At 63.3% G+C, this 84,462-nt stretch carries 74 protein-coding genes and 1 riboswitch (1 of these 75 cut by a window edge); of the genes, 41 read left to right on the top strand and 33 right to left on the bottom strand.

Going from position 1 to position 84,462, the window contains the following annotated elements:
- On the top strand, nucleotides 1-205 hold a 205-nt coding region (locus NKH91_RS16770; protein ID WP_352884658.1), incomplete at its 5' end, for a transposase.
- Nucleotides 206-211: 6 nt separating this feature from the next.
- Here the strand turns inward: NKH91_RS16770 and NKH91_RS16765 are convergent.
- Nucleotides 212-1,174, bottom strand: coding sequence for a sugar-binding transcriptional regulator (locus tag NKH91_RS16765; protein WP_352884660.1), 963 nt, complete (start codon nucleotides 1,172-1,174; stop codon nucleotides 212-214).
- Nucleotides 1,175-1,466: 292 nt separating this feature from the next.
- Here NKH91_RS16765 and NKH91_RS16760 point away from each other — a divergent pair, with 292 nt between their 5' ends.
- The 5 genes from NKH91_RS16760 to NKH91_RS16740 all read left to right on the top strand — a co-directional run bounded on the left by NKH91_RS16760 (nucleotide 1,467) and on the right by NKH91_RS16740 (nucleotide 6,765).
- Complete coding sequence (locus tag NKH91_RS16760) at nucleotides 1,467-2,450, top strand: ABC transporter permease (protein ID WP_502898999.1); 984 nt, start codon at nucleotides 1,467-1,469, stop codon at nucleotides 2,448-2,450.
- A gap of 149 nt (nucleotides 2,451-2,599) precedes the next feature.
- Complete coding sequence (locus NKH91_RS16755) at nucleotides 2,600-3,538, top strand: sugar ABC transporter substrate-binding protein (protein ID WP_352484098.1); 939 nt, start codon at nucleotides 2,600-2,602, stop codon at nucleotides 3,536-3,538.
- A gap of 33 nt (nucleotides 3,539-3,571) precedes the next feature.
- Entirely contained in the window at nucleotides 3,572-5,080 is a 1,509-nt protein-coding gene (locus tag NKH91_RS16750; RefSeq protein WP_023716792.1) for a sugar ABC transporter ATP-binding protein, read from the top strand.
- Nucleotides 5,081-5,206: 126 nt separating this feature from the next.
- Nucleotides 5,207-5,971 carry an SDR family oxidoreductase gene (locus NKH91_RS16745; protein ID WP_352884664.1) on the top strand — a complete coding sequence of 255 codons (765 nt, stop codon included), beginning with the start codon at nucleotides 5,207-5,209 and terminating at the stop codon, nucleotides 5,969-5,971.
- Nucleotides 5,972-5,979: 8 nt separating this feature from the next.
- Nucleotides 5,980-6,765 (top strand): SDR family oxidoreductase, encoded by a 786-nt coding sequence (locus tag NKH91_RS16740; protein WP_352484100.1) that lies wholly within the window; start codon nucleotides 5,980-5,982, stop codon nucleotides 6,763-6,765.
- Between the two features lie 55 nt (nucleotides 6,766-6,820).
- Here NKH91_RS16740 and NKH91_RS16735 read toward each other — a convergent pair whose 3' ends face one another.
- A complete protein-coding gene (locus tag NKH91_RS16735) occupies nucleotides 6,821-7,897 on the bottom strand; it encodes a D-alanine--D-alanine ligase family protein (RefSeq protein WP_352639055.1) in 1,077 nt (358 codons plus the stop codon).
- Between the two features lie 291 nt (nucleotides 7,898-8,188).
- Entirely contained in the window at nucleotides 8,189-8,371 is a 183-nt protein-coding gene (locus tag NKH91_RS16730; RefSeq protein WP_352639054.1) for a hypothetical protein, read from the bottom strand.
- Nucleotides 8,372-8,455: 84 nt separating this feature from the next.
- On the opposite strand from NKH91_RS16730, the gene NKH91_RS16725 reads away from it, so the two are divergent.
- From NKH91_RS16725 to NKH91_RS16710, 4 genes are all read left to right on the top strand, one after another.
- Nucleotides 8,456-9,430, top strand: coding sequence for an ABC transporter substrate-binding protein (locus NKH91_RS16725; protein ID WP_352639052.1), 975 nt, complete (start codon nucleotides 8,456-8,458; stop codon nucleotides 9,428-9,430).
- 73 nt (nucleotides 9,431-9,503) lie between these two features.
- Entirely contained in the window at nucleotides 9,504-10,580 is a 1,077-nt protein-coding gene (locus NKH91_RS16720) for a quaternary amine ABC transporter ATP-binding protein (RefSeq protein ID WP_352639051.1), read from the top strand.
- Entirely contained in the window at nucleotides 10,577-12,559 is a 1,983-nt protein-coding gene (locus NKH91_RS16715) for an ABC transporter permease (RefSeq protein WP_352493989.1), read from the top strand. The genes NKH91_RS16720 and NKH91_RS16715 overlap by 4 nt, the downstream gene beginning before the upstream one ends.
- A 159-nt stretch (nucleotides 12,560-12,718) precedes the next feature.
- Nucleotides 12,719-14,284, top strand: a complete 1,566-nt coding sequence (locus NKH91_RS16710) for a hypothetical protein (protein WP_352484106.1) — start codon at nucleotides 12,719-12,721, stop codon at nucleotides 14,282-14,284.
- 123 nt (nucleotides 14,285-14,407) lie between these two features.
- Here the strand turns inward: NKH91_RS16710 and NKH91_RS16705 are convergent, their stop codons facing one another.
- From NKH91_RS16705 to NKH91_RS16685, 5 genes are read right to left on the bottom strand one after another with little or no spacing between them, the layout of a single operon-like run.
- Nucleotides 14,408-15,589, bottom strand: coding sequence for a M20 aminoacylase family protein (locus NKH91_RS16705; protein ID WP_352484107.1), 1,182 nt, complete (start codon nucleotides 15,587-15,589; stop codon nucleotides 14,408-14,410).
- A gap of 42 nt (nucleotides 15,590-15,631) precedes the next feature.
- Nucleotides 15,632-16,405 carry an amino acid ABC transporter ATP-binding protein gene (locus tag NKH91_RS16700; RefSeq protein WP_352639049.1) on the bottom strand — a complete coding sequence of 258 codons (774 nt, stop codon included), beginning with the start codon at nucleotides 16,403-16,405 and terminating at the stop codon, nucleotides 15,632-15,634.
- A complete protein-coding gene (locus NKH91_RS16695) occupies nucleotides 16,392-17,312 on the bottom strand; it encodes an amino acid ABC transporter permease (RefSeq protein ID WP_352639048.1) in 921 nt (306 codons plus the stop codon). Before NKH91_RS16695 ends, NKH91_RS16700 begins: the two co-directional genes overlap by 14 nt.
- A gap of 8 nt (nucleotides 17,313-17,320) precedes the next feature.
- Nucleotides 17,321-18,190: an ABC transporter substrate-binding protein gene (locus NKH91_RS16690; protein ID WP_352548726.1), complete on the bottom strand. Its 870-nt coding sequence runs from the start codon at nucleotides 18,188-18,190 to the stop codon at nucleotides 17,321-17,323.
- 33 nt (nucleotides 18,191-18,223) lie between these two features.
- On the bottom strand, nucleotides 18,224-19,213 hold the full coding sequence (locus tag NKH91_RS16685; RefSeq protein WP_352639047.1) for a substrate-binding domain-containing protein: 990 nt from the start codon (nucleotides 19,211-19,213) through the stop codon (nucleotides 18,224-18,226).
- A 108-nt stretch (nucleotides 19,214-19,321) separates the two neighbouring features.
- Between NKH91_RS16685 and NKH91_RS16680 the strand changes: the two genes are divergently transcribed.
- Nucleotides 19,322-20,659 carry an aminotransferase-like domain-containing protein gene (locus tag NKH91_RS16680; protein ID WP_352639046.1) on the top strand — a complete coding sequence of 446 codons (1,338 nt, stop codon included), beginning with the start codon at nucleotides 19,322-19,324 and terminating at the stop codon, nucleotides 20,657-20,659.
- Between the two features lie 26 nt (nucleotides 20,660-20,685).
- Here NKH91_RS16680 and NKH91_RS16675 read toward each other — a convergent pair whose 3' ends face one another.
- A complete protein-coding gene (locus NKH91_RS16675; RefSeq protein WP_352639044.1) occupies nucleotides 20,686-22,044 on the bottom strand; it encodes a trimethylamine monooxygenase in 1,359 nt (452 codons plus the stop codon).
- A 260-nt stretch (nucleotides 22,045-22,304) separates the two neighbouring features.
- Here NKH91_RS16675 and NKH91_RS16670 point away from each other — a divergent pair, with 260 nt between their 5' ends.
- On the top strand, nucleotides 22,305-23,021 hold the full coding sequence (locus tag NKH91_RS16670) for a helix-turn-helix domain-containing protein (RefSeq protein WP_023716777.1): 717 nt from the start codon (nucleotides 22,305-22,307) through the stop codon (nucleotides 23,019-23,021).
- Nucleotides 23,022-23,189: 168 nt separating this feature from the next.
- Here NKH91_RS16670 and NKH91_RS16665 read toward each other — a convergent pair whose 3' ends face one another.
- The 4 genes from NKH91_RS16665 to NKH91_RS16650 are packed head-to-tail and all read right to left on the bottom strand — an operon-like array spanning nucleotide 23,190 to nucleotide 26,946.
- Entirely contained in the window at nucleotides 23,190-24,230 is a 1,041-nt protein-coding gene (locus NKH91_RS16665; RefSeq protein ID WP_352484115.1) for a heme-dependent oxidative N-demethylase family protein, read from the bottom strand.
- 9 nt (nucleotides 24,231-24,239) lie between these two features.
- The gene (locus tag NKH91_RS16660; protein WP_352639039.1) at nucleotides 24,240-25,205 is read right to left on the bottom strand and encodes a PDR/VanB family oxidoreductase; all 966 of its coding nucleotides are present in this window, start codon (nucleotides 25,203-25,205) and stop codon (nucleotides 24,240-24,242) included.
- On the bottom strand, nucleotides 25,202-25,798 hold the full coding sequence (locus NKH91_RS16655; protein ID WP_352639037.1) for a dimethylamine monooxygenase subunit DmmA family protein: 597 nt from the start codon (nucleotides 25,796-25,798) through the stop codon (nucleotides 25,202-25,204). Before NKH91_RS16655 ends, NKH91_RS16660 begins: the two co-directional genes overlap by 4 nt.
- A gap of 14 nt (nucleotides 25,799-25,812) precedes the next feature.
- Complete coding sequence (locus NKH91_RS16650) at nucleotides 25,813-26,946, bottom strand: aminomethyl transferase family protein (protein ID WP_023716772.1); 1,134 nt, start codon at nucleotides 26,944-26,946, stop codon at nucleotides 25,813-25,815.
- Between the two features lie 248 nt (nucleotides 26,947-27,194).
- On the opposite strand from NKH91_RS16650, the gene NKH91_RS16645 reads away from it, so the two are divergent.
- The 16 genes from NKH91_RS16645 to NKH91_RS16570 all read left to right on the top strand — a co-directional run bounded on the left by NKH91_RS16645 (nucleotide 27,195) and on the right by NKH91_RS16570 (nucleotide 45,099).
- A complete protein-coding gene (locus tag NKH91_RS16645; RefSeq protein WP_023716771.1) occupies nucleotides 27,195-27,482 on the top strand; it encodes a hypothetical protein in 288 nt (95 codons plus the stop codon).
- A 12-nt stretch (nucleotides 27,483-27,494) separates the two neighbouring features.
- Nucleotides 27,495-27,872, top strand: coding sequence for a hypothetical protein (locus tag NKH91_RS16640; protein WP_352884672.1), 378 nt, complete (start codon nucleotides 27,495-27,497; stop codon nucleotides 27,870-27,872).
- A 17-nt stretch (nucleotides 27,873-27,889) separates the two neighbouring features.
- Entirely contained in the window at nucleotides 27,890-28,051 is a 162-nt protein-coding gene (locus tag NKH91_RS16635) for a hypothetical protein (RefSeq protein WP_352484119.1), read from the top strand.
- Between the two features lie 15 nt (nucleotides 28,052-28,066).
- Nucleotides 28,067-29,467 (top strand): APC family permease, encoded by a 1,401-nt coding sequence (locus NKH91_RS16630; RefSeq protein WP_031193329.1) that lies wholly within the window; start codon nucleotides 28,067-28,069, stop codon nucleotides 29,465-29,467.
- Between the two features lie 309 nt (nucleotides 29,468-29,776).
- The gene (locus NKH91_RS16625) at nucleotides 29,777-30,406 is read left to right on the top strand and encodes a hypothetical protein (protein WP_502895880.1); all 630 of its coding nucleotides are present in this window, start codon (nucleotides 29,777-29,779) and stop codon (nucleotides 30,404-30,406) included.
- The gene (locus NKH91_RS16620; protein ID WP_031193328.1) at nucleotides 30,403-30,723 is read left to right on the top strand and encodes a hypothetical protein; all 321 of its coding nucleotides are present in this window, start codon (nucleotides 30,403-30,405) and stop codon (nucleotides 30,721-30,723) included. The genes NKH91_RS16625 and NKH91_RS16620 overlap by 4 nt, the downstream gene beginning before the upstream one ends.
- Before the next feature lie 95 nt (nucleotides 30,724-30,818).
- Nucleotides 30,819-31,712: a class II glutamine amidotransferase gene (locus NKH91_RS16615; protein WP_023716765.1), complete on the top strand. Its 894-nt coding sequence runs from the start codon at nucleotides 30,819-30,821 to the stop codon at nucleotides 31,710-31,712.
- 4 nt (nucleotides 31,713-31,716) lie between these two features.
- Entirely contained in the window at nucleotides 31,717-32,451 is a 735-nt protein-coding gene (locus NKH91_RS16610) for a GltB/FmdC/FwdC-like GXGXG domain-containing protein (protein ID WP_352484122.1), read from the top strand.
- Between the two features lie 6 nt (nucleotides 32,452-32,457).
- Entirely contained in the window at nucleotides 32,458-33,786 is a 1,329-nt protein-coding gene (locus NKH91_RS16605; RefSeq protein ID WP_023716763.1) for an FMN-binding glutamate synthase family protein, read from the top strand.
- A 34-nt stretch (nucleotides 33,787-33,820) separates the two neighbouring features.
- Nucleotides 33,821-35,128, top strand: a complete 1,308-nt coding sequence (gene glnT / locus NKH91_RS16600) for a type III glutamate--ammonia ligase (protein ID WP_352484123.1) — start codon at nucleotides 33,821-33,823, stop codon at nucleotides 35,126-35,128.
- 36 nt (nucleotides 35,129-35,164) lie between these two features.
- Entirely contained in the window at nucleotides 35,165-36,418 is a 1,254-nt protein-coding gene (locus NKH91_RS16595) for a sarcosine oxidase subunit beta family protein (RefSeq protein ID WP_352639033.1), read from the top strand.
- A 16-nt stretch (nucleotides 36,419-36,434) separates the two neighbouring features.
- Nucleotides 36,435-36,710, top strand: coding sequence for a sarcosine oxidase subunit delta (locus NKH91_RS16590; RefSeq protein ID WP_352639032.1), 276 nt, complete (start codon nucleotides 36,435-36,437; stop codon nucleotides 36,708-36,710).
- A complete protein-coding gene (locus NKH91_RS16585; protein WP_352639031.1) occupies nucleotides 36,710-39,694 on the top strand; it encodes a sarcosine oxidase subunit alpha in 2,985 nt (994 codons plus the stop codon). Before NKH91_RS16590 ends, NKH91_RS16585 begins: the two co-directional genes overlap by 1 nt.
- Entirely contained in the window at nucleotides 39,687-40,316 is a 630-nt protein-coding gene (locus tag NKH91_RS16580) for a sarcosine oxidase subunit gamma (RefSeq protein WP_352884676.1), read from the top strand. The genes NKH91_RS16585 and NKH91_RS16580 overlap by 8 nt, the downstream gene beginning before the upstream one ends.
- Nucleotides 40,317-40,625: 309 nt before the next feature.
- Nucleotides 40,626-42,995, top strand: coding sequence for a trimethylamine N-oxide demethylase (locus NKH91_RS16575; RefSeq protein ID WP_352639028.1), 2,370 nt, complete (start codon nucleotides 40,626-40,628; stop codon nucleotides 42,993-42,995).
- A 394-nt stretch (nucleotides 42,996-43,389) separates the two neighbouring features.
- On the top strand, nucleotides 43,390-45,099 hold the full coding sequence (locus NKH91_RS16570; protein WP_352850465.1) for a trimethylamine N-oxide permease: 1,710 nt from the start codon (nucleotides 43,390-43,392) through the stop codon (nucleotides 45,097-45,099).
- 258 nt (nucleotides 45,100-45,357) lie between these two features.
- Here NKH91_RS16570 and NKH91_RS16565 read toward each other — a convergent pair whose 3' ends face one another.
- From NKH91_RS16565 to NKH91_RS16545, 5 genes are all read right to left on the bottom strand, one after another.
- Nucleotides 45,358-46,845 (bottom strand): aldehyde dehydrogenase family protein, encoded by a 1,488-nt coding sequence (locus NKH91_RS16565; protein ID WP_023716755.1) that lies wholly within the window; start codon nucleotides 46,843-46,845, stop codon nucleotides 45,358-45,360.
- Between the two features lie 70 nt (nucleotides 46,846-46,915).
- On the bottom strand, nucleotides 46,916-50,050 hold the full coding sequence (locus NKH91_RS16560; RefSeq protein WP_023716754.1) for an efflux RND transporter permease subunit: 3,135 nt from the start codon (nucleotides 50,048-50,050) through the stop codon (nucleotides 46,916-46,918).
- A 208-nt stretch (nucleotides 50,051-50,258) separates the two neighbouring features.
- Nucleotides 50,259-51,410, bottom strand: a complete 1,152-nt coding sequence (locus NKH91_RS16555; protein WP_023716753.1) for an efflux RND transporter periplasmic adaptor subunit — start codon at nucleotides 51,408-51,410, stop codon at nucleotides 50,259-50,261.
- A gap of 62 nt (nucleotides 51,411-51,472) precedes the next feature.
- Complete coding sequence (locus NKH91_RS16550) at nucleotides 51,473-52,081, bottom strand: TetR/AcrR family transcriptional regulator (RefSeq protein WP_023716752.1); 609 nt, start codon at nucleotides 52,079-52,081, stop codon at nucleotides 51,473-51,475.
- Nucleotides 52,082-52,332: 251 nt separating this feature from the next.
- Nucleotides 52,333-53,973, bottom strand: a complete 1,641-nt coding sequence (locus NKH91_RS16545; RefSeq protein ID WP_352884679.1) for an acyl-CoA synthetase — start codon at nucleotides 53,971-53,973, stop codon at nucleotides 52,333-52,335.
- A gap of 188 nt (nucleotides 53,974-54,161) precedes the next feature.
- Between NKH91_RS16545 and NKH91_RS16540 the strand changes: the two genes are divergently transcribed.
- Both NKH91_RS16540 and NKH91_RS16535 read left to right on the top strand, forming a co-directional pair.
- Complete coding sequence (locus NKH91_RS16540; RefSeq protein WP_352482687.1) at nucleotides 54,162-55,127, top strand: sugar-binding transcriptional regulator; 966 nt, start codon at nucleotides 54,162-54,164, stop codon at nucleotides 55,125-55,127.
- 85 nt (nucleotides 55,128-55,212) lie between these two features.
- Nucleotides 55,213-57,267 (top strand): bifunctional aldolase/short-chain dehydrogenase, encoded by a 2,055-nt coding sequence (locus tag NKH91_RS16535; RefSeq protein ID WP_352884681.1) that lies wholly within the window; start codon nucleotides 55,213-55,215, stop codon nucleotides 57,265-57,267.
- A 73-nt stretch (nucleotides 57,268-57,340) separates the two neighbouring features.
- On the opposite strand, the gene NKH91_RS16530 is transcribed toward NKH91_RS16535, so the two are convergent.
- From NKH91_RS16530 to NKH91_RS16515, 4 genes are all read right to left on the bottom strand, one after another.
- Complete coding sequence (locus tag NKH91_RS16530) at nucleotides 57,341-58,303, bottom strand: acyl-CoA thioester hydrolase/BAAT C-terminal domain-containing protein (protein WP_352884683.1); 963 nt, start codon at nucleotides 58,301-58,303, stop codon at nucleotides 57,341-57,343.
- Nucleotides 58,304-58,341: 38 nt separating this feature from the next.
- On the bottom strand, nucleotides 58,342-59,397 hold the full coding sequence (locus tag NKH91_RS16525) for a substrate-binding domain-containing protein (RefSeq protein ID WP_023716747.1): 1,056 nt from the start codon (nucleotides 59,395-59,397) through the stop codon (nucleotides 58,342-58,344).
- A gap of 46 nt (nucleotides 59,398-59,443) precedes the next feature.
- On the bottom strand, nucleotides 59,444-60,439 hold the full coding sequence (locus tag NKH91_RS16520) for an ABC transporter permease (RefSeq protein WP_023716746.1): 996 nt from the start codon (nucleotides 60,437-60,439) through the stop codon (nucleotides 59,444-59,446).
- Nucleotides 60,440-60,522: 83 nt separating this feature from the next.
- Nucleotides 60,523-62,034, bottom strand: coding sequence for a sugar ABC transporter ATP-binding protein (locus NKH91_RS16515; RefSeq protein WP_352884685.1), 1,512 nt, complete (start codon nucleotides 62,032-62,034; stop codon nucleotides 60,523-60,525).
- Nucleotides 62,035-62,169: 135 nt separating this feature from the next.
- On the opposite strand from NKH91_RS16515, the gene mtnK reads away from it, so the two are divergent.
- From mtnK to dhaL, 10 genes are all read left to right on the top strand, one after another.
- The gene (gene mtnK / locus NKH91_RS16510; protein WP_352884687.1) at nucleotides 62,170-63,441 is read left to right on the top strand and encodes an S-methyl-5-thioribose kinase; all 1,272 of its coding nucleotides are present in this window, start codon (nucleotides 62,170-62,172) and stop codon (nucleotides 63,439-63,441) included.
- Nucleotides 63,438-64,532 carry an S-methyl-5-thioribose-1-phosphate isomerase gene (mtnA, locus tag NKH91_RS16505; protein ID WP_352884689.1) on the top strand — a complete coding sequence of 365 codons (1,095 nt, stop codon included), beginning with the start codon at nucleotides 63,438-63,440 and terminating at the stop codon, nucleotides 64,530-64,532. Before mtnK ends, mtnA begins: the two co-directional genes overlap by 4 nt.
- A gap of 183 nt (nucleotides 64,533-64,715) precedes the next feature.
- Nucleotides 64,716-65,600: a helix-turn-helix domain-containing protein gene (locus tag NKH91_RS16500; protein WP_352482884.1), complete on the top strand. Its 885-nt coding sequence runs from the start codon at nucleotides 64,716-64,718 to the stop codon at nucleotides 65,598-65,600.
- Nucleotides 65,601-65,731: 131 nt separating this feature from the next.
- Nucleotides 65,732-66,391, top strand: coding sequence for a 2Fe-2S iron-sulfur cluster-binding protein (locus NKH91_RS16495; protein WP_352493972.1), 660 nt, complete (start codon nucleotides 65,732-65,734; stop codon nucleotides 66,389-66,391).
- Nucleotides 66,392-66,394: 3 nt separating this feature from the next.
- Nucleotides 66,395-67,381, top strand: coding sequence for an FAD binding domain-containing protein (locus tag NKH91_RS16490; protein WP_352639021.1), 987 nt, complete (start codon nucleotides 66,395-66,397; stop codon nucleotides 67,379-67,381).
- A 71-nt stretch (nucleotides 67,382-67,452) separates the two neighbouring features.
- Nucleotides 67,453-67,923 carry a nuclear transport factor 2 family protein gene (locus NKH91_RS16485; RefSeq protein WP_352884693.1) on the top strand — a complete coding sequence of 157 codons (471 nt, stop codon included), beginning with the start codon at nucleotides 67,453-67,455 and terminating at the stop codon, nucleotides 67,921-67,923.
- A 98-nt stretch (nucleotides 67,924-68,021) separates the two neighbouring features.
- On the top strand, nucleotides 68,022-70,331 hold the full coding sequence (locus NKH91_RS16480) for a xanthine dehydrogenase family protein molybdopterin-binding subunit (protein WP_352884695.1): 2,310 nt from the start codon (nucleotides 68,022-68,024) through the stop codon (nucleotides 70,329-70,331).
- A gap of 127 nt (nucleotides 70,332-70,458) precedes the next feature.
- A riboswitch (FMN riboswitch) is annotated at nucleotides 70,459-70,605 on the top strand.
- 76 nt (nucleotides 70,606-70,681) lie between these two features.
- A complete protein-coding gene (locus NKH91_RS16475; protein WP_352639017.1) occupies nucleotides 70,682-71,155 on the top strand; it encodes a 6,7-dimethyl-8-ribityllumazine synthase in 474 nt (157 codons plus the stop codon).
- 69 nt (nucleotides 71,156-71,224) lie between these two features.
- Nucleotides 71,225-72,232 carry a dihydroxyacetone kinase subunit DhaK gene (locus tag NKH91_RS16470; protein WP_352639016.1) on the top strand — a complete coding sequence of 336 codons (1,008 nt, stop codon included), beginning with the start codon at nucleotides 71,225-71,227 and terminating at the stop codon, nucleotides 72,230-72,232.
- A gap of 9 nt (nucleotides 72,233-72,241) precedes the next feature.
- Nucleotides 72,242-72,880, top strand: a complete 639-nt coding sequence (dhaL, locus tag NKH91_RS16465) for a dihydroxyacetone kinase subunit DhaL (protein ID WP_352884698.1) — start codon at nucleotides 72,242-72,244, stop codon at nucleotides 72,878-72,880.
- 178 nt (nucleotides 72,881-73,058) lie between these two features.
- Here the strand turns inward: dhaL and NKH91_RS16460 are convergent, their stop codons facing one another.
- From NKH91_RS16460 to NKH91_RS16445, 4 genes are all read right to left on the bottom strand, one after another.
- Nucleotides 73,059-73,514, bottom strand: a complete 456-nt coding sequence (locus NKH91_RS16460) for a hypothetical protein (protein ID WP_352516504.1) — start codon at nucleotides 73,512-73,514, stop codon at nucleotides 73,059-73,061.
- A 101-nt stretch (nucleotides 73,515-73,615) separates the two neighbouring features.
- Nucleotides 73,616-74,059, bottom strand: a complete 444-nt coding sequence (gene derI, locus NKH91_RS16455; RefSeq protein WP_352639014.1) for a D-erythrulose-4-phosphate isomerase — start codon at nucleotides 74,057-74,059, stop codon at nucleotides 73,616-73,618.
- Nucleotides 74,060-74,085: 26 nt separating this feature from the next.
- Nucleotides 74,086-74,844 carry a triose-phosphate isomerase gene (locus NKH91_RS16450; protein WP_352639012.1) on the bottom strand — a complete coding sequence of 253 codons (759 nt, stop codon included), beginning with the start codon at nucleotides 74,842-74,844 and terminating at the stop codon, nucleotides 74,086-74,088.
- 11 nt (nucleotides 74,845-74,855) lie between these two features.
- Nucleotides 74,856-75,620 carry a DeoR/GlpR family DNA-binding transcription regulator gene (locus NKH91_RS16445; RefSeq protein WP_031193326.1) on the bottom strand — a complete coding sequence of 255 codons (765 nt, stop codon included), beginning with the start codon at nucleotides 75,618-75,620 and terminating at the stop codon, nucleotides 74,856-74,858.
- Between the two features lie 262 nt (nucleotides 75,621-75,882).
- On the opposite strand from NKH91_RS16445, the gene fba reads away from it, so the two are divergent.
- Nucleotides 75,883-76,947, top strand: coding sequence for a class II fructose-bisphosphate aldolase (gene fba / locus NKH91_RS16440; RefSeq protein ID WP_023716732.1), 1,065 nt, complete (start codon nucleotides 75,883-75,885; stop codon nucleotides 76,945-76,947).
- Between the two features lie 46 nt (nucleotides 76,948-76,993).
- Here the strand turns inward: fba and NKH91_RS16435 are convergent, their stop codons facing one another.
- The 7 genes in view from NKH91_RS16435 to NKH91_RS16405 are tightly spaced (at most 19 nt apart) and all read right to left on the bottom strand, a layout consistent with a single transcriptional unit that may run on beyond the window.
- Nucleotides 76,994-77,932, bottom strand: coding sequence for a sugar phosphate isomerase/epimerase family protein (locus NKH91_RS16435; RefSeq protein WP_023716731.1), 939 nt, complete (start codon nucleotides 77,930-77,932; stop codon nucleotides 76,994-76,996).
- Complete coding sequence (locus NKH91_RS16430) at nucleotides 77,932-79,449, bottom strand: glycerol-3-phosphate dehydrogenase (protein WP_352493966.1); 1,518 nt, start codon at nucleotides 79,447-79,449, stop codon at nucleotides 77,932-77,934. The genes NKH91_RS16435 and NKH91_RS16430 overlap by 1 nt, the downstream gene beginning before the upstream one ends.
- Nucleotides 79,450-79,468: 19 nt before the next feature.
- A complete protein-coding gene (locus NKH91_RS16425) occupies nucleotides 79,469-80,509 on the bottom strand; it encodes a 2-hydroxyacid dehydrogenase (RefSeq protein WP_352884701.1) in 1,041 nt (346 codons plus the stop codon).
- Between the two features lie 7 nt (nucleotides 80,510-80,516).
- Nucleotides 80,517-82,079, bottom strand: a complete 1,563-nt coding sequence (locus NKH91_RS16420; RefSeq protein ID WP_352639010.1) for an FGGY-family carbohydrate kinase — start codon at nucleotides 82,077-82,079, stop codon at nucleotides 80,517-80,519.
- Nucleotides 82,079-83,203, bottom strand: a complete 1,125-nt coding sequence (locus NKH91_RS16415) for an ABC transporter ATP-binding protein (protein WP_023716727.1) — start codon at nucleotides 83,201-83,203, stop codon at nucleotides 82,079-82,081. Before NKH91_RS16415 ends, NKH91_RS16420 begins: the two co-directional genes overlap by 1 nt.
- Nucleotides 83,200-84,318, bottom strand: coding sequence for an ABC transporter ATP-binding protein (locus tag NKH91_RS16410; protein ID WP_023716726.1), 1,119 nt, complete (start codon nucleotides 84,316-84,318; stop codon nucleotides 83,200-83,202). The genes NKH91_RS16415 and NKH91_RS16410 overlap by 4 nt, the downstream gene beginning before the upstream one ends.
- A 4-nt stretch (nucleotides 84,319-84,322) precedes the next feature.
- A protein-coding gene (locus NKH91_RS16405; protein WP_023676025.1) for a carbohydrate ABC transporter permease crosses the window boundary here: on the bottom strand, nucleotides 84,323-84,462 show its 3' portion. It continues 718 nt past the right edge of the window; only the last 140 of its 858 coding nucleotides appear in the window; its start codon lies beyond the right edge, outside the window — the gene reads right to left on this strand; the stop codon is at nucleotides 84,323-84,325.

Genomic DNA, 84,462 nt, shown 5'->3' with positions numbered 1-84,462 from the left:
CAGGCTTTGGTATTTGCCGCCCTACTCTCCCGACCTCAACCCGATCGAGCAGGCCTTTGCCAAAATCAAACACTGGATGCGCCAAACGCAGAAGCGTACCGTCGAGGACACTTGGCGCCACATCGGCCACCTCGTTGAAACGATCGAGGCAACCGAATGCAACAACTACTTCGCAAACGCCGGCTACGCTTCCGTCAAAACGTGAAAGACTCTAGCGGTTGAGCAGCCCCTTTGCCGCATCCTCGTCGGTGATCAGAACCGATACCTTGGTGTTGGCGAGTGCTGCCCGCATGATGGCAATCTTTTCCTGCCCTCCCGACACCAGGATGATGCTCGGGATATCCGACAGATCCTGCAGCGGATAGGCACAGACGCGGCGGTTCACCTCGTGGTCGACCGGGCGGCCCTCGGCGTCGATGAAATGACACAGAATATCGCCGACGGCGCCGGCCGCCTGCAGTTCCTCGAGTTCGCTTGGCTTGATGAAGCCGTAATTGGCGATCGGGCTGTCGTTGGAAAACGAGCCGACGCTGAGCACGGCAATGTTTGCCCGGCGTGCACGGAAGACAACGTCCTGAACGCTGCGCTGGCTCATGAACGCGTCGCGCTGTTCCGGCCGGTCGGCATAGACCGGCACCGGCAGCAGGAAGCACTCCGCACCGATCTTCTCGGCGAAATCCCAGGCGCTTTCTGTCGGGTTGAGCGGCTGTGCATGGGTCAGGCCGCCAAGCATCGAAACCACCGTGGTCTTGGCGATAGGCCGCCTTGGCAACTCATTGATGGCGAATTTCAGCGTCCGCCCCCAGCCCAGCGCAATGACATCGCCGGCATTCACATGGTCGGCCAGATAGGCGGCGGCGGCGTGGCCGATCATCAGCGGTGCGTTGCTTCGGTCGGCAGCCGACGGCACCACAACAGCCTGGCTGAGCCCGAACCTCTGCTTGAGGCTTTCTTCCAAAACCACGCATTCGACGACGCTGTCGCGGATGCGAAACTGGACGACACCCTCTTCGCGGGCGGCGGAGAGAATGCGATGTACCTTGATGCGGCCGACGCCGAGAATTTCGGAAATCCGCTCCTGTGTAAGACCCTCGACATAATAGTGCCAGGCGGCGCGGGCCTTGAGTTCGGCGTCGGGAAAGCGCGAGGCTCTTTCGTTCTCTACGATCGTCATCTGTTTGCCTTGCCGCAGCCGCCGGCTCTGCTCATGATATTCCAATCCGGCGACTTCGAAATGCCCAAGATTTCCGAGACCTTGCGTAAGGCAAACCGGCGGACAGCGCAAACCGTCGTCGAATGAAACGGCAGGCCTTGACAATTTTCCGACGAACAGTTTAGCTGAACAAAATTGCATGTTAAAGATAAATTGTTCACATGGAGGGGCCTGGTGAACAAAGTGGCCCGGTGATGCAGCGCCGGATTGCTGTGGAGGAGACGAAGTGGCTGTGAGCAACGACGCAAGCGAGTTGAAAGCAGGCTCTGGTACGCAGGCCACGACGGGCGCAAAGTTTTCGGCTGTCTTTGCCGGAACCATGGGCCCGCTGATCGGGCTGGTCCTGCTGTGCCTGGCGCTCTCGCTGACCACCGATACGTTCCTGACCATCCGCAACATGCTCAACGTGCTCGACCAGGTTACCGTACTCGGCATCATGGCGATCGGCATGACGCTGGTCATCCTGATCGGCGGCATCGACCTGTCCGTTGGCTCTGTGCTGGCGCTGGCTTCCATGGTGATGGGCTTCGTCGCCCATCCGGACTATCTCAATCTCGGCCTGCCGGCCGGCATCGCCGCAGCCCTCGTCGTCGCCGGCCTTTGCGGGCTGGTTTCGGGCCTGCTGGTGACGGTCACCAAGCTGCCGCCCTTCATCGCCACGCTGGCCATGATGTCGGTGGCGCGCGGTCTCGCCAATATGATCACCGACGGCTCGCAGATCGTCGGCTTTCCCGACTGGTTCACCAGCCTGTCGATCATCCGCCATTTCGGCTTCCTGTCGGTCACCGTCGGGCTGATGATCGTGCTTGCCGTCATTTTCGCGATCTTCCTGAATTATCGCGCCACCGGCCGCAGCCTCTACGCAATCGGCGGCAGCGCCGAAGTCGCCCGGCTGTCCGGCATACCGGTCAAGTCGCTGACAAACTGGGTCTATACGATCTGCGCCGTGCTGGCCGGTCTCGCCGGCATCGTGCTTGCCGCCCGGCTCGATTCCGTCCAGCCGAGCTCCGGCCTTGGCTACGAGCTCGACACCATCGCGGCGGTGGTTATCGGCGGCGCCAGCCTGTCGGGCGGCGTCGGTTCGATCGGCGGCACAGCCATCGGCGTCCTCATCATCGGCGTGCTGCGCAACGGACTGAACCTGCTCGGTGTCTCGCCCTTCATCCAGCAAGTGGTTATCGGCGTGGTGATCGCGCTGGCGGTGGCCACCGACACCTGGCGGCGCAGAGCACAATGAAAAATGGGGCACAATGAAGAATTGGGCTCAATGAGATTCACCCGGATATTCGGGCGAAAACGGATCGGTGATCCGAAACTGGGAGTTGTTCGGCCACGGGGCGCCGCGATGCGCGGGCAGGACAGATTGAACATCAACGGAGGAATAACATGCTGACTAAACGTTCATTGCTGCTTGCCGCCGCGGCCATCATCCCGCTGCTTAGCCTGTCCGACATGGCCTCGGCCAAGGAAGCCAAGAAGCTCGGCCTCGCCGTCGCCAATCTGCAGGCCGACTTCTTCAACCAGATCAAGCAGTCCGTCGAAGCCTACGGCAAGGAAAAGGGCATCGAGGTCGTCACCGTCGACGCCAAGGGCGATTCGGCGACCCAGGTCAGCCAGGTGCAGGATCTGATCACGCAGAATATCGATGCGCTGATCTACATTCCGGCCGGCGCCACCGCCGCCACCGTGCCGACCAAGACGGCCAAGGCTGCCAGCATCCCAGTCATCAATGTCGACCGCAACGCCGACGGCGCGCCCGGCGACACCTTCATCGCCACCAATAGCGTGGCATCGGCGAAAGCGGTTTGCGACTACATCGCCAAGCAGGCCGGCGGCAAGGGCGAGCTGATCATCATCCACGGCCAGAAGGGTACGACGCCCGAGGTCGATCGCTCGAAGGGCTGCGGCGAAGCGCTGAAGGGCTATCCCGACATCAAGGTCGTCGGCGAATTGTGGAGCGAAGGCTGGCACCAGGACGAAGGTTTCAAGCTGACGCAGGATCTGTTGCAGTCGCATCCCGACGTGTCGATCGTCATCGGCCAGGCCGATGCGCTGGCGCTCGGTGCGGCGCAGGCGGTCAAGGTCGCCAATCCCGGCCACAAGGTCTGGGTTGCCGGCTTCGACGGCGACGTGGCGGCGCTCAAGGCGCTGAAGGACGGCGTCTTCGACGTGACGGCGACGCAGCAGACCCAGGGCATGGGCCGGCTTGCCGTCGATGCGGCAATCAAGCTGGTGGCCGGCGAGACCATTCCCGCAGAACAGCTGCAGGATGCGACGCTGACCACCAAGGACAATGTCGAGCAGTTCATCGCCAAGCATCCCTGATTTAGACCAGTCCGGCAGTCGACGAGCGCAACAATGTCCACCGAACCTCGCCACACGCACAGCCCCAATCTGGGTCTCGTCGTCAGCGGCCTCTGCAAAAGCTACGGACCGGTGCAGGTCCTGGCCGATGCGAGCTTCGAGGTGCGGCCGGGCGAGGTCGTGGCGCTGCTTGGCGAAAACGGCGCCGGCAAGTCCACCGTCTCGAACATCATCGCCGGGTCGACCAAGCCCGATGCCGGCACCATCACCTGGCGGGGGAACGCTTATTCCCCCGCCAATCCTGCCGCGGCGATCGACGCCGGCATCGGCATGATCCACCAGGAGCTGAAGCTGCTGCCGGATCTGTCGGTCGCCGAAAACGTCTATGTCGGGCGCCTGCCGATGCGCGGCGGCCGCATCGACCGCGCGGCAATGAATGCACGGGCATCAGCCCAGTTGAAGCGCCTCGGGCTCGATGTCTCGCCCGAGCGCAAGGTGCGCACGCTGCGTATCGCCGCCCAGCAGCAGGTCGAGATTGCCAAGGCGCTGACGCTCAATGCCGAGCTGCTGATCTTCGATGAACCGACGGCAGCCCTTGGCGGCGAGGAAACGGAGCTCCTGTTCCAGCAGATCCGCAAGCTCAAGGCGGAAGGCATGTCCTTCATCTATATCAGCCACCGGCTGGACGAGATCGCCCAGATCGCCGATCGCGTGGTGGTGATGCGCGACGGGCGCATCGTCGCCCGGCACGAGCGCGCCGATATTCCGGTGCGCACTGTCGTCGAGCAGATGGTCGGCCGCAGCGTCGAGCGGATGTTCCCGACTTTGTCGGCGCCCCGCAATGACACGCTGCTCGAGGTCGAGAACCTGTCCTCGCCGGAACGCAGCTTTCAAAATGTCAGCTTTTCAGTGCGGGCCGGCGAAATCCTCGGCATTGCCGGGCTGATCGGCGCCGGCCGCACGGAGCTGGTGAGGGCGATCGCCGGCGCCGACCCGATCTCATCCGGCTCGGTGCGCGTCGCCGGCAAGCCGGTGCATCTCAATGGGCCGGCGGCGGCGATCAAGGCCGGCGTCGTGCTGGTGCCGGAAGACCGCAAGGCGCAAGGCGTGGTGCTCGACCAGACGATCGGCGAGAATCTGGCGATCGGCAATTTCGACCATGTCGCGCCGAATGGCTGGGTGTTCCCGAAGGCGGTGCAGAAATTCGCCGAGGCCGGTATTCGCCGGCTCGGCGTCAAAGGCCGGCCGAACCAGGCGGTCAGCAAGCTTTCAGGCGGCAACCAGCAGAAGGTGATCATTGCCAAATGGGTGTCGCGCCCGCCCAAGGTGTTTATCCTGGACGAGCCGACGCGCGGCATCGACGTTGGTGCCCGCGCCGCGATCTACGATGTCATCGCCGACCTTGCCCGTTCCGGCATGGCGGTGGTGGTGGTGAGTTCCGACCTCGAGGAAGTGCTCGGCCTGTCGCATCGCGTGCTCGTGCTGAGCCGCGGCCGTCAGCGCGGCATTCTCGACCGCAGTGATGCGAGCAATGTCGCCGTCATGGAACTCGCCACGAGCTAGGACAGCCCATCGAAACAAAGCGCAGCAGGTGGTATCCTCCCGGGCACCAGACCGCGCGGGGCGCCAGCAACAGAGTTGGCGCCCCTTTATTTCCGGAGGACGGCGGTTGGAGGAGAGGGACCGACGATGAAACTATTCGATCTTCATGGTGACGTGGCACTTGTGACAGGCGCCGGCAGCGGCATCGGGCAAGCAATCGCCATCGGCCTGGCCGAGGCCGGCGCCGACATAGCCTGCTTCGGCCACGCCTCCAAAGGCGGGCTGGAGGAGACCGCACACCAGATCACAGCACGCGGCCGCAAGGCACTGGTGCTGACCGGCACGGTGACTTCAGAGGCCGATCTCGCGGCCGCGATCGAGCGTACGGAGCAGGAACTCGGCGCGTTGACCATCGCAGTCAACAATGCCGGCGTCGCCGGAGCTGAGTCGGCAGAGACGCTGTCGCTGGAAAAGTGGCAGAAGCTCTATGACGTCAATGTCAGCGGCGTGTTCCTGTCCTGCCAGGCCGAGGCCCGTGCCATGCTGACGCGGCGCAAGGGCTCGATCATCAACATCGCCTCGATGTCGGGCTCGATTGTCAACCGCGGCCTGACCCAGGCGCATTACAACTCGTCGAAGGCCGCGGTCATCCACATGTCGAAGAGCCTCGCCATGGAATGGGCCGATCGCGGTCTACGCGTCAACGTCGTCAGCCCCGGCTATACGCTGACCCCGATGAACAAGCGACCGGAGGTCGCCGACCAGGTCAGGATCTTCGAGCGCGACACGCCGATGGGCCGCATGGCGGCGCCGGAAGAGATGGTCGGCCCGACCGTGTTCCTGGCCAGCCGCGCCGCGAGTTTCGTCACCGGCATCGACCTGATCGTCGATGGCGGCTTCGTCTGCTGGTAGGAGAAAAAATGCAGAAGCGATTCCAGGGAAAAACGGCGGTCATCACCGGCGCGAGCGGCGGCATTGGCGCGGCAATGGCCAGGCGCTTCGCCGTGGAAGGTGCTGCGGTCGTCGTCAGCGCCATCGACGCGCGCGTTGAAGAGGTTGCCGCCGATCTGAAGACTGCGGGCGCCAAGGTTGCGTGGATGCGCATGGACGTGACCAAAAAGGAAGAGGTCGTCGCGCTTTACGACCTGGCCGAGCAACAATTCGGCCGCGTCGACATCTCCGTGCAGAATGCCGGTGTCATCACCATCGCCAGGATCGAGGCGATGACCGAGGCCGAATGGGACAAGGTGATGGCGGTCAACACCAAGGGCGTGTTCCTGTGCTGCCAGGAGGCGATCGCGCGCATCCGCAAGCATGGCGACGGCGGCCGGCTGATCAACACGGCATCCGGCCAGGCGCGGCAGGGTTTTATCTACACGCCGCATTACGCCGCCTCGAAATTCGGCGTCGTCGGCATCACCCAGAGCCTCGCCAAGGAAGTGGCCAAGGAGAAGATCACCGTCAACGCGATCTGCCCCGGCATCATCGACACCGATATGTGGGCCTATAACGACGCCGCGTGGGGCAAGTTGATGGGCGACTACAAGCCCGGCGAGCTGATGGCCGAATGGGTGGAGAACATCCCGATGGGCCGCGCCGGCAGCGGCGAGGACGTCTCCGGCCTGGTCAGCTTTCTCGCCAGCGACGATGCGGCCTACATCACCGGGCAGACCATCAATGTCGATGGCGGCCTGATCATGTCGTGAGATACGACACAGGCCAACGTTCCATCCGCCGGATCTGAAAGCCGCTTCGCTGCATTCAGGCTGCTCGGCCGGCCCGCGCCAATCCATGTTCCACGAGCCGGTCGATGATTTCGGAATAGCTGACGCCGCTTGCCGCCATTGCCTTGGAGTACATGCTGATATCGGTGAAGCCGGGGATGGTGTTGATTTCATTGACCAAGAATTGCATGTCCGGTCTCAGGAAAAAGTCTATACGCGCCATCCCGTCACAGCCGACGGCTCTGAAAGCCCTTGCAGCCACATCCCGCATGCTTGCCTCGACCTCGGGCGGCAGTTCGGCCGGCACTTTTAGCGCCGCGCCTTTCTCGTCGATGTATTTGGCATCGTAGCTGTAGAAACCGTGGCTTTCCGCCGGCACGATCTCGCCTGGCCGCGAGACGAACAGGTCGCCTGCCGGGTCCTCCAACACGCTATATTCGATCTCGCGCCCATGAACGAATTCCTCGGCCAACAGCTTGCAATCGTGCTGGAAGGCTTCAGCAAGCGCTCCATCGAATTCCTGGCTGGCATTGATCTTTCCGACGCCGACAGACGATCCCTGACGCGCAGGTTTGATGAAGAACGGCAGGCCGAGTTCGCTTTCTAGTATGGCGAGGGCAGGCGCCGCACCTTCATGAATCGTCACTGAGCGCGCGATTGGCAGACCCGCCGCTTTCAGGAGCCGCTTGGTGATATCCTTGTCCAGTGCGGTTGCTGAACCCAGGATGCCGCAGCCGGCGAGCGGCACCAGAGCCACCTCGGCCACCCCCTGTACCGAGCCGTCTTCGCCATGGGGGCCGTGCAGGACGGGAAGCAGGATGTCGATCGTTGGCAGATCATAGGGCGTGCCGTCGGCCGGGATCGCCATCATCCGTCCGCGCCCACCCGGAAGCAGGCAAACTTCCGTGCCGCCTGCAGGTTTCGCCAGCTTACCATCCTCAAAACTGCTCAGCAGCCACTGTCCTTCGCGCGTGACGAAGATTGGGACGGCATCGTATTTGGCAGGCAGCAGCGCACGCATGACATTGGTTGCTGAAAGCACCGAAACGTCATGCTCGGCGGAACGTCCGCCAAAGAGCACGGCAATGCGCAGTCTGTTCAAGGAAGAGGTCATGCAAGCCTCGGAGACGATCTGGTGTTGAAAGGGTCAGAAGCCGACGGCGATACCGCGGTTGGCGAGGAAATAAGGCGCTCTGGTCTGCTGCATTGTGTCGATATCCTGTCGTCGCGGCTGGTAACCCGATGACTGGCAACCTTGGCTTTTTTCGAACCGATCTAAGGGTTCATGCAAAAGACGGGCCGTGAAATTGGCACCGGCGTTAATCGTTGCGCCACGTGAACGTTGGTATATATAATTTCATCTCATGAAAGTGGCTCTGGCAAATTACAGAGCCAACAGCCGAGATCATGGGACTTTGATGGTTTGCACCTCAAGACCGGCGATCGATCCGTGGATCACTGCCTCGGCAGCAATCGTTCGGCGGTCATGACGCGGCCGGTCCCGCCACATCTTCACCAATTTGGGCACCACGCCGTTTTGCGCCTGCATCCGCTTCGGCAGCATTGTGGCGCCGACGGCCTTGCGCAACGACCAGCTTTTCCAACACAATCAAAAAAGACGCAAGAAGGGAACGAACGATAACGTCCACCAGAGCTTGACAGGAGAACAAGCATGTCACTTCGGAGCATGATTTCGAAACTATCAATGGGAGCCTTGGCGCTTGCCGCAGCAAGCGCGCTGACACTACCGGCACAAGCAGCGGCGCCGGAATCCAACGACCCGATCAAGATCGCGCTGTTCGACTGGACCAGCGTCAATCTGAACGCCAAGATCCTTGGCGGCATCCTCGAAAAGCTCGGCTATACCGTCGAATATCCGACCGCCGACTATCTCTCCAGCCTGACCACCGGCCTGACCAATGGCGACATCGATGTCGGCATGGAGTTCTGGGACACGACGGCCGGCGAAGCGATGAAGGCCTCGGATGCGACCGGCCAGACCGAACGTCTCGGCAAGCTCGGGCCCAAGGCCAAGGAGGAATGGTGGTTTCCCGAATATATGAAAGAGAAATGCCCGGGCCTGCCGAACTGGGAGGCATTGAAGGACCCAAAATGCGCCGAGGCCTTTTCGACGGCGGAAACAACACCGAAGGGGCGCTATCTCGGCGGCCCTGTGACATGGGAAGGTTTTGACGACGAGCGCGTCGAGGCGCTGAAACTGCCCTTCACCGTCATCCATGCCGGCACCGATGCAGCGATGTTTGCCGAACTGGACTCGGCCTATCAGCGCAAGGCGCCGATAATGCTGTGGATCTATTCGCCGCATTGGGCACCGGCCAAATACAAGGGCGAATGGATCGAATTCCCCGACTATACTGTAGAGTGCTACACCGACCCGAAATGGGGCGTGAACCCCGATGCGAAATACGACTGTGGCAAGCCGCATGGCGAGATCTGGAAATATTCCTGGGCCGGCATGAAGGACAAATGGCCGGTCGCCTACAAGGTCGCGAAAAACTACACGGTCGATACCGACGAGCTCAACAAGATGAGCGGCGAGATCGATCTCGAAGGCAAGACGCCGGAAGACGTCGCCGCCGCCTGGATCGCCGCCCACGAAGCCGACTGGAAAGCTTGGGCCGAGTGACCGTCTGACTGGAAATCCGACGGCCCGGCCATTCGTGGCCGGGTCTCGATCCCTATTCCAGAAGGACGATTGCATGACCGATACGATTGAACGCGCGGCGAAAGCGGGCAACGATGCCCGCCCGACAAAGCTTGCCTGCCGCAATGTCTGGAAGCTGTTCGGGGCGGACGCGGCCAATTTCATCCGCCGGCGCGACGGCAAGGCCAGCCTGGCGGACATCGCCGCTGCCGGACTGGTTGGCGCGGTGCGCGCCGTCGATCTCGAAATCCGGCAAGGCGAGATCTTCATCATCATGGGACTTTCGGGATCCGGCAAGTCGACGCTGGTGCGCTGCATGTCGCGGCTGATCGAGCCGACCCACGGCAAGGTCGAGTTTGAAGGCAAGGACCTGCTCAAGATTTCCGATGCCGCGCTGATCGAGCTGCGACGCCACCGCATGGGCATGGTGTTCCAGAATTTTGCCCTGCTGCCGCATCTCAACGTACTGGAGAACATCGCCTTTCCCTTGGGCATCCAGGGGCAGGACCGGCCGACGCGCGAAAAGCGGGCTCGCGAGGTCATCGAGTTGGTCGGCCTGCGCGGCCGCGAGCATTTCTATCCACGCGAGCTTTCCGGCGGCCAGCAGCAGCGTGTCGGCATCGCCCGCAGCCTCGCCACCAAGCCGGAAATCTGGTTCCTCGACGAGCCATTCTCGGCGCTCGATCCGCTGATCCGCCGTGAGATGCAGGACGAGCTGATGCGGCTGCAGACCATGCTGCACAAGACCATCGTCTTCATCACCCATGATTTCGACGAGGCCATCCGGCTGGCCGACCGGATCGCCATCATGAAGGACGGCGAGGTCATCCAGATCGGCACGCCGGAAGAGCTGGTGGTCAACCCGGCGACGGATTATGTCGCCGAATTCACCCGCGACGTCGACCGCGCCAAGGTGATCTCGGCCAAGAGCCTGATGCGCGCCTGCGACGCCGCTGAACATGGCGGCACGGTCGCGCCGGATGCCAAGATCGCCAGTTTCTCGGCAGATATCGTCTCTGCCGGCAAGCCCTTCGCGGTGGTCAACGGCACCGGCAAGCCGATCGGCGAGGTAACGCCGCAGGCGGTGATCGATCTTCTCGCTGGCATCGAACGTCCCGGAGCCGGCGCATGACGGTCACGGCAAGCGCGAGCGCAGCGAGGCCGCGGCAGGGTCAGACCTGGCTGGTGATCTGGGCCTGCGCGCTCGCCGCCGTGCTTGTTGTCTTCCTGCTGCAGGAAAGCCTGCCCTGGACGGTCAATTACCCAGCCAATGCCGTCATTCCCGTCGCCGACTGGGTCAGCGCGCTGATGAACTGGGTGAAGTCGAATTTCTCCTGGCTGACGCGCTCGATCACCGCCGTGCTCGGCGTGCCGCTCGATTTCGCGCTCAATCTTCTCGCCAAAAATTTCAAGATCGGCCATGGCGCGGATATGATCGTCTTGCCGCGCCTGTCCTGGGTCGGCGTCTGCGCTGCCGCCTACCTTGCCGGCCGCGCCGCCGGCGGCTGGAAGCTGGGTGCGCTGGTCGGCGGGTGTTTTCTCTACATCGCGCTGTTCGGGCAGTGGACCAGCGCCATGCTGACGCTGGGCCTGATCTCGATCGCTGTGCCGTTTTGCATTGTCACCGGGCTGTTCGCCGGCATCTGGGCATGGCGCAAGCCTTGGGCAGAAAGGCTATTGATCTCCCCTGCCCTCGATCTGATGCAGACGATCCCAACCTTCGCCTATCTCATCCCGATGCTGCTTTTGTTCGGCAACAGCCCGGTCTCGGCAATGATCGCGACGGCAATCTTCGCGACACCGCCAATGGTGCGGGCGACGATGCTGGGCCTGTCGCGGGTGCCGTCGGAGATCGACGATTTCAGCGAGATGGCCGGCTGCACGGCACGGCAGAAGCTGTGGCGGGTGCTGTTGCCGTCGGCGCGGCCGACGCTGATGGTCGGCGTCAACCAGGTTATCATGCTGGCGCTCAATATGGTGATCATCGCCTCGATGATCGGCGCCGGCGGCCTCGGCTATGATGTGCTTTTGGCGCTGCGCGCGCTCAAGGTCGGCGAGGCGATGGAGGCAGGCCTCGCCATCGTCGCACTGGCAATTGCGCTCGACCGACTGAGCCAGGCGATCGCGCACAATCACGCCAAGGGCAATGTCCGCCATCAGCCCGGCACCAGCTTCTGGCGGCGCTATCCCAACCTGACGCTGGCCGTCGCCATCCTCGCCGTCACCACGCTGCTCAGCCTGTTCGTGCCGGCCTTCGCCGCGGTGCCGAAGGCGATCACCTTCACCACCGCACCTTTGTGGAAGGCGGCGGTGAACTGGATCACGATCAACTTCTTCGACACGATCGAGGCGTTCCGCGTGGCGCTGATCCTCAATGTGCTGAACCCGGTGCGCGCCTTCTGCGAGGGCTTTCCGTGGCTGGGCGCGGTTTGTCTCCTCGGCCTTGCCGGATACCAGCTCGGCGGCTTGCGCCTCGCCGCCCTGGTCGCGGCATTGACAGCGTTCTGCGCCGTCACCGGCCTTTGGGAAAAGACCATGGCGACGGTCTACCTGTGCGGCATCTCGGCCTTTATCGCTTGCCTGATCGGCATCCCTATCGGGCTGATGGCATCGCGCAGCGACCGCTTCGAAAAGATCGTGACGCCGGTCATCGACACGCTGCAGGTGCTGCCGTCGTTCTGCTTCATCATTCCGGTGGTGATGCTGTTCAGAGTCGGCGACGTCACCGCGATGATCGCCACCGTCGCCTTCGCCGTGGTGCCGGCCATCCGCTACACCAATCACGGGATCCGGCAGGTGCCGCCGGCGCTGATCGAGGCGGCGAAGGTTTCCGGCTGCACCAAGCGCCAGACCTTCTTTCGCGTGCAGCTGCCGCTGGCGTTGCCGGAGATCATGCTCGGCGTCAACCAGACTATCCTGATGGCGCTGGCAATGATCATCATCTGCGCCATGGTCGGCACCCGCGATCTCGGCCAGGAAGTGTTCATCGCCCTGTCCAAGGCCGATTCTGGCCGCGGCATCGTCGCCGGCCTGGCCATCGCCTTCATCGGCATCGTCGCCGACCGGCTGTTCAATGCATGGACGGCCAAGGCGAGAGCGAGGCTGGGATAGCCGGGAAAGGACGGCCACAGGAAGCTGCCGCTAATGGCGCCCCGGTGACGAGTTACCGATCCCTACTCCTAACGACATAGCCCTTCGGGATTATTGCTCGCTCTTGGCTCACATCGTACGGCAGTGATGGGACGGGTAGGCTCAACAGGAGAGCGGATAATGTCTAAACGCGTTCCCTTTACTACCGGTGATCTAGCAGATCATCAGTGGGGTATCGATGACGCCCTCACAGGCGATCCAAACACGAATATCTTGACCGGCGACGCCGGCGGCAGCCTGCTCGATTTCTCGAGAGGCGGCAACGATACCTTTACGGAAACCGCACCGTCGACCTACACCTTCTACGGTGACGCGGCTCGGAGCTTGTTCAATTTTGCTCGGGGCGGTGACGACACCTTCACCACGGGGCTTTCGTCCACCACGACGACTGCCTATGGTGACGCGGGCGACGATATGTCGGACCACAGCAAGGGCGGCAACGATACCTTCAACAGTGGATTGGCAAGGCAGGTAGTCGATACCTTCTATGGTGACGCCGGCGGCAACATGCTCGGCCATGCTCATGGGGGTGACGACACTTTCCTGACCCAAACCAAACAAGGAGCCGACCACACCTTCTACGGTGATGCAGGCGGCGAGATGTCCGATCGCAGCAAGGGCGGCAACGACACCTTCGAGGGCTCGAAAGAAGCCAATAACATTTTCTACGGTGACGCCGGCAGCAACATGTCCGGCAATGCGCGGGGCGGCGACGATAGCTTCACGGGCAAGAGCGATTCATTCAACACTTTCTACGGCGATGCCGGCGGCGACATGTCGGACGACAGTAGGGGTGGCAACGATACCTTTACGGGCCGCTCCTTTTCCACCAACACTTTCTTCGGCGACGCCGGCGGCAACATGTCTGGCCATGCTCTGGGCGGCGACGACTATTACACAGACACGTTTGGGGATCTCGGGAGCAAAACTCTCTATGGCGATGCGGGCGGCGATCTTTCCGGTTTTGCCACGGGCGGCAACGACACCTTCACGAGCGTGGGTGGGTCCCGGGTAACGTTCTACGGTGACGCGGGCGGCAGTATGTTCGACCATGCGCTTGGGGGCGATGACGTGGCCGTGCTGCAAGGCACCGCCCATAATGTGGGGTATGGCGACGCCGTGACGATGCTCGGCAACGCTGTGGGCGGCAATGACACCCTGACCGGCGGGGACAAGAGCGCCTTTCCTGACGTTCTAAACGAGTTGTCCGGCGACGCGCGCGCTATGTCCGGCTCCGCCCAGGGCGGCAATGACATTCTTACCGGGGGCCAGAACAGCGAAAGCGGCCAAGTTCGCAACTTCCTGTGCGGCGACGCTCTGCAAATGTCCGGTTCGGCTCAGGGCGGCAACGATGTCCTGTACGCAGGGAGCGCGGCACCTGGCTGCACGGTCATCAATGACATGTGGGGGGATGGACAACTGAGCGAGTTGGCTCAGGGCGGCGCAGACCAATTCATATTCAAGGACGATGGTTCAATGACGGTCGGAACCCAAAACACCATCTACGACTTCAGCCAGACCCAAGGCGACACTATCGTGTTTAGTGGCGTGGAGGGCGTGCAATCGTTCGATGATCTCACAATTGCGCAAAGTGGAACCGACACCATTATTACCGCGGGAGTCGATCAAGTTACTCTCGCAAACTTTGCGAGCCCGCTGACAACGAGTGACTTTTTGTTCGTCTGAAAGTGAAGCTCTTATCGCATTCGAAGAGGGGGAATGCGTGAGAATTCGTTGAGCATCGTCGCGCGGCCGGTCGCCCCAATTCTGGTCGACCGGCCGATCGGCGATCCCAGCCGCAAGTATGGATCAAGCGGCCAGGAATCTCTCGGTCAATCGAGCCCAGAGCGCTGCGCCGACGGTCAAATTGCCGTCGTTGAAATCATATTTCGAGCTGTGCAGGATGGCTGAATCCTCGCCGTTGCCGAGGCGGAGGAAGCAACCGGGTTTGTGCTCGAGGAAATAGGAAAAGTCTTCGCTGCCGGGGATCAACGGGCAGACGGCCACCTTGTCGTGACCAACGAGTTCGACAGCGACGTCTGTCGCAAAGGACGTCTCGCTCTCGGAATTGACCACCACCGGGTAGCCGCGCTCGTAGTCGATCTCGACGGTTGCGCCATGCGCCTGCGCCACAAGTGCTGCGATACTGCGAATACGCTGCTCGAGCCTATCGCGAATCTCGACCGAGAAGGAGCGGACGCTGAGCGTGATCTCGGCCTGTTCGGGGATGACGTTGGAGGCCGTGCCGCCGTGAATGGTGCCGACGGTGACGACAGCCGTCTCGATCGGGTTGACGTTGCGCGACACCACCGTCTGGAGGGTCATGATGATGTTGGCGGCAGCGACGATCGGGTCGACCGTCAGGTGCGGACGCGAGGCGTGGCCGCCACGCCCGGCGATCTTGATGGTGACGGTATCGCTCGCTGCCATCAGCGGCCCCGCGCGCATCAGGAAGGAACCCGCCGGCGCGCCCGGATGGTTGTGCAGCCCGAAAATCGCATCGCAGGGAAAGCGCTCGAACAGGCCGTCGGCGATCATCGCCTGCGCCCCGCTTCCTTTGCCGGCTTCCTCGGCCGGCTGGAAGATGAGGTTCACCGTGCCGTTGAAATGGCGCGTGCGCGCCAGGTATTCGGCCGCGCCGAGCAGCATCGTGGTGTGGCCGTCATGGCCGCAGGCGTGCATCTTGCCGCTGGCTTGGCTGGCATAAGGGAGATTGGTCGCTTCGGTGATCGGCAAGGCGTCCATGTCGGCGCGGATGGCAATGCTGCGGCCGCTGCCTTGGCGCAAGCGGCCGACGACCCCGAGCCCGCCGACATTGCGTGTCACCTCATAGCCCCAGCTTTCGAGCCGTTCGGCAACGTATGCAGCCGTTTCGTGCTCCTGGAAGGAAAGCTCGGGATGCGCGTGCAGGTGCTGGCGAGCCGCAGCAAGCTCGGCGGCCTTGTCGGCGAAGTCGGAAACATCGGCGAACTGGTTGGAGGTCTTTGGCATGAGGGGTCCTTTGCCGAGCACGTAATGGCGCCGGCTTTTCTGTTAGATGAAACGGCTTAAAAAGGCCCGCGTGCGCGGGTGCCTGGGTTTGGCGAGAACCTCGTCCGGAGGCCCGGCCTCGATCACATTGCCGTCGTCCATGAACACCACCCGATCCGCCGCTTCGCGGGCGAAGCCGATCTCATGCGTGACCACGATCATGGTCAAGCCCTGCCTGGCAAGATCGCGCATGGTGGCGAGCACCTCGCCGACCAACTCCGGATCGAGCGCCGACGTCGGCTCGTCGAAGAGCATCAATTTCGGGCGGATGGCGAGCGCACGGGCGATGGCGACGCGCTGCTGCTGGCCGCCTGAAAGCTGGCGCGGATAGGCGTCGATCTTGTCGGCGAGACCGACACGGGTCAGCAGTTCGCGGGCGTAGTCGATCGCTTCCTTGCGGTTCTCCCGGTGAACGCCGACCGGAGCCTCGATGACATTCTGCAGGGTCGTCATGTGCGGATAGAGATTGAACTGCTGGAACACCATGCCGATCTTGCGCCGCTGCGCGGCGATCGCCCGATCGGAGAGCTTGTCGAGGCGGCCGTTGTGCAGTCGGTAGCCGATCTGCTCGCCGTCCACCTCGATCGCCCCTTGGTCGATCGCCTCGAGATGATTGATGCATCGCAGGAAGGTCGACTTTCCGGAGCCGGACGGTCCGAGAACGACCACCACCTCGCCAGGCGCGACGTCCAGGTCGATGCCCTTCAGCACCTCGAGCGGGCCGAAGGCCTTGTGAACGTTGCGCGCCCGGACCAAGGGCGTGTCATGCGCGCTCATTGGCGGCCTCCAGGGTGGCGGTCGCCGTCTTCTCGCGGGCGCCGCGGTCGCCGCGGCTGTAATGGCGTTCGATCGCGCCCTGCGCGACATTGAGAACCGAGGTGATCAGCAGGTACCAGAGCACCGCAACCATCAGCAGCGGAATGATTTCGAAGGTGCGGTTGTAGATCGACTGCACGGAGTACAGCAGGTCGGCCATGGCGATGACGCTGACCAGCGACGTCGCCTTGATCATGCTGATCAGCTGATTGCCGGTCGGCGGCACGATCGAGCGCATCGCCTGCGGGATGATGATGCGCCGCAGGGCCCGCGCGCGGGTCATGCCGAAGGCTTCAGCCGTTTCGGCCTGCCCCTTGTCCACCGACAGCAGCCCACCACGAATGATCTCTGCCATATAGGCGGCCTCATTCAGCGCCAGACCGAGGATAGCGGCCGTCAAAGGCGTGATCAGGTCGTTGGTGTTCCAGCTCGCAAAACCGATGGAAATGCGCGGAAACAGCGTCGAAAGATTGTACCACAGGATGAGCTGCACCAGCAGCGGCGTTCCCCGGAAGAACCAGATGAACAGTCCGGATAGAAAAGATGCCAGCCTGTCTTTCGACATGCGCGCGATGGCGAGCAGCAGGCCGAGCACGATACCCAGGATCATCGCCACGACCGTCAGGCCGAGCGTTACGGAAAGCCCCTGCATGACCGTCGGATCGAAGAAATACTGGGCGACGACTGGCCAACCGAAATTCGGGTTGACCGCGACGATATAGGCGAAGCCGGCCGCCACGGCGACGGTGAACGCCCAGAGCACCAGCCGGACAAGCGGAAACGGCCGGTGGGCTCGCTTGACATCGCGCAGAGCGTCGTCGGGACGTCGCGGCACCTCGGACGCGTAGGCAGCGGTCGCGTCGGTCATGGCAGCCTCTACTGTCCCTGGTTGATGCCGGGCGCGTCGATCATGTTCTTCTCGAGACCCCACTTCTTCATCACCGCGGCGTAGGTGCCGTTCTTCATCAGGATCTTGAACGCGTCGAGTAGTACACCGCCCAGCGGCGAGCCCTTCTTGACGACGGCGCCTTGATAGATGTCCTTGAAGCCATTGGCCTGGCCGACACCTGAAAGTTCCAGTTGGCCCTTCGCCTGCTCGACGAAATAGGTCAGTGGCGCCTGCGAGGAGAAGAATGCGTCGGAGCGCTTCGACCGGACGGCCAGTATCGAGCTCGGCTGGTCGGTGAAGGATTGCACCTCGACGGCCGGCTTGCCGCCCTCGGTGCATTTCTGCGCCTGCTGCTTGATGACCTTTTCGGCTGAGCCACCCGACATCACGGCGATGCGCTTGCCGCACGCCGTGTCGAGCGAGGTGATGCCTTGCGGATTGCCCTTCTCGACGGCGAAGACGACGTATTCGCGCACCCAATCGATGAAGTCGTTGGATTTCTGGCGGTCGGGATAGTCGCCGACAGGTCCCATCGCGAACTGATAACGGCCGGCATTGATGCCGCTCAGCAAGGCCGGCAAGCCGGCGACCGAGGCGTGATCGACTTCGACACCGAGCAGTTGGCCGATGGCGTCGGAAATGTCCCTGGTTGCCCCGGTCAGTTCGGTGCCGGTGACGATCTCATAGGGCGGGAACGAGCCGTTGTTGACGGCCGTGATCTTTCCCGCCGTGCGGATCTCTTCCGGCAGCCGGGCCCGCAAATCTTCGTTCACCGATTGCTTCTGGATATCCTGGGCGAAGCTGGCCTGCGCCAGAATGGTGACGAGCGAGGCGAATATGAAGCTGATTGTCCTCATGGCATTCTCCTTCGTGTTCTTCGTTGCGCGTTGTCAGGCTGCGGTGGCCCGCGACCTGGCGTCGAAAGGAAACAAGGCTTCGGCGGAAATCGGTTCCGTCAGAATGCCCTGGGCATGTAGCTCGGTAACGAAATCCTCGATCATGCGCCGGTTGGCGGGCAGGCCGCTGGCGTTCCAGGAGGCAGGCAGGTCGCGCCCCGCATGAAGCAGCTCCTCGAGGATCCAGGGCGAGGTATCGGCATATTTTCGGCGCTTGCCCGTCCAGACGCGCTGGCTTTCGTCGATCAGCCTGGCGAGTTCCTGCGGCAGCCAGGGGTGCTCCCTGGCCAGGACGGCCTTGACGGCGACCAGATGCATGCCCGGGACATAACCGACGTCGGCGAAATAGGCGCGTTCGGCCGCGCGAAAATCGCGCAGCACTTGCCGGAAGCCGGAAGCCGGGCCGAAAAAGCCGTCCGGCATGAAGGGTGTGAAAACGGCGTCGAGCTCGCCTTGCGCCAGCAGCTCCATCATCGGGCGCTCGCCTGGCGCTGCTTCGATGCGACCCGGCCTGCCGAATCCGTCGAGGCGGTCGGCGACCGGGTGCTCGGATGTCAGCCTGCCGGCAAACCAGTAGGCGTCCTCGACACCGACGCCTTCGCGGCGAAGTGCTGCCCGCGTCCACGTATTGCCGGAATCGCGCCAGCCGGTCACGCCGATGCGTTTGCCGGCAAGGTCGGAGAGCCGTTCCAGCGGACTGTCCTCGACCGTGATGATGCAGCGGTGGCGGAAGCCGCGCATGATGAAGCACGGTATTCCAACCACCGTATCGACGCCCGACGCCATGGCCGACACATAACGGCTGAATGAGACCTCCGCCGCATCGTAGTTCGGATCGGTGCCGAGATCCGGGATCAGCGTGGCGACACGGTCGACCTTCACCGACAGGCGGCTCGAAGTGACGTCACCCAGGACCAAGGGAGTGAGGTAGTCCCAATCGCGGGTGGCTATGGCGATGGAGACGGGCGTGGTGGAGGCGGGCATCGGCATGAACTTCAAAGCTATATTTGACCGGCGATTGGTAAATGTTTATTTTTGGCCGATCAAATGTTATTATGTTACTGAACATTAACACTGGCAGTCGTTGATTCTATGGATTTCGATGCAGGATGGTTCGCTGAACGCCTCGGCGACCGCACGATGCGCGGCATCGCGCGCGAGACCAGTGCGCTGATCAGAAGCGGCGCGCTGCCTGTCGGCGCAAAGCTTCCGCCGGTGCGCGATCTTGCCTATGTGCTCGGCGTCAGCCCGGCGACGGTCTCGCAGGCGTGGAGCGAACTGCGGCGCTACAAGATCATCGGCGGCCGCGGACGCAACGGCACCTGGATCATGGGCAACCGCTTTGCCGCCCGGCCCGAGCGCCACATGAGCGGCGGCAATTACGGTGCGGACATTCTGAACCTGGCGATCGCGGAGCCCGATGTGAAGCTCTTGCCGCCGCTCGACATCGCGCTGGCGCATGGCGCGCGCGCCGAAAAGCTCAACAGCTACGACCGGGTACGCATCCTGCCCGAGCTGGAGGCCGCGGTGCGCCCGTCATGGCCGTACGATCCCGGCGCGTTCCTGGCCACCAATGGCGGTTACAACGCCATCTACACCTTGCTGCATGCGCTGGTCCCGACGGGGGCGCCGGTGGCCATCGAGAATCCGACGGCGCTTCGCCTGCTCGACATCCTCGAAGATCTCGACGTGCCGATCATCCCGGTGGACTGCGACAGTGACGGCCCCTTGCCCGACGCGCTCGCCAACGCTCTGCGGCAGCGGCCGGTCGCGTTCCTGTTCCAGCCGCGCGTCCATTCGGTGACCGGCGCCTGCATGTCGTCGGCGCGGCTGGAAGTCATCGGCGACCTGCTCGCCGGCACCGACGTGCTGATTGTCGAAGATGACGGCGTTGGCGATATTGCCGATGCGCCCCGCATTTCGCTTGGCCGGCGTTTTCCCGATCGCGTCGTCCACATCCTATCCTATTCCAAGACCCATGGCCCGGACCTGCGGCTCGCCGTGCTGTCCGGATCGGCGACGATCGTCGAACAGATCCAGTCCTATCGCAGCTTCAGCTCGGGATGGACCAGCCGTATCCTGCAGGCGGCCACCGCCTGGCTGCTGCAAGACCCGGCCACGGCTGTCTTGGTCGAGCAGGCGAAGGAGGTGTATCGCCGCCGCCGCGAACGGCTCGCCGGCGAACTGGCGAAACGCGATGTCGCGATCGACGCCGGATATGGTCTCAGCGTCCTCATTCCGGTTGCTTCGGAACCTTTTGCGATGGTCACGCTGGCCGCGCACGGCATCGCGGTCCATGCCGGCGCGAAGTTTTCGACCGGAAAAACGAACGCCGTCCGCGTCGCGACCAGCATCCTGGACGAGGAGCACCTCGAACACGTCGCAAATTCCCTGGCGCTGGCAGCCGACCCGGCGCGGGACGTTGTGTGAGGCAAGGCAATCGTCGTTCGGACTCCCTACTCCGCCGCCACGCCCTTCACTTCGAGATAGCTCTCCATCGAATCGTCCATCGCCTGCAGCCAGGGCGTATGGTGCAGCGGCGCCATCGTGCCGGTCATCAGCGAGCGATAGGAATGGTCGCGGAAGCCCATGATGTCTTCCGCCTTGTGGTGCTCCCACTCCATGAAGGTCTGATTGACAGCCTCGACATCGAAGCCGGGATAGTCGGTCTGCTCCATCAACTCCCTGGTGTAGTCGCCCTGGAACCAGATCATCTGCTCGGCGTCTTCCAGCGTTTCCTCGCGTGCCCGCCACTTTTTGCCGTGCTCGGCCATCGCATCGGCCGAGGGCAGTTTGATGCGGCCCATGATGACGTCGCGGGCGAACCAGGCCTGCGCGTCGAACATGTTGAAGGTGTAGAACTGGTCCTGCATGCCGATATAGGACAGCTTCGGGTTTTTCTCCCAGACGACGCCCTCGTAGAGCCCGTCCGGCCACATGCGGTTGGCGGTCTTCAGCTTCAGATCTTCGGTCAGGAACGGGAAGGAGTGGAGATAGCCGGTGCACAGGATGATGGCGTCAACGTCTTTGGTGCTGCCGTCCTTGAAATGCGCGGTCTTGCCGACGACCTTCTGCAGCAGCGGCACTTCCTTCCAGTTCTCCGGCCATCTGAAGCCCATCGGCTTCGAGCGGTAGCTGGAGGTGATCGATCTGGCGCCGTATTTGTAGCATTGCGAGCCGATGTCCTCGGCCGAATAGGAGCGGCCGATGATCAAAATGTCCTTGCCCTTGAATTCCATCGCGTCGCGGAAGTCATGGCTGTGCAGGATACGGCCGTTGAAGGTCGAAAAGCCCTCGAAATAAGGAACGTTGGGCACGGAGAAATGCCCCGAAGCGACGACGACATTGTCGAACTCTTCCGAGTAGGTGACGTCGTTGGTGCGGTCATGCGCGGTGACGGTGAACTTCTTCGTCGCATCGGAAAAGGTGACCATGCGCACCGGGCTGTTGAAGCGCACCCATTGGCGCACGCCGGATTTTTCGACACGGCCCTTGATGTAGTCCCACAGCACGGCGCGAGGCGGATAGGAGCCGATCGGCCGGCCGAAATGCTCCTCGAACGTATAGTCGGCGAATTCGAGGCATTCCTTCGGGCCGTTCGACCAGAGATAGCGGTACATCGAGCCGTGCACCGGGTCGCCGTGCTCGTCGAGGCCGGTGCGCCAGGTGTAGTTCCACAGGCCGCCCCAGTCGGACTGCTTTTCGAAGCAGACGATCTCGGGAATGTCGGCGCCGTCGTCGGCGGCCGACTTGAAGGCCCTGAGCTGGGCCATGCCGGACGGCCCGGCTCCGATGACGGCAACACGATCTTTCATTTCGGGCCTCCCGATCTCATTTCTCTAACGAAACAAATTTCACTGACAGGACAGTAATTACCCCTTCGATGCTGTCAACAGGCCTTGTCGCGAAACCCTCGTTTCACCACGCTGGATTTCCAAGCGACGCGGTAGCTCGCGCGAAATCCGGACATTGCGCAATTCGACACGGGTGGCTTGCCGTAAGAGTTGCGCTTCTGTATCGGCACCGAATATGTTCACCGTGAGTGAAATGAATCGGCAAGGTCCGGGGTGGCGAAATGGCGAAAAAAGCGACCAGTCTAAAGCCTGCGGCAGCCGCCGCGGGCAAAGCCAAGCCGTCGGTTGCTGTAATCGATCCGCGCAAGATGCGCGCGCCGCTCACCCAGAACCCGCACGCCATTCGCGACACTCGCGAAAAAGTGCTGGAGGTCGCGATCGGCCGCGAGGTGCGGGCATTCCGCAAGAAGCTCGGCATCACCGTCGCCGATCTGGCGGCCGCCACCGACATTTCGCTTGGCATGCTGTCGAAGATCGAGAACGGCATCACCTCGCCGTCGCTGACCACGTTGCAGGCGCTGTCGCGGGCACTCGGCGTTCCCGTCACCGCATTCTTCCGCCGCTTCGAGGAAGAGCGCAGCGCCGTCTTTGTCAAGGCCGGGGAAGGCCTTGACGTCGAGCGCCGCGGCACGCGCGCCGGCCACCAGTACAATCTGCTCGGCCATATCGGCTCCAACACCAGCGGCGTCGTCGTCGAACCCTATCTGATCACGCTGACCGAGGATTCCGACGTGTTTCCGACCTTCCAGCACGAAGGCATGGAATTCCTCTACATGCTGGAAGGCGAAGTGGTTTACCGGCACGGCAGCAATCTCTACCCGATGAAGCCCGGCGACAGCCTGTTCTTCGACGCCGACGCACCGCACGGACCGGAAGTGCTGACCGTTCTGCCGATGCGCTATTTGTCGATCATTTGCTACCCGCAGAGCGCGGGGTGAGCGGGAGGCAAGCGCCCCCTCACCCGGATTGCCAACCGAATTGTGAAGGACAAATTCGGGGCAATCCGACCTCTCCCCGAGGGGAGAGGAGATTGGCAGCGCCGGCGCTAGCCTCTTCTCCCCAGCGGGGAGAAGGTGGCCGCGAAGCGGCCGGATGAGGGGACTTGCTTAATCCGGCCCAAACCCCGGCGACGTCGCACTGCCGTCATCCAACTTCGACAGCCATTCGACCAGCGTCGCGCGGTAGCGCGTCAGGCCCTTGTAGTTGGCGAGCTCGTCGGGCAGGTCGCGGATGACGCGGTGCAGGCGCCTTGCCCATTTCGGCTGCGTCACCAGCTCGTCCATCTTGATCAGATAGCAGCGGATCGGGAAGACGATCGCGTTCGAGCGCGGCAGCCGCCAGAAGCTCTGCAGCTCGACGCGCAGATGGACCTTGTCGCCGACATTTTCCGGCGTCACCGTGGCGCGGTCCGGGCCCCATTTGTGGTAGTTTTCCGGGCTGGTGTCGAGGCGCGGATTGATGGTCATCGTCCAGTTCAGCCGGCGTGCCGGCTTGCCCTGCTGGATGTTGGTGAGGAACTTCAGCGCCCGGACGAAGATGCCCTTCTCATGCGCCAGCGGCACCGGCGCGTGCCATTCGAAGAAGTTCATGCCGATGTCGAAATCGAGCGACCAGTCGGCCTGGGTGGTGACCATGCCGGCATCCATCCACAGATTGCCGTCGCGCTGGTCGAGGATGCAGAAATCGCCCTGGCTCTGACGCGTGATGTACTCCATTGGCCCATAGGGCAGCGTCGAGACGTCGCCGAAGGTGAAGCTGTCGTCGATGCCGAGCGGGCGGTTGATCCAGCGCCAGCGGTCGCCGTCGCGCGTCAGCGTGAAATGCTCGGGATAGCCGGAAGCCTGCTGCTCCATCAGCAGTTCGAGCAGGTCCCAGCCGGCCAGCGTCATGTGCGGCAGCGACTGGCAGCGCAGCGGGTCTTCGGCGAGCACCAAAGCACGGTCCTGCATTTCGGCGACATAGTGCTCGTCGACGTCGATCAAATTCTCCAGCACGCTGCCCTTCGGCCCGACGACATGCGGCTCGATATTGACCGCATACATGTAGCTGTCTTCATGGAACGGGAATGGAAACCGCCTGATGTGCTCCGGGCTGTTCCGGAAGGTGAAGTCGTCGCGAAAGGTTTCCTTGCGAAAGGTAATGCCCAAGCTCGCCTCCTATCTTTCCAGCACCAGCGACCTGCCCTCGAAGCGCGACACGCAGGGCATGATCTTGCAGCCCGAACGGTGGTCTTCCTCGCTCAGCCAGTGGTCGTTGTGGATGAATTTGCCGTCATGCGAGATGACGTTGGTCTCGCACTGGCCGCAGACGCCGCCGCGGCAGAGATAGGGCGGATCGACGCCGGCCGCCTCGATCGCCTCGAGCAGGCTCTGCTGCTCGTCGACGCGGATCGTCTTGCCGCTGACCGCCAGCGTCACGTCGAAGGGCGCACCCGGCTGCGGTGCCGCGAAATGCTCGAAATGCACGGTCTGGGGAGGCCAGCCTAGAGCGGCGGCGCGGTCACGCACCCAGCCGATCATGCCGGACGGGCCACAGACATAGAGATGGGTGCCGAGCGGCTGCGACGACAGCAGCCGGTCGAGCTCGATGCGCTCGTCGCGATCGTCGTGATAGAGCCTGATCCGGCGCTCGTAGCGCTCTCTCAGCAGATCGGCATAGGTGCCGAGCGAAGCGGTGCGGCAGGTGTAGTGCAACTCGAAATTGCCGCCCTCCGCCGCCAGCTGCGCGGTCTGCGCCATGAACGGGGTGATGCCGATGCCACCGGCCAGCATCAGATGCTTCCTGGCGCGCAGATCGAGCGAGAACAGGTTGACGGGGTAGCTGACCACCATCTCCGTGCCCGGCCTGACCTGCCGGTGCATGAACAGCGAGCCGCCGCGGCCGGCCTCGTCGCGGCGCACCGAGATGGTGTATTCGCGGGTGTCGAGCGGCGAGCCCATCAACGAATAGGGATTGAGCCTGGTGCGCTCGCCATCGCGCATCTCGACGACGACATGGGCGCCGCCGGAAAAGGTCGGCAAGAGCTGGCCGTCGCGCCTGCGGAAATGAAAGCGCGTGACCAGCTCGTTGACCGGGACGACATCGCTGACGACGACGTCGAGCTTGGTGGTGCCGGTGCTCATCGAAAGACCTCCTCGATCGGAGGAATTTCGCTGCGGTCCTCGGCGTTGATGCAGACGCCCTGGAAGGCGGCGAGGCGTCGCGAATAGTGGTCGCGCACCAGAAGTAAGAGGCCGCAATGCGAACAGGTCGCCGGCTGCGTCGTCACGTTCTCGGTGATGCCCTTGCAATGGACGCACTGCATGCGGCGCGCCAGCGAGCCGCGATGCTCGGTCTGGATCGAGATGTGGTCGATGCCGGCTTCGAGCGCCGCCTGCATGGCCTGCCCGATCAGCCCTTCGGTGCCGGCAAGATAGAGCCTGAGTCCCATATGCGCATTGGCCAGCGTCTGCTTCAGCCGCGGCAGGGCACTGGGGAAGGAGTGGCCGAGGTAGAACTGCGCCGGCTTCAGCGCTTCGAGCATATCGCCATACTTGCCGTCGGGGCCGGGAATGAAGATGATGTGGGCGCCGCCGAAGAAATCCGCCGGTGCCTTGGCGGCCAGATCGGCAATCGCCAGCGCTCCCTCTGCATCCGCTATGAAAAGATGATGCTTGCCGGGCTGCGGAGACAGGGTCCCATAGACCGGCCGGCTGATGATGCTTTTCGCTGCCATACCCGCAGTATGCCTCAGCCTTTCGCCGTGCGCTTGGTCTTCTTCGGATCGTCGAACGGAAGCGGCTCGGCGGTTGCGCTGATGGCGCCGCTCTTGTTGCGGATCTCGAGCCTGGTGCCTTGTACCGCGCAGTCGACGTCGAGCCGGGCGATGCCCATCGATTTTTTGACCAGCGGCGAATACATTGCGCAGGTCACCACGCCGACTTTTTTGCCGTCGCGATAGACTGGCGCGCCCTCGTCGGCCGGCTCCTTGCCTTCGAGCAGCACGCCGAAGATCTTGAAGCGCTCCTTGCCCTTGAGGCGATAATGCTCCTCGGCGCCGCGAAAGCCTGTCTTGCCGGGGCTGACGGTGAAATCGAGGCCGAGCTCCCACAGCGTGTCGCCGGGGCCTTCGTTCTCGAACGGGTATTTCTGCGAATTGTCGTAGGGGTAAAACAGCAGGTAGCTCTCGACGCGCAGCATGTCGAGCGTGGTGAAGCGGCACGGGATGATGCCGGCGCTCTTGCCCTCGTCGAGGATCCTGTCCCAGATCGTGCCGGCGTCCTGGCCACGGCAGAAGATCTCGTAGCCGCGCTCGCCGGTGTAGCCAGTGCGCGAGATCATCACCGGCAAGCCGAACAGCTGCGTCTGCATGTGATGGAAATAGTTGAGGTCGCGAATGCCCGGCACATGCTTTGCCAGATAGTCGACGGCGGTCGGGCCTTGCAGCGAAAGGTCGTGCAGATTGTCATCGAAGCGCAGCGACACGTCACGACCGACGGAAGCGCGCTGCAGCTCTTCATGGCCGGTGCCCGAGCCATGCACCACCATCCAGGAATTCGGGCCGGTGCGGTAGAGGATGCAGTCGTCGGTGAACTTGCCGGCCTCGTTCAGCATGCAGGCATAGGCCGACTTGCCGGGATAGATCTTTTCGACGTCGCGCGTCGTCGCCAGGTCGATCAGGTGCGAGGCGTGCGGCCCGGTGATGTGGACCTTCTTCAAGCCGGACACGTCCATCAGGCCGGCCTTGGTGCGGATGGCGATATACTCTTCGTCGGCGTCCTTGTCGTAGGTCCACGCGGTGCCCATGCCGCTCCAGTCTTCGAGCTTCGAGCCGAGCGCGCGATGGCGGTCCGCAAGGGCCGAAAATCTCCAGGATGCCGTCATCCGCTGGTCCTCCGTTCGAAAAAACTTCTTGCTTTCCCCTGCTCCCTGGCGGGAGCGTTGCCCGAATATTGATCGCAAACGCCGAGAGCCTGCAATACCCGCAAGCAAATAATTTCATTGTCAGGCAAAATCCGGCTGGTCAAACAAACAGTTAACGTTGCGTAAAATCGTCTTGACAATTGCGGAGTTCGGCTTGAAGTTATGAAAAAAATTTCACTCTCTTGAAAGAGAGCGATGGAGGGGAACCGATGTCCGACATGCAGCAGCGCATTGAAGCCCTGTACCGTTCCGACCTTCGTGGATCGGTGCTCCTGATCGTCTGTCTGTGGGCGACGATCCTCTTCGTCCTCTTCATGACATGGCCGTACATCCCCGACGCAGGCATCAAGCTAGTCGTCGCGGTCGCTGCCGCCGCGGTGCTGATCTTCAACACGGCCGCCATCCTGGCGATGGTCAACCACTACAAGGAAGACAAGGACTTCATCTACGGCCTCGACATCAAGAATGCCGACGCTTACCGCAACCGCAAGTCCTGAGGGGGGAGACGCATGGCCCGCTACACACCGCCCGAACAGAGCAAGGCCGGACAGGCTTTCGATATCGCCGTCGTCGTGGTCGCGATTTTCGTCGCGCTGTGGCTGCCGCTGAAACTGGGGCTGGCAGGGGCGGCAAAATCCATCGACGCGCTCGACGCCAAGACGTGGGAAGCGCTCGGCCAGAACCCGACCATGGCCTCGATCTGGGAAAAGCTCGGCTACACGCCGGAAACCGCGCACGACATCATCCAGAACCGGTTCCACTACATCATCGACTGGCCGACGCTGATCATCATGGCCGCGGTGCTGATCGGCTATTTCATCTTTCTGTTCCGCGCATCGGACCGCGAATACCGCGACGTCATCAACGAAAAATTCGACGACAAATAAACCGGGGAAGAATCGTCATGTGGGTGGCACTCTCTTACGCATGCTGGGGCATCTCGATCGTGCTCGCGCTGTGGATGCTCTACGACTGGTTCAAGATCGACACGACCTATTCCGAAGATGTGCTGACCTCGTCCAGGGAAGGCGAACTTGAAGCTGTGTCCGAAAAACACCGGATCTGAGTAGGGGATTGAACGATGACGGTCACGCTTGAACCGGCAGTGCAAGTGCAAGGCGACAGGGTTTCGCTGCTCAGGGTGCTCGGCCCCGCCCATGTCTGGGCACTCGGCGTCGGCATTGTTCTGGTCGGAGAATTCACCGGCTGGAATTTCGCGGCGGACAAGGGCGGCGCGCTGGCGGCGCTGATCGTCTGCTGGATCGTCGGCCTGCTCTACACCTCGGTCGCCATGATCGATTCCGAAGTCACCTCAACGGTTGCCGCCGCCGGCGGCCAATATGCGCAGGCAAAGCACATTGTCGGGCCGCTGATGGCCTTCAACGTCGCGCTGTTCCTGGTCTTTGCCTACACCATGCTCGAAGTGTCGGACGCTATCCTGCTCGGCGACACGATCGTCGCCAAGGCCGGCGTCGAAGGCCTCAACCACAATTCCTTCATCGCCGCGACCATCGTCGTGCTGGCATGGCTGAACTATCGCGGCGTGCTGATGACGCTCAACGTAAACTTCGTCATCACCGCCATCGCCTATGTCTCGATCGTCATCCTGTTCTTCTCGGTCAGCCCGTGGACGCAAGGCGCCGTGCTCAAGCTGAACGAGCTGGTCACCCCCGGCAACGCCCTGCCCTATGGCTGGATCGGCGTCATCGCCGCCTTCCAGTTCGGCATCTGGTACTATCTCGGCATCGAGGGCACCACGCAGGCGGCCGAGGAAGTTCGCTCGCCGGCGCGCTCGCTGCCTTACGGCACGATGGCCGGCATGATTACGCTTTTGATCGCCGCCGCCATGACCTGGTATGTCTGCGCCTCGCTGATGCCCTGGGAATATCTCGGCATCACCTATTATCCGCTCTGGGACGCGGGCAAGCTGACCGGCAGCCCGCTGCTGGAGAACCTGTTGTTCATCGCGACGCTGCTTGCTGCACTTGCTTCGGCCAATGGCTGCATCAACGACGCCGCGCGCGCCTGGTTCTCGCTCGGCCGCGACCGCTATCTGCCGACCTGGTTCTCGGCGGTGCATCCGAAATACCGCACGCCCTATCGCTCGATCCTGTTCCTGCTGCCGATCGCGCTCGCCTTTGCCTTCATCGCCGACCTCAACCAGGCGATCACCTTCTCCATCCTGTCGGGCGTGCTGCAATACACTTTCATGAGCATCAACATCATCATGTTCAGGAAGAAGTGGCCGCTCGGCTCGATCCGCCGCGGCTACACCCATCCCTTCCATCCGCTGCCGGCGATCGTGCTGTTCTGCCTTTGCGTGGTCACCTTCTTTGCGATCTTCCTCGGCTTCGGCTCGCAGCTGATCGCCATGGTCGCCTTCTACTTCCTGATCTCGCTGTGGTTCCATTTCTACCGCTACAGATTCGTGCGCCGCGGTGCCCAGTTCACCATGCCGTGGCCGAAACCGCAGGGGTACTGACAGGAGTAGGCTCATCCCAGAACGCAGGGCAATCGCACATGGGCAAGCGCCCCCTCACCCGGACTGCCAACCGAATTGCGAAGGGCAATTCGGGGCAATCCGACCTCTCCCCGGGGGGAGAGGGGTCGCCAGCGTTGACGCCAGCCTCTTCTCCCCAGCGGGGAGAAGGTGGCCGCGAAGCGGCCGGATGAGGGGGACTCCATACGCAATAGCCCTGCTCCAAAACGGGGCGGGCATTTGCGTGACGAGGTGCGTTAGGTGATCTCAGCATTGCTCGCCGGGGCGGTTGCCCTGGCTCTCGTCCTCCACATGACCTGGCTTGCGCGCGCCAACCGCAACAAGGCTTCGACCGCGCTTGCCGCCGACGAAGCGGGACTTCGCGAAATCATTCCCGACGTGGCCAACGTCTCGGACGGCACCGCCGGCGTCGTCACCTTCGCCGGCTCGTGGAACGGCCGGCGGGTGCAGGTACGGACCATCGTTGACACGCTGGCGATCAGGAAGCTGCCAGCGCGCTGGCTGAGCGTTTCGATCAACGAAAAAGTCGCGGTGCCAGGCACTTTCGACATGATGATGCGGCCAGGATCGCCGACGACTTTTTCCAATTTCGATCATCTCGACCATACACTGCCGAAGGCGGCGGGATTTCCAGCCGAAGCGGTGCTGCGGAGCGACCGCAAGGGCGTGCGCTTCCCTGACGCCATTATCACCGACCACCTCGATGTCTTTGTCGAGGGGCGCGCCAAGGAATTGCTGATCACGCCGAACGGCGTGCGCATCGTCTGGCTGCTGGCCGAGGCCGAGCGGGCGCGCTATGGCGTGTTCCGGCAAGCCGAATTCGGCACGGTCAGGCTCGATCCGGCGCTGGTCGAGAGGCTGCTGTCGTCGGCGTCGGCACTGCGCGATGCCATCAATCAAAGCGAACGGCAAGCGGCATGAGCAGGCAGAGCACCACCTCCCCCGCGCCACCGAACCCGTATCTGGTTCTCGGCGCCGCGATCGTCCTGCCGGCGAGCGGGCATGTCGTGCTAGGCGTGCCGGTGCGCGGCCTGCAGTTCCTGTTTTTCATGGTGATCCTGGCCTGGGTCACCGCCAAGATCGCGCCGCCGGATGCCAGCTTCATCGGCCGGCATGCCGGCGGCTTCCTGATCTATGCCCTGTCGATCCTGGATGCCTACAAGATCGCCCGCGTCCGCCATGCCAAATGGGTTCACAATGGCGGCAAGCGCAGCGATAGTGCGGCCGGCAGCGCCTGAGCCGATATATAACGACAGGAAAATTTTTTTCATACTAATTGAATTCCCGGGACTCATTCGATACATCTCCAAGGGAACAAATCTCGGAGCCTGACATGTGCGGAATCGTCGGACTGTTTTTGAAGGACAAGTCGCTTGAGCCCCAGCTTGGCGCGATGCTGTCGGAGATGCTGATCTCGCTCAGCGATCGCGGTCCCGACAGCGCCGGCATCGCCATCTATGGCGCGTCTTCCAATGAAGCCAAGATCACCATCCAGTCGGCCAAGCCGGAGCGCGATTTCCGCGGCCTCGACGCCGACCTCGCCAAGGCGATCGGCGCGCCGGTGAGCTTGGCTGCGAAGTCGACGCATGCGGTGGTCAGGACGACGCCTGCCAAGATCGACGAAGCGCGCGAGGCGATCCAGGCGCTGCGCCCCGACATCCGCATCATGGGCGCCGGCGACGTCGTCGAGATCTACAAGGAAGTCGGCTTGCCGGAAGCGGTCGTCGATCGGTTCGGCGTCCGCGAGATGACCGGCACGCACGGCATCGGCCATACCCGCATGGCGACCGAATCGGCGGTGACGACGATGGGCGCGCATCCGTTCTCGACCGGCGCCGACCAGTGCCTGGTGCATAATGGCTCGCTGTCCAACCACAACAATGTCCGCCGCGAGCTGATCCGCGAAGGCATGACATTCGAGACCGAGAACGACACCGAAGTCGCGGCCGCCTATCTCTCCTCGCAGATGGCGCATGGCAAGAACCTCGGCGAGGCGCTGGAAGGCACGCTGAGCGACCTCGACGGCTTCTTCACCTTCGTCGTCGGCACCAAGAACGGCTTCGGCGTGGTGCGCGATCCGATCGCCTGCAAGCCCGCCGTGATGGCCGAAACCGACCAGTATGTCGCCTTCGGCTCGGAATATCGTGCGCTCACCAAACTGCCCGGCATAGACAATGCGAAGGTCTGGGAACCCGAGCCGGCAACCGTCTACTTCTGGGAGCATTGATCGTATGCCGGCAATCAACCTCTCCAAGGCCGCGCGTGAGCCGGGCCAGGCAGCGAGGGTCTTCGACCTGGCCGAAATGTCGCTGCGCGAGCTCAACCAGGCGCTGCACGATCTGGTCCCCGGTTCAAATGAGACCGCCTGGGAAGTACTGCACCCGCGCGGCAGCCATTCGGTCGCCGTCGGCGTCGACCAGCCGGTCGCCATCGATGTCCGCGGCAGCGTCGGCTATTATTGCGGCGGCATGAACGACGGCGGCACCATCACCGTGCATGGCTCGGCCGGGCCCGGCGTCGGCGAGAACATGATGTCCGGCCAGATCATCGTCAAAGGCGACGCAAGCCAGTACGCCGGCGCCACCGGCAGGGGCGGGCTGCTGGTCATCGAAGGCAATGCGTCGTCGCGCTGCGGCATCTCGATGAAGGGCATCGACATCGTTGTCCATGGCAATATCGGCCACATGTCGGCCTTCATGGCGCAATCCGGCAATCTCGTGGTGCTGGGCGATGCCGGCGATGCGCTCGGCGATTCCATCTACGAGGCGCGGCTTTTCGTGCGCGGCAAGGTCGAAAGCCTCGGCGCCGACTGCATCGCCAAGGAGATGCGGCCCGAACATCTGGAATTGCTGCAAAACCTGCTCGACCGTGCCGGCGTGACCGGCGTCAAGGCGGCGGAGTTCAAGCGCTACGGCTCGGCGCGCACGCTTTACAATTTCAATATCGACAACGCCGATGCGTATTGAGGCAGCATGACCTATCGCAACCCGCCGACGACGCCGCGCAAATCCGCGACCTTCGACGACTATACGCTTTCCGAGATCCGCCGCGCCGCGGCGACCGGCATCTATGATATCAGGGGCGCCGGCGCCAAGCGCAAGCTTCCGCATTTCGACGACCTTCTGTTCCTCGGCGCTTCGATCTCCCGCTATCCGCTCGAAGGCTATCGCGAGCGCTGCGACACCAGCGTCGTGCTTGGTTCGCGCTATGCGAAGAAACCGATCGAATTGAAAATCCCGATCACCATCGCCGGCATGAGCTTCGGCTCGCTGTCCGGTCCGGCCAAGGAAGCGCTCGGCCGCGGCGCGACGCTGTCCGGCACCTCGACCACCACCGGCGACGGCGGCATGACCGAGGAAGAGCGCGGCCATTCGAAGACGCTGGTCTATCAGTATCTGCCGTCGCGCTACGGCATGAACCCGCGCGATCTGCGCCGCGCCGACGCGATCGAAGTGGTCGTCGGCCAGGGCGCCAAGCCCGGCGGCGGCGGCATGCTGCTCGGCCAGAAGATTTCCGACCGCGTCGCCGAAATGCGCACGCTGCCGAAAGGCATCGATCAGCGCTCGGCCTCGCGCCACCCCGACTGGACCGGACCCGACGACCTCGAGATCAAGATCCTCGAATTGCGCGAAATCACCGATTGGGAAAAGCCGATCTACGTCAAGGTCGGCGGCGCGCGGCCCTACTACGACACCGCCCTTGCGGTAAAGTCGGGGGCCGATGTCGTCGTCGTCGACGGCATGCAGGGCGGCACTGCGGCAACCCAGGAAGTGTTCATCGAAAATGTCGGCCAGCCGACGCTTGCCTGCATCAGGCCGGCTGTGCAGGCGCTGCAGGATCTCGGCATGCACCGCAAGGTGCAGTTGATCGTCTCCGGCGGCATACGCAACGGCGCCGACGTCGCCAAGGCGCTGGCGCTCGGCGTCGACGCGGTGTCGATCGGCACGGCAGCGCTTGTCGCGCTCGGCGACAATGACCCGCGCTGGGAAGCGGAATACAACGAGCTCGGCACAACCGCCGGCGCCTATGACGACTGGCATGAGGGACGCGACCCGGCCGGCATCACCACGCAGGATCCCGAGCTAATGAAACGGGTCGATCCGATTGCGGCCGGACGACGGCTGGCGAACTATCTTAAGGTAATGACACTTGAGGCTCAGACAATCGCCCGCGCCTGCGGCAAGAACAGCCTGCACAATCTCGAGCCCGAGGATCTTGTCGCCTTAACGATCGAAGCCGCCGCCATGGCCGGCGTGCCGCTGACCGGCACCAACTGGATACCGGGCAAGAACGGCTTCTAAGACAAACCAAAATGCCAGTAAGCGAGGAATTATAATGGGGAACGATCTCGCCGCCTTCGCCAAGGAGAAGGGCGTCAAATATTTCATGATATCCTACACCGACCTGTTCGGCGGGCAGCGTGCCAAGCTGGTGCCGGCGCAGGCGATCGCCGACATGCAGCGGGACGGCGCCGGCTTTGCCGGCTTTGCTACCTGGCTCGACCTGACGCCGGCGCATCCCGACATGCTGGCCGTGCCGGATCCGGATTCGGTGATCCAGTTGCCGTGGAAGCCCGAAGTCGCCTGGGTCGCCGCCAACTGCATGATGGACGACAAATCGGTCGAGCAGGCGCCACGCAACACGCTGAAGCGGCTGATCGCCGAGGCCGCCGGCGACGGCATGCACATCAAGACCGGCGTCGAGGCCGAGTTCTTCCTGATCTCGCCGGACGGCAAGACGATTTCGGACGAATATGACACGGCGTCGAAGCCCTGCTACGACCAGCAGGCGGTGATGCGCCGCTACGACGTCATCGCCGAGATCTGCGACCATATGCTGGCGCTCGGCTGGGGCGCCTACCAGAACGACCATGAGGACGCCAACGGCCAGTTCGAGATGAACTGGGCCTTCGACGATGCTCTGGCGACCGCCGACAAGCATTCCTTCTTCAAATTCATGGTGAAATCCGTTGCGGAAAAGCACGGCCTGCGCGCGACCTTCATGCCGAAGCCGTTCCAGGGCCTGACCGGCAATGGCTGCCATGCCCACATCTCGGTTTGGGACAGGGACGGCAAGACCAATGTCTTTGCCGATAATGCGATGGAACTCGGCCTGTCGGCCAAGGGCAGGAATTTCCTCGGCGGCATCATGAAACATGCTTCCGCGCTGGCCGCCATCACCAACCCGACGGTCAATTCCTACAAGCGCATCAACGCACCGCGCACCATCTCCGGCGCCACCTGGGCGCCGAACACCGTGACCTGGACCGGCAACAACCGCACCCACATGGTGCGCGTGCCCGGCCCCGGCCGCTTCGAGCTGCGCCTGCCCGACGGCGCGGCAAACCCCTATCTGCTGCAGGCCGTGATCATCGCCGCCGGGCTCGACGGTGTCCGCTCGAAGGCCGATCCCGGCCGGCGCTACGACATCGACATGTACCAGTTCGGCCATACGGTCGAAGGGGCGCCGAAGCTGCCGCTCAACCTGCTCGACGCATTGCGCGAGTTCGACAACGACAAATCGCTCAAGGCGGCGCTGGGTGAGGAATTCTCGTCGGCCTATCTAAAGCTCAAGCAACAGGAATGGAATTCCTATGCTTCCCACTTCACCCAGTGGGAGCGCGACCACACGCTCGACATCTGATCCGGAATTGTTGCACGCCCGGCGGGAAACAGGTTCATGAAATACTCGATCTTCTCCCTCGCCCGGGCGGCATTTTCCGGCCACAAGAACTGGCAGCGCACCTGGCGCGACGCCAGCCCGAAGAGCCACTACGACGTGGTGATCATCGGCGGCGGCGGCCATGGACTGGCGACGGCATGGTTCCTCGCCAGCGAGTACGGCATCAGGAATGTCGCGGTGCTGGAAAAAGGCTGGATCGGCTCCGGCAATGCCGGCCGCAACACCACCATCATCCGCTCCAATTACGGGCTGCCCGACAATACCGGCTTCTACGAGCTTTCGATGAAGCTGTGGGAACGTATGGAGCAGGACCTCAACTACAACACCATGGTCAGCCAGCGCGGCGTCATCAATCTCTACCATTCCGACGCGCAGCGCGACGCCTACGCACGGCGCGGCAACACCATGCGCATCAACGGCATCGATGCCGAACTGCTCGATCTGGCGGCGGTCAGGAAGATGATGCCGTTCCTGAACTTCGACAATGCGCGCTTTCCGGTGCAGGGCGGCCTCTTGCAGCGGCGCGGCGGCACGGCGCGCCATGACGCCGTGGTCTGGGGCTATGCGCATGCGGCGAGCGCGCTCGGCGTCGACATCATCCAGAATTGCGAGGTGACCGGCTTTGTCCGCGACGGCAACGGCAAGGTGACCGGCGTCGAGACGAGCCGCGGCAAGATCGGTGCGGCCAAGGTCGGCATGGCGGTCGCCGGCTCCTCGTCGCGCGTCGCGGCGATGGCCGGCATGCGGCTGCCGATCGAAAGCCATGTGCTGCAGGCCTTCGTCTCGGAGGCGATCAAGCCGCTGATCCCCAATGTCATGACCTTCGGCGCCGGCCATTTCTACGTCAGCCAATCCGACAAGGGCGGCCTGGTCTTCGGCGGCGACATCGACGGCTACAATTCCTACGCCCAGCGCGGCAATCTGCCTGTCATGGAGGACGTCTGCGAGGGCGGCATGGCGCTGATGCCGATGATCGGCCGCGTGCGGCTGCTGCGCCAGTGGGGCGGCATCATGGACATGTCGATGGACGGCTCGCCGATCATCGACAAGACGCCGGTCGTCGGGCTCTATCTCAATGCCGGCTGGTGCTATGGCGGCTTCAAGGCGACGCCCGGCTCCGGCTTGGTCTTTGCCCATCTTCTGGCGCGCGACGAGCCGCACAAGGAGGCGGCGCGCTTCCGCCTCGACCGCTTCCGGCGAGGTGCGATGATCGACGAAAAGGGCCAGGGCGCCCAACCGAACCTGCATTGAAGGCTGGCTGAAGAGCATGCGCATTGTCTGTCCCTTCTGCGGCGAACGCGAACTCGGCGAGTTCACCTATCTGGGCGACGCCAGGCCGGTGCGTCCGGCGGCCGGCGCCTCCGAAGACGAGGTCTTCGACTATGTCTATCTGCGCGACAATGTCGCCGGGCCGATGAGCGAATACTGGTATCATGGCGGCGGCTGCCGGGCCTGGCTGAAGGTCGCCCGCAACACGCTGACGCACGAGATTTCGTCGGTCGAGCCGGCTGCGGGCGTTGGTGCCGCCAAGGTGGGCGCCTGATGGTTGGCCCTGCGCAGACACACCGGCTGGAGAGCGGCGGTCTCATCGATCGCGCCGCGCCACTGAGCTTCCGCTTCGACGGCAAGAGCTTTGCCGGCTTCCAAGGCGACACGCTGGCCTCGGCGCTGATCGCCAATGGCGTGAAGCTGGTCGGCCGCTCGTTCAAATACCATCGCCCGCGCGGCATCCTGACCGCCGGGTCGGAGGAGCCCAACGCGCTGGTCGAACTGCGCAGCGGAGCGCGGCGCGAGCCCAACACCAAGGCGACCACGGCCGAGCTTTATGACGGGCTCGAGGCCGCCAGCCAGAACCGCTGGCCGTCGCTGCGCCACGATCTGATGGCGGTCAACCAGCTGTTTGCGCCGATCTTCGTCGCCGGCTTCTACTACAAGACCTTCATGTGGCCGGCGAAATTCTGGGAAGCGGTCTACGAACCGGCGATCCGCCGAGCCGCCGGTCTCGGCCGCGCCGCCGGCGTCGCCGATCCCGACCATTACGACAAGGCGTGGGCGCATTGCGACGTGCTGATCGCCGGCTCTGGCCCGGCCGGGCTCGCGGCGGCATTGGCGGCCGGGCGCAGCGGCGCCCGTGTCATCCTGTGCGAGGAAGATTTTGCGTTCGGCGGCCGTCTGCTTGCCGACGGCGGCACCATCGACAGCCTGCCGGCGGCCGAATGGATTTCGCGCACGCTGACCGAACTCGCAGCACTCCCCGATGTCCGCATCATGAACCGCACGACATTGTTCGGCGTCTATGATGGCGGCACCTATGGCGCGATCGAGCGGGTCAATGACCACCTGCCCTCCCCGCCAGAGCACCAGGTGCGCCAAAGGCTATGGCGGATCGTGGCTAGGCGCTGCGTCGTTGCCGCCGGCGCCATCGAGCGGCCGATCGTGTTTGCCGGCAACGACACGCCCGGCGTGATGATGGCTTCGGCGATGCGGACCTATGTCGCGCGCTACGCGGCGGCGCCGGCAAAGAGGATCGCGCTGTTCACCAACAATGCGGATGGCTGGCGCATGGTCGAGACCGCGCTCGCCGCCGGATTGCAGATCGCGGCGGTCGTCGATGCGCGCCCGGACGTCTCCGCCGCACATCGCGCGCTCGCCGCCAAGGCCGGCTTTCCGGTGCTCAGCGGCTCGGTCAACGGGGTCGAAGGCGGCAAGGACGGCGTGCGGAAAATCGCGATCTCGCTGACCGGCGGCGCACGTGCGAAAGTCGAAGCCGACGGGCTTGCCGTCTCCGGCGGCTGGAATCCGGCGGTCGGGCTGACCTCCTACCATCGCGGCCGGCCGAAATGGCAGGACGACATCGCAGCCTTCGTCCCGGACGGTGCGCCTCCGGGCATGATGGCCGCAGGCGCCGCCAACGGCGCCTTCGGGTTGGGCGACTGCCTGCGCCAGGGCTTTGCCGCAGGAGCGGCGGCAGCACAGAGGGCCGGGCGCAGCGGCAATGCCGGCACATCGCCGGTTGCCGACAGCGAGGCGTTTTCGCTAACGCCGCTCTGGCATGTCGCCGGCAAAGGGAAAGCCTTCGTCGATTACCAGCATGACGTGACCGCGTCCGACATCGAACTGGCGCAGCGCGAAGGCTTCGAGTCGATCGAGCATCTGAAGCGCTATACGACGCTCGGCATGGCCACCGACCAGGGCAAGACCTCGAACTTCGCCGGCCTCGCCATCATGGCTGCGTTGTCAGGCAAATCCATTCCCGAGACCGGCACGACGATCTACCGCCCGCCCTATGTGCCGGTCGCTATCGGCGCCTTCGCCGGCCATCATCGCGACGAGAATTTTCATGCGACACGGTTGACGCCGTCGCATCACTGGGCAGCCGAACAAGGCGCGGTGTTCGTCGACACCGGCCTGTGGAAGCGCGCGCAATGGTACCCGCGCGCCGGCGAAAAGGACTGGCTGGAATCGGTCACCCGCGAGGTCAAGGCGGTGCGCTCCGGCGTTGGCTTCTGCGACGTCTCGACGCTCGGCAAGATCGACGTGCACGGTCCGGATGCCGGCGCCTTCCTCGACCGCGTCTACATCAACACCTTTTCCAATCTTGCCGTCGGCAAAGCCCGCTACGGGCTGATGCTGCGCGAGGACGGCATCGTCTATGACGACGGCACCACATCGCGGCTGGCCGAGGACCATTATTTCCTGACCACCACCACCGCCAAGGCCGGGCTGGTGATGCAGCATCTCGAATTCTGCCGCCAGGTGCTATTTCCTGAGTTCGACGTGCAGCTCACCTCCGTCTCCGACCAGTGGGCGCAATTCTCGATCGCCGGGCCGAAGACCCGGGACCTGCTCCGGGAAATCGTCGATCCGGCCGAGGATCTGTCGAATGAGGGTTTTCCGTTCATGGGCGCGCGCGAGGTATCGCTTCGCGGCGGCACCAGGGCGCGGCTGTTCCGCATCTCGTTCTCCGGCGAGATGGCCTTCGAGATTTCGGTTCCCGCCCGCTACGGCGACGCGCTGGTGCGCAATTTGATGCTGGCCGGGAAGCCATTCGGCGTTACGCCCTACGGCACCGAGGCGCTCGGCGTCATGCGCATCGAAAAGGGCCATGTCGCCGGGCCGGAGCTGAACGGCACGACGACGGCCGCCGACCTCGGCCTCGGCAAGATGATGTCGACCAAGAAGGATTTCATTGGCCGCGTCATGGCCGGGCGCGAGGCGCTGGTCGCGCCGGACCGGCAGGTCGTCGTCGGGATCAAGCCGGTCGACAAGACGCGCCGCCTGCGTTCCGGCGCGCATATTATCCCGAAGGGCGAGACGCCCGGTCCCGCCAACGACCAGGGCTACGTCACCTCGGTCTGCTTCTCGCCGGTGCTCGACCAGTGGATCGGGCTTGGCCTGGTCGAGCGCGGCCGCGAGCGCATCGGCGAGATCGTCCATGCGCATGACCCGCTGCGCGGCGAGGACTACGATGTCGAGCTGTGCAGCCCCGTCTTCTACGATCCGGATGGAGGGCGCCAGCGTGGTTGAGTTGTCCTGGATTGCCCGCAGTCCGCTGGAGAAAGCGCTCGTCGTCGGCGCCCATGGCGCGCGCGGCACCGAGGCCGGCGTTTGGCTGACGGAAATCCGCAATTTCGACCTGATCCAGGTGATGGCGCGGCGCGGCAAAACGGCGGAGCTGGCAAAAGCTGCCCAGGCCCGTTTCGACGTTGCCGCACCGGAAACGCCCAAGGCGGTCCAAGTTCCCGACGCTACGCTGATCTGGTCGGGACCGGATCAGTTCCTCGTCCTGTCGAAAGGCGCCAAGCACGCGATCGAACCGCTGAGCCAGGCGTTCTCGCAATCCGCCTCGCTGTCGGACCAGTCGCATGCCCGCGTCCTGATCAGCGTTTCGGGAGAAAAGGCGCGCGCGATGTTGGCCAAACTGTCGTCGTTAGACCTGCACCCGGCGGCGTTCCCGGCCGGCACCGCTGCCGCGACATCGATCGACCATACCAGCGTCAATCTGTGGCGCGGCCATGACCGGCCGGATAGGCAGGCGGTGTTCAATCTCCTGGTGTTCGCGACGTTTGCCGAAAGCCTGTGGCACACGATGCTCGATGCCGCCGCGGAGTATGGCGTCGACATCGGGCATTCCGAGGAATTGGCATAGCCTTGGCGCGTCTTCCCTTCTCCCCTTGTGGGGTCCGAAGGACGGGACGAGACCCGTGGCTCGCCCCAGGGCGGTGGATCGGCGCGCAGCGCCGAGACGGATGAGGGGTGTTCCAGCGGAGTGAGAGGCTGGCGTTCCCTGGAACACCCCTCATCCGTCGCCTTCGGCGACACCTTCTCCCCCAAGTCCAAGGGGAGAAGGGGGAGCTTGTGCCACCTTCACCTTGCCAACTCCGGCTCTTCTGCCCTATTCTTCCCGCTAAAATAATTTCACGCACAGGCAAACTTGTTTCTCGAAACCAGGGTTGAGATGAGCCAGTCGCCCTACCCCGTAATCGCCGCCGGACCGCCCCGGCCGAGTCTGATCCTGCGGCCAGGCCAGATCGCGCTGCCGGCCGGGATGGAGCGCTATTCGGTTCAGGGCAATGGCGCGGTGCTGATCGAGGTCGAGGCCGGCGACAGCATCACTGTGCGCAATGTCGAGGGCGGGCAGGCCTGCGAGCTGCTGGTGTGGGACAGCACCGGCGTAACCGATCCCGGTATTCTCGGCGAAAAATCGAACAGCAATGCCGCCGGCATTAAGGCGCTGCTGGCCGATAGCGACGATAGCCTCGCTTCCTTGCGCCGAGGCCTCGAACGTCGCCAGGTACAGCTAGATCAGGCAAAGGCGGTCCGCGTCTTCGGCGGCTCCACCCCTGCCGGCACCGAACAGAGCTTTGCGATCGCCCGCGACGGCTCGATGCTCGTCGCTGCACCCGGCGGTCCGATGCTGGTCGACGGCCACGATACCGCAACGCCGCTCAGCGTCATCCTGCGCCGCGCCACGATCCGTCCAGCTGCGAAGTCGCGGCTTGCCGACCCGCTGGCCGATCCGGTGCTCGATCTGCGCGTCCATTCGGCGACGGCGGAAGCCTATTTCGTCAAAGCCGGCGACTATCTGCAGATCATCGATGTCGACGGGCGCCAATGCACCGACTTCCAGTGCTTTTCGGCGCGCAAGCTGGACAAGGGCCGCGATCATCCGCTCGACGTGACGACGACGCGCACGCTGATGGGTTCGAGCTATCCGATGCCCGGGCTGCACTCGAAATATTATGACCAGGACATGGAGCCGCTGGTCGAGGTTATCCAGGACACTTGCGGCCGCCACGATGCATTCGCGCTCGCCTGCGCTGCCAAATATTACGACGACATCGGCTATCCCGGCCATCCCAACTGCTCGGAGAATTTCAACCGCGCGCTGGCCGACAAGGGCGTGACGCCCCGCGCCGGCTGGATGGCGATCAACTTCTTCTTCAACACGGCCATCGACGCGCATGGCGTCGTGGTTTCCGACGAGCCGTGGTCGCGGCCGGGCGACTATGTGCTGCTGCGGGCGCTGACCGACATCGTCTGCGTCTCGTCCGCCTGCCCCGACGATACGACGCCGGCCAATGGCTGGAACCCGACCGACATCCATGTGCGGACCTATTCCGGCCAGCACAAATTCTCGCGAGCGATCGCCAGACGCATGACGCCCGATTCGGAGCCGAAAATGACCCGCGAGACCGCCTTTCATTCGAGCTTTGCCAAGCACACCCGCAACTTCGTCGAGTACAAGGGTTATTGGCTGGCCAATTCCTTCGCCAGGCAAGGCCCGATCGACGAATACTGGGCCTGCCGGCAGGATGCAGTGATCATGGACCTGTCGCCGCTGCGCAAGTTCGAGATCACCGGCCCGGATTCGGAAGCGCTGCTGCAATACACGCTGACCCGCGACATCAGGAAGCTCGGCGTCGGCCAGGTCGTCTATTCCGCCATGTGCTACGAGCATGGCGGCATGATCGACGACGGCACGCTGCTTCGGCTGGGCAAGGATAATTTCCGCTGGGTTGGCGGCGACGATCTATCCGGCGAATGGCTGCGCGAAATGGCGACGAAACTCGGCCTTACCGTGCTGGTGCGTTCATCGACCGACCAGATGCACAATGTCGCCGTGCAGGGACCGAAAAGCCGCGACATTCTCAGGCAGATCATCTGGACCTCGCCGCTGCAGCCGTCGATCGACGAGCTCGAGTGGTTCCGCTTTGCCGTCGCCCGCATCGGCGGCGGCAACGGCATTCCGGTCGTCGTTTCGCGCACCGGTTACACCGGCGAGCTCGGCTACGAGATCTGGTGCCATCCGCGCGACGCCGAAAAGGTGTTCGACGCCATCTGGGAGGCCGGCCAGCCGCACGGCCTGAAGCCGATGGGGCTGCAAGCGCTCGACATGGTGCGCATCGAGGCCGGGCTGATCTTTGCCGGCTACGAGTTCTCCGACCAGACCGACCCCTTCGAGGCCGGCATCGGCTTCACCGTGCCGCTAAAGACCAAGACCGACGATTTCATCGGCCGCGAGGCGCTGATCCGCCGCAAGGAAAACCCCCAGAAGAAGCTGGTCGGCCTCGACATCGACGCCAATGTCGCGGTCGGCCACGGCGACTGCGTGCATGTCGGCCGCGCCCAGGTCGGCGTCGTCACCTCAGGCATGCGTTCGCCGGTGCTGAACAAGAATATCGCGCTGGCCAGGCTCGACGTCGCGCATTCGGCGATTGGCACCGAGGTCGAGATCGGCAAGCTCGACGGCCACAGCAAGCGGCTGCCGGCGCGCGTCGTCGCCATTGCCCACTACGATCCGCAGAAGACCCGGCCGCGCTCCTGATCGACGCTGCCTGGTTCTTCCCTTCTCCCTTGTGGGAGAAGGTGGATTGGCGCGCAGCGCCAAGACGGTTGAGGGGCGCTGGACGAAGTGCGGTTTTGCCAAGCTGGAACACCCCTCATCCGACCGAGCTTCGCTCGGCCACCTTCTCCCACAAGGGGAGAAGGAAAGACCGCACCCGTTGGCAGCGCCAACGAAGCTCGACTGTTTCACAAGCGCAATGTGCACAGCGTCACAAACCGCTTGACCTGAAAGCGCGTTGGGTCAATCTTCACTGCTAAGAATAAAATACTACTGAGCGGAAAACGCTTGGGCCGTTCAACGTGAGCGTCGATGACGCCTCGCGAGATTGCGGCTGTTGCCGATGGGGAACATCAAAAATGGGGAATTCGCGTAAATGAGCACGATAGTCACCACCCTGGTGCCGCCTGCCGAAGGGCAGCTGCACCGAAACATCGATTGGCGCGGCGCCTTTTGGGTGGCAAGCGGCGTTCCGGCCCTTGTCCTGTTTTCGATCGGCGGCATTGCCGGCACCACCGGAACGCTGGCCTTCATGATCTGGACCGCATCCATGATCATGGGCTTCCTGCAATCCTTCACCTATGCGGAAATCGCCGGCCTGTTCCCGAACAAGTCCGGCGGCGCCTCGATCTATGGCGCCACCGCGTGGCTGCGCTATTCGAAATTCATCGCGCCGCTTTCGGTGTGGTGCAACTGGTTCGCCTGGTCGCCGGTGCTGTCGCTCGGCTGCTCGATCGCCGCCGCCTATATCCTCAATGCGCTGGCGCCGGTGCCGCTGTTCACCGACACTTCGCCGGAAGTCGCCGCCTATATCGCGGCCCATGCCGGAACCAGCGCCGCCGACGCCATCACCGCGGTCACCACTGCGGCGACGCCGGCGATCCGCAACTGGACGCTCTACGGTCACACGCTTGGTCCGGTTTCCTTCACCTTCAACGCCACCTTCTTCATCGGCGCGGTGCTGATGCTGATCATCTTCTCGATCCAGCATCGCGGCATCTTGGGCACGGCCAATGTGCAGAAATATGTCGGCCTGCTGGTTATCATCCCGATGCTCATCGTCGGCGTGGTGCCGATCGTCACCGGCCAGATCAACTGGGCGAATTTCTCCCCGCTGGTGCCGCTCGCGGCAGCCTATGCGCCGGAGCCCGGTGCGTGGAACATCGCCGGCTGGACGCTGGTGCTCGGCGGCATGTTCATCGCGGCCTGGTCAACTTACGGTTTCGAGACCGCCGTCTGTTACACCTCCGAGTTCAAGAACCCCGGCACAGATACCTTCAAGGCGATCTTTTATTCCGGCCTGTTGTGCATGCTGCTGTTCATCCTGGTGCCATTCACCTTTCAGGGCGTGCTCGGCTTGAACGGCATGCTGGCGACGCCGATCGTCGACGGCTCCGGCGTTGCCGACGCGCTGGCCGGCATGGTCGGCGGCGGACAGTTGATCCACAGCCTGCTGGTGATGCTGATGATCCTGGCGCTGGTGCTCTGCATCATGACGGCGATGGCCGGCTCCTCGCGCACGCTCTACCAGGGTTCGGTCGATGGCTGGCTGCCGCGCTACCTCAGCCATGTCAACGAGCACGGCGCGCCGACGCGGGCGATGTGGACGGACCTGATCTTCAACCTGATCGTGCTGGCCATCGCCTCGGCCGACGCGACGAGCTTCTTCTTCATCCTGGCGGTGTCGAATTGCGGCTACATCATCTTCAATTTCCTCAACCTCAACGCCGGCTGGATCCACCGCATCGACAATGGCCACATCGCGCGGCCTTGGAAGGCGCCGAGCTGGCTGCTCGGCCTCGGCGCGATCTTTGCCTATGTCAACGCGGTCTTCATGGGCGCCGGAGCCAAGGTCTGGAACCCGATGGCATTGTGGGCCGGGCTGATCACGGCCGCCTTGATCATCCCGGTGTTCTGCTTCCGGCACTACATCCAGGACAAAGGCAAGTTCCCCGACCACATGCTGGCCGATCTCGGCATGAACTCGTCCGACCTCGCAGTGCGAAAGGCGGGCATGCTGCCCTACCTGACGCTGATCGCCGGCGTCGCGGTGATGCTGCTCGCCAACTGGCTGTTCGTCATCTGAGGCTTGCCTTGAGAGCAATTCCAGGAAAAGGTGTGAACGGTTTTCCGGCCGGAATTGCCTCAAAACAAAAAATAGAGCGGTTCGGCGTTTCCGTGAAACGATGAACCGTTCTACGGATTGGGCGCGCGATGCGCGCTCGATCGCTTGCATTTTGTTCTTGCTTTGTGCCGGCAGCTATGCTACTAATCCCGCCATGGTGCTGATTCGCCCCGAGACCCGCCGCTGAGGCGGGTTTTTCGTTTCTGGGCCTATTCTGGCTCAATCGATCTTGATGAACACGCCCTTGGTGTTGAGATATTCGTCAAGGTGTTCGGCGCCGCCCTCGCGGCCGTAGCCGCTCATCTTGTAGCCGCCGAAGGGCACGGCCGGATCGATGGCGTGATAGGTGTTGACCCAGACCGAGCCGGCGCGGATCTTTTGCGACAGCCGGTGGGCGGTGGCGAGATTTTGGGTGAAGACCCCTGCAGCCAGGCCGTAAGGCGTGTTGTTGGCCCGCTCGACCGCCTCGTCCAGCGTATCGAACGGCAAGGCTGAAATCACCGGCCCGAAGATCTCCTCGCGCGCGATCTTCATATCGTCCGAGACGCCGGCAAAGACAGTCGGCGCGACGAAATTGCCGGCGGCAAGCGCGCCTTCCACAAGCCGGGTGCCTCCGGTGACGAGTTTCGCCCCTTCTGCAGTACCGGCCTCGAGGTAACCGGTGACCCGTTGCAACTGCTTTTCGGAGACGAGCGGGCCGATCTCGGTCGCCGGGTCGATGCCGTCGCCGACCCTGAGACCCTTGGCGTATGCCGCGAGACGCTCGATGAACTCGTCATGGACCGCGCGTTCGACGAAAAGGCGCGAACCGGCGATGCAGATCTGGCCGGAATTGGCGAACACCGACATCGCGGCCACCGGCACCGCTTTGTCGAGATCGGCATCGGCGCAGACGATGACCGGCGACTTGCCGCCAAGCTCCAGCGAGACGCGCTTGAGGTTGCCGGCCGAGGCGCGCACGATCGACTGGCCGGTCGCCGTCGAGCCGGTGAAGACGATTTTGTCGACGCCCATGTGCTCGGCGAGTGCGGCGCCCGCCTCGGTGCCGGTGCCGGTGACGATGTTGACGACGCCTTCCGGGACGCCGGCCTCGTTCATGATGTCGGCGATCAGCAGTGGCGTCAGCGGCGCCTCTTCCGATGGTTTCAGCACGATGGTACAGCCGGTCGCCAGCGCCGGGCCGATTTTCCAGATCGACGCGGCGGTCGGCGCGTTCCAGGGAATGATGGCGCCGACGACGCCGACCGCCTCCTTGCGGGTGAAGGAGACGATTTCGCCGGGCAGCGAGTTCTCGATCGTCTCGCCGTGCAGCGCCGTCGCCATGCCGGCATAATAGCGCAGCATGCCGATGACGCGGTTGCGATTGGCGCGGGTGCGCACGATCGGCATACCCATGTCGGTGGTGTCGGAGAGGCTGATCTCTTCCCAGTTCTTTTCGAAGAGATCGGCGATCCTCAGCAGCAGTACCTGCCGCTCGTAAGGTTTGAGCCGGCTCCACGGTCCCTCGAACGCCTTGCGGGCGGCAGTCACCGCCAAGTCGATGTCGAGGCGGTCTCCGCGCGGCACCGTGGCGATGACCGCGCCGGTGGCAGGATTGCGGGTCTCCATGGTCCGGCCGGAGCGGGCATCGACCCAGCCACCGCCGATGAACATCTGGCGATGGCGTCCGTCGATCGGCAGCCGCAGCGGTGCCTGAGCTATGGTCATGACGGTCCTCCTCCGGCACCTACGCCTGGTGGGCGGATTAAACCGCCGGAGGTCACATTTGCCAACAGCTCTATTCGGCCGCCAGGGCCAGTTGCGGCCTTTCGTTCTTTTCTTCCGTCTCGGCCGGCTGCTCCACCACCTTCTTGGGCTCCCGGCCGAAGAACAGCGCGTAGGCTGCCGGCAGGACAAGGATGGTCAGCACCGTGGCGACCAGGATGCCGCCCATCATGGCATAGGCGAGCGGCCCCCAGAAGACGCCGCGCGAGATCGGGATCAGCGCCAGCACCGCCGTCAGCGCCGTCAGCACGATCGGCCGGAACCGGCGAACGGCCGAGCCGATGATGGCCTCGGAGCGCTCCACGCCGGCGGCGATGTCCTGGTCGATCTGATCGACCAGGATGATCGAGTTTCGCATGATGATGCCGAGCAGGGCGATAACACCGAGGATGGCGACGAAGCCGAACGGCGCACCGCTGATCAAAAGTGCCGCCGCCGCACCGATGATGCCGAGCGGACCGGTCGCCAGCACCAGCATCGCCTTCCCGAAATGCTGCAGCTGGATCATCAGCAGCACGACGATGACCGCCAGCATGACTGGAGCTTTCGCCGCAATCGAGGCCTGGCTTTCGGCCGCATCCTCGGCGCCGCCCTGGATCTCGATCTTGTAGCCGGGTGCGAGGCCGGCGCGCAGGCCCGACATCTCGCCATACATTTTCATGGCGACATCGTTCGGCTGCACGCCATCCGGCAGCGTGGCGCGTACGCTGATGGTCGGCAAGCGGTCGCGCCGCCATTCGACGCCTTGCTCCAGCACCGGGACAATCTTGGCGACCTGCGACAGCGGCACGGAGCCACCGAAATCCGTCGGGATATAGACGGAATCGACCGCCGACAGCAGGTGACGGCTTGCCTCCGGTTCGCGAGCGACGATCGAAACCGTCTCCTCGCCGTCGCGGAAGTCATCGAGCGGCGCTCCCGACATGGTCGCCTGCAGCATCTGGCGGATGCGCTGCGAGGTGACGCCGAGCGCACGGGCGCGATCCTGGTCGATCACCAGCTTCATCGCCGGCACCGGCTCCAGCCAGTCGTCGTGGATGGCGCCGAGCAGCGGATTTGCCTGGAACTTCGCCTTCACCTCGTCGGCGATGCGGCGCACCTCCTGGCGATCCGGACCCATGACGCGCATCTGCACCGGCCAGCCGGTCGGCGGACCAAGGAACAGGCGGTCGACCTTGGCGCGGATCGACGGGAAATCCTCGGCCAGGATGGTGCGCAGCTTGACAATCAGCCGCTCGCGGGCCGGTTCGTCATTGGCCATCACCAGAAGCTGGGCGAAATTCGGATTGCGAAGCTGCTGGTCGAGCGGCAGGAAGAAACGCGGCGCGCCTTCGCCGATATAGGTGGCGATGAAGCGCTTGTCCTTGTCGTCCATCATCCTGGCTTCGAGCGCCTTGGCCTGTGTCTCGACTTCCTTGATGCTGGTGCCTTCCGGCAGCCAGAGGTCGACAAGGATTTCCGGGCGCGACGATTGCGGGAAGAAATTCTGCGGGATGAACTGGAACGCCCACAGGCTGGTGGCAAAGGTCATCATCGTCATCACCAGCACGATGATGCGATGGCGCACGGCCCAGGTCACGGTCGAGCGAAGGCGACGGTAGAAGCCCGTGTCGAAGACATCGTGATGGCTGCCGGCGTGCTTGCGCTGCTTCAGGATCATGTGGCCGAGCCATGGCGTGAAATAGACCGCCGCGAACCAGGACACGACCAGCGCGATACCGACGACGTAGAACAGGGTGCGCACATATTCGCCGGCCGTCGAGGCGGCGAAACCGACGGGGATGAAGCCGGCCGTGGTGATCAGCGTGCCGGTCAGCATCGGGAAGGCGGTCGAGGAATAGGCGAAGCTCGCCGCCTCGACCTTGACCAAGCCTTCCTCGAGCTTTCGCTCCATCATTTCGACGACGATCATCGCGTCGTCGACCAAGAGGCCAAGGGCGATGATCAGCGCGCCGAGCGAGATGCGCTGCAGGTCGATGCCGAGCTCGTACATGATGGCGAAGGTGGCGGCCAGGACCAGCGGAATGACGATCGCGATCACCAGACCCGAACGCCAGCCGATCGACAGGAACGAGACGACAAGCACGATCAGCAGCGCTTCACCGAGCGCTTCCATGAACTCGGCCACCGCATCCTTGACGACTTCCGGCTGGTCGGAGACCTGGTCCACCGACACGCCGTAGGGCAGCGCCTCCTCGAAGCGCTTGTAGGTCGCTTCGACGTCCTTGCCGACGTCGGTGACGTTGAAGCCCTTGGCCATGACGACGCCGAGCTGGACGCTGTCATGGCCGTTGAAGCGGTATTTGCGCTGATAAGGGTCCTCGAGGCCGGAGGTCACGGTGGCGATGTCGCCGAGGCGCGTCACCTGGTTGCCGGCCCGCAGCCGAAGCTCGCGAATGTCGGCCGCCCTGGCCACGTCGCCTTCGACCGAGATGCGCACCGAACGCTGGCCGGTGTCGACCGAACCTGCCGGGTCGACATTGTTCTGGCCCCTGATCGCATTCTGCAGGTCGGTCAGCGTCAGGCCGCGTTCGGCAAGCACCTTGGATGAAACGTCGATGTAGAGCTTTTCCGGCTGGTCGCCGATGATCACGGCTTTCTCGACGCCGGGCGTCGTCAGCAGCATGTCGCGTGCCTGGATGGCGAATTTCTTCAGCTCGGGATAGCTGTAGCCATCGCCGCTGATCGAATGCAGGGTGATGAATGTGTCGCCGAATTCGTCGTTGAAGTAGGGCCCGAGCAAGCCCTGCGGCAGTTCATTCGAGATATCGCCGACCTTCTTGCGCACCTGATAGAACGCATCCGCGACCTGCGCGGGACTGGTGTCGCCCTTGACCTGCAAGGTGATGATGGCGCTGCCGGCGCGGGTGTAGGAGCGGACGAAATCGAGATGCGGCGTTTCCTGCAGCTTGCGCTCGATCTTGTTGACGACTTGGTCCTCCATCTCCTTGATCGAGGAGCCCGGCCAGATCGCCTGGACGACCATGACGCGGAAGGTGAAATCGGGATCTTCCTTCTGGCCCATGCGCATCAGGCCGAGCGCACCGGCGACGATGATAAGCCCGAACAGGAAGCGGGCAATGCTCGGATGGCCGATTGCCCAGCGCGAAAGATTGAAAGACCGCTTTTCAGTGGTGTCGGTGGTCATCGGCGTCAGTCCGTTTCAATTTGATCAACAGAGCACGCGCTTTCGCATGCCCAAGGAACTTCCGATGTGGGCTTCCGAGCGGCGAGGCTTTCCGAGTTGAGAGATCTACATCGCGGTGGGACACGAGGATCGATGTGGGGGTTACATCGACCTGAGATCTCGAAAATCGGGGGCGCCTGCCGCCCGGAAACCGTGAATTGCCTGGCCGTCAGCGCAAGCGCCTTGCGGCGTCATCATCGGCCGAGGCCGACTGTTGTGCTGCATCACCGGTAAGCTTGACTTTCAGATTCTCGGTCATGAACTGCGTGCCGGCAGCGACGACCACATCGCCCGGCTTCAGCCCGTCGGCGACACTGACGCCGTCAGGCGTGAAGGCGGCGACCTTGACCGGATGCGCATGAACGGTACCGCCACTGCGGTCGACGGTCCAGACGATCGATTGGCTGTCCTTTTGTGCCAATGCGCTCAGCGGGATCGACACCAGCTGCTGCCGGTTGCCCGCCGCGGCTTCGATGGAGGCCGTCATGCCAAGCAGCACGTTCGGATCGTTGGGCAGGCTGACGCGAACGGCAAAGGTGCGCGACTGCGGATCGGCGCTGCCGGCGACTTCGCGGACCTTGCCTTCGAGCGTCAGCGCCTCATCGGACCAGAAACCCGCCTTGACGGTCTTGCCCGGCTTGAACTCGGCGATATCGGTTTCGGGAACAGCGATCAGGACTTCCTTCTCGCCGTCGATGGCAACGGTCACCACCGGCGTGCCTGAGCCGACCACCTGGCCGACATCGGCGGCAACGGCGGTGACGATGCCATTCTTGTCCGCCTTGAGATCGGTATAGCGGACCTGGTTCTGTGCCTGGGCAAGCTGCGAGCGGGCGGAGTCGCGCGTGGCGACCGCCTGATTGTAACTGAGCGTCGCCTGCTCGAGCTGCGACTTCGGTGCGAAATTCTTGGCGTAGAGCTGTTCGGCGCGCTTGCGCGTAAGCTCGACTGTCTCGACCTGACGGTCGGCGGCATCGAGGCTGGCCTGAGCGCTTCTCACCGAAAGCTCGTAGTCGGTGGGATCGATGCGGGCGAGAACGTCGCCGGGCTTGACGCGGTCACCGATGTCGACAAGGCGCTCGGTGATCTTGCCGTTGATGCGAAAGCCGAGATTCATCTCGGTGCGGGCGCGCACCGATCCGGAATAGGAGAGCTGACGGGTATCGCTCGCCTTGGCGATCTCGACCACCTTGACCGGGCGGATGATCTCCTTGACCTCGGCTTTCTCCTGCGAGCAGCCGGCGAGGCCGAGAGCGGCAACGACAATCAGTGCCAGGCCGGCGGCCGGTAGCCTGTAGGTGATGGACTTGGACAAAGACACTTTTCGTACTCCCGAACTGTGGGGATGAATTGCCGACATCACCGCCCGACGGGCGGCAACGGTCATTTCTTCAAGGCTCTGATGGCAAACTCGGTAAGCTCGTCCGGCGTCGCCCGGTTCTTCTTGGCGAGGCATTGGGCCATCATCTGCGGATGACAGAGGCTGATAATAGCAGCGCCGAAACACCTGGACGCGATCACCGGATCCTGATCGACGAACTCGCCGGTGGCGATGCCCTCGCGGATCACTTCCGCGACCAATTCGTGGATGCTGTCGATGTGCTTTTCGATGACATGCCAATCGCGTTCGATGGCGACGATGACCATCTCGTGCACTTTCTCCTGGTCGATCATGGTCTCGAGCGTCCACTGATAGTGCGTATGCACATAGCGGCGGAGCTTCTCGCTGGCGGTGCCGGGACCATGGCAGGCTTCGTAGGTCAACCGGTAGCAGGTGGCGAGCATACGGCCGCAAACCGCCTGGTGAATTTCCACCTTGGAGGCGAAGAAGCGATAGATGTTGGCGGTCGACATGCCAAGTTCGCGCGCTATGTCGGCGACGTTGGTCTTGCCGTAGCCGTAGTGGCGGAACAATCGCTCCGCGCAATCCAGGATGCGCGTGACATTTTCCTGGCGGGCGGAATCGGCGGTGGTGTCTAAGGTTTCAAGCATCTCGTTGGCCAAAATTTACGACTGACGAATTTAGAATTTCGTCATTCGTAAATTGAAAACCATCACCTGTCAAGACATGATTTCGGCCAGCTGACGGCCGCTGATGACAGATGGTGACATCTCTGGACGGAGTTGGCCCATGAAGCACATGTGGTTCCCGCCGGGCGCGCCTGCAACACCGCGCGTCTTTTTGAACGCACAGGATTTTGAAATGATGCCTCCCGAAATCGGTTCCGTTTTCGGGTCAGGCGCTAAGGCTGCTTCGCCATCTCCCGCAGCCGGAACTTCTGGATCTTGCCCGTCGAAGTCTTAGGGATTTCTGCAAAGATCACCGCTTTCGGCACCTTGAAGCGGGCGAGCAGCGCGCGGCAGTGCTCAATGATTTCGGCCTCGGTCGCCGCCTTGCCCGGCTTCAACTCGACATAGGCGACCGGCACCTCGCCCCATTTGTCGTCGGATCGGGCGACAACGCCGCAAGAAGCGACGGCAGGATGCTTGTAGAGTGCCTCCTCGACCTCGATCGAGGAGATGTTTTCGCCGCCGGAGATGATGATGTCCTTGGAACGGTCCTTGAGCTGGACGTAGCCATCCGGGTGCATGACGCCGAGGTCGCCCGAATGGAACCAGCCGCCGGCAAAGGCCTCTTCGCTCGCCTTGCGGTTCCTGAGATAGCCCTTCATGACGATATTGCCGCGGAACATCACCTCGCCGATCGTCTCGCCGTCGGCCGGCGTCTCTTGCATCGTCTGCGGGTCCATCACCGTCAGGCCTTCGAGCGCGGCATAGCGTACGCCTTGCCTGGCCTTCTTTGCCACCCTCGCCCCTTTCTCCAGCCGGTCCCAATCGCCATGCCATTCGTTGACGACGGCCGGGCCATAGGTTTCGGTCAGGCCGTAGAGATGGGTGACGGCAAAGCCCGCATCGGCCATGCCCGACAGCACCGCCTCGGGCGGCGGCGCCGCGGCGGTGTTGAAGGTGACGGTCTGCGGGAACTGCCGCTTGTCCTCGTCCCTGGCGTTGATCAGCACCGACATGACTATGGGTGCACCGCAGAGATGGGTGACGCCGTGATCAGCGATGGCGTCGTAGATCGGCTTCGGCCGCACCCAGCGCAGGCAGACATGGGTGCCAGCCTGCACGGCAAGCGTCCAGGGAAAGCACCAGCCGTTGCAGTGGAACATCGGCAACGTCCAGAGGTAGACCGGGTGCTTGCCCATGCCGGCATGGATGGTGTTGGCATAGGCCATCAGTGCCGCGCCGCGGTGGTGGCAGACGACGCCCTTCGGATTGCCTGTCGTGCCGGAGGTGTAGTTGAGCGATATGGCGTCCCATTCGTCGTCCGGCATCGACCAGGCGAAATCCTCGTCGCCGCCGGCGACAAACGCCTCGTAGTCGAGCGTGCCGATCCGCAGGCCCTTGGCAAAGGGCGCGTCGGCGGCGTAATCGGGATCGTCGTAGTCGATCACCAGCGGCTTGACCTTGGCCAGCGTCAGCGCTTGTCGAACCACGCCGGCGAATTCGCGGTCGACGATCAGCACCTTGGTTTCGGCATGCTCGAGCTGGAAGGCAATGACTGCGGCGTCGAGGCGGGTGTTGAGCGAATGCAGCACCGCCTTGGTCATCGGCACGCCGAAATGCGCTTCCAGCATCGGCGGCGTGTTGGACAGCATGACGGTAACGGTGTCGCCCCTGCCGATGCCGCGCTTCGCCAGCGCCGAGGCAAGCCTCAGCGAGCGCTTCCAGAAATCGCGATAGGTCGTGCGCTGGCGGCCATGGATGATGGCGGTCTGGTCGGGAAAGGTTTTTGCCGCCCGTTCAAAATAGGTCAGCGGCGTCAGCGGCTGGTGGTTGGCCGGGTTCCGGTCGAGGTCCTGTTCATAGGGATTGCCCATCCCGTCCTCCGCAATGTGTTCGTCGAGAACTTTAGCTACCGGCTTCCGGCCCGTCACCACCAACGATGCCATCATAGACCGCGCTTGGCACAAGAATGGTCTAGATTCGGCGAGCGCAAGGGCATCTATGCCTTCCTCCCAATTTGACTTTTGTCGAGAGCCGTGACTAATGTCAGCGAGGAGATGGTATGGCGATCCGACCGGCAGAACAGCTTATCCACAAGGCCGCCTGGCTTTACTATGCACACGGCCTGCGCCAGGACCAGGTGGCCAGCCAACTCAAGATTTCCCGTGCCTCGGTGGCCATGTATCTGCGCAAGGCGCGCGAGACCGGCATCGTCAACATCTCCACCTCGACCCAGCTTTTCACCGACGACGTGCTGGCACGCAAGCTGGAAGACGCGCTTAAGCTCGACGCGGTCTGGATCGCGCCGGAAAACGGCTATGTCGCCGATCCGTCGACCGACATCGCGGTGCTGGCGGCAAGCGTCTTTCTTGAGTTGGTCAGGAAGGGCGACCGTATCGGCGTCGCCTGGGGGCGGACCATCTACACGATCGCCGACATCATGTCCTATGCCGACCTGCAGGACGTGACGGTGGTGCAGCTCTGCGGCAATCTGGGAGCACCCTATTCGTACCGGCCGGACCAATGCACCATGGAAATCGCGCGCCGGCTCAATGCCAAGGGGCTGAATTTTTACGCGCCGCTGGTGCTGACGACGGAAGAACTGGCACGCGGCCTGCGCGCCGAACCGGTGATCCGCGAGCAGTTGTCGGGTATCGGTGACTGCGACCTGGCGCTATACTCGGTTGGCTCGGTGGATACCGACAGCCATCTGGTCAAATGCGGCGCGCTGACGCCAAGCGAAATGGCTGCATTGCGCAAGGCGGGTGCAGCCGGCGTCATTGCCGGGCAGATCATCGATACCGAAGGCCAGGCGCTCGACTGCAGCTACAACCGCCGGCTGATTTCGGCAGAGCTGTCATCGCTGCGCCAGATCGAAAAGCGCCTTGTGGTGGTGCAGGAAGAGAGCAAGTTCGAACCGCTCGTCGCGGCGATCGCCGGCGGGCTCTGCACCCATCTCGTCGTCGGCGCGCGCATGGCGCGACGGCTGCTCGACCATGCCGGAGCAGTAGCAGAAAAGGTCGCCTGATACCTAGTTTCAGTCGCCGACGCATTGTCATCAGGGCGTCGCGGCATTCCTGTTCACAACAAAAGAGAAATCGGACGAAGCTGACATGAAGAACCTGTGGAATGACGGCGACGCGGAGAAGCTGGTCGCCGACTATGCAAAGAAGGGTGTGGCCCGCGACCTGGCGCTGCGCGTCTATACGACCAGGCTGCTGGGCGGCGAGCCGCGGCTCGTCCTGCATGGCGGCGGCAACACCTCGTGCAAGACCAAGGCCACCGATCTTGTCGGCGACGAATGGGACGTGCTCTGCGTCAAGGGCAGCGGCTGGGACATGGGCGTCATCGAGCCGCAGGGCCTGCCGGCGGTCAAGCTCGGCGCGCTGTTGAAGGCGCGGTCGCTCAAGAAGCTCTCCGACGAGGACATGGTCGCGCTGCAGCGGGCGAACCTGATCGATCCGTCCTCGCCCAACCCTTCGGTCGAGACGCTGCTGCACGCCTTCCTGCCGCACAAATTCGTTGACCACACGCATTCGACCGCAATCCTGGCCATCGTCGACCAGGAGGACAGCGAGGCGCTGAGCAGAAAAGTGTTCGGCGAGAAAATGGGGTTCGTGCCTTACATCATGCCGGGCTTCGATCTGGCGAAGGCTGCCGCCGATGTTTTCGACGCCGACCCGACGGTCGAAGGCCTGATCCTCGACAAGCACGGCATTTTCACCTTCGGCGACGATGCCAGGCAGGCCTATGACCGGATGATCCATTATGTGAACGTCGCCGAGGATTTCATCGCCAGCCACGGCAAGCCGCGCACCGAAAAAGCGGCCTTGCCGGCCAGATTGGCCAAGCCCGCGGACATTGCGCCGATGCTGCGCGGCGCGGTGGCGGTGGCACGCGGCGAAGGCCGCTTCGACCGCATGGTCAGCGATTTCCGCACCTCGGATGCGATCGTCGATTTCATCAATTCGGCTAGAATTGCCGACTATGCCGGACGCGGCGTGTCGACGCCCGACCTGTCGATCCGCATCAAGACCGGACCGATGGCACTGCCGGCGCCCGACGCGGACAATGTCGGCGACTACAAATCCGTCATCCGCCAGCATGTCGAAAAATTCGCCAAGGACTATCGCGCCTATTTCGAAACCAACGATGCGCTCGACGACGTGAAGCGCACCATGCTCGACACGATGCCACGGCTGACGCTGGTGCCCGGCCTCGGCATGTTCGGCCACGGCCGCACGCTCAAGGACGCGAAGATCGCCTCCGACGTCGGCGAAATGTGGATCGAGGCGGTACGCGGCGCCGAAGCCGTCGGCGATTTCCGCCCGCTCTCCAAAGCCGATCTGTTCCCGCTCGAATACTGGTCGCTGGAACAGGCCAAACTCGCCGCCAACAAGCCGAAGCCGCTGACCGGCCAGGTGGTACTGGTCACCGGCGGCGCCGGCGCGATCGGTGCTGCCACGGCAAAGCTATTCGCCGACAACGGTGCCCATGCGGTGGTCGTCGATGTCGACGGGTCAAGAGCTGCCGAGGCCGCCAAAAAAGCCGGTAACGGTTCGATCGGCATTGGCGCCGACATCACCGATCCGGAGCAGATGCGCGCTGCGTTCGACAAAGCCGTCGCCGTCTTCGGCGGCCTCGACATTCTCGTCTCCAATGCGGGCGCAGCCTGGGAGGGCCGGATCGGCGAGCTCGACGACGCCACTTTGCGCAAAAGTTTCGAACTCAATTTCTTCGCCCACCAGTCGGCGGCGCAGAATGCCGTGCGCATCATGCTCGAACAGGGCACCGGCGGCGTGCTGTTGTTCAATACCTCCAAGCAGGCGATCAATCCGGGACCGAAGTTCGGCGCTTACGGCATCCCGAAGGCGGCAACGCTGTTCCTGTCCAGGCAATATGCGCTCGACTACGGCGCGCAAGGCATCCGCTCCAATGCCGTCAACGCCGACCGCATCCGTTCGGGGCTGTTGACCGACGCCATGATCGCCAGCCGCTCGGGCGCGCGCGGCGTATCGGAGAAGGAGTACATGTCCGGCAACCTGCTCGGGCAGGAAGTGACGGCCGAAGACGTCGCCCAGGCCTTTCTGCATCAAGCGCTGGCCGATCGGACCACAGCCGATGTGACGACGGTCGACGGCGGCAACATCGCGGCGGCGCTGCGGTAGGCGGAACCGGCCGAGACAGGCACGCAACTCGGAATTTTGCGACACGGCCATGGAAGGCATTCTCGAACTGCTACTACAGCAGGCCTCGGATGCCTTCCCAAGCCTTTCTGCCCAGCTTTGAATCGGCCTCGTCATTGCCTCCATGTGCGTGCAATGTCGAGCGTGGTGTGCTCTCGCCTGGCAACAGAATGCGGTGTCCCGCATCCGGCGACGAAATGAGATGAGTGACCTTACCTGCTTCGCCGCGCCGCCTAATAATATCTCGGGCGAACGATAGGGAAGGCCACAGCGCATCGTTGCCACCGGCGACAAGCAGAAGCTCGGCCGATATGGTCTCAACGGGGATGGTCGCCGCATTCGCTTCGCTCTTGAAGGTTTTCAAACAGCATTCGAAAAGCCCCCTGTAAGATACCAGGCCATCCACATACTCTCGTGTCCAATCTGGATCTGCCGGCACAAACGGCAGCGCGATACCGTTGAGCGACCATGAGGATCGTTCAGGCCAACTGGCACCATCCCGGCCCGCACCGATATTCCCCCAAACTACCGATGACGGGCTGATCGCGACCACCGCGTTGATTCGCTGGTCATGGACCGCGGCAAGCAATGAGGCCTCGGCACCTTTGGATGTGCCGACATAAACGATGCGACGGCACCCTGTTTCAATGAGATAGTCTGTTGCTGCAAAGAACGTTTCCAGGGGAATTTCACATATTCCCGGAATCTGGCCCTCGCCGCCAAACCACTGCAACGCCAAGGCCGACGTACCGGCATCTGTAAAAAGCCGCGCGCGCCCGACATCAACACGACCACTCGATCCACCCAACACCACAACGCCCGTGGTGGCCTGCGAGCGTCGGAAAATGTTCCGGCGACGACACCGGTCGGACTTTCCTCTCTTACCGCATGCGCCTCCATGTACCCGTCGAATCCTGGATTCAACCGTCCAATCGGCCTGCAAATCGGAGACTGCGACAATTGAAATTCGGCAGTCCGGCGCGCCAGACATCTTCGACAAAAAAGCCGCCTGCAGCAAGCTGCTGCAGGCGGCTATTGTTTTGCTCGTGCCGAAAGTTACTTCGCGTTCGGGTTCGGCATCCAGGCCGGCATGGCGACATCGGCATGGGCGAACTGCGGCAGCTTGGCCGAGAGGTCTTCCATGTTCTTGATGTCCTTGTCGAGCAGGTCCTTCTGGGTGATCAGCGTCGGTGGCACGATGACGTTGTGGCCGGGATCTTCGCCGGCCAAGAGCTGCGCCAGCGCACGCACCGAGACCTGGCCGACGACGGCCGGGTTGGTGGCGGCGGTTGCCGCCCAGGCGCTGTCGGGCTCGCGCATCGCGGCGATGTCGGAGGTCGAGATGTCGGCCGAATAGATCTTGATATCCTTGTTCAGCCCGGCCTCGTCGACGGCGATCTTTACGCCCTTGGCGAATTCGTCATAGGGCGCGAACATCACCTTGATGTCGGGATGAGCCGACAACACCGAGCGAGCCTGGTTGGCAACCGAATTGGCGATCGGATTGTCGAGCGTGCCGAACATGGCGGCTTCGTTGATGCCCGAATATTTCTTCTTGAATTCGACCCAGGTCTCGTTGCGGCGATCGAGCGGGGCGATGCCGGCGACATAGACATAGCCGGCCTTCCAGCTCTCGCCATTGTCTTTGACCGCCTGTTCGAGCGCCAGGCGCGCGAGGTCGCGGTCGGACTGTTCGATCTGCGGGATCTTGGGGTTTTCGACATTGACGTCGAAGGCGACGACCTTGATGCCGGCATCGACGGCACGCTGGGCGGCGTCCTTCATCGATTCCGTCAATCCGTGCTGGATGATGATGCCCTGGACGCCGAGCGCGATGGCCTGGTCGACCATGTCCGCCTGAAGCGCCGCGTCCTGACGGCTGTCGAGCACGCGCAGGTCGACGCCGAGCGCCTTGGCCTGCGCCTCAACGCCGGAGAGATAGGCCTGGAAGAAGTCGCCGGTCGAGAGATAGCGGACCAGCGCGATCTTGACGGCACCCGGCTTGTCGAACGGCGCCGGCCTGTCCTGCGCAATTGCCGGCAACTGCATCAGCAATGTTGCGCCGGCAAGCCCGAGCGCTGCTTTCCCCAAAAGTCTTCTTGTGATGTTCACGTCGTTTCCTCCACTTGTTGAACCCAAAATGTGACCCGGTCGAACCCTATCTCCTGCCCCTGCCGGACAGGGCGAAGGTGAAGACAAGGGCGACCACGAGAACCACGCCCTTGACGAAATCCTGCGTGTAGTAAGGCGCGTTCATCATCGTCAGGCCCTGCAGCAGCACGCCGACAAACACCGCGCCGACGGCCGTGCCGAAGGCGTTCGGTTTGGCGGCGCCGAGAACCGCGTAACCGATGAGTGCCGCAGCCACCGCGTCGAGCAACAGATTATTACCCGAGGCGATGTCGCCGCGTCCAAGCCGGGCGGCGAGCAAAATGCCGCCGATCGAGGCAAAAACCCCAGAAATAACGTAGGCCCAGATTTTGTATGCCTTGACAGGCGCGCCGGCGAGTTCGGCAGCGCGCTCGTTGCTGCCGACGGCGTACATCATGCGGCCGAAACGGGTGTATTCGAGAAAGAACCAGATCAGCACCGCCAGCACGAGCAGGACGACGACCGACACCGGAATGAGGTTCGGGATGAAGAAATCGAAGCGATGGCGGCCAAGCGCCAGGAACGCGGCGCCGAAGCTGCCGTTGGCGACCGAGCCGTCGGGCATGGTCATGCCGGTGGCGATCGAACGGCCCTCGGTAGGGATGCGCTGCAGGCCGACGAGCAGGAACATCATGCCGAGCGTCGCCAAAAGGTCCGGCACCCGCATATAGACGATCAGCCAGCCATTGATGAGGCCGACAACGGCGCCGATCACAAGACAGGCGACGACCGCCACGACGGCATTCTGCTCCAGCACCACCATGACGTAGGCAGCCGCCATCATGGCGCTGGTGGCGACCGAGCCGATCGACAAGTCGAAGCCGCCGACGACCAGCGTGGCGGTGACGCCGAGCGCCAGAACGCCGGTGATGGCGACCGACTGGAAGATGAAGACGGCGCTTTGCGGCGACACGAAGCCATCGGCGGCAATGGCGAAATAGGCGATCAGACCGAACAACAGGACGATGAAGCCATACCGGATGGCACGGTCGCGCAGGATCATTCAGCGCTCCCGCACGCTGGCACTGTCTTTACCCAACCTGAACTCATGCCCTCTCCATTCCAATTCTCATCGTCTTCCTGCCGTCAGGCTGCGCTGTGCAACGGCCCGCCCGCCACTTCGGCCAGCAGCCGCTCGAGATCGACATCGGTGTTGCGGTGCTCGCCGACGATCGTCTGCTCCGACATCACCAGAATGCGATCGGCCGTCTCCAGGGCTTCGTCCAGTTCGGTGACGAACAGCAGCGTCGCGCGGCCGCTGGCGCTGGCCCGCAGCTTGGCAGCGATATCGCGCCTAGCCGAAATGTCGACGCCCTGAAACGGCTCGTCGAGGATGAAAAGCCTTGCGGTCTGCGACATCCAGCGGGCGACCATCACCTTCTGCTGATTGCCGCCCGAAAGCGACGACATCTCGTCCTTCTCCGAGCGGCAGACGATGCCGAGTTCCTGGATCTGCCGGCGGGCAATGGCGCGTTCGATGCGGCGCTTGAGGACGCCGAGACGCGACATGCGCCTGTGGAACGGCAGGCTGATATTTTCCTGGATGTTGAAGCCGCCGACGATGCCGTTCTCGCCCCGGTCCTTGGCGACGAGAAACACGCCGGCGGCAATCGCTTCGCCCGTCGACGCCGGAGCATAGGGTTTCCCGTTCAGCACCATGGTCCCGGACAGCGGCTGGCGCAAGCCGAACAGCGTCTCGGCGAGCGCGGTCTTGCCGACGCCGACGAGGCCGGTGATGGCGACGACCTCGCCGTCGCCGAGCGTCAGCGAAATCGGCCTGGCGCCTTCGGCAATCCGCAAGCCGTCGGCAATAAAAATTGATTTGGCCGAATTCCTGGCGACGATCCGCTCGAGTTGGATCTTGCGGCCGAGCATGGCGTTGACCGCACCTTCATAGTCCAGCGGCTTCCTGTCGAAGATACCTGAGATGACCCCGTCGCGCATCGAAATGATGCGGTCGGCAAGCCGTCTGATGTCAGACATACGGTGCGAAATATAGAGAATGGCCACGCCTTGCTGGCGAAGCCGGTCGAGCAATGCGAACAGCCGGTCGGCTTCGGCACTGGACAGCGAGGAGGTCGGCTCGTCGAGGATCAGCACTTTCGGCCGGTGCGCCATGGCGCGGGCGATCGCCACCATCTGACGATCGGCCAGCGAGAGATGGCTGATGCGGGCCTTGAGGTCGACGGCCAGCCCCATGCGGTTGGCAACCGCCTTGGCCTCACGGCGCACCCGGCCCGGCTTGAATAGCGTCGGCACGCCGCTGCCGCTCAACCTGTCGAGCGTGAGGTTGGTGGCGACGTCGAGATCGGCGACGACGCCGTCATTGATGTTCTGGTGGACGGTGACGACGCCGGCGCGGATCGCCTCGGCCGGCGTTTTCGGCGCAAAGTCCTGACCGACAAGCGACATCGAGCCGCCGCCATGGTCGTAGACGCCGCTGATGATCTTGACGAGGGTGGATTTGCCGGCGCCGTTGGCACCCATCAGCACGGTGACTTCGCCGGCATGCAATTCGAGCGAGACGCCGCCAAGCACCTCGATATGGCCAAAGGATTTCCTCAGGCCGTCGACGCGGAACACGGCATCATTGCCCATTCGTTCCTCCCTGACCGTGACGCTATGGGCTATATCGGCAATTGTCAACACGATTGACAATTGCTAGCGGGCTTCCTAGCTTGGCCCGACCGCCATGGCTCCGCTATCATCGGAGCACATAAGCGGGAGGTGAGGATGACTGGGAAATCGCCGTTCGAAGCACTGTCGGTCGAGACACTGGCGGGCCGTCTCCGTGCCAACGGGGCTCTGTGTTCGCAGATCGGCAAGGATACGAGCCGCTGGAAGATCCGTGAAGTCGGCGACGGCAATCTGAACCTGGTGTTCATTGTCGAGGGTGCTGAGGGTGCGGCCGTCGTCAAGCAAGCCCTGCCCTACGTCCGGCTGGTCGGCGACAGCTGGCCACTGCCGTTGAAGCGCTCCTTCTTCGAATATCATGCGCTGACGCGGCAACAGGCGCGGGCGCCGGATTCCGTGCCTGATATCTATTACTTCGACGAAGGCCAGGCGCTGATCATCATGGAATATCTGTCGCCGCACATTATCCTGCGGCGGGCGCTGATCGAGGGCCGGCAACTGCCCAACATCGCGAAAGACATCGGCCTGTTCATGGCCCGCACGCTGTTTCGCGGCTCCGACCTGCATATGGCGACCAAGGACCGCAAGGCCGATCTGGCGCTGTTCGCCGACAATGTCGAACTCTGCGACATCACCGAGAACCTGGTTTTCTCGGACCCGTATTTCGATGCCAAGATGAACCGGCACACCAGCCCGCAGCTCGATGGCATTGTCGCCGAGCTGCGCGCCGACCGCGACCTCAAGGTCGAGGCGCAGCGGATGAAGCACCTCTTCGCCGCCAATGCCGAGACGCTGCTGCATGGCGACCTGCATTCCGGCTCGATCATGGTCACCGACACCGAAACGCGGATGATCGACCCCGAATTCGCCTTCTACGGTCCGATCGCCTTCGATGTTGGCATGCTGCTCGCCAATTTCTGGATGGCGTTCTTCTCGCAGCGCGGCCATGAGCAGAATGGCAAGCGCGACGCCATGCGCGCCTATCTGCTCGACGTCACGGTCGAGACATGGTCGGTATTCCGCGCCGAGTTCTCGCATCTGTGGCGAACCGAGCGCACCGGCATACTCTACCAGAAGAGCCTGTTCGAGGATCAGGGCGACAGTCTTGGCGCCGAGCAGGCGCTCGACCACATGCTGCATTCGATCTGGACCGATCTGCTCGGCTTTGCCGGCGTCGAGGTTCACCGGCGAATTCTCGGACTTGCCCACAATGCCGATTTCGAGACCATTGCCGATCAGGATCTGCGCGCCAGATGTGAGGCAAAGGCGCTGAAATTCGGCCGTCACCTCGCCGTCAACCGGCGCCAGATCCACAGCATCGACGAGGTCAACCAGTTGGCCGCGCTGATCGAACGGGAGAGCAGGATTTGAACGTCGGTGACCGCCACTACCGCACCATCTGGCCGAGTGACGACGGGCGTTCCGTGGAGATCATTGACCAGCGCTGGCTGCCGCATGATTTCCGCATCGAAAAGATCGATACCGTCGCCGGCATCGCCACGGCAATCCGCGACATGTGGGTGCGCGGGGCGCCGCTGATCGGCGTCACCGCCGCCTATGGCGTCGCCATGCAGATGGCCGACGATCCGTCGGATGCGGCGCTCGACGCCGTCTGGGCAACCCTGCACGAAACGCGCCCGACGGCGATCAATTTGCGGTGGGCGCTGAATGAAATGCAGCGCTTCCTGTTGGCGCTTCCCCTGGCAGAACGTGCCGCAGCCGCCTATCGGCGTGCCGGCAAGATCGCCGACGAGGATGTCGGCCTCAACCGCGCCATCGGCGCCCATGGGCTCGAAATCATCAAGACGATCGCGGCGCGCAAGCAGCCGGGCGAACCGGTCAATATCCTGACCCACTGCAACGCCGGCTGGCTGGCCACAGTCGACTACGGCACCGCCACCGCGCCGATCTATCTGGCGACGGAAGCCGGCATTCCAGTCCACGTCTATGTCGACGAAACGCGACCGCGCAACCAGGGCGCCCAATTGACCGCCTGGGAGATGGCCGGCCACGGCGTGCCGCACACGCTGATCGTCGACAATGCCGGCGGCCATCTGATGCAGCGCGGCCAGGTCGACATGGTCGTCGTCGGCACCGACAGGACCACCGCCGACGGCGATGTCTGCAACAAGATCGGTACCTATCTCAAGGCACTGGCCGCCGCCGACAACGACGTGCCGTTCTATGTCGCGCTGCCGTCGCCGACGATCGACTGGACGGTGGGCGACGGGTTGGCCGAAATCCCGATCGAGCAGCGTTCGCCCGACGAGGTCTCGCTGGTCTGGGGCAAGACCGCTTCCGGCGAGATTGCCCAGGTCCGCGTGTCGCCGGAAGCCACGCCGGCGGCCAACCCCGCCTTCGACGTGACGCCGGCGCGGCTGGTCACCGGCTTGATCACCGAACGCGGCGTCGCCACGGCCTCGCGCGAAGGCCTGAAGGCGATGTTTCCCGAGCGCGGATGATCCGCTTTGGAGTGCCAGGAGGCGCGCTGGATTTTGCCTGATCTCACGATTTCTTGAACACGGCGCGGTTAAAAAGGTCCGTTGCCTGTCCCAGATGGACGGTCGTATGCGTAGCGGCGGGGCGGCGCAACGCTCAAGCCGGGGCTGACCACGGCTCGGCGAGTGAACCAGCGGGATGCCGCGATGTCATTCAGACCGCTGCTTGGTGACGGACGGGTTCGGAGCCAGGAGGAAAAGTCGGAGCCCCTGCAAACCGCGTCATGGGTCAGCTCCTCGATCGTTTTCGACAACCGGCGGTGGGCGTGCCGGGAGGCGGAGCTCCGCTGGACAGCCCCTCATCATCTGATCGTGCTGACCGAAGAAGGCGGCACGTCCCATACGTCTATCCGGCACGAGGCAAGATCCCTCTACGACGGAATGGATCGTCCCGGAGCCCTCACCTTCGTCCCGGCAGGCGCGGAGCGACAGGGCTTCTATCGCGATGTAAACCTCTCATATTCAGCCCTGTGGATCGATCCCGATATCGGGCTTCCCGGATGCGAACGCCTGAGGAACCTGCCGATACTGGTAAACAAGAAGGACGCGGTCGTCGCCACGCTGCTGAGTTCGCTTCGCGACGAGATGGCCCTCGGTCACAAGCCGGACACTGCCTATGTCGAGCATCTGGTGGCCCTCGTCAGCCTCCGCGTGGCCAACCTGAGCCGGGAGCAACAGCCGCTCGTACGTCACGGCTGTCTCAGCCGCCGAGCACTTGGTCGAGTTCGGGATTATATCGATGCACGTATGAATTCCGACATTTCGCTAAGCGAGCTTGCAGCTGTCGCCGACTTGGCCGTCGACAGTTTTGCGCGGCGCTTCAAGGCGACGACCGGTCTTGCCCCCTATGCCTATGTAATCGAGGAACGGGTGCGGCGAGCGGAGGCACTGTTGCGCGAAACGGGTTTGTCGATCAGTACCATTGCCTTTCGGCTCGGCTTTTCAAGCCAGAGCCACTTCACCACGACGTTCCGGCGTCTCAGGGGCATGACGCCTCGTGCCTATCGGGTGAATTCTTCTCCAGAATCCTGATAGTGCCGCCGGTTTCTTGAAAGAAAGCCGCTGCGTGCGCCCCCACCTCCAGTGTCGATGACCGAACCCGAGGGTCCGCTGTCGGGGTCAAGTTGCCGTCTGCGTCCTTCATTGCGACTGGGAGATCTTGCATGGCTAAAACAGACAACAGGAGGGGGCCAACGCGTCGAACCGTGTTGGAGGGCGGGGTGGCGACCGGGGTGCTCCTGGCTACCGGGATACCGGTCGGCGCCGAGCCGGCCGACACCGTCACGGCGACGGCATCTGGCACGCCGGTACCGACGATGCCGATATCGTTGCGGATCAACGCGAAGGACCTTGCCGTCGAACTCGACCCGCGGACGACGCTGCTCGATGCCCTGCGCAACCATCTCGGCCTCACCGGCTCGAAGAAGGGCTGCGATCACGGCCAGTGCGGCGCATGCACGGTGCTTGTCGATGGACGCCGGATCAATTCCTGCCTGACGCTTGCCGCAATGCATGATGGCGACGAGATCACCACGGTCGAGGGCCTTGCCGAGGGTGACCGGCTGCATCCGGTGCAGGCCGCCTTCATCGCCCGCGACGGTTTCCAGTGCGGCTACTGTACGCCAGGCCAGATCTGCTCGGCGGTCGGTATGTTGGGCGAAGCCAAGGCCGGCTGGCCGAGCCATGCGAGCGCCGACGTGGCAGCGGCTTCCGTCGCTCTCAGCGATGCCGAGATCCGCGAGCGGATGAGCGGCAACATCTGCCGTTGTGCCGCTTATCCGAACATCGTCGCTGCAATCCGCGACGCGGCAGAGGAGGCATGAGCAATGCAGTCCTTCACTTATGAACGTGCAACGAGTGCCCAGCAGGCGGCCGCCGCGGTCGCGGCCCGGCCGGACGCCAAGTTCATCAGCGGCGGGACCAACCTGCTCGACCTGATGAAGCTCGATATCGAGCGCCCAGCGCATCTCGTCGACATCAGCCGGCTGCCGCTTGATCGGATCGAGGAGACGGCAGAAGGCGGGCTTCGGGTCGGCGCCCAGGTCCGCAACAGCGATCTTGCCGCCGACCCGCGGGTGAGGTCCCGCTATCCGATGCTCACACAAGCGCTGCTGGCGGGAGCGTCCGGCCAGATACGCAACAAGGCCTCGACCAGCGGCAATCTCCTGCAACGCACGCGCTGCCCCTACTTCTACGACCGCAACATGCCCTGCAACAAGCGCCAGCCGGGTTCGGGCTGCGCGGCGCTTCAAGGCTTCAACCGCATGCACGCTGTACTGGGCGCGAGCGAAGCCTGCATCGCCGTCCATCCTTCGGACATGGCGGTCGCCATGTCCGGGCTCGACGCCAGGATCGAGACCGTTTCGCCCGGCGGCGAGACCCGCACGATCCCGATCGGCGATTTCCATCGATTGCCCGAGACGATGCCCCATGTGGAGACCGTGCTCGGCCACGGCGAAATGGTCGTCGCGGTTACCCTGCCGCCGCCACCACCCGGCCGGCAGCTTTACCGCAAAGTGCGCGACCGAGCTTCCTACGCCTTCGCGCTGGTGTCGGTGGCAGCAATCGTCGAAAAAAGCGGCGATCGTATCCGAAGCGCTCGGATCGCCATGGGCGGCGTGGCAGCGAAACCCTGGCGCGCGACGGAGGCGGAGCGCGGGCTGGCAGGCGCAGCGGCGTCCGACGATGCCTTTACCGACGCTGCCGAAGCCGCGCTCGCCGGAGCCGTTGGGCATGGCGCCAATGACTTCAAGATCCCGCTGGCGAAACGAACGGTGCGGCACACACTCGCTGCTGCCGTCGAGAGTGCGTGAGGCGACACGATGACAGAGACGACGACCCCGAACAGCGGTTCCCAGATGCAGGCGACGAGCAGGAGATCGATATGAAACTCACGCGACGCGCCGTTGCCGCCGCGGGTGGCGGCCTTTTTGTTTCTGCCGCCGCAGCTTGGGGCGCCACATCCGACCCGGGAGCTCGTCACGTGCTCGAGGCCGCCGTCGACGCCTTCTTTGCCGGCTGGGCCTCCGGCGACTGGACGGCACTCCTTGATTGTTGCGATGAGACGATGACCTTCCAATTCCCTGTCGGCGAGCAACGAGGCCGACACGGACCGCCAGAAGGCAAGCCGGCACTCGCAGCCTGGACCGCCGCGCATCAAGCGCAAGGAAACAGGATCACGAAATCGACCGTCGATCTCAAGCTCTTCGCCGCCGACTGGGTCATCGTCTGCGATCGCGGGAGCGGGACAATCAGCGGCGCGCCCTACACTGGCCTGCATGCGATCTTCATGCGCGCCGGCCCGACAGGGAAGCTGGTCGAGTTTCGCGAGTATTTCGGCGAGATCGCCGCGTGAGCTCCGGCCGCTGCGCGACGAACATGAAGGTGCGAGGAAAGAGGCGTCGTCGCGGCCTCGATGCTTCCGAACTCCAAATGAAAATCTTTAGGTGACTTATGAACGAGACCATACCCGGACTGCCCGGCTCCGCCACCCATTCAAGAGTGAAACCGCGTCCCGGTGCTGGCATCATCGGGAGGCCGATCGACCGCATCGACGGTCCGCTCAAAGTGACGGGCGGCGCCACATACGCTTACGAGAATGAGCTGGATGGTACAGCCTATGGCTACATTCTCGGCGCCGCCGTCGCCAAGGGCCGCATCGCCGAGATCGACACGACCGAAGCCGAACGGGCGCCGGCAGTGCTGCTCGTCATGACGCACCGCAATGCGCCGGCCCAGCCGGATTTCGGCACGGCGGTCACGCCGACGGTGCCGGAGGTCTTCACCCGCGCCCGGCCTGCGCTCAACAGCGATCGGGTGCGGTATTACGACGAGCCGGTCGCGCTGGTTGTTGCGGAGACGTTCGAGGCGGCACGCGCTGCTGCGGGCCTAATCAGAGTACGCTACGACGAGGAGCCGGGCCTCTACGATCTACCGGGACATATCGCCGACTCCTACGCGCCAAAGCGGACCAATGCCGGCTTCGAGACCGACAGCGTGGTCGGCGACTTCGAGCGCGCCTTTGCGACGGCGCCGATCAAGATCGATGCCACTTACGGGACCCCCTTCGAACATCACAATCCGATGGAGCCGCATGCGACGCTCGCCGCCTGGTCAGGCAACGAGCTGACGATCCGTACATCGGCGCAGACCCTCGCGAACTTCCGGGCCGGGGTCGCCAGCACGCTTCGCATCCCGCTCGAGCGAGTGCGCATCGTGAGCCCCTTCATCGGCGGAGGCTTCGGGTCCAAGCTGATTGTCCATGCCGATACGATCCTGGCCGCGCTTGCAGCGCAGGCCCTGCAGCGCCCCGTGAAAATCGCGCTGACGCGGCAACAGATGTTCGCCAATGCCGGTCACCGTGCAGAGATGATCCAACAGGTACGTCTCGGCGCGGATACCGATGGGCGGCTCACCGGGATCGCGCACGATGTCTGGTCCGCGACGTCCAGCTTCGAGGAGTACTGCGAACAAACGGCAGTTTTTGCGCGCTCGCTCTATGCGGCGCCGAACCGTCTCACCCGCCATCGCCTGGTTTCGCTGGACATCAACCGCGGCGAATGGATGCGCTCGCCGGGCGAAGCGCCCGGCATGCTGGCTTTCGAATGCGCAGTGGATGAGCTCGCCGAGCGGGTCGGCCTGGACCCGATCGAACTCAGGATCCGCAACGAACCGGCTCAGGATCCCGAGCGCGAAGTGCCGTTCTCCACCCGCAATCTCGTCGCCTGCATGGAGGAAGGCGCCCGCCGTTTCGGTTGGGAGCGGAGAAACCCGACACCGGGCCGCACCCGGGAGGGCCGGAAGCTCATCGGCTACGGCATGGCGGCGGCGATCCGTCCGAACTACATCGGCGCGGCGACGGCGCGGGTTGCGATCGACCGGGACGGTCGGGTGACGGCGCGGCTCGACATGACCGACATTGGGACCGGCACCTATACGATCCTGACCCAGATTGCTGCCGAGAGCCTCGGCGTGCCGATCTCGTCCGTCAAGGTGGAGCTCGGCGACAGCCGCTTCCCGCGTACCGCCGGCTCCGGCGGGTCCTGGGGCGCGGCGAGCGCGGGTTCGGCCCTGTATAATGCGTGCAACGCCCTCAAAGGACGGATCCTGGACGCGGCGCAGTCGAGCGAAGCGTCACCGTTGCGCGGCGCGAACGCCACCGAGGCAAACTTTGCCGACAGCGAGGTCAGGATCGGCCAGCGATCGGCGAGCCTGGCCGATCTCATCGGGAGGATCGCTCCCGACGGGTTCGAGGCCGAAGGCTCCGTAGCCGCAGGCGCCACCACCGAGTCGTACAAGACTTATTCGCAGCATTCGTACGGAGCGCATTTCGCCAAGGTCGCTGTCGATTGCGACACCGGTGAAATCCGCATGCGCCGGATGCTGACTGTGGTCGGCGCGGGCCGTATCCTCAACCCCAAGACTGCACGCTCGCAAATCATCGGCGGCATGACCTGGGGGATCGGTGCGGCGCTGATGGAGCAGACGGTGCTCGATCCGCGCTATGGCCACTTCGTCAATCACGATCTTGCCGAATATCACGTCCCGGTCAATGGCGACGTCCCCGCGATGGACGTGGTCTTCCTCGAGGAAGACGACGACAAGGCCAATCCGCTTGGCGCGAAGGGCCTCGGCGAGCTCGGCGTCTGCGGTGCGGGGGCTGCTGTCGCCAACGCCGTCTACAACGCGACCGGAGTGCGTGTGCGTGAATTTCCCATCACCTTGGACAAGGTGCTGCCTGCCTTGCCCGTGATCGCCATTTGATGCTGCAACTTATCAGCGCCTCCCTCGCCCTCAAGGGTGACCAAGTCGGACCGAATGGCTATTTCTGCGCCATCCGCGACGACGTCGGTGGTTGACAGCGTTATCCGGCCCTTCCATACAACGCCGTCAATGTTCTCAGGGCGGGGTGAAAGTCCCCACCGGCGGTAAGGGTCTCGGCCCAAGCCCGCGAGCGCTTTCCGGTTAGCCGGAGGGGTCAGCAGATCCGGTGAGATTCCGGAGCCGACGGTCACAGTCCGGATGGAAGAGAACGAATGGAAGACGGTCCGCTTTCGCGGTTCGGACTCCGTATCGTGCGTCCTGATTCTGGTTCGAAACGGAAGGATGGACCCATGAATCAGCATTCCCAGAACGACTATGAAACGATCCGCGTTGCCGTCATTCGGGCGCGCTGGCACGCCGATATCGTCGACCAATGCGTTGAAGCATTCGAGGCGGAACTGGCGGTTGCCGGGGAGAAACGCTTTGCCGTCGATGTCTTCGATGTGCCGGGCGCCTATGAGATTCCCCTGCATGCAAAAACGCTTGCCGAGACCGGCCGCTATGCCGCTATCCTCGGCGCCGCGTTCGTCGTCAATGGCGGCATCTACCGGCATGAGTTCGTGGCGAGCGCGGTCATCGACGGCATGATGAACGTGCAATTGTCAACTGGCGTGCCGGTGCTGTCGGCGGTGCTGACGCCGCACAACTACCATGACAGCGCTGACCATCACCGCTTCTTTTTCGAGCATTTCAGGGTCAAGGGCAAAGAGGCGGCCAGCGCCTGCGTGCAACTGCTGGCGGCACGCGAACGCATCGCGGCGTGAAATCTCCGTCGCCGGGTGGAAATCCCGGTAAGGCGCTGTAGTATCTCACGAAAACCAGGGAGGATGCCGGTGCAGACCAAGAAGATCATCAATGACGGCAACCGCTCCGTCGACGAGATGCTGGAGGGCATTCTGGCCGCGCATCCGCGCCATCTCAGACGTGCGGACGGCAGCCCCCGCTCCATCATCGCCCGCGACGGGCCACGCCCCGGCAAGGTCGGCCTCGTCATCGGTGGTGGCTCGGGCCACGAGCCGACCTTCCTCGGCTTCGTCGGCAAGGGGCTTGCCGACGCGGCCGCAATCGGCAACGTTTTTGCCTCGCCGCCGCCGGACCCGATTCTTGAATGCGCCAAGGCGGCCAGCGGCGGTGCTGGCGTGCTATTCATGTACGGCAACTATGCCGGCGACGTGATGAATTTCGACATGGCCGCCGAAATGGCGGCAATGGACAACATCGAAGTGCGCACCGTTCTGACCACCGACGATGTCGCCTCGGCGCCGCGCGACCAGAGACAGAAGCGGCGCGGCGTCGCCGGCAATTTCTTCATCTTCAAGGCTGTCGGTGCCGCATGCGACCGGATGCTGTCATTCGATGAATGCGAGCGTATCGCCAGGAAGGCCAACGATCAGACGTTCACTATGGGCGTGGCGCTTTCGCCCTGTTCGCTGCCGCAGACCCGCCGGCCGAATTTCGAGATCGGACCGGACGAGATGGAGATCGGCATGGGCATCCATGGCGAGCCGGGCACCGCGCGTGGAAAACTAAAGACGGCCGACGAGATCACCGACGAGATGCTGGACAAGATCCTAGACGAGATGGCGCCGACGCGCGGCGACAAGGTCGCCGTGCTGGTCAATTCGCTCGGTTCGACGCCGCTGATGGAGCTCTACATCATGAACCGGCGGGTCAAGCAGAGGCTCGACGACATCGGCGTTTCCGTCCACGCGACCTGGGTCGGCAATTATTGCACGTCGCTCGAAATGGCCGGCGCCTCAGTGACGCTGATGCATCTCGACGGCGAATTGCAGGAGATGCTCGACCACCCTTGCGACTGCGCCATGTTCCGCGCCGGCTGAGAGGGCATCATGACCTCGATCGACTCAGCCGGCTTGAAAAGAATGTTCGATGCGATCGCCGTGGCGATCGATGCCGACAAGGACCGGCTCTGCCGGCTCGACGGCGTCATCGGCGATGCCGACCATGGCATTGCGATGGCGCTCGGCTTTGGCGCTGTGCGCGACGCGCTGGCGCAACTCGACCTCGCGGCGACCGGACCGACGGCGCTGCTCAACACCGCAGCAAAGTCGTTCCTCAACGCCGTCGGCGCCTCGTCAGGCCCGCTCTATGCGACCGCCTTCATGCGCGCTGCCGCCGCTGTCAAAGGCAGGGCAATTCTGGAGGATGCTGACGTCATCGCCATGCTCCGGGCGATGGCGCAAGGCATCCAGGATCGCGGCAAGGCCGAGCTCGGCGAAAAGACCATGGTCGACGCATGGCTGCCGGCAGCGCAGGCAGCGGGCGCCGCGCAGGAAGCCGGCAAGACCCTGTTGGAGAGCTTGGAAACTGCACTCGCCGCGGCCGAACGGGGCGCCGAGGCGACCAAGGATATGATCGCCGCGAAGGGCCGCTCCTCGCGGCTCGGCGAACGATCGCTCGGGCATATGGATCCCGGCGCCGCGTCGGCCGTGACGATCATCAATGCGATGTGGAAAAGCCTGGCGTAGAGCGGGATACATTTAAATTGAATCGGGCATCCGCTCTATTTGATTATTCGTATTTGTGCGACGCCAAGTGAATCCACTTGGCTGCAAAATGCTCTGGATCTAACATGCCTGAGTCTGTGTGGTTTATGAGTTTGCGGTAAATTGGCATTGGCTGCTTTCCACCCATTGCAGCCATGCGTCACTTTTCGCGTAGTGCCTGCTTCAACTGAGCTAGCGGTGCAGTTGGGAAGGGGTATTTCCACTGCTTCATATAGCCCTCTTCGCCGTGGGCAATAAGAAGTTGTTGACCGGCTGCTAGCACCGCTCCGGCGAACGTGCGCAGGCGGCAGTCCGCATCGAAGGATAGATAGCCACTCGGATCTTTTTCTCGCGCAAAAGGATCGTCATAGGTGGTGATCTTGATGTTGAGGAACTCGCCCGAAGGCGTCAGGCGCCAACGGTATGTGCCCGGCTCGTCGTTAAAGACGGCGGTTTCAATGGTTCCGTGGGTGAGCGCGCTTAACGCAGCTCGAACAAGATCGTCAAAAGCGTCGGAGAGGTAGGAGACTTGCATGAGCATTTCGGCTCCATCTACTTCGATCGAGCAATCTGCCCAGCCTCTGCCTGCGAGAACGTAAGAGAAGGCAAGGCTCATGCAGGACCCGCGATTCTGAAACTATGTGCGTATAAAGCAGAATCGAAGACCGCTTTCCACCATCTCGGCCATTGGCGGCAGCCAGCTGATTGAGTTTCGACCTAAAGCTGCTTCGCCGCGTCGAGCCTATCGATAGCCTGGACATTGCCGGCCGACGGTCCCTTCTCATCGAATTCCGAGGCAAGCCATGCATCGACGATCGACTTGGCCAATTCCGGGCCGATGACGCGCGCGCCCATGGTGATGATCTGGGCGTTGTTGGATTTTGCAGCGCGCTCGGCCGAATAGGTGTCGTGGGTGAGTGCGGCGCGAATGCCGGGAACCTTGTTGGCGGAAATGGATACGCCGATGCCGGTGCCGCAAAACAGGATGCCGCGATCGTTCTCGCCGTCCAGGATGGTCTGGGCGAGCTTCTGCGACAGGTCGGCGTAGTAGCCCGTCTGGCTGAGATCGCTGACCGTGAGGCCGGGCTTGGTGGCGAGGTGAGCGGCGATGACATCGAGCAGCGGTTTGCCGGCGCTGTCGGCTCCAATGGCTATTTTCATGTTCGGTTTCCTTCCTGTTCGATGGTTCAGATCGCCGCTGAGGCGCGTTTGAGGATGTCTATATAGCCGTCCGCCTGCCAGGCGGAACGGCCGATGAACAAGCCGTCTATATGAGACTGTCCGATCAGTTCGGCGGCATTTTGCGGATTGACGCTGCCGCCATAAAGCACCGGCGGCACGGCCGGCAGCAGGTCGCGCGCGATTTTCTTGATCAGCGCCTGCTGTCTGCCGGCATAGTCCGAGCTTGCCGGCACGCCCTTGTCGCCGATCGCCCAGACCGGCTCATAGGCAAACAGGATCGTCGCCGCCCTGGCCGCGCCTTCGAGAAACTGCAGCGCGCCGTGCACCTGCAAGGCCAGCACCGTATCCGCCTGCCCGCTGTCGCGTTGAGCCAAAGTCTCGCCGACGCAGATCAGTGGCACGAGACCGTGCTTCACCGCCGCTGCGGTCTTCAGCCCGACAGCCTTGTCGGTCTCGCCGAAATGCTCGCGCCGTTCGCTGTGGCCCAACTCTACCATATCAAGTTCGCAGTCTTTCAGCATTACCGGCGAGATCTCGCCGGTCCAGGCGCCGGCGTCAGCCCAATGCATGTTCTGCGCGCCGACCTTGATGCGCGTCGGCGACAGCGCTTTCTTGACCTCGCGGACCGCCGTGACGGGTGGGATGACGAAGGGCTGGATGCGCTCGTCGAAACCGGGGACGAACTCGGCCAATGCCCTCGTGAAAGCCATCGCCTCGGCGAGCGTCTTGTTCATTTTCCAGCTGGTGCCGACCCAGTAAACCATGCGTGCTCCTCCTACTCTGCGACCACTGTCAGCGACACGCCGGCACCATCCAGCGCCGCACGCATCTGCGGCTGCGGCTCGCGGCCGGTGAAGACGGTATCGAAAGCCTTGAGATCGGTCAGGAAATGCAAGGCTGTGCGGCCGAACTTGCCGTGATCGACCAGCAGATATTTGCGCGCCGCAGCGGCCATCATCAGCCGTTTGGTCTGGACCACTTCCTGATCCTGGTGAAAGGCGGAAGCGCCGTGGATAGCCGATGACGACAGGAAGGCGACATCGGCGCGCAATGATTTCAGCGTGTCCTCGGCGAGCAGGCCGAAGAAGCCGTGAAACTTCTTGCTGTACTGGCCGCCGAGCGCAATCAGGTTGATGCCGGCAACGCCCGCCAAATCCTGGATGACAGCCAGATTGTTCGAGATCACCGTCAGCGGACGCAGATCGGCGAGATGCCGAGCAACGCCGCCCGCGGTCGAGCCGTCGTCGATGATCACCGTCTGACCCGGTTCGATCATCGTCACGGCAGCGGCGGCGATGCGCTTTTTCTCGTCGCCGGCCAGTCTCTGGCGGTAGCGGAAATCGCTCTCGAAAAGGCTGCTCGGCTGAATCGAGGCGCCGCCGCGTACCTTGCGCAGGAAGCCGCCCTCCTCGAGCTCGTCGAGGTCGCGGTGGACGGTCATCTTGGAGACGCCGAAGCGCGAGGCAAGATCGTCGACACTGGCGGTGCCGGTGTCCATCAGAAAATCCATGATGCCTTGCCGACGGCCGTCGCTCTTCATTTCCGCGGCCTCCTCGTGCAATCCGAACCACGTTCCGAGATATAACAGGAAACGTCGCATAGCCACCAGTATTTTTGTGATAATGTTATATCTGCCTGGGATATCATGACGCTTCTGACGGCGTGCCGTAACAAGAATTGCTGTCGGCCGGGCGTCCAGCGGTTGCGGTGCAGCGGAAATCCGGCCAGAAGCTTTAGCGGGCTCGACAATAGCCGAACAGCCCGCAAACACTGGCTCGAAATCGGATACGGGAGACTACTGAGTGGCTCGCATCACACTGAGACAATTGCTCGATCATGCCGCCGAATACGGTTATGGCGTGCCTGCCTTCAACATGAACAATATGGAACAGGGCCTCGCCATCATGGAGGCAGCCGAGGAGACCAAATCGCCGGTCATCCTGCAGGCGAGCCGCGGCGCGCGGGCCTACGCCAACGATGTCGTGCTGGCCAAGCTGATCGACGCGCTGGTCGAAATCCATCCTGATATCCCGGTCTGCATGCATCTCGACCATGGCAACAACGAAGCGACCTGCGTTACCGCAATCCAGTACGGCTTCACCTCGGTGATGATGGACGGATCGCTGAAGGAAGACGGCAAGACGCCGGCCGACTACGCCTATAATTCCGATATCACCCGCCGCGTCGTCGATATGGCGCATTGGGGCGGCGTGTCGGTGGAGGGCGAGATCGGCGTTCTCGGATCGCTGGAGATGGGCGGCGGCGAACAGGAGGACGGCCATGGCGTCGAGGGCGTCATCAGCCACGATCAGCTGCTGACCGACCCGGTTCAGGCCGAACAGTTCGTGCGCGACACCCGTGTCGATGCGCTGGCCGTCGCCATGGGCACCAGCCACGGCGCCTACAAGTTCAGCCGCAAGCCGGACGGCGCGGTGCTTGCCATGAACGTCATCGAGGAAATCCACCGCCGCTTGCCGAACATGCACCTCGTCATGCACGGCTCGTCCTCGGTGCCGGAGGAGCTGCAGGAGATCATCAACAAATATGGCGGCCAGATGAAGCCGACATGGGGGGTGCCGGTCGAGGAAATCCAGCGCGGCATCAAGCATGGCGTGCGCAAGATCAATATCGATACCGACAACCGCATGGCGCTGACCGGCGCGATCCGCAAGGTGCTGACCGAGAACCCGAGCGAATTCGATCCGCGCAAATATCTGACGCCGGCGATGGCCGCCATGCGGAAGCTGTGCAAGGAGCGTTTCGAGCAGTTCGGCACTGCCGGCAACGCACCGAGGATCAAGCCGCTGCCGGTCTCGGAAATGGCCAAGCGCTACAAGTCGGGCAGTCTCGATCCGAAATTCGGCTGACATATTCCGGTTCTGAGCAGGAGCCGCGTCGGCACCTGCTCATCCATCATGCTTTCGGCAAAAGACCGGCCCTGCCGGCCTCGATGAAGGGCGCCCAATAGTCGACCGATTCGCGGATCATGGCGACGACCTGGTGGTCGACGGGCTCGCGTTCGCGGAACGACAATTCGAGGCAGATCTCATTGTCGACGCCGCCGCCACGGCGAACAGTGTCCAGCAGCTTTTCCGGCGTGATGCGGCCGTCCTTGTTGTAGGCGGCAATGAACGGCCAATGGCCACCCTTGTTCATTGAGGATTGCTTGACGTGGATGATCGGCGATTCCTTTGGAAAGGCTTCGGCCCAGGCATAGGGGTCGATGTCGTCCGGATTGCTCGACGTCACGTCGCCATGGTCGATATCGACCATCATCTTGAGCGGGATCGCCATGCCGGCCGCATCGATCTCGCTCTGCAGCGTCCGGCAGCTTTCGATCGTATGGCCGAACTCGCGGCCGACCGACATCGGTTCCCAGAACAGGTAGGTCAAGCCGGCCGCTTTGGCGTGCTCGGCGACCGCGCGCCAGCATTCCAGCGCGATCTCGAAAAGCCGCGCGCGACGCTCGGGATCGTCATAGTCACGATGAGTGAAGATCGCGAATTGCGTGCCCATGCCGCGGGCGCCGAGCTCGGCCGAAATTTCGGCAAAGGTCTTGAACCAGTCGACATAATAGCGCCGCACGTCGGCATCGGGATGGCCGAAATGATTGAGCCGGCCGTAGGGGCCGGTCATCGCGGAGGTCACACGTACGCCGGTGCGGTTGAGAGCGGAGCGGAACAGGCGGATGAATTTGGCGATCGTCGCCGCCGGCCAACCGGGATTGACGAATTCATGCGTGAGCTGCACGTCGCGGATGCCGATGTCGTAGGCGATCGCATCGATCAGATCGTCCGGTTCGGCGAAACGATTGACCAGCGGGTTGGTGTTGAGGGACAGCGTAAAGGCCATCAGCCTGCCTTCGCCAGCCGGCTCGAGCACCAGTCTTCGAAGGCGGTTCTTTCTGCGGCGGACAGATGCAGTCCGTGTTTGGTGCGCCGTTCGAGAATATCGGCGGCCGTCTCGGCCCATTCATGCTCGAACAGGTAATTGGCTTCGCGCTCGAACAAATCCTTGCCGAAGCGCCGCCCCAGTTCAGCGAGCGAACCGGCCGCGCCGACCAGATCACGCGTCCTTGTGCCGTAGAGCCGGCCATAATGCTTGACCAGCGAGGCCGGCATCCAGGGATATTCGTGGCCGAGGTCACCGAGGAACTGCTCGAAATCGGCATTGGCGATATCGCCGCCTGGCAGATGTCCTTTCGAGGTCCACGGCTTGCCCATCTTCGGGAAGAACGGGGCGATGCGGTCGAGCGCGTGCTCGGCCAGCTTGCGGAAGGTGGTGATCTTGCCACCGAAGACGGAAAGCAGCGGCGCCTGTCCCGCCGCCACGTCGAGCTCGAAAATATAGTCGCGGGTGACCGCGCTCGGATTGTCGGCATTGTCGTCATAAAGCGGCCTGACGCCGGAAAACGAGTAGACGACGTCGCTGCGCGCAAGCTGGCGCTTGAAGTAGCGGTTGACCACCTTAATCAGGTAGTCGACCTCGCTGGCGTCGGCGGTCACGTCTTCCGGCCGCCCGTCATAAGGAATGTCGGTGGTGCCGATCAGCGCCAGATCGTTCTGGTAGGGATTGATGAAGATCACGCGCTTGTCGCTGTTCTGGACGAGATAGGCTTGCCGGCCTTCCCAGAATTTCGGCACGACGATGTGGCTGCCCTTGACCAGGCGCACGTTGCGCCTGGAATTCTGGCCAGCGACGCGATTGATGATGTCATTGACCCAAGGGCCGGCGCCGTTGACCAGCGCCCGTGCCCGAACCGTGGTCCTGACGCCGGTTCGACCGTCGCGCATCTCCACCGACCACAGGCCGTTTTCGCGGCGGGCGGCGGTGCAGGCGGTGCGGGTGAATATCCTGGTCCCACGCTCCGCGGCGTCGAGCGCGTTGATGACGACCAGGCGGGCGTCGTCGACCCAGCAGTCGGAATATTCGAAGCCGCGTTTGAAGCTGTCCTTGATCGGTGCGCCCTCGGGTGCGGTGCGCAGGTCAAGCGTGCGAGTGGCCGGCAGCCGCTTGCGGCCGCCAAGATGGTCGTAGAGGAACAGGCCGAGCCGGACCAGCCAGGCCGGCCGATCATCCGGGCTGTGCGGCAGCACGAAGCGCATCGGCCAGATGATGTGCGGTGCGGATTCCAGCAGTACCTCGCGCTCGATCAGCGCCTCGCGCACCAGGCGGAACTCGTAATATTCGAGATAGCGCAAACCGCCATGGACGAGCTTTCCTGATCTAGAACTGGTGCCTTCGGCGAGATCGTCTTTTTCGCAAAGAATGACCGACAGCCCCCGGCCTGCCGCATCGCGCGCGATGCCGGCGCCATTGACGCCGCCGCCGATGACGAAGAGGTCGACGATTTCGCTGTCACCGCTCATCTCGCTCTATGCCCTGTCGTCAGCATGGATTGGCCGGCGGCAGACCGGCGATGAAGCGGCGCACTTCCTCGGCCGCCTGCTCGGCTGCGTAGGTCACGGTGCGTACCGACGCGCCGGCGATATGCGGCGTCAGCGTCACATTCGGGAGCTGCAGCAGCGGCCAGTCGACGGGCACCGGCTCGACGGCGAACGTCTCCAGCATGGCACTGCCGATCTGCCCCGAGACGAGCGCCTCGTAGAGCGCATCGTAGTCGACCAGCGGTCCGCGCGCGGTATTGACGAAGATCACGCCGGGCTTCATCCGGGCGATGGCGTCCTTGCCGATCAGGCCGCGCGTCTCCTCGGTGACCCGGGAATGCAGCGTGACCACGTCGGAGCGCGACAGGAGATCGTCCAGCGCAACCAGCTCGACGCCGGCATTGCGATCCTCGGCGCTCAATTGCACATAGGGATCGGAGACCAGGATGCGGCAGCCGAATGCACGCAGCAGCCGAACCAGCCTGGTGCCGATATTGCCATAGCCGATGACGCCGACGGTCATCTCGTTGAGCTCGCGGCCGGTGCGGTCGGCGCGGTAGAGATCGCCGCGCCACTCGCCCTTGCGCAAGGCTTCGTGGCCGACGCGGATCAGCCGCGTCTCGGCGAGAATGGCGCCGATGGTGAACTCGGCCACCGCGCTGGCATTGCGACCGGGCACATTGACCACGGTGATGCCATGAGCCTTGGCGGCAGGCATGTCGATGTTGATCGGCCCGCCGCGCGACACCGCAACCAGCTTGAGCGTCGGCAGGCGCTGCATCATGGCTTCGGAGAGCGGCGCAAGCTGGGTGACGAAGATTTCGGCATCGCCGATGAAATCCACCACTTCGTCGGGATCGCCGAAATATTCCTTGATCTTGTCGAGGCCGAGCGCCGCATTGCCGAATTGCATCGGCTCGTCGGGCCAAGCGGTTTCAATGGTGCGGATGTCGAGATTGTCGCCGCAGGCCGCTTCGATTTTCTCGCGAAACACTTCCGGAAGCATGAAGCGGTCACCGATGATCGCAATTTTCTTGGGCATGCTCTTCTCAATTCACGTCAGTTTGCCTGGACGCGGCCATCGAACGCCAGACCGGCCGCAGCGCCTCATGCGCCAATGTGTAGGACGGAGCCATCGCCTCATAGGCAGCGGCAAGGTTACGATCGCTTGGCTCGGCCGCACGGAGCAAAGGTGTGACCCATTCACTGACGCAATCGTCCATCGATGCGTACTGGCCAACGCAGACCGCAGCAATCATCGCGGCGCCCGCAGCACCGGCCTCCTCGCGCTCGCTGGTGCGAATGTCGGCGCCGATCGCAGCACCCAGGATCTTGCGCAGAGCCGGGCTCCTGGCCGCTCCACCAGTCAGGCGGATTTCCTTGGGCAGCGGCCCCATGGCGGCGTAGCAATCGCGTGCTGCGAAAGCCAGCCCTTCGAACACCGCACGAACCATGTCGGCATAGCCGTGCCTGGACGAAATGCCGACGAAACCGGCCCTGGCATTGGCATCGACGAACGGGCCGCGCTCGCCCGCCTCGGAGACATAGGGCTGGTAGAGCAGCGAGCCTGGCTCGGACGACGATATCCACTGGTCGACCAGCGCGATCATCTCGCCATTGGTCCGCGTGATACCTTGCGAGGCGAGAATGCCGGAGGCGAGGCCGAGGACCCAGTCGATGTTGAGCGTTGCCGCCATGTTCGACTGCATCTGCGCAAAGACGCCCGGTGCCGGCATGGTCATCGTGTAGCCGGTTGCAGCTTCGTTGAGCAGAACCTCGTCCGGCGTCTCGGCAAGCCGCATATGCATTCCGGTGGAGCCGATTATCGAGCATCCCGGCTTGCGCTCGCGATCGAACAGGCCGGCGCCGAGCGCCGTGCAGGCGACATCGACATAGGCCAGAACGACCGGCGTGCCGGCAAGCAGGCCGGTCGCATCGGCTGCTGTCGCCGACAGTGCGGTGCTTTGCCTGGTGCCATCGACGATGGGCGGCAGCAGATGCCTGAGATCGGTGACGCCGAGCACCTCAAGGACATCGTCGCAATAGCTGCGCGTGCGGAAGTCGCCGAAGGTGAAGGTGCCTTCGGACGGGTCGGTGGCGCGTTGGCCGGTCAACTTGAAATAAAGCCAGTCCTTGCAGTGGAACGCCGTCGCTGCATTGGCAAGCATCGCGGGCATGTGGCGCTTCATGAAGACGAATTGCGACCCCTGCTGGCAGGCAGCGAGCCCGCTGCCGGTCTTTTCGAAGCGCAGCCGGTCTTCGGGCCGCGCGCGGATCTCCTCGACGACGGCGGCAGCGCGCGCGTCGAGCCACAGCCAGCCCTTGGCCACCGGCTCGCCAACCTTGTCGATCAGCCAGGTACCGTCGCCCTGCCCGGTCACGGCGATGGCAATGGTCCGGCTGGCGAGATCCGGCACCTTGTCGGCCAGTTGGCGCAAGGTCGTCGCGGTATCGGCCCAGGTGCGGACTAGGTCCTGCTCGGCGCCGCCACCCGGCAGTGTCTCGTATCTGTTCGGCAGCGCGGCTGCCGCGATCTGCCTGCCCGCCGTGTCGAAGGCGACGGATTTGATAACAGACGTGCCGGCGTCGATGCCGATCAGCACATCCCGCATCAGGCAAGCTCCGTGCCGTGCGAAATGGCGTCGCCGCTCGCCTGATCGAAGACGTGCAGGTTTTTTGGATCGATGCTGACCTTGATAGGCGCCCCGAGTTCCAGGCGAGTCCGGTCATGTTCGACCAGAACCAGCGAGCCGCCGGCGAAGTCGGCGGCGATATGGGTCTGGTCGCCGAGCCATTGATTGGCCGAAACCGTGGCCGGCACACCGTCCTTGGAACGGCGGACGGCATAGGGCCTGACACCGATGACGACGCGTTGCCGGTTGAGCAATTCATCGCGAACTGGGCCGCTGAACGCGTCCTTGTCGTAGTCGAGCGAAAGCCCGTCGGGCAGCTTGAGACTGATCTTGTCGGCAGCCGTGCCGACATAGGCCTCGAAGACATTCATCGGCGGCTCGCCGACGAAGGTGCCGGTGAACAGGTTTGCCGGCCGCTCCTTGAGCCTGTCAGGCGTATCGAACTGCTGCAGCACGCCGCCCTCCATGACGGCGATGCGATCGGCCAGCGCATTGGCCTCGGTCTGGTCGTGCGTGACCAGGATCGCGGTCAGGCCACGCTCCTTGATGAAATGCTTGATGCGGCCGCGCAGCACGGCGCGAAGCTGCGGCTCGAGCTGGCCCATCGGCTCGTCCAGCAGATGCAGGTCGGCCTCGCGGATCAGCGCCCGGCCGAGGCTGGCGCGCTGCTGCTGGCCACCGGAGATCGAGCTCGGATAGCGCTCGAGAATGTCCTCGATCTCGAGCAGCTTGGCGATGTTGGCAACCTTTGCATCGACCGCACTCTTCGCCAGCCTGGCCGCCTTGAGGGCGAAGGCCATGTTCTCGCGCACGGTCAGGGGCGGATAGAGCGAATAGCCCTCGAAGGCCATTGCGACGTTGCGCCTGACCGGCGGCAACGTGTGCACCTTGCGGCCGGCAACCGCGATGGTGCCGCGCGAGACCTCTTCGAAGCCTGCGATCATACGCAATGTCGAGGTCTTGCCGCAACCGGACGAGCCGAGCAGCGCCACGATCTCGCCCTTGGCGATTTCCATCGTCAGGTTCTTGACCGCATGCACACCGCGGTCGATCGGACCGTAGAACTTGTCGACGCCTGAGAGGGTGATTGCGCTTGGGCTCATGCCGCTTCTCCACTGCGCAAATTGACGACGTTTTTCGAGCCAATGCGCTCGCCGCTCGCGCGATCGAACAGCAGGGCGCTTTTGCTGTCGACGGCTATATGCGCCCTGCCCTCGGATTGGCCAGGTGTCCCGGACGGACGCGAGACCAAGATTTCACGGCCGCGCACGGTTCGCGCCAGGGTGACGATCTTCTCGTTGAGCGGCGTCTCAGCCTCGACCGTCACCGGGATGGCGCCGGGCGTGCCTTCATCAACAAACGCCAGAGCCTCCGGCCGCAGGCCGATCACGCAATCACGGCCGACCGCCGCCTCATGCGCGCCGGCAAGATGGACCTGGACGTTGGACAGGCCGACATAGATGCCCTTGGCGTCCCGCGACGGCTTGACGTCCAGAAGGTTGATGGTCGGGTCGCCGAACAGCCGGGCAATCTCGACATTGGCCGGCTCGCGATAGATCTGCTCGGGCGTGCCGAGCTGTTTGACGACGCCTTGCGACATCACCGCGATGCGGTCGCCGAGCGCCATCGCTTCCTTGTAGTCTTGGGTGACGTAGATGACGGTCGCGCCACGATCGGCGAGCAGCCTTGGCAGCTCGAGGCGCATTTCGAAGCGCAATTTGGCATCGACGTTGCGCAAGGGATCATCGAGCAGCAGCAGCGGCGGCGAGCCGACCAACGCGCGGGCAAGCGCGGTGCGTTGCTTCTGGCCGTTGGACAGCGCCCGCGGCTTGTGGCTGAGCACATGGCCGATTTTCAACAGCTTAGCGACGCTCTCGACGCCGGTCTTTATCGTGCCCTGCGATGAGTGCTTCGCCTGCAGAGGCGTGGCTATGTTGTCGAACGCCGTCATATGCGGGAACAGCGCGAAGTTCTGGAATGCCATGCCGACGCCGCGGAACTCGGCGTCGAGATCGGTCATGTCCTCGCCGCCGATGAGGATCTTTCCCTCGTCGGGGTCGATGACCCCGGCCACCAGCCGCAACAGCACCGTCTTGCCGGCGCCGGACGGTCCGAACAGGACCAGCGTTTCGCCGTCGGCGACGGTCAGCGACAGATTGTCGAGAACGGTCTGGCTTTTATAGCGCTTGACGATGTTTCGCAGTTCGAGGCTTGCCATCGGACTATCCTTTCACCGCGCCAAGCGACAGGCCTTCGACCAAATAGCGTTGCGCATAGAGCGCGAGCGCCAGGGTCGGCGTGATCGACAGCACGATCGCCGCCGAAATCTGGCCATACTGGATGCCGGAGGACGTGATGAAGG

This window comes from Mesorhizobium sp. M0894, from assembly GCF_040319725.1.
Taxonomy (GTDB): Bacteria; Pseudomonadota; Alphaproteobacteria; order Rhizobiales; family Rhizobiaceae; genus Mesorhizobium.
The sequence above is the reverse complement of the archived record's forward strand: the minus strand, read 5'-3'. Positions and strand labels throughout refer to the sequence as shown.

What these genes read in the sequence shown, in the direction of transcription:
- NKH91_RS16640 (WP_352884672.1), top strand. Translation starts at nt 27,495, where the DNA reads ATGGCCCGCTACACACCGCCCGAACAGAGCAAGGCCGGACAGGCTTTC.
- NKH91_RS16740 (WP_352484100.1), top strand. Translation starts at nt 5,980, where the DNA reads ATGCAGAAGCGATTCCAGGGAAAAACGGCGGTCATCACCGGCGCGAGC.
- NKH91_RS16500 (WP_352482884.1), top strand. Translation starts at nt 64,716, where the DNA reads ATGTCATTCAGACCGCTGCTTGGTGACGGACGGGTTCGGAGCCAGGAG.
- NKH91_RS16570 (WP_352850465.1), top strand. Translation starts at nt 43,390, where the DNA reads ATGAGCACGATAGTCACCACCCTGGTGCCGCCTGCCGAAGGGCAGCTG.
- NKH91_RS16515 (WP_352884685.1), bottom strand. Translation starts at nt 62,034, where the DNA reads ATGGGCAATGATGCCGTGTTCCGCGTCGACGGCCTGAGGAAATCCTTT.
- NKH91_RS16410 (WP_023716726.1), bottom strand. Translation starts at nt 84,318, where the DNA reads ATGGCAAGCCTCGAACTGCGAAACATCGTCAAGCGCTATAAAAGCCAG.
- NKH91_RS16425 (WP_352884701.1), bottom strand. Translation starts at nt 80,509, where the DNA reads ATGCCCAAGAAAATTGCGATCATCGGTGACCGCTTCATGCTTCCGGAA.
- NKH91_RS16695 (WP_352639048.1), bottom strand. Translation starts at nt 17,312, where the DNA reads ATGACCGACGCGACCGCTGCCTACGCGTCCGAGGTGCCGCGACGTCCC.
- NKH91_RS16625 (WP_502895880.1), top strand. Translation starts at nt 29,777, where the DNA reads ATGACCTGGCTTGCGCGCGCCAACCGCAACAAGGCTTCGACCGCGCTT.
- NKH91_RS16650 (WP_023716772.1), bottom strand. Translation starts at nt 26,946, where the DNA reads ATGACGGCATCCTGGAGATTTTCGGCCCTTGCGGACCGCCATCGCGCG.
- NKH91_RS16445 (WP_031193326.1), bottom strand. Translation starts at nt 75,620, where the DNA reads ATGAAGAGCGACGGCCGTCGGCAAGGCATCATGGATTTTCTGATGGAC.
- NKH91_RS16615 (WP_023716765.1), top strand. Translation starts at nt 30,819, where the DNA reads ATGTGCGGAATCGTCGGACTGTTTTTGAAGGACAAGTCGCTTGAGCCC.
- NKH91_RS16700 (WP_352639049.1), bottom strand. Translation starts at nt 16,405, where the DNA reads ATGAGCGCGCATGACACGCCCTTGGTCCGGGCGCGCAACGTTCACAAG.
- NKH91_RS16485 (WP_352884693.1), top strand. Translation starts at nt 67,453, where the DNA reads ATGAAACTCACGCGACGCGCCGTTGCCGCCGCGGGTGGCGGCCTTTTT.
- NKH91_RS16605 (WP_023716763.1), top strand. Translation starts at nt 32,458, where the DNA reads ATGACCTATCGCAACCCGCCGACGACGCCGCGCAAATCCGCGACCTTC.
- NKH91_RS16715 (WP_352493989.1), top strand. Translation starts at nt 10,577, where the DNA reads ATGACGGTCACGGCAAGCGCGAGCGCAGCGAGGCCGCGGCAGGGTCAG.
- NKH91_RS16550 (WP_023716752.1), bottom strand. Translation starts at nt 52,081, where the DNA reads ATGCTTGAAACCTTAGACACCACCGCCGATTCCGCCCGCCAGGAAAAT.
- NKH91_RS16475 (WP_352639017.1), top strand. Translation starts at nt 70,682, where the DNA reads ATGAATCAGCATTCCCAGAACGACTATGAAACGATCCGCGTTGCCGTC.
- NKH91_RS16450 (WP_352639012.1), bottom strand. Translation starts at nt 74,844, where the DNA reads ATGGTTTACTGGGTCGGCACCAGCTGGAAAATGAACAAGACGCTCGCC.
- NKH91_RS16675 (WP_352639044.1), bottom strand. Translation starts at nt 22,044, where the DNA reads ATGAAAGATCGTGTTGCCGTCATCGGAGCCGGGCCGTCCGGCATGGCC.
- NKH91_RS16535 (WP_352884681.1), top strand. Translation starts at nt 55,213, where the DNA reads ATGAAGAACCTGTGGAATGACGGCGACGCGGAGAAGCTGGTCGCCGAC.
- NKH91_RS16705 (WP_352484107.1), bottom strand. Translation starts at nt 15,589, where the DNA reads ATGCCAAAGACCTCCAACCAGTTCGCCGATGTTTCCGACTTCGCCGAC.
- NKH91_RS16560 (WP_023716754.1), bottom strand. Translation starts at nt 50,050, where the DNA reads ATGACCACCGACACCACTGAAAAGCGGTCTTTCAATCTTTCGCGCTGG.
- NKH91_RS16745 (WP_352884664.1), top strand. Translation starts at nt 5,207, where the DNA reads ATGAAACTATTCGATCTTCATGGTGACGTGGCACTTGTGACAGGCGCC.
- NKH91_RS16750 (WP_023716792.1), top strand. Translation starts at nt 3,572, where the DNA reads ATGTCCACCGAACCTCGCCACACGCACAGCCCCAATCTGGGTCTCGTC.
- NKH91_RS16635 (WP_352484119.1), top strand. Translation starts at nt 27,890, where the DNA reads ATGTGGGTGGCACTCTCTTACGCATGCTGGGGCATCTCGATCGTGCTC.
- derI (WP_352639014.1), bottom strand. Translation starts at nt 74,059, where the DNA reads ATGAAAATAGCCATTGGAGCCGACAGCGCCGGCAAACCGCTGCTCGAT.
- NKH91_RS16595 (WP_352639033.1), top strand. Translation starts at nt 35,165, where the DNA reads ATGAAATACTCGATCTTCTCCCTCGCCCGGGCGGCATTTTCCGGCCAC.
- mtnK (WP_352884687.1), top strand. Translation starts at nt 62,170, where the DNA reads ATGACTGGGAAATCGCCGTTCGAAGCACTGTCGGTCGAGACACTGGCG.
- NKH91_RS16720 (WP_352639051.1), top strand. Translation starts at nt 9,504, where the DNA reads ATGACCGATACGATTGAACGCGCGGCGAAAGCGGGCAACGATGCCCGC.
- NKH91_RS16460 (WP_352516504.1), bottom strand. Translation starts at nt 73,514, where the DNA reads ATGAGCCTTGCCTTCTCTTACGTTCTCGCAGGCAGAGGCTGGGCAGAT.
- NKH91_RS16725 (WP_352639052.1), top strand. Translation starts at nt 8,456, where the DNA reads ATGTCACTTCGGAGCATGATTTCGAAACTATCAATGGGAGCCTTGGCG.
- NKH91_RS16755 (WP_352484098.1), top strand. Translation starts at nt 2,600, where the DNA reads ATGCTGACTAAACGTTCATTGCTGCTTGCCGCCGCGGCCATCATCCCG.
- NKH91_RS16430 (WP_352493966.1), bottom strand. Translation starts at nt 79,449, where the DNA reads ATGAGCGGTGACAGCGAAATCGTCGACCTCTTCGTCATCGGCGGCGGC.
- NKH91_RS16545 (WP_352884679.1), bottom strand. Translation starts at nt 53,973, where the DNA reads ATGGGCAATCCCTATGAACAGGACCTCGACCGGAACCCGGCCAACCAC.
- NKH91_RS16765 (WP_352884660.1), bottom strand. Translation starts at nt 1,174, where the DNA reads ATGACGATCGTAGAGAACGAAAGAGCCTCGCGCTTTCCCGACGCCGAA.
- NKH91_RS16620 (WP_031193328.1), top strand. Translation starts at nt 30,403, where the DNA reads ATGAGCAGGCAGAGCACCACCTCCCCCGCGCCACCGAACCCGTATCTG.
- NKH91_RS16735 (WP_352639055.1), bottom strand. Translation starts at nt 7,897, where the DNA reads ATGACCTCTTCCTTGAACAGACTGCGCATTGCCGTGCTCTTTGGCGGA.
- NKH91_RS16415 (WP_023716727.1), bottom strand. Translation starts at nt 83,203, where the DNA reads ATGAGCCCAAGCGCAATCACCCTCTCAGGCGTCGACAAGTTCTACGGT.
- glnT (WP_352484123.1), top strand. Translation starts at nt 33,821, where the DNA reads ATGGGGAACGATCTCGCCGCCTTCGCCAAGGAGAAGGGCGTCAAATAT.
- NKH91_RS16670 (WP_023716777.1), top strand. Translation starts at nt 22,305, where the DNA reads ATGGCGAAAAAAGCGACCAGTCTAAAGCCTGCGGCAGCCGCCGCGGGC.
- NKH91_RS16685 (WP_352639047.1), bottom strand. Translation starts at nt 19,213, where the DNA reads ATGCCCGCCTCCACCACGCCCGTCTCCATCGCCATAGCCACCCGCGAT.
- NKH91_RS16575 (WP_352639028.1), top strand. Translation starts at nt 40,626, where the DNA reads ATGAGCCAGTCGCCCTACCCCGTAATCGCCGCCGGACCGCCCCGGCCG.
- NKH91_RS16585 (WP_352639031.1), top strand. Translation starts at nt 36,710, where the DNA reads ATGGTTGGCCCTGCGCAGACACACCGGCTGGAGAGCGGCGGTCTCATC.
- NKH91_RS16710 (WP_352484106.1), top strand. Translation starts at nt 12,719, where the DNA reads ATGTCTAAACGCGTTCCCTTTACTACCGGTGATCTAGCAGATCATCAG.
- NKH91_RS16520 (WP_023716746.1), bottom strand. Translation starts at nt 60,439, where the DNA reads ATGATCCTGCGCGACCGTGCCATCCGGTATGGCTTCATCGTCCTGTTG.
- NKH91_RS16610 (WP_352484122.1), top strand. Translation starts at nt 31,717, where the DNA reads ATGCCGGCAATCAACCTCTCCAAGGCCGCGCGTGAGCCGGGCCAGGCA.
- NKH91_RS16680 (WP_352639046.1), top strand. Translation starts at nt 19,322, where the DNA reads ATGGATTTCGATGCAGGATGGTTCGCTGAACGCCTCGGCGACCGCACG.
- NKH91_RS16420 (WP_352639010.1), bottom strand. Translation starts at nt 82,079, where the DNA reads ATGCGGGATGTGCTGATCGGCATCGACGCCGGCACGTCTGTTATCAAA.
- NKH91_RS16655 (WP_352639037.1), bottom strand. Translation starts at nt 25,798, where the DNA reads ATGGCAGCGAAAAGCATCATCAGCCGGCCGGTCTATGGGACCCTGTCT.
- NKH91_RS16540 (WP_352482687.1), top strand. Translation starts at nt 54,162, where the DNA reads ATGGCGATCCGACCGGCAGAACAGCTTATCCACAAGGCCGCCTGGCTT.
- NKH91_RS16630 (WP_031193329.1), top strand. Translation starts at nt 28,067, where the DNA reads ATGACGGTCACGCTTGAACCGGCAGTGCAAGTGCAAGGCGACAGGGTT.
- NKH91_RS16645 (WP_023716771.1), top strand. Translation starts at nt 27,195, where the DNA reads ATGTCCGACATGCAGCAGCGCATTGAAGCCCTGTACCGTTCCGACCTT.
- dhaL (WP_352884698.1), top strand. Translation starts at nt 72,242, where the DNA reads ATGACCTCGATCGACTCAGCCGGCTTGAAAAGAATGTTCGATGCGATC.
- NKH91_RS16495 (WP_352493972.1), top strand. Translation starts at nt 65,732, where the DNA reads ATGGCTAAAACAGACAACAGGAGGGGGCCAACGCGTCGAACCGTGTTG.
- NKH91_RS16435 (WP_023716731.1), bottom strand. Translation starts at nt 77,932, where the DNA reads ATGGCCTTTACGCTGTCCCTCAACACCAACCCGCTGGTCAATCGTTTC.
- NKH91_RS16690 (WP_352548726.1), bottom strand. Translation starts at nt 18,190, where the DNA reads ATGAGGACAATCAGCTTCATATTCGCCTCGCTCGTCACCATTCTGGCG.
- NKH91_RS16480 (WP_352884695.1), top strand. Translation starts at nt 68,022, where the DNA reads ATGAACGAGACCATACCCGGACTGCCCGGCTCCGCCACCCATTCAAGA.
- NKH91_RS16565 (WP_023716755.1), bottom strand. Translation starts at nt 46,845, where the DNA reads ATGACCATAGCTCAGGCACCGCTGCGGCTGCCGATCGACGGACGCCAT.
- NKH91_RS16490 (WP_352639021.1), top strand. Translation starts at nt 66,395, where the DNA reads ATGCAGTCCTTCACTTATGAACGTGCAACGAGTGCCCAGCAGGCGGCC.
- NKH91_RS16660 (WP_352639039.1), bottom strand. Translation starts at nt 25,205, where the DNA reads ATGAGCACCGGCACCACCAAGCTCGACGTCGTCGTCAGCGATGTCGTC.
- NKH91_RS16590 (WP_352639032.1), top strand. Translation starts at nt 36,435, where the DNA reads ATGCGCATTGTCTGTCCCTTCTGCGGCGAACGCGAACTCGGCGAGTTC.